The organism is Arthrobacter sp. Bz4 (genome assembly GCF_003075455.1).
GTDB lineage: Bacteria > Actinomycetota > Actinomycetes > Actinomycetales > Micrococcaceae > Arthrobacter_D.
This window is the reverse complement of the sequence record NZ_QDAE01000010.1, coordinates 1-104,900: the sequence shown is the minus strand read 5'-3', so window position 1 is coordinate 104,900 and position 104,900 is coordinate 1. Positions and strand designations below refer to the sequence as shown.

Here is a 104,900-nt window from a genome sequence, read left to right as displayed (position 1 = left end):
CCCCACCATCGAGTCAACACAAAGAGCCGATTTTCGACGTGAAACCCGTTATCTGGGTTGACTCGATCCGGAACTGAAGGAGTTTGCATGAGTACCCTGTTCACCAAGATCATCGACGGCGACATTCCGGGGCGCTTCGTCTGGAAGGACGACGACGTCGTCGCGTTCCTCACGATCGCTCCGCTCACCGACGGGCATACCCTGGTGCTGCCCCGTCAGGAGGTGGCGCACTGGGTGGAGGCGGAACCTGAGCTGCTGGGCAAGGTGATGGCGGTCGCCCAGACCATCGCGAAGGCGCAAACCACCGCGTTCTCGGCGAAACGGGTGGGAGTGCTGATGGAGGGGTACGAGGTACCGCACCTGCACGTCCATGTCTGGCCGACGCAGAGCGCCAGCGACTTCGACGTTCACGCGGTCGACCACAACCCGGATCCGGCCCGGCTCGACGCCAACGCTGACGCGCTGCGGGGAGCCCTGCGGTCGGCCGGGCACGGCGAGCACGTACCAACCGACGGATAGCGGCAGCCTTTAGCTACCCGGTCGAGCCCACCCCGGTGCGCTGCGCGGCCATGGCCTCGCCGATGGCCGCACGGATCCGCTTCTCCGAAACGGTGTACGCGGTGCCGAGCTCCTGCGCGAACAGACTGATTCTCAGTTCCTCGAGCATCCAGCGCACCCGCAGCAACGCGGGAGGCGTCTTCCGGCCAGTGGGAACGAGGGCGGCGACGGCGTCGTCGTACTCGTCCTCCAGGCGTTGGACCACAGCCGTGCCCAGCGAATCGCGCTGCACGTTGCCGGCCAGCTTGGCGACCCGGGTCTCAATGCCGGTCAGGTAGCGGGGCAGGTGACTGAGCTGGGTGTAGCCGGTTTTCGCCACGAACCCCGGGTAGACGAGCTGTTCCAGCTGACTCCGGACGTCGTTCAGCGCGGTGATCAGGGCGAGGCTGGTGGAGCCCTTGAGTTGCTTCTCGATCCGGCGGGTGCTGGACAGGATCCTTTCAACCGTGGCGGTGACAGTGAAGACCGTGTCGATGAGTTCGGCCCGCACGGTTTCGTAAAGGGAGTTGAACTCGGCCTCGGTCCAGGGCAGTGCCTCGGGGGTCAGCTTGTCGACCGCCGCGAGTGTGCAGTCCTCGATCAGTCCCGCAACGCTGCCATGCGGGTTCTGGCTGAAGGTGAGCTTCTCGGCGTTGCTGAGATGCTCCAGCACATACTTGGCGGGGCTGGGAACGCGCACCACGAGGAGTCGGATCACTCCGTCGCGCATTGACGCACCCTGCTCGGCCGGGTTGGGGAAGACGGCGAGTCCGGCGGCGGTACCCTCGTCGGTCAACGCCGGGTAGCCCGTCACCGTGTGTCCGTTCACCAGCCGGGTCACCTGCCGGGGAAGGTCGCCAAACGTCCACGACGTCAGGCCGGACCGCTCGGTGATCCCGATGCCCACGGGATGCGCTGGCTGGGACTTCGCCGGTTGGGACTTTGCTGCTGACGTCGCGCGGGCGGGTGCCTTTGCCGGCCGGGTGGTAGCGGGTGTGGCACCGAGGGATTCGGCAATCGCGCGGCGTGTCTGCGGCGCCAGTCGTTCCTGCAGGGCGGCAAGGTCGGTCCCCTCGTCGAGGATCTTGCCCTGGCCGTCAATCACCTGGAAGCTCATCAGGAGGTGTTCGGGAAGGACGCTCCGGTTCCACGACCCGGGGGCAATGACGTGGCCCTTCAACCGGCGGAGTACCAGTTCCAGGGACTCCTCAAGGTCGTCGCGTGCCGGGTCGAAGTCGGTGTGCAGCGCAGCGACGGCGCTGCGCGCCACATCGGGGGCGGGGATGAAGTTCTTGCGGACCTGCTTGGGTAGCGACTTGATCAGGGCTGTCACCAGTTCCACCCGGAGCCCCGGAATCTGCCAGTGGAACGGCCGGGCGTCGAGTTGGTTCAGGAACACCACGGGAATTTGCACCGTCACGCCGTCGGACGCGCCCTGCACACCGGGGGAGAACTCATAGCTCAGCGGCAGTTCGAAGCTTCCCTGGTGCCAGATTTTGGGGAACGCTGATTCGTCCAGGTCGCTGTTTTCGGCGAGCAGGTCACCGGGCAGGAAGTCGAGCAGGTCCGGCTGGCGGTGACGGGTGTCCTTCCACCAGGAATCGAAGTGCCGCTCGGACACCACCTCGGGCCCCACGCGGGCGTCATAGAACTCGAAGAGGGTCTCATCGTCGACCATCAGGTCGCGGCGGCGCAGCCGGTTTTCCAGCTCCTCAATCTCAGCGAGGCGTGCCTTGTTGCGGTGGAAAAATTTGTGGTGGGTTTTCCAGTCGCCCTCGACCAGGGCATGCCTGATGAACATGTCGCGGGCAACCTCGCGGTCGATCCGCCCATAGTTGACCCGGCGCTGCGGGATGATCGGGACGCCATACAGGGTGACCTTCTCATGGGCCATCACCGCCCCCATCTTCCGGGACCAGTGCGGCTCGCTGTAGCTGCGCTTCACCAGGTGCGGCGCCACGTCTTCGGCCCAGAGGGGATCGAATTTGGCGGCCACCCGCGCCCAGAGCCGTGAGGTCTCCACCAATTCGGCCGCCATCACCCAGTCGGGCGACTTTTTGAACAAAGCGCTGCCGGGGAACACAGCGAACCGGGTACCCCGCGCACCGGCATACTCACGCTTGCGCTGATCATAGAGGCCGATGTGGCTGAGCAGGCCCGCGAGCAGGCTGATATGGATTGCGGTGTCATTGCCCACCGGATCGACGGGGTCGGGCGAGAGGGTGATCCCCAGCGGTTTGGCCAACTGGCGAAGCTGGGCGAACAGGTCCTGCCACTCGCGGACCCGCAGATAGTTGATGAACTCGTTGCGGCACAGTTTGCGGAACTGGGTCGACGACAGTTCCTTCTGCTGTTCCTGCAGGTACCGCCACAGGTTCAGGTATCCGGTGAAGTCCGAATTCTCGTCGAGGAACCGTTTGTGCATTGCTGTCGCGGTTTGCAGCTTGGCGCCCTGATCGGCCTGTGGACGCTCACGCGGATCCTGGATGGTCAGGGCCGCGGCGAGGACCATTACTTCCTTGGCGCAGCCACGCTGGCCGGCCTCCACGATCATGCGGCCCAGCCGCGGGTCAACCGGCAGCTGGGCGAGTTTTCGGCCAACTGCCGAGATGCCTCCCGAAGCCTCCAGCGCACCGAGCTCCTTCAGGAGCGTGACGCCGTCGTTGATCGCCTTCGAGTCCGGAGGCTCAACAAAGGGGAAGTCGGCGACATCCTTCGGCCCACGGGTGACGCCCATGGCGGTCATCTGCAAGATGACAGCCGCCAGGTTGGTACGCAGGATCTCGGGGTCGGTGAACGCGCGGCGGGCCTCGAAGTCCTCCTGCGAATAGAGGCGGATGGCGATGCCATCCGAAACCCTGCCGCAGCGGCCCGAGCGCTGGTTGGCGGAAGCCTGGGACACCCGCTCGATCGGAAGCCGCTGCACCTTGGTGCGGTGAGAGTACCGCGAAATCCTGGCGGTACCCGTATCAATCACGTACTTGATCCCGGGAACGGTCAGGGAGGTTTCAGCAACGTTGGTGGCGAGGATGATCCTGCGTCCCGGGCCGGAAGGCTTGAAGACCCGGTGCTGTTCCTGCAGCGACAATCTGGCGAACAACGGCAGGATGTCGGTGCCCTTCAGCCGTGGGTTGACCTGCACCCGGGCGCGGAGGGCATCGGCGGCGTCACGGATCTCGCGCTCGCCGGAGAAAAACACCAGGATGTCGCCGGGTGCTTCCCGAGCCAGCTCGTCGACGGCGTCGCACACGGCGTCAAGAGGGTCGCGGTCCTCCTCCTGATCGCCCGGGTCGGCGCTGTCGTCAGCCTCGCCGGCCGGCTGGGTCAACGGGCGGTACCGGATTTCCACCGGGTAGGTCCGTCCGGAAACCTCGATGATCGGTGCAGGCTGCTTGACGCTGACGGCCTCGTCGGCCGCGAAGTGCGCGGCGAAGCGTTCAGGGTCGATGGTGGCCGAGGTGATGATGAGCTTCAGGTCGGGTCGTTGCGGGAGGATCCGCTTCAGATACCCGAGGATGAAGTCGATGTTGAGGCTGCGCTCATGGGCCTCGTCGATGATGATGGTGCTGTACTTTTTCAGCAGTCGGTCGTGCTGGATTTCCGCCAGCAGGATGCCATCGGTCATCAACTTGATCTGGGTGCTGCGGCTGACCTCGCCGGTAAACCGCACCTGGAAGCCCACTTCGGCCCCCACCTTGACGTCCAACTCCTCGGCAATACGTTCCGCAACGGTGCGGGCGGCGAGGCGTCGTGGCTGGGTGTGCCCGATCAGGCCGTTTTCGGCGAGTCCCAGTTCCACACACATTTTCGGAATCTGGGTGGTTTTGCCGGAGCCGGTCTCGCCAGCAATGATCGTCACCTGGTTCGCGGCGATCGCGGCCATAATGTCAGCGCGTCGCTCGGAAACCGGCAGTTCAGGGGGATAGGAGATAGTCAGTGCCATGATTGGTTCCAATTCTAGGCGGTAGGACTATCTCCCGATGCCCTGGTCAACCGGGCCGCCGCCAACCGGGCCCGCTCACGCATTTGCGGCGGTTCCAGGATCTCGAACTCGAACTCCAGCGCCACCAGATGCATCAGCGGCCAGTCGAGCGAGTCGAAGCCGGCCCTCATCAGGGTGTGCTCCTCGCCGTCGCTCTGGAGCTCGGCGGTATCCGGGGAGACCTTTTGTGACACCTCGTTGATGTTGCCGGTCAGCCGCACGACGACGTCGTACTGGTACGGGAAACGCGTAATTGACTGCTGCACATACAGGGCGAGATCACGGGCCGGGAGTGGGCGCGGGGTGAAGCGCTCCCGCTGCGCCGGAACGCTCTGACACCGGTCCACCCGGAACGTCCGCCAATCCTCACGCATCGTGTCCCAAGCCACCAGGTACCAGCGTCTACCGGTGTCCACGAGTCGGTAGGGCTCAACGAGTCGCCGGGAAGACTCGCCATCCTGGCGGGAGTACCGGAACACCACGGTGCGTCGTTCGGTGATGGCTGCGGACAGGGCGGTGAGGATCTCGGGCCGGACCGGTGTGCTCACCGCCGCCATCCTGGTGACGGCGCTTCGCAGCCCGGCGAACCGCGGTCGGAGTCGGCTGGGGAGCACCTGCTCCAGCTTGGTGAGCGCCCGCACCGATGCCTCGCCGATTCCGGCGACGGGGCTAGCCGTGACGGCGCTGAGGCCGAGGGCGACGGCGAGTGCCTCGTCGTCGTCGAGCAACAACGGAGGCAGCTGCGCGCCAGCGCCCAACTGGTAGCCCCCGGCGACGCCGGGCGAGGCATGGATGGGATAGCCCAGGGTGCGGAGCTTGCCGATGTCCCGTCGGACGGTGCGCTCGGTCACGTCCATCCGGTCCGCCAGTGCTGAGCCGGTCCACTCGCGGCGCAGCTGAAGCAGGGAAAGCAAGTGGAGCAGCCGTGCCGAAGTTTCCAACATGGCTCCAAAATACTCCTCAACCAGGTCAGTAGCTGTCCTGAATCGCCCCTATTTCAGCCGAAGACAGCAGCAACGAATCGACCGGGCAGCTTCGGGGGTGCGGGGGCAGTGCAGTGCTGGAGTCTCACGGCCAGACCTGGCCGGTTAAAGCAGTCAACCCCCAGATTTCGGTGAAATCTGGGGGTTGTTCTGTGCCCTCGATAGGATTCGAACCTACGACCTTCTGCGCCGGAGGCAGACGCTCTATCCCCTGAGCTACGAAGGCGGGATGCCGGTCAGGCCGGCCCCTAAATGGGACTCACTGAGCTTATCAGGGAAGCACCCCTGGACGAAAACCCCTGGCCCGCCCTCGTGTGGTGGGCGCCGCTGCGTCACAGAAATGGCCGCAGCGGCGTGCGCCGTTATGCTGGATGGGTGACTCCTGAAGAACTCTCTGCTGCCATTTCCGCATGCCTGAAAGACGCCGTCGCCGCGGGCGAATTCGACGTCGAGCTTCCCTCTGAGGTGCGGGTGGAGCGACCACGGAGCCGGGAACACGGAGACTGGGCCACCAATATTGCCCTGCAGCTGTCCAAGCAGGCGAAGATGAACCCGCGCGAGTTCGCCCAGCTCCTCAGCGGACGGCTGGAACAGCTCGACGGCGTCAAGACCGTGGCGATCGCCGGTCCAGGCTTCCTGAACATCACCCTCGATGCCGCCGCCGCAGGTGAACTGGCCCGCTCAATCGTCGACGCCGGGTCCGGCTATGGCACCAGCGGGCTCATGGCCGGCACCAAGATCAACCTTGAGTTCGTGTCGGCCAACCCCACCGGACCTATCCACCTGGGCGGCACCCGCTGGGCCGCCGTCGGCGACGCGCTTGCCCGCCTGTTCCAGTCCCAGGGCGCTGAGGTGACCCGCGAGTACTATTTCAACGACCACGGCGCCCAGGTGGAACGGTTTGCCCGCTCGCTGTGGGCCAGCGCCAAGGGCGAGCCATCACCCGAGGACGGGTACGGCGGCGCCTACATCGATGACATCGCTGCCCGGGTCCTGGTGCTCGATCCAGCCATCCTCGACCTGGAGCAGGAAGATTCGGTCGAGCGGTTCCGTCAGCTCGGGGTCGACCTGATGTTTGGCGACATCAAAAAGTCGCTGCACGACTTCGGTGTCGATTTCGACGTCTACTTCCACGAGCACTCCCTTTTCCAGGACGGATTCGTCGAAGGCCTGCTGGAGAAACTGAAAACCTCGGGCAACCTGTTCCTCGAGGACGGGGCCTGGTGGTTACGGTCCACCGAGTTCGGCGACGATAAGGACAGGGTGGTCATCAAATCGGACGGCGCCCCCGCCTACATCGCCGGCGACATTGGCTACTTCGTCAATAAGCGCCGCCGCGGCTTCGACCTGAACATCATCATGCTCGGCGCCGACCACCACGGGTATGTGGCCCGGCTCAAGGCAGCAGCAGCCGCGCTCGGTGATGACCCGGACACCGTCGAGGTGCTGATTGGGCAGATGGTCAACCTGATGAAGGACGGCGTCCCCGTCAGGATGTCCAAGCGCGCCGGCACCGTCGTCACGCTCGAGGACCTGGTCGACGCCGTAGGGGTCGACGCCGCCCGCTACACCCTGGCCCGCTTCTCGGCGGATTCGAACATCGACATCGACCTTGACCTGCTGACCCGGCGCACCAACGACAACCCGGTCTTCTATGTCCAGTACGCTCACGCCCGGACCCACGCGGTGGAGCGCAACGCGGCCGCGGCAGGGGTGGATACGAGCGCGTTCGACGCCTCCGAACTCAGCCACCCCACCGAGGGCGAACTGCTGGCGGCGCTCGGCCAGTTCCCCGGCATGGTGGCCCAGGCCGCGGCCTTCCGCGAACCGCACCGGGTGGCACGCCACATCGAGGTCATCGCGGGCACCTACCACCGCTGGTACGACGCCTGCCGCATCGCGCCGCTCGGCGATGAGCCGGTCACCGACCTGCACCGCACCAGGCTGTGGCTGAACAACGCCACCCAGCAGGTCCTCGCCAACGGCCTGGGGCTGCTTGGCGTATCGGCACCTGAGCGGATGTGACGATGGGAAACGGACCTGAAGTGAACCTGAATAACGCCTCACCGCTGGCCCCCGGTTGGCTCAGCTACCCCGACAACATCAACCGGCTGAACCCCGCCCTGTGGGCTCACGACGTCGACCGCGCCGGTGACGAGCTCACCATCAGTGGCCTGAGGGTCAGTGATCTCGCCGAGCAGTTCGGCACGCCGCTGTTCGTCGTGTCCGAAGACGATTTCCGGACCCGCGCCCGGAGCTTCAAGGACGCGTTCGACGCCGCCTTTGCCGACCTCTGCGGGGGAGTGGACGTCTACTACGCGGGGAAATCGTTCCTCTGCACAGAAATAGCGCACTGGGTGGCTGAAGAGGGCCTACGCCTTGACACCTGCTCGGGCGGGGAGCTTGCCATCGCCATGCGCGCGGGAATTCCCGGTGAACATCTCGGCCTGCACGGGAACAACAAGTCCGACGCCGAACTGGGCCGTGCGCTTGACCTGAAGCTGGGGCGCATCGTGGTGGACAGTCTCCCCGAACTCGAACGGGTGGCAGCCCTCGCCGCCGCCCGCGGCACCACCGCCAACGTGATGCTCCGGCTGACCCCCGGTGTCCACGCCTCCACCCACGAGTTCATTGCAACCGCCCACGAGGACCAGAAATTTGGGTTGTCACTGGCCGACGGCGAGTCCTCACCCGCAGCTCAGGCCGTCGCCGCGGCGCTGGGCCACGAAACAATCAACCTGCTGGGCGTCCACTGCCACATCGGGTCACAGATTTTCGAGCCTGAGGGTTTCGAACTCGCGGCACGCAGGTTGCTCGCCTTCCTGGCGGACGTTCGGGACCGCCACGGCGTGGAGCTGCCCGAACTGGACCTCGGCGGCGGCTATGGGATTGCCTACATCGAAACCGACAAACCACGCCCGCCGGCAGAGATCGCCGTGGCGATGGCCGACGTCGTGCGTTCCACCTGCGCCAGACTGGGACTGCGCGTCCCACGGATTTCCATTGAGCCGGGTCGCGCGATCGTAGGTTCAACAACGTTCACCCTGTACACCGTGGGGACGACCAAAACCGTGAGGGTCGACGTCGAGGGTGGCGACACTGCGCCCCGGCGTTATGTGTCGGTGGACGGTGGGATGAGCGACAATCCCCGCCCGGTCCTCTACGACGCCGACTACTCGGCGGTTCTGGCCTCCCGCTCGTCGGATGCCTCCGGTGTGCTGTCCCGCGTGGTCGGAATGCACTGCGAGAGCGGCGACATTGTGGTCAGGGATGTCTACCTCCCCGTGGACACCGATGCCGGTGACCTGGTGGCTGTGCCGGGCACCGGCGCTTACTGCTGGGCGCTGTCCAGCAACTACAACTGGGTGGCCCGCCCGCCAGTGATAGCAGTCCGGAACGGCCAGGCCAGACTGATTGTGCGCGGCGAAACCGAGGACGACATCCTGGCCCGCGACATCCCCCGCACCACCAACTGATTGCAGGAGCGACACTATTTCATCTGATACAGCTTCGAACACCGACTCCATGTCGACACTTCGGATCGCCTTGCTGGGCTGCGGCAACGTGGGATCCCAGGTGGCGCGCATCCTGCTCGAGGACGCCGACGCGCTGGCAGCGCGTACCGGCGCCCGGCTTGAATTGACCGGAATTGCAGTGCGCAGCATTGACGCACCCCGCGACGTCGACCTGCCGCGCGAACTTTTCACCACCGATGCCGAGTCACTGGTCGAGGGCGTCGACATTGTGATCGAGCTGATGGGTGGAATTGAACCCGCCCGGTCCCTGATCCTGCGGTCGATCGAACACGGCGCCACGGTGGTCAGCGGCAACAAGGCGCTGCTCGCCCTCGACGGGCCCACCCTCTACGAGAAGGCCGACGCCGCAAGGGTCCAGCTTTCCTACGAGGCGGCGGTCGCTGGTGCGATCCCCATTCTGCGGCCCATCCGGGACAGCCTGTCCGGTGACCGCATCACCCGTGTACTGGGCATCGTCAACGGCACCACCAACTTCATCCTTGACCAGATGGACACCACCGGCGCCCAGTTCGACGATGCCCTGGCCGAAGCACAGCGCCTGGGGTATGCCGAGGCTGACCCGACTGCCGATGTGGAGGGTCACGACGCCGCGGCCAAGGGCGCCATTCTCGCGTCCCTGTCCTTCCACACCCGATTTGCCCTGGAAGACGTCTACTGCGAAGGCATCACCAAGGTGACCGCCGCGGATATCGCCGCAGCCAAGGACGCCGGGTTTGTCATCAAGTTGCTGGCCATCGCCGAGTTGCTGCCGAGGGACGACGCCGACGGCGCTGGCACCGAGGGCGTCAGCGTCAGGGTGCACCCGACCCTGCTGCCCCGCGACCATCCGCTGGCCGCAGTCCATGGTGCCTTCAATGCGGTGTTCATCGAGGCCGAGAGCGCGGGCGAACTGATGTTCTACGGACAGGGGGCCGGTGGTACCCCCACCGCGTCCGCGGTGCTGGGCGACGTTGTCAGCGCTGCGCGCCGCCTGGTGTTGGGCGGTCCCGGCCGGACCGAAACCACCACCGGCCATGTCCCGTCCATGAATATCGACGCAGTCCGCACGAGCTACTCCATCGGGCTCGACGTCGCTGACCAGCCAGGAGTCCTGGCGCGGATCGCACAGTTGTTCGCCGAGCAGGGCGTGTCCATTGAAACCCTGCGGCAGAGCATCCATCCCGCGGATGACCCTGGCCAGGCGACGGCTGAACTTCGCATCGTCACCCACCGCGCTACCGAAGCGGCCCTCGCCGCAACAGTTGAACAGATCCAGCACCTCGCCGTGATCAACTCGGTGACCAGTGTCCTTCGAGTGGAAGGAGCCTAAGTGGCTCACCAATGGCGCGGCGTTATCCGCGAATATGCAGATCGTTTGCCCGTGACAGAATCCACCCAGGTCATCACCCTCGGCGAGGGTGGGACACCGTTGGTCCCGGCCAAGGCGCTATCCGAACTGACCGGGTCGCAGGTGTTCCTCAAGGTGGAGGGAATGAATCCCACTGGCTCCTTCAAGGACCGCGGAATGACCATGGCCATTACCGCTGCGATTGAATCCGGGGCCAAGGCCGTGGTCTGCGCCTCCACCGGAAACACCTCCGCCTCGGCTGCGGCCTACGCCACCCAGGCGGGCATCACCTGTGCAGTGCTGGTTCCGGACGGCAAGATTTCCATGGGCAAACTGAGCCAGGCCATCGCCCACGGCGCTGAACTGCTGCAGGTCAACGGCAACTTCGACAACTGCCTCGATGTCGCTCGTAAGCTTGCCGAGGCGTACCCGGTGTTCCTCGTCAACTCGGTAAATCCCGCGCGTATCGAAGGCCAGAAGACCGCAGCCTTCGAGGTGGTCGACGTCCTGGGTGACGCCCCCGACTATCACCTGCTCCCGGTCGGCAACGCCGGCAATATCACTGCCTACTGGAAGGGCTACAAGGAATACTCCGAGCCCTACGCCAACCCGCACCTGGTCGGTGACAGCACAGTGCTCGCCCCGGTCGCCACCAAGCGTCCGGTGATGTGGGGCTTCCAGGCCGAGGGCGCTTCGCCGTTGGTCAAGGGCCACCCGGTGACCGAGCCGGACACGATCGCGACGGCCATCCGGATCGGCAACCCGGCCTCCTGGGACCAGGCGATTGCAGCGCGCGACGAGTCCGGTGGGCTGATTGAAGCCGTCTCTGACGAGGAAATCCTCGAAGCGCACCGCTGGCTGTCGGCACGAGAGGGAGTCTTCGTGGAACCGGCATCGGCGGCCGGTGTTGCTGGCCTGCTGAAAAAGCATGCGGCAGGCTGGCGCCGGTGGGTAAGACCATCGTGATCACAGTGACTGGTCATGGCCTCAAGGACCCCCAGTGGGCGTTGAAAGCTGCCGACGGGTCCGACGTCGAGCCCACCAAAGTGGATTTCGACGTCGTCAGCGTCGCGACAGCGTTGGGCCTTGAGGATGTTGCGGGTGAGTGAACGGGCGTCCTCGCCAGCGGCCGAACGGTGGGGCACCGGCACCAGGATGGTGGCGGCGGGCCAGGCGGCAACGATCAGCGTCCCCGCGACGAGCGCCAACCTGGGGCCGGGATTCGACACCCTTGGCCTTGCCGTTTCGCTGTTCGACACTGTCACGGTGCGGACCACCACCAGCGGCACCGTCACCGTCACCGTGACCGGCGAGGGCGCAGGGGATCTCCCCGGCGATGAAACCCATCTGGTGGCCCGCACGCTGATCGAGACGCTCGAACGCTCAGGCTTCGGCTGCCCGGGGCTCGAGTTGGAGACGCAGAACCTGATCCCGCACGGCAGGGGGCTCGGGTCGTCGGCCGCAGCGATCGTCTCCGCCGTGCTGGCCGCCAATTTCCTCCTGCCTGACGCCGACAGGATGGACTCGGCTGGGCTGCTCCAGCTGTGCTCGACCCTTGAGGGCCACCCCGACAACGTGGCGCCTGCCCTGCTGGGTGCGTTGGCCATCTCCTGGGAAACCGGAAGGGTCTTCCGCAGTACCCGGGTGCCGGTGCACCCCTCAATCATTCCGATAGCCGCCGTTCCTGCCACCAGCCTCTCGACCGAGACGGCGCGGGCGCTGCTCCCGACGTCTGTCTCGCATGCAAGTGCCTCCTCGAACGCGGGCCGTGCGGCGCTCCTGGTGCACGCATTGTCCCGGGAGCCCGAATTCCTGCTGGATGCCACCCAGGATGCGCTGCACCAGGATTTCCGTGCCCAGGCAATGCTGCCCAGCGCCACTCTGATGCGGCAACTGCGGGCGCAGGGGTTTCCGGCAGTGATTTCCGGGGCAGGCCCAACGGTGATGACCTTCGCAACCAGCGACGCCGAGGCCAGGACCGTTGAACAGCTCATCCATTCGCTGACCGACGAGTCAACCAACGAGAATTCCTCGACCGAGTGGCGCGTCCTAAAGCTGACCGTGGCTCCCGAGGGTGCTAAACTGGTGGTGCACCAACGGAAATGAGCTGTGACCCATCTCAACTGTCGTTACTGTTTCAAACAGTCGCACTGTGGCAGGATGGTTTACTGTTCAGCTGAGTGCTTCTGCTGATCTGGCCGTCATTTTCTTTTGACCGCCGCAAAGCTGCATGGTTATCAGCAGTCGCATCACCTCCGGTGTAACCTCCCACGAATGACAGAGTGCCAGCGGTTTGAAGATAAACCGACAGCCTACTTACTTCTGAAGGTTCCCAGCACGCACGGCCAGGTCGGACTCTTCCGGCAGGACCGAACCCTTTCCGACCAGAATGTATGACGGCGGCGGGGCTAACCAAACGCGGTCCACTTCAGAGTTGGACCGCCCGACGAGGGGGAAGGATCCTTCGTGACTGAAACCACTGACCTGTTATCAGGTGTGGACACATCAAACGCCGGCACAGCCGACGCTCCCGCTTCCAAAAGCTCCGGCCTTGCCGGGCTGAAGCTCGCCCAGCTCCAGGCTCTCGCCGGTCAGTTGGGCATCACCGGCGGTTCCAGGATGCGCAAAGGCGACCTGGTATCGGCCATCTCAGATCATCAGCGTGGTTCTGCGGTAGCGGATCGTCCCAAGGACGCCGCCCCGACAGAGGGGAACGGTGCCACACAGTCGGAAGCCAGCCAGTCAAACGGCTCCGCCCGGTCTTCGCGCCGTTCATCCAGCCGTGCCACCAGCAGCGACGCTGACACTGCAGCCGAGCCGGCACAGGATAGCGACGGCGCTGCAGCAGAGCAGACGGAGCGTCCATCGCGCACCCGGAACCGGAACCGGCGTGCCGGATCTGACGGAGTCGTGAGCCTGCCCGCCGCCGAGGCAACCCAGGCTGATGCGGCTGCCGCCTCAACCGGCGACGATGCGCAGACCGCAGACGGCTCCAACAGCCGTGACAACGGCGGCCGTGACACCAACGGCCGTGAGAACACTGGCCGCGATAGCGGTGGCGAACGAGGCCGTGGCCGCGCTCCCCGGGAAAACCGGCGTGGACGTCGCGGCGAAGAGCGAACCGACAGCACCACGACCGAGTCTTCCGAGACGTCGTCGTCGGATGATTCCTCGCGAGGAACTGACCGGAACAGCACTGACCGTAACAACGCTGACCGTAACAACGCTGACCGGAACAATGCTGACCGTAACAACGCTGACCGGAGCGCCCAGGGCGCCGGAGAGTCGAATGACTCCAACGACCAGAACGAGTCGAACGGCCGCACTGACCGTGGCGGACGCAACCGCAACGATAACCGGAACGACGGCAACGACAACCGGACCAACAACCGGAATGACGGCAACGAGAACCGGGAAGACGACGGGCGTGGGCGCAACCGCAACCGCCGCAACCGGAACTCCCGCGATGACAGCGGAAACGATCGCAACAACAACGATCGCGGTAACAGTAATGACCGCGGTAACAGCAATGATCGTGGCAACCGCTTCCGCGACCGCAACGACCGGAACGATCGTCGTCGGAACCGCAACCAGAACCCCGAGGTCGACGACGTCGAGGTCACCGAGGACGACGTCCTGCTGCCCGTCGCGGGCATCCTGGACGTCCTGGAAAACTACGCGTTCGTGCGGACCTCCGGCTACCTGCCCGGTCCCAACGACGTCTATGTTTCCCTCGCCCAGGTCAAGAAGCACAACCTGCGCAAGGGCGACGCAGTGGTGGGTGCCATCCGCGCCCCCCGCGACGGCGAGAACCAGAACAACACCCGGCAGAAGTTCAATGCGCTGATCCGCGTGACCTCGGTCAACGGCAAGCCAGCCGAGGAACTCAAGGACCGCGTCGAGTTCGCCAAGCTGGTGCCGCTGTACCCGACCGAACGCCTGCGTCTCGAGACCGAGGCCAAGAAGATCGGCCCCCGCGTCATCGACCTGGTTGCGCCCATCGGTAAGGGCCAGCGTGGCTTGATCGTTTCCCCGCCCAAGGCGGGCAAGACGCTCATCCTGCAGGCTATCGCCAACGCGATCACCATCAACAATCCCGAGGTTCACCTCATGATGGTGTTGGTCGACGAACGGCCCGAGGAAGTCACCGATATGCAGCGCACGGTGAAGGGTGAGGTCATTGCCTCGACCTTCGACCGTCCTGCCGATGACCACACCACCGTCGCCGAACTCTCGATCGAGCGCGCCAAGCGCCTGGTCGAGATGGGAATGGACGTTGTGGTGCTCCTCGACTCCATGACCCGCCTGGGCCGTGCCTACAACCTGGCTGCGCCAGCCTCGGGACGTATCCTCTCCGGTGGCGTCGACTCGGCAGCGCTCTACCCGCCGAAGCGTTTCTTCGGTGCCGCGCGCAATATCGAGAACGGTGGCTCGCTCACCATTCTCGCGACTGCACTCGTGGAGACCGGATCCAAGATGGACGAGGTCATCTTCGAGGAGTTCAAGGGCACCGGCAACATGGAACTGCGCCTGTCCCGGAACCTCGCTGACAAGCGGATCTTCCCAGCGGTGGACGTCAACGCGTCCGGTACCCGTCGCGAAGAGAAGCTGCTGTCCCCGGACGAGGTCAAGATCATGTGGAAGCTGCGCCGGGTCCTTTCCGGACTGGGCGAACAGCAGTCACTTGAATTGCTGACCAACAAGATCCGGGAGACGCAGTCGAACGTCGAGTTCCTGATGCAGGTCCAGAAGACCACATTGGGTTCCAAGAACGACGACGACTAGCAAGCTACCCGCCGCCCACGCCCTACCGGTTCGCCGGACGGTGCGTGGGCGGCTGTGCTTAACCAACCGAGTCAACAGAAATGACGGGTAAACCGCCCGAAATGGGTTATATCTGTTGAATGGAATCCGTTCGAAAGAGGAATTGCCCAGATGTTTGAGTCGATCCAGAACCTGCTCGATGAGCACGCCGAGCTGCAGCTACGGCTCTCCGACCCGGCAGTGCACTCCGACCAGGTGCTGGCCCGCAAGCTTGGCCGCAGGTACGCCGAGCTGAGCGGTATTGTCGACGCGCACACCAAGTGGGAAGCGCTCAAGGACGACCTTGAGGCAGCTCAGGAGATGGCTGACGACCCCGAGTTCGCCGCTGAAGTTCCGGTCCTTGAGAAACAGCTCGCCGCCGCCCAGGAACGGCTCCGCCGTCTGCTGATCCCGCGAGACCCGAACGACAGCCGTGACGTCATCATCGAGGTCAAGGGTGGTGAAGGCGGCGACGAGGCGGCCCTGTTCGCCGGCGACCTGCTGCGCATGTACACCCGGTACGCCGAGACGCGTGGCTGGAAGACCGAGATCATTTCTGCCAACGAATCCGACCTCGGCGGGTACAAGGATGTCCAGATGGCGATCAAAAGCTCCTCCAACGAGCCGGGGGAGGGTGTCTACGCCCGCCTCAAGTTCGAAGGCGGCGTGCACCGGGTCCAGCGGGTCCCGGTCACCGAATCGCAGGGCCGGATCCACACCTCGGCAGCAGGAGTGCTCATCCTGCCCGAAGTGGATGAGCCAGAGGAAGTGGAGATCAGCCAGAACGATCTCAAGATCGACGTCTACCGTTCCTCCGGACCGGGCGGCCAGTCGGTGAACACCACCGACTCGGCTGTGCGCATCACCCACCTCCCCACCGGCATCGTGGTGGCCATGCAGAACGAGAAGTCGCAACTGCAGAACCGCGAGGCAGGCATGCGGGTGCTCCGGTCCCGTATCCTCGCCCACCAGCAGGCGCAGATCGACGCCGCGAACTCGGATATCCGCAAATCGCAGATCCGCACCATGGACCGCTCCGAGCGCATCCGCACCTACAACTACCCCGAGAACCGCATCGCTGATCACCGCACCGGCTACAAGGCCTACAACCTCGACGCGGTGATGAACGGCGACCTGGAAGCGGTGGTCCAGGCGGGCATCGAAATGGATGAACAGTCCCGGCTGGACGCGATTGGCGAGGACGACTGAACGTCCGCTGAATCATGAACGAACAACCCCGCTCCGATGAGTCGCTCGACGCCGCCCTGGTGCGGGCCACCGGTCTTCTGAACGACGCCGGCGTGCCCAGTCCCAGCGTTGATGCTCATCTGTTGGCCGCTCATTTGCTGGGGGAGCCAGTGGGGCGGGTGAAGACCCTTGCGCTGCTGGGCGCGACGGCGCCGGCCGGGTTTTTTGAGCTGGTGGCGGAGCGTGAGCGACGGGTGCCGCTGCAGCACATTACCGGCGTCGCCTATTTCCGCCGGGTGGAGCTGGCAGTGGGCCCCGGGGCGTTTATTCCGCGCCCGGAAACCGAATCGGTGGCGCAACTCGCCATTGATCACGCCCTGACGCTGACCCGGCCCAGGGTGGTTGACCTGGGCACCGGGAGCGGTGCCATCGCCGCCGCCATCGCCGACGAAGTGCCTGGCGCCGACGTGTACGCAGTGGAGTTCAGCCCACTGGCGTATGCCTGGGCGGAACGCAATGTGGTGAGCCGGGGCGTGACGCTGATCCTTGGTGACCTGCGGGATGCGCTGGGGGAAGAAGACGGTAGCTTCGATGTGGTGGTGTCCAATCCGCCCTATATTCCGTCGGCAGCAGTTCCCCGGGAACCCGAAGTGGCGGACCACGACCCGCAGATCGCACTGTACGGTGGCGGCGCTGATGGCCTCGAGCTCCCCAAAGCGGCGGCGCTCAGCGCTGCCCGGCTGCTCGTCCCTGGCGGCTACTTCGTGATGGAACACGCCGAAGTCCAGGCACCCGCGATTGCCGCCCTTCTGACAGCAGACCTGAACTGGACCGCGGTTCAGACCCACCAGGACCTCACCGGACGCGACCGCTCCACGTCGGCTGTGCGCAGCCACCCTGCCCATCCCCACGCACCAGTGAAAGAATAATTCTGTGACCACCAGCTATGACTGCTCCGACCCCGCCCAGCGCAGCGACGGTTTAGCCCACGCCCAACGCGCCATCGCGGCCAACCAGTGTGTGGTGGTGCCCACCGACACCGTCTATGGCATTGCCGCCGATGCCTTCTCGCCGCAGGCAGTTGCCACCTTGCTGGCGTCCAAGGGGCGGGGGAGAAGCATGCCGCCCCCCGTCCTGATTCCCCGCGTACAGACGATGGATGGCCTTGCCGCCGAGATTCATCCGGACGCGAGAAAGCTGGCCGAGGCATTCTGGCCCGGCGGTCTGACCCTGATCTTCCGCGCGCAGCCGTCACTGACCTGGGACCTGGGCGACACTCTCGGCACCGTGGCACTGCGCGTGCCCGATGATCGGGTGGTCCTGGACCTGCTGGCCTTGACAGGTCCGCTGGCTGTCTCCTCAGCCAACCGCACGGGAGCGCCGGCCGCAACCACCGCCGCGGACGCCTTCGATCAGCTGGCGGGCTCCGTCCAGGTGTATCTGGAGGGCGGCCCGCGCAGCGCCACCGCCTCAACCATCATTGATGCGACGGGTGATGAACTGCGCCTGGTCCGTGCAGGCAGCATCAGCCTGGACCAGCTACAGGTCGTGGTGCCGGCACTCAAAGACCCGGCTGAGGCTACCGATTCGCCGGAGACTGCCGGCCCGAGCGACCCTGCCGGCCCGAGCGACCCTGCCGGCCCGACCGGCCCTGACGACGCCGGGACGCCGCACTCTCCAACACCCCGCTGACACGTTGCTCGACCCGGATGCCCTGGGCTGCCGCCCAACCGGGCTCCTGGGCCTGGCCAAACCACATCAGCTCCACCCGGCGCAGGCTGCCGTGGAGCCGTTCGCCGGCAAGTTTCGATACCGCGTAGCCGGCGCGCAGCAGGACGCGGCACAGCCGTCGCGGCAGCACGATGGGCGTACCACCCGCAGCCTCCAGGACAGAGCGGACGGACATCCCCTCGCTCGGCTGGAGGACGACCAACGGGACCGGTCCCTCAAAGGTGCCCACCTTGACGACAAAATCGGCCAGTGATTCGACGGACGTGACCGGCGTCGCGGCAGTACCAGGGGCTGCAACGGAAGCCAGGGGTGAGGCAGCCAACCGGGCGAGCGCCGTCGTCGTCGGCCGGTTGGCACCCTGAACCGAGGTGGCGCGGACGATGACAATGCGTGAGGCGGACGCCGCCGCCTGAAGAGCCTGCTCGCCGAGGGCCTTGCTCCGGGAATAGGCCGAAAAAGGGGCGAGGTCCAGGGACTCGTCCAGTTGGTCCCGCTGCCCCTGGACGGCAGCACTGCTGAGGTGGATTAGACGATCGACCCCGGCCGCTGCACAGGCCTGCGCAAGGATTGTTGGCAGCAGGGCATTCGCTCCACGCAGTTCGGGGGTATCACCGCTGCGGGGTGCGGCCAGGCCTGCTGCGTTCACCACCACCGAAACCCCTGCCAGCGTGGCAGTGAGCCCGGCGAGGGTCGGATGGGTGGATCCCTCGGCAGCAAGCTCGGCCACCGTCGTCGCCTCGCTGCTGAGTCTGGGCGCCGGAGCGCCAGCCACGTCGAGGCCCGCGGCCTCGGCGGCCTGCAGGATCGCCGATCCGACAAAGCCGGTGGCGCCGAGAATCAGCCAGGACATGGTCAGCGGGTTTCCTTCGCGTGGGTGGTTCGGTCGGGGTCGACCGGCGGCATTGGCTGCCACTCGGGGTCCCTGAGGATACCCCGCGATTCGATCCAGCCCCGCCACAGGGGAGCGAGACCGGACAGGGAGTGCTCGACAGCCACCAGCCGGAGCACCTCCTTGGCCGCAGTCAGGAGGGTTCCCAGGCCAAACCCCCAACGGTTGAACCTGCCATTGACGCGCAGGTACCGCGCCAGGTGGCCACGGTTCCGCATGCCGCAGTAGCGGCCCAGGTCGTTGGAATCATTCAGGTGGCGCACGCCAAGGTCGATCTGCTTCTGCGGTCTGGCCTTCTTCAGGACATATTCATTGATATAGGCGACCGGTTCGGACTGGGCGATCAGCCAACCGTAGGTGGTGTCGTCTCCGTTGAGGAAAAACCGTGGATCCGGTAGCCCAACGCGGCGCACCACATCGGCGTGCACCAGCATCCCCTCGAAACACCCAACATTGGTGTGGAACACCGGACGGTGCCTGAACACGTTGCCGCGGACCGGGAAGTGCACGCCAAGGAACGCATTGAAGTGGTGCTGCCAGAAAAACGGCTTGCCGGAGTGGTCGTAGCGGCGGCCGTGAAGGCACCGATAGGTTCCCATCCAGGGCTGAAACGCGGCGATCGCACCAGGCAGGGCTTCGACGTCGTCGTCCATCAGCCACAGCCATTCGGCACCCTCGGCGAGGGCCCGCTCAGCCCCAACCGAGAAACCACCGGACCCGCCAACGTTTTTCCGCAACCGATGATGGATCAACGGCATGGGAAGGTTCGCGGATGCGATCACCTCGTCGGTGTTGTCGGTGCTCGCGTTATTGACGACGATGACGCTGCTCGGTGCGGGATCCAGGCGTGCGATCGTTTCCAGCAGGACGCGCAGGTAACCGGCGCGGTTGAAGGTGGTGACAACCACCGTCACCGCCGTGGCGGAGGAAGCCACCTCAGTAGCCCTGATCCGACGGTGGCCCGAAGCCACGCCCGCGGACACCGGTGGAATAGGCCTTGAACCACTCAGCGAATCCTCGGAGGTCGCGGTGCTTCAGGAAATATAGCGGGTACCCACCCCATCAGCGACCAGCGATTTGACCCGCAGATACCGGCGGGTGAGGTACCCGCGGTTGCGGTAATAGAAGTAGCGTTTGAAGGCGGTCTCGGGCACCAGGACATGCAGCCGGTCACCGAGCACCTGCTGCGTCTCGGCCCACCCGGGGGGATGGCTGAGGGCGACTGTCGTCACGGTGCCGAAGGGGATCCCGGCCCGACGAAGGCGCAGCATGAAGTCAGTCTCATCACCGCGGATGAACAGTCGCAGGTCGGGGAGCCCCACCCTGAAAAAAACGTCAGTTCGAATCAGCGCACCATTGAAAAACTGGCCAACATCCTTGATGATCCCCAGCTTCTCGACCTCGGCCCGGTCATGCACCGATCGCCCCGCCACCCGGAACGGGAAGGACAGCCTGGTCGGTTCGCCGGGTGCCACGATCAGGGGCACGACGACGTCGAGTCCCTCGGCTTTGGCGGCCGCCAATAGAGTCCCAAGCGCCTCGGGGTCCTCGGGGTGGGCGTCGTCGTCCATGATCCAGACCCACTCGGCACCACTGGCCATGGCGGAGAGGATCGCCAGGGAAAAACCGCCGGCGCCGCCCAGGTTGCTCAGGGAACGGATGTAGTTCACGGGTGCATCGGATTCACGTGCAATGCCTTCGATATCCTGCGTCCCGGAATCGACCAATGCAACCGATGTGAGCGGCACACTCTGTTGGGACAACGCCAGCAGGAGGGTACGGAGGTCGTCGGGGCGGTCAAAAGTCACTGCCGCAACGGCCACGGTATCCTGCAAAACAGTCCTTTCCGGTCCACTCACAACACGCCTCGAAGGCGGTCAGGGCCGGGTAGTGCGGTTAGTATTCTCGGGTAGAGAGAGTCTATTACACCAGCACGGGCTGAGATTCTGCCGTGAGGACTCTCAGCGCACGTTTGAACATTCGCCGAGCCGTTGTTAGGAACCATGAAACTCGCTGACAGCGTGGATCCAGCCCGGGACGGGTCCGGACACCGCACCACGCCCCGATCGGAGAAGCCAGCAATCTGGCTCTGGTCACAGTATCTTTTCGACTCAGTCGCCTGGATTGTCGCAATTCTTCTGGCCCTGGTGCTTCGGTATGAACTGCTGATCAACCAGATCAATATGACCGGGGTGGTCGTGTTCTGCGCTGTGGCGCTTGTCGCCCAGCTCGCGGTCGGCCTGAGTTTTGCCCTGTACCGGGGCCGGTACAGCTTCGGCAGCTTCCACGAAGCCAAGCTGCTGGTCATCGTGACCGTCATCGTGTCGGTGATCCTCCTGCTGGTCAGTGTGGTGTTCTTCTCCATTATTGAGATCCCCCGCAGTATCGGCATCATTGCTTTCCCCTTCGCCTGCATGTTCATGGCGTCGACCCGCTATCTCAAGCGCATGTTCGTGGAGAGCAAAGCCAAACCCGGCGAAGACGCACAGCGGACCCTGATCTACGGCGCAGGGTTCCTCGGCGGGTCCCTTGTCGGCCGGATGATCCAGGACCGCGAATCCCCGTATTTCCCGGTGGGCCTGATCGACGACGACCCGGCGAAGAAGCATCTCAGGCTGGCGACGGTGCCTGTACTGGGTCGGCTGGAAGACCTCCCCGGTATCATCGCCCGCACCCGCGCCTCAGTCCTGGTGATCGCCTTCGCTGATGTCGAGGCGGCGCAGGTGCGCAAGGTGTCGGATCTGGTGGCTGGGATGAATATCAAGGTTCTGGTCCTCCCACCGCTGCGCGACATGCTGGCCACCGGAGGATCCGGTGCTGGATTCTCCGATTTCCGGGAAGTTGCGGTCGAAGACCTGATCGGCCGTCGGCCCGTGGACATCCATGCAGATGAGGTGGCAGGTTACATCACGGGGCAAAAGATTCTGGTCACCGGAGCGGGCGGGTCTATCGGGTCCGAACTGTGCCGTCAGCTCGCGCAGTTCAGCCCAGCCGAACTGATCATGCTGGACCGCGACGAAACCGGGCTGCAAACCACCCAACTGTCGATGACGGGCCGCGGCCTGCTCACCGGCAGAGACACGGTACTGGCCGATATCCGCGACGCGGATACGCTGCTCGGGATTTTCGAGGAGCGTCGGCCCGAGGTGGTGTTCCACGCAGCAGCGCTCAAACATGTGTCACTGCTGGAGCAGTACCCGGAGGAAGCCTGGAAGACCAACGTGCTGGGCACGCAGAATGTGCTCAATGCGGCCAAGGCAGCGGGGGTGAAGCACTTTGTCAACATCTCGACCGACAAAGCCGCGAACCCCACAAGTGTGCTCGGACATTCCAAACGGGTCGCCGAGAAGCTCACCGCCTGGCAGGCCAGCCAGACCGCAAACAGCTACGTGTCAGTCCGGTTCGGAAATGTCATTGGGAGCAGAGGTTCGATGCTGCCCCTCTTTACCGAGCAGATCAGGGTCGGTGGACCGATCACTGTGACTGACCCGGAGGTCACCCGCTTTTTCATGACCATCCCCGAGGCATGTCAGCTGGTCATCCAGGCCGGGGCGATCGGACGCCCAGGCGAGGTACTCATTCTGGATATGGGCGAGGCAGTCAAAATTCTCGACGTCGCCCAGCGAATGATTGCCATGTCCGGGAAGGACATCGAAGTGGTATTCACCGGGCTGAGACCGGGGGAGAAGCTGCATGAGGAACTGGTGGGGTTCGGCGAAGACGGCGCGCGGCCCCTGCATCCCAAGATTTCCCACACGTCGGTGTCAACACTGGACCCGGTGCATCTGAACCTGGTCGACTGGAAGCGCAAGGGCGGAATCGAAGGTGTATAGCGTGCAGCTGGCGGTGGTGGTCGGGGCCGCCCTAGTGCTCAGTGCAGTGCTGCCTTTTGTCCTCAAACCCCTGCTGGAAAAGCTGGGCGTGCTGGACATCCCCAATGAACGCTCCTCCCACACCACAGTGGTCATTCGGGGGGTGGGTATCACCGTTGCGGTGGGAATCGCGGCGGGTCTGATCCTTTCTCTTGTTACCGGCCTGGTAGCTGTTGACCGGTCGCTGATCCTGATTATCCTGGGGATGCTTTCGGCAGCGGCGCTGCTCGGCTGGGTCGAAGACTACCGCGGCATCTCGATCCAGGTGCGTGCGGTGCTGCAGCTGGCGATCGGCGCGCTGGGCACAGCAGCCCTGGCGTGGACCATTGGCCAAAGCTTCTGGTGGGTCCCCGTCGGCGCACTGGCGGTGGCGGCCTACGTCAACGCAGCCAACTTTATGGACGGAATCAACGGGATCTCCGGCCTGCACGGGGTAGCAGTCGGAGCGTTCTACGCCGTGGCCGGGGTCCTCAACAGCCAGCTGTGGCTGGTCGTCGCAGGCCTGGTCGTCGCGGCAGCATTCGCCGGGTTCCTGCCCTGGAATCTGGGCAGGGGATTTGTCTTCCTCGGCGACGTCGGGAGCTATCTGCTCGGCGCATCGATCGCAGCCATTGCGGTGACAGGCCTGCTCGCGGGCGTGTACCTCGAGTATCTGCTCTCGCCGGTGCTGATCTACCTCGCTGACACCTTTACTACGTTCCTGCGCCGGGTCCGGGCCGGTGACCGTTGGTACGCCTCCCACCGGGAGCATGTCTACCAACGCCTCACCGATGTGGGTCTGACCCATGTGCAGGCGGCGCTGGTCGTCACCGGCGCATCGGTGCTTACCGGAGCCGCCGGATTTGTTGCCGCGACGGCATCGCCGCTCGGAGCGGTCGCCTTCTCGCTTCTCGCCGCAGCAGTAGTGACCCTTTATCTGTATTCCCCACGAATTTTTGCCGGACGGGCGCGGGCCACCCGCGTACCGTAAGTCCCCACCTCTTCAGCCAGCACGGAGCTATTTCTATGTACGGTAGAATTGAACCGCAGTCCGCGGCATTCATCCCGTGGCCTGAGTCGGGGACTTCCCTCACATCGAATCTACGGATGGATTCCCTATGAGCACACCTGACGCCTCGGGCGTCGGTGCCCGTCGAGGCACTGCCCATCCCGCCGCTGATCCTTCGGGATCCCTGTGGTTGGGAATTCTGAAAAAATGCGTTCTGGTCACTACCTCAGCCATTGCTGTGACTGCTGCGGTCGCGGCTTTCGTCACTGGCCCGGGCGCTGCCTTGAGCGCGCTGTTCGGGTTCGCGGTCGTCGTCGCTTTCTTCGGCATCAGCCTCGCGGTCGGTCACTTCGCCGGCCGCAACAACCCCTCAGGCGCGATCGGCATCTTCGCCGTAACCTATGCCATCAAGGTCGTCGGGTTCGCGGTTGTCCTCTTCGTGTTCGGCACTCCACCCTGGCTTGAGGCGAACTGGTTCTTCGGGGGAGCGGTGGGAACTGTGATCCTGTGGCAGACGGTGGAGCTCTACGTCTTCTCCAAGGCCCGGCACCAGCTCTACAACGACCCCGCGCCGACAGCGCCGGTACCAGGAAATGAGTTCGACCGTGGCTGAAACCCATCCTCAGGACCCCCAGCAGGGTGCCTCCCGAGCCGACGCCAGCGACGACGTCAGAGGCCCCTACGGCGAGGGTGGATACAACGCTGGGATAGCAGTCTTTAGCTATATTATTGGCGGGATACTCGTCTGGAGTTTGATAGGGTGGGGGCTGGACAACCTCCTGGGAACACAATGGATAGTGCTCGTTGGAGGTCTCTTGGGTGCAGTCGGGGGTTTCTACCTCTCCCATATGCATAACCTCACCCGCGCTACACCAGCTGATCCCGGTTCGACGCCGCGGGACAGTGGCGGGAAGGCTGGGGAGAACCCTAAGTGAATGTCGAAAACTTAATGTGTCGGAGCAGTAAATCCATGCCCGATCAGAACCTGCCCAACGATGGACACTGCAGAGAGGAAACGCGTTGATCGCGCTTGCGCTCCCGGCCACTACAACGGATGAGGGTTTCATAGCCCCCACAATTGACGACACCCACTACCGGGATATTTTCCCGTGGGGCGGTGAATACGGCGTCTGGTTCGAGGGTGGCTTCGGCAAGCAGATGCTGATGATCATCCTGTCAGTCATCTTTATTGCCATCTTCTTCATCATTGCCTCCCGCAAGGGAAAGCTGGTCCCCGGCAAAATGCAGTTTCTGGGGGAGTCCGCTTACGGATTCGTCAGGAACTCCATCGGTAAGGACATTATCGGCGGCAAGGACTTCATGAAGTATGTGCCGTGGCTCTTCACCGCATTCTTCTTTGTCCTCGTGAACAATATTTTCGGCGCCATTCCGTTCCTTCAGCTGCCGAGCTTTTCCCATCCAGGTAGCGCCTACGCCATTGCGGCGATTTTCTACCTCCTCTGGGTTGGCATTGGTATCAAGAAGCACGGACTGCGTTACTTCAAACTGGCAGTTGTCCCGTCAGGAGTTCCCTGGTACATCCTGCCGATCGTGGTACCCATCGAGATCATCTCGAACTTCCTCGTCCGGCCGGTGACCCACTCACTCCGACTCTTCGCCACAATGCTGGCAGGTCACCTCATCATCACCCTGGCCGGTTCGGCCATTGAATACATGGTGCTGACGGGAAACATCCTGCTGCAGGGTACGAGCGTTCTGGTACTGGTGGGAGCTGTCTCCATGTACATGCTTGAGGTGCTGATCATGATCCTCCAGGCGTACGTGTTCACACTGCTGGCAGCCATCTACATCGAAGGCGCACTCCACGCCGACGCTCACTAGTCCTCACGACTAGCCTAAATTTCACGACTAACACATACAGACTTCCCCGTCGGGGATGATCCCAAACAACCTGTCGCAGCAAGCGGCATCTTGAAAGGAACACAATGGAAGTACAGGGTAGCCTCAACCTCGTTGGATACGGTCTCTCCGCAATTGGTGGTGGTATCGGTGTAGGACTCGTCTTCGCCGCATACATCAACGGTGTAGCGCGTCAGCCAGAAGCCCAGCGGGTCCTCCAGCCCATCGCCTTCCTCGGACTGGCATTGACTGAAGCACTCGCCATCCTCGGCTTGGTCTTCGCGTTCGTTATCGGCGCGTAATTACGCGTCCGCTACGGTCCATAGACTAGCTAAAGAAAGACGGGTGAAACATGCTTAACGCAGCGATAATGGCGGCAGAAGAGGGCACAAGTCCTCTGGTCCCGAATCTGTGGGAACTGCTCGTTACGTTGGTGGGCTTCGCGGTGCTGATGTTCATCGTCATCAAGTTCGTGATGCCGGCGTTTGAGAAGACGTTCGCAGAGCGGACTGCAGCCATCGAAGGTGGCATTGCCAAGGCTGAAGCAGCACAGGCTGAAGCAAACGCAGCGCTTGACGAATACAAGCAGCAGCTGGTGGATGCACGCACTGAAGCCAACCGCATCCGTGAGGAAGCACGCGCCGAAGGTGCGCAGATCCTCGCGGAACTGAAGGAAAAGGCCGGGGCTGAGTCAGCTCGTATCACCGAGCAGGCACACGTCCAGATTGAAGCAGAACGTCAGGCAGCTGTTGTGTCACTGCGCGCCGAAGTTGGCACGCTGGCAACCGACCTCGCCAGCCGCATCGTCGGAGAGTCGCTCTCTGATGATCAGCGGTCCGCGCGGGTAGTCGATCGCTTCCTGGCCGACCTCGAAACTCAGAGCGCAGGTGCATCGAAGTAATGGCAGGTGTATCCAGCCAGTCCCTGGCAACGGCACTCAAAGATCTGGAAACCCGTCTGCCCGGCGCAACGCTGTCGCTCGCCGAGGAACTCTTCGGGGTCCTCGACATGCTCGACAACAACGCCGGTCTCCGTCGTGCGCTGACCGATCCTTCCCGCGAAGGCAGGGATAAAGCCGCACTGGTTTCGACCCTGGTAGCTGGCAAGGTCTCGGAGCAGACAGCGTCGGTGGTCAGGGATCTGGTCTCCATGCGCTGGGCAGTGGCCCGCGATCTCGGGGACGCGCTGGAAACCCTCGGCGCAACCGCTGCAATTGCTGTAGCGGAGAACCGGGACAATGGTGCAACGAGTCTTGAGGGTCTGGAAAACGACCTTTTCGACTTCATCAGGACCGTTGAATCAAGCCACGAATTGCAGCGCGCTCTGTCCGAGCGGCAGGCAACCGTCGACGCAAGGGTAAACCTCGCGTTGAAACTGGTGCCACACGCCGGAGCCGAAGCGCAGCTGTTGGTGCGTCAGGCAGTTCAGGCGCCCCGCGGCATCAAGCCCACTCACTTGGTGAAGCGGTTCGTAGAGCTCGTGGCCAAACGGCACGACCGCTGGATTGCGAACGTCAGCGTTACCCGTCCGCTGACCGATGAACAGTTCGCACGGTTGCAGCAGGGCCTCAATTCCCTGTTCGGTCGCGAGCTCAGGACCAATGTCACAGTGGAGCCGTCGCTAATCGGCGGGGTCCGCGTCCAGGTTGGCGATGAAGTGGTTGACTCCACGGTAATCGCCAGGCTGTCTGAACTGCGGCGAAAGCTAGCGGTGTAGGCCGGGCAACCGTCCTATCTCAGACACACAACAGACTTCAATCACACACCGGTCGCCGTGAAGCAGCGGCGATCACAACACAGGAGAGCAGGGACTGCAGATGGCCGAATTGACCATCAACGCCGAAGACGTCCGTAATGCGTTGAACGAGTTTGCGGCATCCTACGAGCCCGGCAACGCCGAACGCGTTGAAGTAGGCCGCGTAAGTACCGCCAGCGATGGCATCGCCAAGGTAGAGGGTCTGCCTTCGGTGATGGCCAATGAATTGCTGCGTTTCGAAGATGGCACTCTGGGCCTCGCCCAGAACCTCGACACCCGTGAAATCGGCGTCGTCGTCCTCGGTGATTTCACCGGCATCGAAGAAGGCCAGGAAGTCCACCGCACCGGGGAGATCCTCTCCGTGCCAGTGGGCGACGCCTTCCTTGGCCGAGTGGTTGACCCCTTGGGACAGCCCATCGACGATCTCGGCGAGATCAAGGCTGAAGCACGCCGCGCACTGGAGCTTCAGGCTCCCGGCGTGACCGAGCGTAAGTCGGTGCACGAACCCATGCAGACCGGTCTCAAGGCGATCGACGCCATGATCCCGATCGGCCGGGGCCAACGCCAGCTGATCATCGGTGACCGCCAGACCGGTAAGACCGCCATCGCGGTAGACACCATCATCAACCAGAAGGCCAACTGGGAATCCGGCGATGTCAAGAAGCAGGTTCGCTGCATCTACGTCGCAATTGGACAGAAGGCCTCCACCATTGCTGCGGTACGCCAGACCCTGGAAGACAAGGGCGCCCTGGAGTACACCACGATCGTTGCATCACCTGCCTCCGATCCTTCAGGCTTCAAGTACCTGGCTCCCTATGCAGGTTCGGCCATTGGCCAGCACTGGATGTATGCCGGCAAGCACGTACTGGTGATCTTCGATGACCTTTCCAAGCAGGCTGAAGCCTACCGCGCGGTGTCGCTGTTGCTGCGTCGTCCACCGGGACGCGAAGCCTACCCGGGCGACGTGTTCTACTTGCACTCCCGTCTGCTTGAGCGTTGCGCGAAGCTCTCCGACGAGCTCGGAGCGGGTTCGATGACCGGTCTGCCGATCGTCGAGACCAAAGCCAACGATGTCTCGGCGTTCATTCCGACCAACGTCATCTCGATCACCGATGGGCAGATCTTCCTGCAGTCGGACCTCTTCAACGCCAACCAGCGTCCAGCAGTGGATGTCGGCGTCTCGGTGTCACGGGTGGGTGGTTCAGCACAGGTCAAGGCCATGAAGAAGGTCTCGGGCACGTTGAAGCTGGACCTCGCGCAGTACCGGGACATGCAGGCGTTCGCCATGTTCGCCTCGGACCTGGATGCAGCATCGCGTCAGCAGCTGACCCGTGGGGCGCGCCTGATGGAACTGCTCAAGCAGGGCCAGTATGCACCGTTCCCCGTAGAGGATCAGGTTGTATCGATCTGGGCCGGCACCAACGGCTACCTCGACGACGTACCGGTTGAGGACGTCCGCAAGTTCGAAGGCCAGTTCCTCGAGCACCTGCGGCACAAGTCGTCGGTCCTGACCACTCTGGCCGAGACCAACCTCCTTGAGGACTCCACCGTTGACGAGCTGAAGAAGCAGATCGACGACTTCAAGCAGGGATTCTTCGGCGAAGGCCACGATGGTCTGGTAGCCGGTCACGAAGAGTACAGCGCCCTCTCCGAGGACGAGGTCGACCAGGAGAAGATCGTCAAGCAGAAGCGCTAGGGAAACCGGTGCGGGGGTGCGTCAAGCGCCCCGGCACCACCCCCGGCCTTAGCCGTAATCCCCAGGTGGACTACGAAGGAAAGGACATGTATGGGAGCCCAGATCCGGGTCTACCGCCAGAAGATCACGTCGACCACGTCGATGAGGAAGATCTTCAAGGCGATGGAGCTGATCGCGACTTCTCGCATCGGCAAAGCAAGGGCACGAGTATCCTCGTCCCTGCCCTACGCCAATGCGATCACCCGTGCCGTCTCAGCAGTGGCATCGCAGTCAGAGATCGATCACCCGCTTACCACCGAGCCGGAGCAGATTCGGCGATCGGCGGTTCTCGTGATGACCTCGGACCGCGGACTCGCAGGATCCTACTCAGCGAGCGTGCTGAAGCAGGCCGAATCACTGATCGAGCTGCTTCGGGAGGAAGGCAAGGAAGTCAAAACCTACCTTGTCGGTCGGAAGGCGCAGGCCTACTTCGACTTCCGCGACCGCAAATTCGAGAACGTGTGGATCGGCGGTACTGACGCGCCGGATTTCGAAACGGCACGCGAGATCGGCAAAGCACTGCTCGCCGAGTTCGGTACGGACTTCGACGACGGCGGCGTCGACGAGATCCACGTGGTTTACACCCGCTTCAAGTCAATGGTGTTGCAGGAACCTACGGTAATCCGCCTGCTTCCCCTTGAGGTCGTTGAAGAGGAAGCAGCGTCCGAGTCGGATCTGTTGCCGCTCTACGAGTACGAGCCGGAGCCCGAAATGGTTCTGGACGCACTGCTTCCCCGCTACATCGAGTCGCGGATCTTCGCGGCCTTGTTGCAGGCCGCAGCGAGCGAACTCGCCGCCCGTCAGCGGGCAATGAAGTCCGCAGGCGACAACGCAACGGACCTCATCAAGAAGTACACCCGGCTCCGCAACACTGCGCGCCAGGCGGAGATCACCCAGGAACTGTCGGAGATTGTGGCAGGTGCGGACGCGCTCAGCGCGTCCTGACTTCGCCCCGATCGACCAGTTCCAGAACCTGCTCCACCCTAGTTAGACTTAGCCCCACGCCATCTACGTAAGTGAAGTGAGAGAGATGACTGCCCAGACTATTGAGCACGGTAGTGACTCAGTTGCATCCGGCGGCACAGGTCGAATCGCCCGTGTCATTGGCCCGGTTGTCGACGTCGAGTTCCCGGCTGACGCCATTCCCGCAATCTACAACGCGCTGACCACTGAGATCACTCTCAATGGTGAGACGCACATGATCACCTTCGAGACCTCACAGCACCTCGGTGACAACCTGGTGCGTGCAATCTCGCTCCAGGCCACCGACGGTCTGGTCCGGGGAACCGTTGTCCACGACACCGGCAGCGCCATCTCGGTACCTGTTGGCGACGTCGTCAAGGGTCACATCTTCAACGTTCTGGGCAAGCCCCTCGACGTCGAGGAGTCTCAGCTGGAGATCACCGAACGGTGGCCCATCCACCGCAAGCCGCCGGCATTCGCCCAGCTTGAGGGTTCCACCGAGATGTTGGAAACCGGCATCAAGAGCATTGACCTGCTCACCCCGTACATCAAGGGTGGCAAGATTGGCCTCTTCGGTGGCGCCGGTGTTGGCAAGACGGTGCTGATCCAGGAAATGATTACCCGTGTGGCCCGTAACTTCGGTGGCACGTCGGTGTTCGCTGGTGTTGGCGAGCGTACCCGTGAAGGTAACGACCTCTGGGTAGAAATGGAAGAAGCAGGGGTCCTCAAGGACACCGCGCTGGTCTTCGGCCAGATGGATGAGCCACCAGGAACGCGCCTCCGGGTTGCCCTGTCAGCCCTGACCATGGCTGAGTACTTCAGGGACGTCCAGAAGCAGGACGTGCTGTTGTTTGTTGACAACATCTTCCGCTTCACCCAGGCCGGTTCCGAGGTGTCGACCCTGCTGGGCCGGATGCCTTCCGCGGTGGGCTACCAGCCAAACCTTGCTGACGAGATGGGTCTCCTCCAGGAGCGCATCACCTCAACCAAGGGCCACTCGATCACGTCGATGCAGGCCGTGTACGTGCCTGCGGATGACTACACCGACCCGGCACCAGCTGCGACCTTCGCGCACCTCGACGCGACCACCGAGCTGTCGCGTGAGATCGCGTCCCGCGGTCTGTACCCGGCGATCGACCCGCTGACATCGACCTCGCGGATCCTCGATCCCCAGTACATTGGCCACGATCACTACAACACTGCGGTGCGCGTCAAGCAGATCCTTCAGAAGAACAAGGAACTGCAGGACATCATCGCTATCCTCGGGGTTGACGAACTGTCCGAGGAAGACAAGATTGTTGTCTCCCGGGCCCGCCGTATCCAGCAGTTCCTGTCGCAGAACACCTACACGGCGAAGCAGTTCACCGGTGTTGAGGGTTCCACCGTCAGCATCAAGGACACCATCGAAGGCTTCAACGCCATCGCCAACGGCGACCTTGACCACATTGCTGAGCAGGCGTTCTTCAACATTGGCGGTCTTGACGACGTCGAGCGCCAGTGGGCCAAGATCCAAGAGCAGACCGGAAAGTAGCTCTCATGGCTGAACTCGAAGTAGAAATCGTCGCGGCGGATCACTTTGTGTGGTCCGGCGCGGCGACCATGGTCAGGGCGCGCACCAGCGATGGCGAGATTGGCATCCTGCCTGGGCACGCTCCGATGCTCGCCATCCTGGCTGAAGGCGAAATGGCAATTGAACCTGTCTCCGGCGAACGACTGCTGGTTTCGGTTGACGGTGGTTTCTTCTCCGTCGACAGCAACCGGGTAGTAATCGTGGCCGACAACGCGAAGATCGGCGGCCCAGTGTCCGCGGAGACTCGCTGACAGATTCGGCGATGGACGGTCTCGGTATAGCGTTCATCACGCTCGCAGCGGTGTTCCTGCTGCTGGTGCTTGCCATTCTGGCCTTCGGTCTGCGACGTCTACAGCTCCGCGGGGCGCTAGGCACCTTCGACGCCTCCATCTGCTTCCCTCCCGAGGGATGGCGGATGGGGGTTTGTCGTTATACGGACCGTCACCTGGAATGGCTCAGGATGGCGTCCCTGAGCCCGCGGCCCCGCTACCGCTACCTGCGCAGTTCCCTGGAGCTCAAGGGATGGCGACAGCCAACCGAGGCTGAAAAGAGAAGGATTCAGCCCGGGGCGGTGGTGGTATGTCTGGACTATGAGGGTCAGGAATTGCTGTTGGCCATGAAGTTCGATGTATACGCCGGACTGTCATCCTGGCTTGAAGCGGGACCGGTTGTCGGGATCGGTACCTGGCGCTAGCGCTTCCTTTGAACAGCGTTTAACCTCTGGGGACCTCCACGCAGCTGCGTGGAGTCCCCAGTGTTTAAAGCACTTGCTGTCTAGCGGACAGCTTTGTCGCTAGAGGGCGGTAACCCCGGTAGCCTGGGGGCCCTTGGCGCCCTGACCGATTTCGAACTGAACACGCTGGTTCTCGTCGAGGGTCTTGAAGCCACCGGTCTGGATCTCCGAGTAATGTACGAAGACATCGCCGTCGGAGTCATCCGGGGTGATGAAGCCGAAGCCCTTTTCAGCGTTGAACCATTTCACAGTTCCCTGTGCCATTTGTTTCTCCTCCATAATGAAATGTTCTGACCCACACACTGCATGTGAACCCGGAGTCACTTCACGGAAACAACCTATCGGCACCCGAGATACACGGTTCCGTTTCGGATGTCACACGCTCGCAACATTGTCTTGCGAGCATGCTAAAACACGTACACAAAGACTGGAATAAGCATCACATAACGGCTAGTGCTGGTCAACGGAATTTCAACCATTGTTCGGTAAATTTATTGTCTCGAACCGAGCAAAAGTATTGGTCCGATGGCCTAGAGCGGAGCGAGCCAGACGCCTTCGCGAAGCACCGCCAGCAGGTGCAGGTCGGGGGAGACCACCACTGCGTCCGCCCGCAGCCCGAGGCGAAGGCTGCCGAGCTCATCGGCAAGACCGAGCACATTGGCCGGTACGACTGTCGCCGACGTAATGGCGTCGAGGAGTGGTACCCCGGCGGCGACGGTCCGGCGCACCACATCGAGGAGCACTGCGGTGCCACCAGCGAGGGATCCGGTGCGGTCAAGGGTGGCAACACCATCGGTGACCGTGACCGCCGACGATCCGAGGTGATACGCGCCGTCGGGGAGCCCGGTGGCCGCCATGGAGTCGGTGACCAAAGTGATGTTTTCGGCGCCAACCAGTTCGAAGACGGTGAGCACGGTCTGAGGGTCGAGGTGGGCGTTGTCGGCGATCAGCTCGACGACGGCGTTGCCCGCCTTCGCGATCCTCAGGCAGGCGGCAACCGGCCCGGGGGAGCGGTGATGCAGGGGCGGCATTCCGTTGAAAAGGTGGGTGACGGTGGGGCGTCCGGTGTACCCGTCGAATCCAGTGGAGTCCATCTCCTCCCATGCCAGTGCGAGGGAAGCGGCTGCGGTTGAGGTATCGCAGTCGGTGTGCCCGAGCGAGGGGGTGATGCCGTGGGTGGTCAGCTCATCGATCAGGGCGTCCGCGCCGGGAAGCTCCGGGGCATAGGTCATCGTCTTCATCCGCCCCCGAGCCGCATCGATCAGCGCCGCCACATACTCCGGGGTGGGGGCGACAATGTGGTCGGGATTCTGGGCGCCGCAGCGAACCGTGGAGACAAACGGGCCTTCGGCATGGATACCGGCGATCAAACCCTCTTCGGCCAGCTCCGCAAGAACTGAGAGTGCCCTCAACAGGTCGGCGGGGGGCGCCGTCATCGTACTGGCGAGGGATGTTGTGGTTCCGCTCCGTTGCAGGAAGTCAATCGCCATCCGGGCCTGGGTTGCATCGCCGCTGGTGAAGTCTCCACCGTTGGCGCCATGGCAGTGGGTATCGACGAGGCCGGGGAGAACGAGGCTTCCTGGTGGGAAGGTCCGCTCGGGCTCAGTGTCGCCGCCGCGGAACCCAGCCGCTGGTCCGGCGTAAGCGATGCGGTCGCCGTCGTAGGCGAGGACACCGTCATCAATGATGCCCGACTCAGTGGCGATGCGTCCGCGGAGGTAGTTCACGGGTGAAGTTCCTGAATTTTCGCTGCTGGCCATACCCCGATTCTATGTGCAGCGGACCCATATGGCCTGGGCACAGCAGGGTCGGGGAATAGGGGGCTGGACTTCCCTGTTCCATCAGCCATGAAAGCAATCGTCTACTCCAGCACTGGAGCATCCTCAGTTCTCTCCCTCGCTGACCGTGAGGTCTCCGCACCCGGTCCCGGCGAGGTACGGGTTCGGGTTGTTGCCTCCGGCGTCAACCCGACCGACTGGAAGGCCCGCGCCGCCGGTGATCTCGCCTTCCCCGAGGTGGTTCCGAACCAGGACGGCGCCGGCCTGGTCGACGCCGTCGGCGAGGGAGTCACCGCTCTGAAGGCCGGCGACCGGGTGTGGATCTACCTTGCTGCCCACGGCCGCCCGACCGGAACCGCCCAGGAATTCGCCGTGCTCCCGGCAGACCGTGTTGTTCAGCTTCCTGAAGGCGTCAGCTTCGAGGTCGCCGCCAGCCTGGGCGTTCCGGCGATGACGGCTCACCGTGCACTGACAGTTCATGAGAACGGTCCGGCCCGGCTTGCACCGGAGGCCCTGGCTGGCCGGATCGTCCTTGTCCAGGGGGGTGCCGGGGCTGTTGGTCACGCAGCGATTCAGCTTGCGGTCTGGGCTGGTGCAACGGTCATTGCGACGGTCAGCAGCGAAGCGAAAGCCGGGCTGGCCCGCGCCGCTGGGGCCCAGCACGTGGTGCGCTACCCGGATGACTCGATTGCCGACCGTATCCTCGACATCGCTCCCGACGGCGTCGATCACGTGGTCGAGGTTGCTCCCGGTCAGAACGCCCTGCTTGACGTCGAGGTCATCGCCAACCACGGCAGCATCGCCTACTACGCGAATAACAACGGGGATAGTTTCACGGCTCCGATCGTCCCGAGCTTCGCGAAAAACGTTCGGTGGCAGGGGCTGCTCCTCTACACGGTGGGAACCGGGGCGCTCCACGCAGCCGCAGAGGATATCACCGTTGCCCTCCGCGCGGGCGCGCTGCCCGTTGGAGAGTCCGCAGGGCTTCCCATCACCTGGTTCGCCCTTGAGGACACGGCCGCCGCACACGACGCCGTCGAGAATGGTGTCACCGGCAAGGTGCTGATCCGCGTGGCCGAGGCCTAGAAGAGGCGCGACTCGACGTCGTCGACGCCACGCATCATGTCGTAGTCGAGTACCAGGCAGTCGATACCCCGGTCCAGTGCGAGGACCCGGGCCTGCGGCTTGATCTGTTGGGCAGCGAAGATCCCTCGGACCGGTGCCATCAGGGGGTCCCGGTTGAGGAGCTCAAGGTAGCGGGTCAGTTGCTCGACGCCGTCAATGTCGCCGCGGCGCTTGAGCTCGATGGCTACTGTGGCACCGGCAGCATCACGGGCCAGGATGTCAACCGGTCCGATGGCGGTCATGTACTCCCTGCGGATCAGGGTGAAACCAGTTCCGGCCAGGTGGATCTGTTCGGCGAGGAGCCGTTGGAGGTCCGCTTCGACTCCGTCCTTGACCAGCCCGGGGTCAACACCCAGATCATGGGAAGACTCATGGAACAGTTCGTGGATGTTAATGACCAGCCGGTCATCGCTCTTGGCATGCTGAACGTTCCACACCTCGGTGATGCCCAGTTCAGTGTCGGCCTCCTCGGGAGTGGAGATCCGCAGCGAGGCTGGCGGGCTCATCCAGTTGAGCGGCTTATAGGAACCACCATCGGAATGCACCAACACCGACCCATCGGCCTTCACCATCAGCAGCCGGGTGGCGAGGGGCAAATGGGCGCGGAGGCGCCCGATGTAATCGACTGAGCACTGGGCTATGACTAAACGCACGAAAGCCTTCCAGGGAACTTGTGTGGTGGGGAGTACCTAAATCGTCCCACAGGACGCGGCTGGACCCCGCCCCACCGGACGCCGGTTGTGCCCGGGTCGGCGATTCGTCAGGCAGACTTGACCTATGCCCCGCTCCAACCGCCCTCGCCGTCCCGGGAAGCCGTCAGCGCAGCCCGGGAGGAAGGCAGCACCGGTGCCGGAAATCGACCTGGAGCGTGCGCGGGCGGGGATACCGACCCGGGAAAGCGCTCCCGACGGCGAATGGTCCGTCCGGCGGATCACCGAGCGCAACGCGGCCAAGGACTATGTCTGTCCCGGGTGCCACCGGGTGATCCCACCCGGTCTTGCGCACCTGGTGGTCTGGCAGGAGGACTCCCTGTTTGGTGCAGCGGCCGGGCTCGCTGGCCGGAGGCACTGGCACGTCAACTGCTGGCGGACCCGCAGCTACCGGTACTGAACCGCCCACTGCAGTTCCCCTAGACTGAAACGATGACTTCCACCGTAACCAGTTATGAGTTCACCGAGTCCGACGGACCCATGGATATCAGGGCGTCAACGGTCCTCCCGGCGCGGCGCACCGAGATCGAACTGCGCACCACCGACGGACTACGCCTGGTGGGCGAATTCGCTGAGCCAGCGGACAGGCCGGCCCGTGCCACTTTGGTGATGATGCATCCGCTGCCGACTGCAGGTGGGTTCATGGACTCCCACGTTTTCCGCAAGGCCTCCTTCAGGCTTCCGGCACTCGCGGACATTGCGGTGCTGCGGTTCAACACCCGTGGCACGTGCTCGCCGCGGGGCTGCAGCGAAGGCGAGTTCGATGGTGGGGTTGCCGAGCGCGCCGACATTGAGGCCGCCGTCGCCTGGGCGGCGGAGCATAGCCCAGGCAACATCTGGCTGGTGGGCTGGTCCTTCGGCACCGAGCTGTGCCTGAAGTACGGTGCCCTTGATCCGATCGCCCCGCTGATCCAGGGGGCGGTGCTGTTGTCGCCCCCACTGCATCGTGCTGGGGAAGAAGATCTTGAGGCATGGGCCGCGTCCGGCCTGCCGCTCAAGGTGCTGGTCCCCGAGCACGACGATTACCTGCAGCCAGCGGCAGCGACCGAGCGGTTCGCCCGGATCCCCCAGGCCGAGGTAATCGGCGTCGACGGCGCCAAGCACCTGTGGGTGGGGGAGAAGTACGCCGCCCGGGTCCTGGATGAAATCACCGACACCGTGCTGCCCGGGGCATCGCAGTCACTGCCCACTACCTGGACCGGAGCCGCAGCCACAGCGTCCTGACACAGCGTCCTGACACAGCGTCCTGACTGTCCTGGCTTACTGACTGTCCTGGCGGGCGATAAAGACCTCCTTGAGCAGCAGCATCACCGCTGCGGCTGTCGGAATGGCAATCAGCGCGCCCAGCACACCCAGGAGGCTTCCGCCGGCAATAACGGCGATGACTGCAACCGAACCGGGTACCGCCACGGCGCGCTGCATGATCCGCGGCGAGATGAAGTATGCCTCGACCTGCAGGTAGGCGAGGTACAGCACCGCGAAGAGCAGCGCCGTCTGCCAGCCGGCAGTCATCGCGACCGCCGTCACGATCACTGCCGCAATCAGGGCGCCCACCAGGGGGATGAAGGCCAGCAGCGCGACGACGAAGGCCAGGAGGACCGAAAAGGGCACCTGCGCGATCGTCATGAAAACGAAGGCGAAGGTCGCGTTGAGGATGGCCACACAGGCCTGCCCAATCACGTAGTTGCCGACGCTGCTGGTGATCTCCTCCGCCAGCGACTCCACCCGGGGGCGGCGTGAGCGCGGCGCCAACCGGTACGCCCACTTCTTCATTGCGGGCAGCGAGGACAGGAAATAGAGGGTCAGGACCAGGACAATGAGGGTACCGAACAGGCTGTTGATAATGACGGTGCCAACGCCCAGCACACCGCCGAAGATGCCGCCTACCGCATCCGAGTCGTTGAAGAAGTTGTTGACTTCCTCGGTGACACGTTCCCGGACCTGGAACTGTTCATCGACAGTCTGGAAGAACTCGGAGTTGAGGAAATCATCAACGAAACCGGGCGCCCGATCCACAAACTGGCTGGTCTGGTTCACGATGGTGGGAATCAGGGTGGCAAAGAAGGCCGCGATGATGCCGGCAAGCAGCAACAGCGCCACCGCAATCCCTGCCGGGCGGGGAACCTTCTTCTTTTCCAGCCACCGGACAATGGGGTCGAGCCCCAGTGCAATGAACATTGCCGCGCCAATCCACAGCAGCAGTTGGCCCACGTTGGTGATCATGAAGTAGGCGAGCAGAGCCAGCCCCACGCCCACCGTCCCCATGAAACCGAAGTGAATCGGGTGATGACGCATGGACTGGGGCTGGGCGTTTCCGAACTTCAGCCGGTCGTCACCGAGTGAGACGTCGTCGTCGGTAGGCACCGGCGCGGGGATCCGCTCGGGCGGGAACTCGAACCGAAGCCGCGGCTGGGCGCCAGGAATAGGCCGGCGGAGCCCGCGAAAAATTGCCCTGATCATGCTGCGGTGGGATGGGCTGGCAGCGGAAGCCGCTGGTGCACCGCCCTGCCCGTCAACTGAGGCGGCGGGACGGGGGAGCGGCTCGCCCGCCGGAACATCCTGATGATCACTCACGGTTCATTCTGCTTTCCCAGTAGTGCATGCGGCGGGCAATAAGGTTCAAAACCGCTAAAGCAAGGTTAGCGAAACACTAACAGCCTACTGTCGGCTTACCGTGTCGGGCCGGGGACCCGACGTCGTGCGTCAGGTCTGCGCGCACGCCCGAGAGTGACCACCCCCATAAAAATCCCGCCGCGCGGCCGAAGTTCGTTACGATGGGACGTTAGATCAAGGTATTGCACAAGACATCGCGTCGTCGGACCTCCGTCGGCGCCTGACGCGCGGCCGTGCTGCGCACGAGCAACGATAGGTATCTGAGTGCGTTTGAAGATTGCAGTCCCCGCTTTGGTGATCGGTGCGCTGCTGATGCTCCTGGGCATCGGCCAGCTCACGTTCTGGTCCCCGCCGGAAACCGTGACGGCCTCCGTGCCCGCGGGGTCCGAAGCCGGCCCGGTCACCGTGATCGATGCCGGGGCGAAGGCTCCAGACGCAGACGACGTCGACATTACGGTGCGCAGCGAAGGTACCTTCACGCTCGCCGTCGGACGTGCCGGGGATGTCGACGCCTGGGTGGGCGACGCCGCGCACCTGCGGGTGACCGCCATTGCCGAGGAGGGCCTGGAAACCACGTTCACCGAGGGTGAAGAGACGGTCCCGAACCCCAGTGGCTCCGACCTCTGGACCAGCGAGGAAACCGCCGATGGCAGTGTGACCTACCGCTGGCTCGATCCAGCCGAGGGCGATTGGTCAATCCTGCTGGCAGCCGACGGCGAGAACCCGGCACCCACCGACATCTCGGTCACCTGGCCCAACGAGGCGACCACCGGCTGGGCGGTGCCCCTGATTGTGATCGGTGCGCTTGCCATCGTGCTGGGGATTGCCCTCTTCTTTGTCACACCAAAGCGCAACCGGCCCGCTGCCGAGGGCTCGCGAGCCCACCAGCGCCGGATGGAAACCCGGAAGAAGCCGAAGCGGGCAGGCGGAGCATCCTTCGGGGCGGCCGTCGTCGTTGCAGGGCTGACCGTCTCTGGCGCCGGGCTGGCTCACGCCAGCACCTCCGATCCAAGTTCAGTCCCGAGCCCGGATCCAAGTTCGGACCCGAGCTCTACCGCGTCAGCGACTTCCGAAGCGGCCGACGAACCGGCCCCACCCGTACTGCTGGAAAGCCAGCTGGAACGAATTCTGGCCTCAGTGGCGACTGTCGTTGCGGAAGGTGACGCGGCATCCGATGCGGAGCTGCTTGAGCCGCGGGTCGCCGAGGCGGCCCTGGCGCTCCGGACCGCCAACTATGACGTCCGGTCCCAGGCCAGTGACGTCCCGGAGCCCACTCCGGTGGCTGCCGAGCCCGTCCTGACCACAATGGTTTCATCGGAGACCAGCTGGCCCCGCACCGTCGTCGCCCTGACCCAGTCCGACGAGAACCCGGTGCCGCACGCACTGGTCCTGGTCCAGGCCGACCCCCGGTCGAACTACCAGCTCAGCGCCGCAATCCAGATGCTGCCCGGCACCACCTTCCCGGCCTCCGACGGTGCCGCAGGGGTAGCCGAGGTACCGGTCGACATCGCAGGCGAGCTTGCGTTAGCCCCCCAGGACGCGATGGACGCGATCGCCGACTTCCTGTCGGAGCCCGACGGCGACAACGCCGAAACCTTCGAGGCGAATTCCTTTGCGGACGCCATCACCTCGTTCCAGGCCGACGTCGTCGCCGATCCGGGTAACGACTCTGCCGACATTACCTTCGTGCATGAGTCCGAGCAGGACTTCACGCACGCCCTGTCCACCAGCGACGGGGGCGCGATGGTCTTCGGCTACCTGAACCACACCTATTCCAGCGTCCCGCGCGGCGCCGGTGATTCGATCGACCTCGACGGCACCGTCTACGAGTCGCTGACCGGCGAGACCTCAACCGACGAGGGCATCGACGTGCGGTATGGCGAAGCGGTAATGATGTATGTACCGCCTGCCGGCAGCGATGAGCGCATCCGGGTCATCGGTGCCGCCCAGCAGTTGCTCTCCGCCGAACTTCGGTAACTTCCACCAGAGACCACCCTTGAAAGGCGGAACCATGAGTATTCCAACCAACCGCGGGCCCCTCCCGCCGTCGTCAATGAACCTGCACGGAGCCGTGGATCTGTCGGCTTTGAAGGCACGGGCCGACGCCGCACGGACCGCCCAGCAGGGCGGGACCCCCGCCCCCGCAGCACCCCCGGCGGATTCGGCACCCGGAGCCGCCAGCGCAGGAGCAGGCAGCCCCTACGTCGTTGAGGTCACCGAGCAGAGCTTCCCTCAGCTGGTTCAGCTGTCATCGCAGGTTCCGGTAATCGTGGACCTGAGGGCTTCCTGGAGCGAAGAATCGTCCCGCGTCACAGCGGTGCTGGAAGCGGTGACGGTCGAACATGACGGTCGGCTGCTGCTGGCCAAGGTCGACGTCGAGACGCAACCCCAGATAGCCCAGGCCTTCCAGGCACAGACGGTGCCCACCGTGGTGGCGGTCCTGAAGGGTCAGCCGGTGCCGCTGTTCGAGGGCGCGCTGCCCGAAGCCCAGATCCGGTCCTTCATTGACGAATTGCTGAAAGTGGCGGGCTCGAACGGCGTCTCAGGGTCGCTGCGGGAAGGTGCCGACGGCGAGGAGGCCGCTCCCGAAGAGCCGCCGCTGCCGCCCCTGCATCAGGCCGCCTTCGATGCCATCGAGGCCGGTGACTACCCCGCTGCCGCCGCCGCCTACCGGCAGGCCCTGGCAGAGCAACCAGCAGACGCCGAGGCGAAAGCTGGGCTGGCCCAGGTGGAACTGATGCAGCGGCTCAAGGATGTCGACGCCGAGACGATCCGGCAGCGCGGAGCCGACGAGCCCGACTCGGTGGAGAGCCAGCTCGCCGTCGCGGACCTGGACATTTCGGGAGGCCACGTCGAGGACGCGTTCGCCAGGATCGTCTCGTTCATTGGACGGACCGCGGGGGAACCCCGTGAAGTTGCCCGGGTGCGATTGATTGACCTGTTCGACGTCGTCGGGATCAGCGACCCGCGCGTCACCAAGGCGCGGGGAGCATTGGCACGCGCCCTGTTCTAGATTTTCATCCGCCGGACGGAGTCTGTGGGCGGTAATTCGTCCCTTTGGATGACGATGGGTCTCTCTTGACGTTGCTAGCGTGGAGGGATGAGCACACCATCTATGCCTTTGTCCCCGGGCCCAGCCGGCGGTCCCGCTTTTCCGGAGAGCCCGGCGCTGGTGATCCGGGGACTCGCCAAACGTTTTGGCGAAAAGATCGCCGTGAACGGCGTCGACCTGGATGTCCCCACCGGTTCGTTTTACGGACTGGTGGGCCCGAACGGCGCTGGCAAGACCACGACGCTGTCGATGGCCACGGGTTTGTTGCGCCCGGACCACGGCCAGGTATGGGTGCATGGCGTGGACGTGTGGGCTCGGCCGCTCGAGGCGAAGAAGCTGATGGGGATTCTCCCCGACGGGGTGCGGTTGTTCGACCGGTTGACCGGGGAACAGTTGGTGACCTACGCGGGCCTGCTGCGCGGTATGGACCGCGACACGGTGGCGGAGCGGGTCGCGGACCTGCTCCGTGCGCTCGACCTGACTGACGACGCCGGCACCCTGGTGGTCGATTACTCGGCCGGTATGACCAAAAAGATCGCCCTGGCCTCGGCGCTGATCCACGCGCCGTCCCTGCTGGTCCTCGATGAGCCGTTCGAATCGGTGGACCCGGTATCGGCGGCCAACATCCGCGACATCCTGAACAGCTATGTCAGCTCCGGCGGTTCAGTGATCGTCTCCAGCCACGTCATGGACCTGGTCCAGCGGATGTGCGACCACGCGGCGGTGATCGCTGCCGGCACAGTCCTGGCCGCCGGCACCGTCGATGAGGTGCGCGGGGACTCCAGCCTCGAGGACCGGTTCGTGGAACTGGTGGGCGGACGCAACACCGCGGAGGGACTCACATGGTTGCGCACCTCCTAAGGCTCAAACTCACCCTCCTGCGGAACTCCCTCAAACGCAGCACCTGGGCACTGATCGGCGTGATCCTGGGCGGCCTGTACGGTTTGGGAATGCTGGGCCTGCTGATCCTGGCGCTGTTTGCCTTTGGTACCGCTGAAGCGGAGATTATTCGCAACGTAGTGGTGATTGCCGGGTCAGCAGTCGTCCTCGGCTGGATTGTGGTGCCGATGGTCTCTTCGGGCATCGATATGACCCTCGACCCGGCGCGGTTCGTTACCTTCGCCGTGCCGATGCCGCAACTGATCGCCGGGCTCGCGCTGGGCGCGGTCATCGGCATCCCGGGGATCATCACCTTACTTGCCGCGCTCGGTCAGGTTGGTATCTGGCGGCTCTACCCTGCCGCAGCAGTGGTGGCGGTGGTGTGCGCTATTCTGGCCACCCTGTTGTGTGTCGTGGCCTCACGGTTGGCGGCCACGGCGGTCATGTCGCTGACCTCGTCGCGCACGTTCAAGGATGTCAGCTCCATGGTGGTGCTGGTGCCGATCATCCTGCTGGGGCCCATCATCGCCGGGATAGCGGCCGGGTTTGAACAGTCGGTCGGATTTGCCGGCGAGCTGGCGGCCATCCTGGGGTGGACGCCGCTGGGTGTCTTCTGGGCGGTTCCGGCGGACGTGGCCGACGGCGCCTACCTCACCGCCGCGCTGCGGTTCGCCTTCGGCGTCGCTACCCTCGCCCTGCTGGCCTGGCTCTGGCAGCTCAGCCTGGCCCGGGCGTTGGTGACGCCTGCCCACAACGCGGTGACCCGAAAAGCGGCAGGCAACCTGGGCTTCTTCAGCCGGTTTCCGGCGACTCCCACCGGGGCAGTTGCCGCCCGCGCCTTGACCTACTGGGCGCGGGATCCCCGTTACCTCGGGTCCATCGTGATTGTCCCGCTGGTCCCGCTTCTCATGCTGTTTTTCGCCTACCAGTCCGGGGACTTTACGATGCTGAATTTCGTGGGCCCGATCATCGCGTTCCTCCTCGCCTGGTCCATTTCGGCCGACATTTCCTATGACAACACGGCGTTCTGGCTGCACCTTTCCACCGGGGTGAGCGGGTGGGCAGACCGGGCGGGCCGCGCCTTGGCGGTAGCTGTGATCGCTGCCCCCGCGGTGCTGGTCTTCACCGTGGGTCCGCTGTGGATTTCCGGCAGCCTTGAGCAGTTGCCGGTGATGCTGGGCCTGTCGGTGGGTGTCCTGCTGACCGGGATCGGGTTCTCCAGCGTGGTCTCCGCCCGGTACACCTACAACGTGCCGCTCCCGGGCGAGAGCCCGCTGAAAACACCGCCGGGAACCGGATTCTCCATGTTCGCAGTCCAGATTATTGGCTGGCTGGTCCTCACCGCGCTGGTGCTGCCGGAACTCGGACTCGCCATCGCCTACTTTGTCACCGGCAACAGCGTCTTCGGTTGGCTTACGCTGGTAGTTGGTGGCGTCCTGGGTGCCGCGCTGCTGATGGGCGGCGTGAAGCTGGGCGGACAGTGGTACGACCGGAGGGCCCCCGAACTGCTGCAGGCAGTGGCCGTCAACAAATAGCTCAGACGATAGGACAGCTGATGGAAGTAGTAATCCTCCCTGATCAAGCGGCCATTGCAGCTGTGGCAGCCGACGCGATCGAGGACCTGGTCCGACGCAAGCCGAACGCGGTGCTGGGCCTCGCCACTGGTTCCTCCCCGCTCGGGGTGTATGACGAGCTCGCACGCCGGCACCACACTGGTTCGTTGAGCTTCGCCGATGTCCACGGCTTCGCCCTGGACGAATATGTGGGGCTACCTGTTGGCCACCCGGAGTCCTACCGGGAGGTGATTCGGCGGGAGTTCACGAACCGGATCGACATTCACCCGGACAACGTCCATGGCCCCGACGGTGCCGCAGAAGACATTCCCGCCGCGTGCGCCGCCTTTGAGCAGGCTATCCGGGAGGCCGGGGGAGTCGATCTTCAACTACTCGGGGTAGGTACGGACGGGCATATCGGCTTCAACGAACCGGGCAGTTCCCTGGCATCACGGACGCGGATCAAGAGCCTGATCGATCAGACCCGCAAGGACAACGCCCGCTTCTTCGACAGCATTGACGAGGTGCCGCACCACGTGGTGACCCAGGGGTTGGGCACCATCATGGACGCGCGCCACGTGGTGCTGATCGCCACCGGGGCGCAGAAAGCCCGGGCGGTCCACGACTTCGTGGAGGGGCCGGTAGCCGCGATCTGCGCGGCATCCGTTCTGCAAATGCATCCCCACACCACCGTTCTCATCGATGAGGCCGCCGCTTCTGGGTTGAAACTAGCCGATTACTATCGCCATACTTACGCGAACAAGCCTGCCTGGCAGGGAATCTAGCCGACCCCGCGACAGGCTGGACGACCTGAGCAACGATAGGATGGAGACCATGAGTACGCCTGCAGATCCCTATGACAATGACCCCCGCAGCGACCCGCGGAGCGACCCCCAACGCTCAGGGTCCACCGCGACGCTGGAACGCGAAGAGCTCCGCGAGGAACTGGAACCCGGCGACCGCGAACGCCTCGCGCACTACGTGCGCAAGGAAAAGATCATGGAGTCCGCGCTGTCCGGGGACCCGGTGATCGCGCTGTGCGGCAAGGTCTGGACACCGGGCCGTGACCCCCAGAAGTTTCCGGTCTGCCCCGAGTGCAAAGACATTTACAACGGAATGCGTCCGGGCAAGGACGACAAGGACAAATAGGTGCCGGCGCAGTCGAGCTAGGTGTCGGCGCGGCACCGCCGCTTCGTCGCGGGCTGACCAAGTCGTAGGTTGACTAAGGATTCATGACAGATCGCCCCGCCCCGAACACGGCAGAGCCCGCTACCGGGCAGCCAGCCAGCCTGCGCCCCCTGACCATCGGGATCATTTCCATCATCACCTGCGCCGCTTTCGAGGCGATGGCGGTCACCACTGCCATGCCTGCGGTGGTCGAGGAACTCGGTGGGGTGTCCGGCTACGGGCTGGCCTTTTCGATGTATCTGACAGCGTCGTTGCTGGGCACCGTCATTGCCGGTACCTGGTGCGACAGGGTAGGTCCCCGCCCCGCGCTCGCCGTCGGCCTGACGCTGATGATCGCTGGTCTGCTGGTCTCAGGTGCCGCGGGCGAATTCTGGCTGGTTACTGCGGGCCGGGCAGTGTCGGGGCTGGGGGCGGTTTCATGGTGGTGGCCGTCTACGTCATCATCGGAGGAGCCTACCCCCAGCATCGCCAGCCAGTGATCTTTGGGTGGTTATCCGCGGCCTGGGTGCTGCCGTCCCTGATCGGACCCGCCGTGGCTGGCTACCTGGCGGAGGAGTTCACCTGGCGCTGGGTGTTCCTGGGGGTCGTGCCGATTGTCCTGGCAGCGTTTGTCATGGTCTGGCCGAAAACCGCGTCACTGACAACCCCCGAGCCAGGTGCCGGTAACCGCGGTGACGGACGACGGCGGTCCCTGACCGGGATGGCCCTTGCCGGCGGCGTGCTGGCCGCCCAATTCGCCATCAACCGGCTCGCAGCGCAGGGCCTGGGGGACAGCGCCGGGTCAATCGTGCTCCTGCTCCTCGCCGCCGGGGGCGTCGCCGTCGCAGCGCTGACCTTCCCCCGCCTGCTGCCGAAGGGGACAGTGCGGCTCGCCCGAGGGTTGCCGAGCATCATCGCCACCCGCGGCCTGGTCACCGCCGCGTTCTTCGGCGCCGAGGCGTTCCTTCCCCTGATGCTGGTGACATCGCGTGGCATGAATGAGGCGACCGCCGGCCTCACCCTGAGCGCCGGCGCCCTGGGGTGGAGTGCGGGGGCCTTTGTGCAGGCTCGTGTCACCTTCCGCCGACAGTGGCTGCTGGTCCTTGGGGCGTCGATCCTGTCGACCAGCGTCGGCGGACTGGCACTGGTCTCGGTTCCGACGGTGCCTTTCTGGGTCCTGGTGGTGGTGTGGACCCTTGCCGGTTTTGCCATGGGAATGACCCTGTCGAGCACCTCGGTGCTGGTCCTGAAGCTCTCACCGGCACAGGAGCGGGGGAAAAACTCCTCCTCGCTGCAACTCAGCGACCAGATGGGTGGGGTGGTCGGAAGCACCATCGCGGGAGGGCTTTTCGCACTGTTACGTGACCCGTCGAACCCGGGACAGGTGGGCGTGTTTGTTGCGATCTGGCTGGCTCTGTGCCTCTTCGCGGTTGCCGGTATAGTTGCCGGTTCGAGGGCGGTGCTGGGATCCTCCGATGAGCCGGCTAGTCCCCACCCAGACACAGACAGGCATGGAAAGGTCTCTTCTTAAGCGTGAGTAATAACATGCTCTTCGGCGTTGCCCCTGCCACAGGTGCATCGCTGCCACCGGCCTACCCGGAACGCGCGGCGTGGGGTACGGCGCCGAAACTCCGGCAGTGGCAGGAGCAGGCGCTCGCCAAGTACTTTGCCACCGGCCCGCAGGATTTCCTCGCCGTGGCCACCCCGGGTGCGGGTAAAACCACTTTTGCGTTGCGGGTTGCCACCGAGCTCGTGGAACGCGGCACCATCAACCGGATCACTATCGTCGCGCCGACCGACCACCTGAAGCGGCAGTGGGCTGACGCCGCGGCGCGGATTGGCCTGGCGATCGATCCCAACTTCCGGAACGCTGACGGCCGTCACGGTCAGGGTTTTATCGGCGTGGCAGTGACCTACGCCCAGGTGGCCAGCAAGCCGATGCTGCACCGTGCCAAGACCGAAGCCGCCAGGACCCTCGTCATCCTGGATGAGATTCATCACGGTGGCGATGCCCTGTCCTGGGGTGACGGTATTCGTGAAGCCTTCGAACCGGCGACCAGGCGGCTGGCGCTCACCGGGACGCCGTTCCGTTCGGACACGGCGGCCATCCCTTTCGTCGAGTACGCGGCCGACGCCGACGGTATTCGACGCTCCAAGTCCGATTACACCTACGGCTACGGCGAGGCCCTGCGGGACCACGTGGTGCGGCCTGTCATTTTCATGGCCTACTCGGGCCAGATGCGGTGGCGCACCAGCGCCGGCGAGGAGATGGCGGCTTCGCTCGGCGAAGCGTCAGTCACCAAGGACATCACCGCTCATGCCTGGCGGACGGCGCTGAACCCCACCGGCGAGTGGATCCCGGCGGTCCTCGCCGCGGCCGACAAGCGGCTCTCCGAGGTGCGGCGGACGGTATCCGACGCCGGCGGCATGGTGATCGCCACCGACCACGACGACGCCCGGGCCTATGCTGGCCTGCTCAAGAAGATCACCGGCGAATCACCGGTAGTGATTCTCTCGGATGATGCGAAGGCGTCGGAGAAGATCGAGGAGTACTCGGCTGGCGAGCAGCGCTGGATGGTAGCGGTCCGGATGGTCTCCGAAGGCGTTGACGTACCGAGGCTCGCCGTCGGGGTCTACGCAACCTCGACAGCGACGCCGCTGTTCTTCGCCCAGGCGGTGGGACGCTTTGTGCGTGCCCGACGCCGGGGTGAGACCGCTTCGGTCTTCCTGCCATCGGTGCCGAACCTGATGATCCTCGCCAACCAGCTGGAACTTGAGCGTGACCATGCCCTGGACCGTCCGGCGACTGACGAGGACGGGTTCGCCCCCGAGGAAGCGTTGATGGAGGAGGCGAACCGTGCCGAGAAAGCCTCCGACGAACTGACCAAGCAGAAGTTTGAGGCGCTTGAATCCCAGGCGTCCTTTGACCGGGTTCTTTTCGACGGCGGTGAGTTCGGTACCGGCGGCGAAATGGGCAGCGAGGATGAACAGGATTTCCTCGGCATTCCGGGGCTGCTCGACGCTGACCAGGTGGGAGTTCTGCTGCGCCAACGGCAGCAGGAACAACAGACCCGGCGGGGACGCAAGGGCGTCGCGGTGGCGCCAGCCCCCGAGCCGCTGGTCGTTGATCACCGGCTACTCACAGAACTACGGGGTGAGCTCGCCAAGAACGTATCAGCCTGGTCGGCACGCTCCGGCATGCCCCACGGTGTGGTGCACACCGAGCTGAGGAAGGCCTGCGGCGGTCCGGCCGTGGCACAGGCCAACGAGGATCAGCTCCAGCGGCGGCTGAAGAAGTTGCAGGACTGGTTCATCGGCCGGAAATAGCCGCCCGGTGCACTACCGCGAAGCGTGAGGGACCTGGGCGCGCGGCAGCGAAGGCCAGGTCCTACTCGACCAGTTCGACGCCGGCTTCTTCGAGTTCCTCGAGGGTGGTCTCGACGCCGTCGGGGTGGACCCCGCGGGTGTAGCGGACCAGGACCGAGGTGGTGTAGCCGGCCGCTACAGCGTCCAGGGCGGTTGCCTTGACGCAGAAGTCGGTGGCGAGGCCAACCACTGCCACCTCATCGACCTCCCGCTCACGGAGCCAGTCATCGAGTGTCACCGGGTCTTCTGTTGACCCCTCAGCCAGGGCGCCGAGCTTCTGCTCGCCGGTGGGAACCTCGTCTTCGGGGGCGAGGACGCCTTCAAAGCCCGAGTACGCCGCCTCGAACTGGCCTTTCCGGAAGACTGCTCCGACATTCTCGGTATCCAGGTCCGGGTGGAACCTTGATCCCTTGCTGTCGGCGACGCAGTGGACCGGCCAGGAGTGGAGGAAGTCGGGGGTCTGTGAAAAGTGGGCTCCCGGGTCGATGTGCCAGTCCTGGGTGGCGACAATGTGATCGAACTCCCCGCCCTGCTCGTCGATGAAGTCGCTGAGCAGGGAGGCGAGGTCGGCGCCGCCGTCGACGGCTAGCGACCCACCTTCACAGAAATCGTTCTGGACGTCGACAATGATCAGGGCGCGGGTCATGGTTCCTCCTCATATTCGGTGGGGATGGCGGGTTCTCCGCGCTGCAGTCGCATGACCGAGCCCGGCAGTTCGGTCATGGACGACCGGTGGTGTTCGACGGCGCGGCGCACCGCATCGGGCCCGGTCCAGCCGGGCAGGATGTCGCCGTCGCTGACAAATTGCTGCAGCAGCGGCCGGTCGTTTCCGTCGTCGTGGGGCGAGCGGCCAATTCCCACCACCTCGGTTGTGGCGATGCCCGCGTCGTTGAGGCGGCGGAGTGCGTATTTGCGCCCGCCGCGCGAGGCCTTGTTCAGTGCTGACTTCGCTACTGAAACGAATTCGCCGTCGTCACCGGTCCGGCTCACCAGTTTGTAGACCAGGCCCGCGGTCGGGGCGCCCGAACCGGTGACCAGTGAGGTGCCGACGCCGTAGGAATCCACGGGCGCGGAGGCGAGGGAGCCAATCGCAAACTCGTCGAGATCCGAGGTGACCACAATCCGGGTGTTGTGGTTGCCCAGGTCATCGAGCAGCTGACGGACCCAGCGGGCCTGGGCCACGAGGTCGCCCGAATCCAGCCGCACCGCACCCAGCTCCGGTCCAGCCACCTCGACGGCGGTCCGGACGCCGCGTTCGACGTCGTACGTGTCCACCAGCAGCGATGTTCCGGCGCCCAGCGTGGCGACCTGGGCGGCGAAGGCATCCCGCTCCGTGTCGTGCAGCAGGGTGAAGGAGTGGGCTGCGGTGCCGACGGTCTTCACGCCGTACCTCCGACCGGCCTCGAGGTTGGAGGTGCTGGCGAAACCCCCAATGATGGCGGCCCGCGCAGCGGCCACCGCAGCCTCCTCCTGGGTCCGGCGCGACCCCATCTCGATGCAGGGACGGCTGCCGGCCGCCCCGGTCATCCGTGACGCGGCCGAGGCAATCGCGCAGTCGTGGTTGAGGATGGAGAGCACCAGGGTTTCCAGGATGCAGGCCTCGGCGAAGGTTCCCTCAACGATCAGGATGGGGGAGTGCGGGAAGTACGCCTCGCCCTCGGCATAACCCCAGACGTTCCCGCCGAAGCGGAAATCGGCCAGCCAGTCAAGAGTGAGGGTGTCCACCACTCCGGCCGCTGACAGGTAATCCAGCTGTTCAGTGCCGAAGCGAAAGTTTTCGAGGCTCTCCAGCAGGCGTCCCGTTCCGGCCACCACCCCATAGCGTCGTCCCTCCGGGAGGCGCCGTGCGAAAGCTTCGAAAACCGATTTCCGGTGCGCAGCCCCGGAATGCAGGGCGGCCTGAAGCATGGTCAGCTCGTAGTGGTCCGTATACAGGGCGGTGCTGGCCCGGGTGCTGACGACCGGGGCGGAGTTGGTGGGGCTCACAGTCACGACTCTAACCCGTTTGGGCGCCGACACAACCGGAATCCTGTCACCCGACCTGCGTTCTACAATGGTGCTATGACTGTTGGCACCGCTCCGGACACCGAACGGCTCGAGGAAACGGACACCGACCAGCTGACCGCTAGTGATATCCCGTGGGTAGTGATCGTCTGGAATGATCCGGTCAATCTCATGAGTTATGTCAGCTACGTGTTCCAGACCTATTTCGGGTACAGCGAAGCCAAGGCGAACAAGCTCATGATGGAAGTCCACGAGGCGGGTAAGTCGGTGGTCGCCGGTGGCAGCCGGGAAGAGGCCGAGCGGGACACGCTGGCCATGCATTCCTACGGACTCTGGGCGACGTTCCAGAAGTCCGACGCCCCCTGAGGCGAGCTACCCAGTAACTGTGCGTTAAGGAGAATTCTTGGCCAAGGCATTCAAGGCAACCCGTCGTGGGATCATCGGCACCCTGGATTCGGGGGAGCGGCAGCTGCTGCGCAAGCTGTTCGAGGACATCATCGAACTGCTGGAGCCCGCCGAGCCAGCCAATGCCGATCCCCTCGCCGCCATGGTCGGCGTGGATAGCACCGCGGTCACCCCCTCAGACAGCGCCGTGAGAAGGTTGCTGCCGGATGCGGTCCGGAACGACGACGGCGAGGCGCTGGAATTCCGCCGGCTGACCGAACGGTCCCTCCGCGAGGACAAGATCGGCACCCTGCGCGGCAGTGCCCTGCTGCTGGAGTCCAGCCCGCTGACCCTCACCGCCGAGCAGGCCCGGCTGATGGCCCGGGCGCTCAACGACGTCCGGCTGGTCCTCGCGGACCGGCTGAAGATCGAAACCGACGAGGACGCGGCCCGCCTTCACAACATTGACGACGTCGCCGACGCCGACGACGTCGAGACCTACCTGGCGCTGGTGTACAACTTTGCGAGCTGGCTTCAGGAGTCACTGGTCCAGGCCCTGTTTGGGCTGAAAGACAAGTGAACCAGGCCTGCCGCGCAGCTGTGGTCGAAGGCTGTGACTAATTCCACTGGCGTCGGGTTCGTCTAATCCCGGTGACAGGTCTTATGGTCGGTAGGTTATGACCTCCGTCCCGGGCGATTTTTCAGCAGTGAAGCGAACCGAGGCCCCGATCGGCATTTTCGATTCGGGCGTCGGTGGGCTGACAGTTGCGCGCGCCGTGATTGACCAGCTCCCGCGCGAGTCGATTCTCTACGTCGGCGACACCGCTCACGGCCCCTACGGCCCGTTGCCCATTGCCAAGGTTCGCGCCCACGCGCTGGGGGTAATGGATGAGCTGGTGGATTCAGGTGTCAAACTCCTGGTTATTGCCTGCAACTCCGCGTCAGCGGCCGTGCTCCGTGACGCCCGCGAACGCTACACCGCCCGCTACGGCATCCCGGTGATCGAGGTGATCCAGCCAGCGGTCCGGCGGGCAGTCGCTGCAACCCGGAGCGGGCGGATCGGGGTGATCGGCACCTCAGCCACGGTGGGCTCCCGCGCCTACGAGGACACCTTCGCCGCCGCTCCGCACCTGTCCATCACCTCAGCCGCCTGTCCCGAGTTCGTCGAATTTGTCGAGGCTGGGATCACCTCGGGTCCTGAACTCCTCTCGACCGCCCAGCGGTACCTGCAGCCGCTGAAGGAGGCGGGAGTGGACACGCTGGTCTTGGGGTGCACCCATTACCCCCTGCTGACCGGGGCGATCTCCTATGTGATGGGGGATGCGGTCACACTCGTCTCAAGCGCCGAGGAAACCGCGAAGGATGTCTATCGTGCGCTGATCTCCCACGACCTGGAGCGGGTGGGGGAGGCTCAGCCCAGGCACCACTTCGTCGCCACCGGCGACGCCCAGCGGTTCGGTGAGCTGGCCCGCCGGTTCCTGGGACCCGAGGTCCTCAGCGTAGAACACGTCGACCATGTGGCCGCCCAGTATCCCACCGGAAGTATGGCCAGGATCACCCCGGAAATGATCGCCACTGCGCGCGCCGATGCGAGGGGGAACTCCTAGCCATGAAGCTGACCATCGTGGGCTGTAGCGGGTCGTTTCCTGGCCCCCAATCGCCGGCGTCGTGCTACCTGGTGACCGCGACGGTGCCCGACGGCGACAGCACCCGGACCTGGCGGATCCTCCTCGATCTCGGCAACGGCGCCCTGGGCGCGCTGCAGCGTTACATGGACCTGCGCGATATTGATGCAGTGTTCCTCAGCCATCTGCACCCCGACCACTGCATGGATCTCTGCGGTCTGCACGTTGCGGTGCACTGGGATCCCAACGGCTGGCACCGGCCGCGGATCCCGGTGTGGGGCCCCGCGGGTACCGCCGACCGGATGGCGACCGCCTACGGGCTGGACCTCGACCCCGGCATGCATGAGGACTTCGACTTCCAGATCTGGAATCCCGCGCCGCCGTCACCCTGGGGCCCTTCACCGTCACGCCGTACCCGGTGCTGCACCCGGTCGAGGAGGCGTATGCCCTGCGCGTCGAGGTCGCGGGAGACAATCCCGGCGACCCGCCCCGGGTGTTGACCTACTCCGGCGATACGGATGCCTGCGACGGCCTGATCGAGGCCGCCGCCGGGTCCAATGTTTTCCTGTGCGAGGCGGCGTTCCACGAGGGCCGCGACGACGCGATTGAGGGCGTCCACCTTACCGGCCGGCGGGCCGGGCAGGTGGCGGCAGCGGCGTCGTCGGACCGGTTGCTGCTCACCCACATCCCGGTGTGGAATGACGCCAACAGGACCATCGAGGAGGCCAGGACCAGCTACCGTGGGGATCTCGCCGTCGCGGTTGCTGGCGTTTCCTACGAGATCTGACGCCAAAAAAGTACCGCCCCCGCACACGAGTGGTTGCCCAACAGCGCACTTGCGGCTCGGCCACTTTTCCGCCGGCCCGTAGACTTAAGCCCATGACTCCAGCAGACACTTCCTCTCCCATCGCTGCCATCCTCCGGGCGGACGGCCGCACCCCGGACCAGCTCCGACCCATCAGCATCACCCGCGGCTGGTCCAACCAGGCCGAAGGGTCGGCACTCATAGAGTTCGGCAACACCCGTGTCCTCTGCACCGCATCACTGACCCAGGGCGTACCCCGCTGGCTCAAGGGCGAGGGCAAGGGCTGGGTCACGGCTGAGTACGCCATGCTTCCCCGCGCCACCAATACCCGATCGGACCGCGAATCGGTCAAGGGCAAAATTGGGGGCCGCACCCACGAGATTTCCCGTCTGATCGGGCGGTCTTTGCGCTCCATCATTGACACGAAGGCGCTGGGGGAGACCACCATTGTGCTGGACTGTGACGTACTCCAGGCCGACGGCGGCACCCGCACCGCAGCGATCACGGGCGCCTACGTGGCGTTGGCCGAAGCAATCCGCTACGCCAAGGAAAACAAGCTCATCGCCGCGTCGGCGCAGCCCCTCATCGACACGGTCGCCGCGGTCAGCGTCGGAATCATCGACGGCGTGCCCATGCTTGACCTGCCCTACGTCGAGGACGTCCGCGCGGAAACGGACATGAACGTGGTGGTCACTGGCAGCGGCAAGTTCGTGGAGGTCCAGGGCACCGCCGAGGGTGCACCGTTTGATCGTGACGAGCTCGACGCACTCCTTGACCTGGCCCTGCTCGGCACTTCCCAGCTGACCCAGATCCAGCTCGACATCCTTGGTGAGGGTGCCGGTGTCTGAGAACACCGGGAACGGTCGACCGGCTGTGGCAGCAACCAGGCTGGTGCTCGCCACCCGTAACGCGGGCAAGCTCCGGGAACTGCGTGAACTGCTGCGGGGCCAGGTTCCTGGTCTTGACGTTGATACGCAGGTTATTGACGCTGCGACAGCCGGCGCGCCCGACGTCGTCGAAAGCGGCACCACCTTCGAAGCCAATTCCCTCCTCAAGGCGCGGGCGGTGGCGGCGGCAACCGGGCTGGTGGCAGTTGCCGACGACTCGGGTCTCGCCGTCGACGTGCTCGGCGGTGCGCCGGGGATCTTTTCGGCACGGTGGGCAGGACGCCACGGTGATGATGAAGCCAACCTGCAGCTCCTCCTGGCACAGCTCGCCGACATACCGGGGGCACAGCGCGGCGCATCATTCGTCTGCGCCGCCACGGTAGCCCTCCCGGATGGGACCGCCCAGGTGGCTCTGGGCGAGCTCAGGGGATCCCTCCTCAACGAGCCCCGCGGAGCCGGTGGATTTGGGTACGACCCCATTCTGCAGCCGGCAGGCCGTGAGGAGAGTTGTGCCGAGCTGTCGTCGGAGGAGAAGAATTCGATCAGCCACCGCGCGAAAGCCTTCAAGGCTTTGCTGCCCCACCTGATCGAAGCGTTGCGCTGAATCCCGCCTCCGCTCCCAGCAAAGCCCAGGCTCGTAGGGCAAAATTGGTCAGGATATGACTATTTACTCGCAGACAGCACCGACCACCCCGACCGGCGGCGGGTCGGTGCTGGACGGCATTTCCGATTGGGCCGTTTCCATGATGGAAACCATCGGCGCGCCCGGCGCCGGTCTGGCGATCGCACTGGAAAACCTCTTTCCACCACTGCCCAGCGAAGTCATCCTGCCGCTGGCGGGCTTCACAGCAAGCCGGGGTAGCTTCACCCTGTTCGAAGCCATCTTCTGGACCACCGCAGGCTCAGTGGTCGGTGCGCTGATCCTGTACCTGCTGGGCGCCTGGCTGGGACGCGACCGGATGCGGGCCATCGTGTCCCGGGTCCCACTGGTCGATCTGGAGGATGTGGACCGCGTAGAGGCCTGGTTCGACCGCCACGGCTACAAGGCAGTGTTCTTCGGCCGGATGATTCCGCTGTTTCGTAGTCTGGTCTCCATCCCGGCGGGCATCGAGCGGATGTCGATCTGGATATTCATTGCCCTCACCACCGCAGGAAGCCTCATCTGGAACTGCATCTTCGTGCTGGCCGGTTTCTACCTCGGGGAAAACTGGCACGTTGTCGAAGCCTATGCGGACGTGTTCCAGAAAATCGTGATCGCCGCCGTCGTCGTATTCCTTGGCTACTTTGTGGTCAGCCGGATCCTGAAGATTCGCCGCAAGCGGGCTGAGCGGGACCCGGCCTGACACACCGCCTCCTGCCGATGGTGCAGCTGTGGCGAGTGTCCCCAATCGCCCGAGCAGCAGTGGCGGGTTCGAGGCGTGCTTCACCCGCCAACTGCGCAGGAGTTCCCGACGGCGTCGTGCCCACCACAGCCGTCCCAAAAAGCCTTGGCATCGCCCGCCTCCGGTTGTATGGTTAGTTACATCAGTAACTAACCAATTGACCAGCTGACCGGTCACCGGAGGGCCAGATGATCGATGACAGTAGGCCCATCTTCCTTCAGATAGCCGAAGAGATCGAAAACGAGATTGTCGAGGGAACCCTGGCCGAAGAGGCGCAGGTCCCATCAACGAACGAGTTTGCCGCTTTCCATCGCATCAACCCGGCGACCGCCGCCAAGGGCGTCAACCGGCTCGTGGACGAGGGCATTCTCTACAAGCAACGGGGAATAGGAATGTTTGTTGCCACCGGTGCCCGCGCCGCGCTCCTGCAGCGCCGGCGGGACCAATTCTTTGACCAATACGTCCGCCCGCTGGCGGTAGAGGCTCGGAAGCTGGGAATCAGCCCCTCCGAACTGGCGGAAATGGTCCGCTCCAGCGAATCAGTTTCGAGGGGAACACCATGAGCAGCGTTATCGAAACACATGATCTGATCAAGACCTACCGCAATTCCACGGCGCTCGACGGGGTGAGCCTGTCTTCTACTTCACGGCGATGATGGTGCTGTTCCTGGTTGGCTTCTGGGCCGCGACCATCTACAAACGGTGGCAGACCACGGGACTCCTGATCACCGGGATCGGGACTGCAGTCGTGCTGATCGGCCTCGTCTTCTACCTCACCCGCCAGGAACTCTGGGGCCAGGTGGGCCAGTTCCTCAGCAGCCAGACCCAGCTGAGCGTCGCAGGCTGGCTCGCCGTCGTCGGCCTGGCGCTGGCGGGCGGGTCCTACCTCACCCTGCGACGGGCCGTGCCCTAGCTCAGCGTGGGGCGAACAGCTCACGTTGCAGATCGATGCCTGGCTGGTGGAGCATAGCGTCGATGCCCAGCTCCTGCGCGGCAGCGACATTGACCTGGGCATCATCAACGAAGGTGACCTCATGTGGTTCGGCGCCAAGGTCCCGCAGCACGTGTTCGAAGATTTCCCGCTGCGGCTTCACCAGCTGGAGCACCGAACTGAAGTACATCTTCGTGAAGTACCCGGTCCAGGACGCCTGCTCAAACCTGGCCACCATCGGGGCAGGCATATTCGAGAGCAGCGCCAGCCGGGCACCCTGGCTGCTGAGTTCCTCGAGGACATCGAGGGTTTCCAGGTTGAAGTGGGACCACTGGTTGGCATCCAGCGTGTCGAGCAGGTCCGTCCGGCTCTCAGTGACGTCGCGTCCGGTGACCAGCGACCAGTATTCGACGCTGGTCTTGCGGCCAGCATCGAAGTCTAACCGGTGCTGCCAGTAGGGCGAGCCGGGGTCCATCAGCTGGACGCCAGCAGCATCCTCGAGGTTCAGCCAGTCCTCGGGTGTGGGCGCATTGGAGATCACCATGCCGTAATCGAACAGGTACCACTGTGTCTTTCCCATACCTCAGGGTAGGGGACTGTGGCAGGTATCTCCCGGCGCGCGGGTGAACGTTAGGTAAAATCCGTCGGTTCAACCCGTAGCGTTGACCCGGTGGGAATTGAGTTCACAGCAATCGACTTTGAGACAGCAAACGGGTTCCGTGGCTCGCCCTGCGCGGTTGGCTTGACCAAGGTGCGGGACGGCAGGATCGTGGACGAGGCCCACTGGCTGATGCGCCCTCCCGCGGGGCACGACCATTTCGACTGGCGCAACGTACGGATCCACGGCATTTCTCCGGAGATGGTGGCGACCCAGCCACGGTTTGGGGACCTATTCCCGGAGATCGGTGCTTTTATTGGTGACGATGTCCTGGTGGCACATAACGCGGCCTTCGATCTGGGCGTCATCAGGTCGGGACAGGAAGTTTCCAACATCGCGGGCCCGGCCTACAACTACACCTGCACCGTGGTGCTCTCCCGGCGCAGTTATTCGCTGCCCTCGTACTCGCTGCCCTTCGTCGCCGAGGCGGCCGGAGTCCCGCTGGTCAACCACCATGATGCAGTTGAGGATGCCAGGGCGTGTGCCGGCATCATGATCGACATCGCCAGGATGAACGGTGCGGACTCGCTGGCAGAACTAGCCGCGCTGCAGCGGCTCCCACTCTCGATCCAGGATGCCTACGTACCGGGAATCAACCCTGTCTCGAAGGCGACGCGCGGTGCCCTGGCCCGTGGCCCGGTTGCTACCCGGACCGGCCCCTCCGGGTGGCCCGAGGAGGGCTTGAACCCGCCCGCGAATGGCGCAGCCGATCCGGCGAACCCGCTGTACGGCCAGACGGTGGTGTTCACCGGCACGCTCGGCATGCCCCGTCCGCAGGCCAAGGAACGGGCCGCGTGGCTCGGCGCCCAACCAGCGAGCACGGTCACCCAACGCACCACAGTATTGGTGGTGGGCGACGGATTTGAGGCCTCGGATCTGCGCAATGGACGCGTCACCGGCAAAGCCCGGCGTGTTCTCGACCTCCACGAGCGAGGCCAGCGGATCGAGGTCCTCTCGGAAGCCGAGTTCCTGCAGATGACTGAGGGCCGCTGGCCCGTCGACAGTCCCTGACCGGTCTACGGTCCCTGACCTGCTTACGGTTCCAGCCGCTCTACAGGGCCAGCTGGACCCCGGTGAGCTCTTCCGACGCGTCGATCAGCCGGGAAGCGGTGTTGCGCTCGCGGGCGTGCGGATGCGCCGGCACCGACGTCGGGTGACCCCGTAACTGGAACCAGCCGCTCGGCCCGCAGTAGGAGCCGTTGTCGACGCCCGGATCACCCACCGCCCGAACCAGTGGCCACGCCCCGGTGTCCTTGCCGTGCGAGACGGGTGCCAGCACGCGGCGCTGTGCAGCGGGTGGGGTGTCGTTCAAACCGATTCCGGGTCGGTGCGGAGTGAGCATGTCCAGGGCCAGACCCGGATGGGCCACGATGCTCTGTACCGGGCTCCCCAGCAGGTGAAGCCGGGCAGCGAGTTCGAAACCGAAGGTCATGACAGCCAGCTTCGACGTCGCGTAGGAGCGCGGATTGTTGTACTTCGCTGGCATCAGGTCGGCAGTGTTCAGCCGGACCCAGCGGTGGCTGATGCTGCCCAGATGAACCACCCGGCCGCGCGCAGCGGTGAGGGCAGGCAGCAGGCCCGCTGTGAGGGCAAAATGTCCCAGGTGGTTGGTGCCGAACTGCAGCTCAAAACCATCCGCCGTGTGCTGGCGTCCGGCCGCGCCCACAACTCCGGCGTTCGCCAGGAGCGCATCGAGGGGACCCCGTGAGGAGAGCACTTCCACGGCCTGCCGTACCGAGTCGAGCCGGGCCAGATCGAGCTCCTGGTAGTGGACGTCTGCGTGGGGAACCCTGCGCCGGATCGCTGCAATGGCCGCTGTGGCCTTCTGTTCATTGCGCGACGCCATCACCACGGTCGCCCCGGCCGCCGCCAGCTGCTCGCAGGCAAAATAGCCGAGCCCGGCGTTCCCTCCGGTGACCACCACGGTGCGGCCGCTCAGATCCGACAGGTGAGCGGGACTCCAGTTATCCATGAGCCAAGACTAGGCACAGCAGGGGCCAGCCCAAGAATCGACCAGAACCTCCCCAGGGAAAGGCTCAGCCGGTCGAGGTGGTTTCCACCAACAGCTGGGCCATCGCGCTGACGGTTTCGGCACCGTCCAGCAAGGACACCCACGCGGCGGGCAGCCCCTGCACCCCGTAGAGCGCGCCGAGAATGTTGCCGGCGATCGACCCCGTTGTGTCGCTGTCACCGTCGTGATTGACAGCGAGGCATAACGCAGCGCGGAAGTGGTCCTCTGCTCCCGCGGTCGTCTCGGTTGCCAGCACCGCATACACGGCAATCGCCAGGGCTTCGTCAGCTGTCCACCCACCGCCGAGGGCTGCCGTCATCAGCTCAGGCGAGACACCGCCGTCGTCGGCCAGTTCGACAGCGGTCTCAAGGAGGCGGACCAGCTCGGGTACCGCCGAAGCGTCTGCCCGGGAGACGGCGGCAGCCACCGCCTCAGCGAGAGGCTTCCCATCACGGGCGATTGAGTGGATCAGGACGGCGACCACGGCAGCGCCGTGCTGGGCCGTGGGGTGGCCGTGGGTCAGTGCGGCGGCGTTCATCGCCAGCCGATCGGCAACCTCGACAGGAATATGGGGCACCAGCCCAAACGGGGCGGAACGCATCACCGTGCCGGAGCCTTTGGCGTCAAGATTCAGTGGCCGCGCCTGGGTGCCCATGTCTCCGCTGCGGAGTGCGCTGAGGCACGCCGCGCCGGGCCGGCGGCGGTGCTGAAGGACTTTCTGGGCATCGATCCAGCGGGGCGGGGGAGCAGGCGCCGACGACGACGGCGTCTCGCCCTGCGTCGCCAGCCACCGCAGGTAGGCCAGCCACAGGCAGGCGGTCTCATCAGCCGCCACTCCATCATTGGCCCATTGGATGGCATCAACGAGTCCGTCGACCGTATACAACGTGAGCTGGGTATCGTCGGAAAACCGGAACGTGTCCGGCAAAGCGTCGGGGGAGGTCACACCGTGTGGACCGTAGGCTGTCCGGATGGATTGCAGGTCGAGTTCTTCGACGGCATAGCCGAGGGCATCGCCGAGGGCACCGCCCAGCAGGCAGCCATGAACACGGTCGGAATAAGTCGGGGCAACAGGCACCTCAACAGTCTAGTGTCGGGTATGGTGCTACTGCCCCGTCCACCGGCGTCGCCCGCTCACAGCGGGCATCCAGCAACAAGTGGAACGCTGGACGGGTTTGCCTGACCGGATCGTACGGTCCCGACAATAGAGTCGACCCCCATCTCGACTCTCCCATTCAGCTTGAAGGAATACGTTCACCATGACGCAGACATCTCTGCCCAGCCACGATCTGCACGCGGACCCGGAACACTCCGGGCGCGCTGCCGGGATCAAAGACTTTCCACTGGTGGCCCGGTCCCTCGCCGAAGCAGCAGGCTCGTTCCTGCTGGTCCTCGCGGGACTGGGCGTCACCATCCTGAACACCCAGACGGGTGTTCAGCCGACTCTCGCCTTCGGTCTGGCGCTGATCGGAGCGATGGTCGCGTTCGGCTATGTGTCGGGGGGGCACTTCAACCCGGCGGTCACGCTCGGCTCGGCAATCGCAGGTAAAACCTCGTGGGCCTCGGTACTGCCCTACATTGTGGCGCAGGTGGTCGGCGGCGTTGTCGCAGCAGTGTTTATCTGGTTGCTCCTGAGCGCCAACCAGCAGTTTGCCGGTAGCGTCCAGGCCCTGTTCGCCGTCTCGGCCAACGGTTACGCAGACAATTCGCCCACCCAGTTCGCCCTGAGCAGCGCTCTCCTCGCCGAGGTTGTCGGCACCGCGATCTTTGTCGCCGTCGTGCTGGGGGCTACCTCCCGCACCGCCACCGGTGCGCTGCGCAACGCCGGTGGGCCCTTCGCCATCGGGCTGGTCTACGCCGCGCTGCTGACCTTCCTGCTCCCCATCACCAACGGGTCGTTGAACCCAGCCCGGTCAACCGCCGCCGCCATCTTCTCCGAAGGCTGGGCCATCGAGCAGCTGTGGCTGTTCTGGGTAGCACCGGTGCTCGGCGCAGCGATCGCTGGACTGATCTACCGCAGCACCGAGCTGTTTGGTGGACGCAAGAGTGAAGCCGGGGTGGCTGGGCCGGCCGACGGATCCGTCGCCGCACCTGCCGACGACGACGCAGCCCCGGCAGCCACCGGGGTCAACGCCCCCTCGCAGACCACCGGGGTGACGTCGGCTGACCGCTACCCGGCCGGCCATGCACGCACCGGTGACACGGCCGAGGACGGTCAGGTTGACCGTCCCGCCGGGACCGACGAGGCACGGACGTTCTTCGACGGATCCGACGATCGCCGCGACGAAAAGTAGGCTAAAACCCGGCCAAAGTCCGCACCGCCGGGAACCCTCCGCAGGAATGTCAGTGGCGGCCGGTAGCTTGGAATCATGAGGCTACTGCACACATCCGATTGGCACCTGGGACGGTCGTTCCACGGTGTGGGTACCCTTCAGGCGCAACGGATTTTCATCGACCACCTCGAGAAATCTGTCCGCGAGCATGAAGTCGATGTGGTGCTGATCGCCGGCGACGTCTACGACCGTGCACTGCCCGGCGTGGACGTCGTCGGCCTCTTCGACGACGCGCTGGATCGTCTCACCGGGGCCGGAGCGCAGGTGGTGGTTTCCAGTGGAAACCACGACTCCGCCACCAGACTGGGATTCGGCGGTCGCATTCTGGAACGCGGCGGAGTGCACTTACGCACCCGGCTTGAGGACATTGCGCGGCCGGTCCTTTTCCCCCTTGACGACGACGGCGCCGAGCTGGCCGTCTATGGCCTGCCCTACCTCGAGCCGCGGCTGGTCGCAGGTGGGCTCGGAGCCGAGGCCCCGACACACACCAGCGTGACCAGGGCAGCCCTGGACCGGGTCCATTCGGACCTGGCGCATCGCCGGGCGGCCGGGACCGTCCGGTCCCTGGTCATGGCGCACACCTTCGCCAGCGGCGGTATCACCTCGGCCAGCGAACGCGATCTCAGCGTGGGTGGGGTTGGTGCCGTGCCCCTCGATCTCTTTGAATCCTTCGACTACACGGCCCTGGGGCACCTTCATGGCCAGCAGCAATTGGCACCCAATGTGCGGTACTCCGGTTCGCCCCTGCCCTATTCGTTCTCGGAAGCCAACCAGGCCAAGGGCGCCTGGCTGGTGGACATCAGCGCCGACGGGCTGGGTGAGGTCAGTGCAATTAACTGGCCAGGGTACCGCGAGCTGGCGGTCCTGGCTGGGGAACTTGAGGACCTGCTGGCGGACCCGCGCCATGACTGGGCCGAGAACGCCTATTGCCACATCACCCTCACCGACGCTGACCGGCCCGCCCAGGCTATGGAGCGCCTGCGGAGCCGCTTCCCCACCACCCTGGTATTGAACTTCGAACCGGCCGGTGACCGGCAACGCGCAGCGCAGACCTACAGCCAGCGCATCGCCACGGCCACTGATGATGTGGAGGTGTGCTGTGGCTTCTTTGACCACGTCCGGTCCCGTCCAGCGAACGATGGCGAACGCGCTGTCATCACCTCCGCCCTTGAGACAGTCCGTTCGGCACAGGTCGAACGGTGAGGATCCACCGCCTGGAACTTCAGGCGTTCGGCCCCTTCGCTGAACGCCAGCAGGTCGACTTCGACAGGTTGGGTGCCCACGGTCTGTTCCTCCTGAACGGCCCCACGGGCGCCGGAAAATCGAGCGTACTCGACGCGATCTGCTACGCGCTCTATGGATCGGTGCCCGGCGCCCGGCAGGGTGCAAAGCGGCTCCGCAGCGACCACGCACCCGAGTCGCTGGCCCCCGAGGTGACCTGCGAGTTCAGCGTGGGCGGTCGCCGGTTGGAAGTGATCCGCAATCCGCAATGGAATCGCCCGGCCAAGCGGGGCAAGGGGACCACCTCCGAGCCGGCCCGCACCCTGCTGAGGGAGCAGGTCGACGGCGAATGGGTCCAGAAATCCGCCCGAAACGATGAAGCCGGCGACGAGATCCAGACCCTTCTCGGCATGAATCGTGAGCAGTTCACCCGGGTGGTGATGCTGCCACAGGGCGAGTTCGCCGCTTTCCTTCGCTCCGATGCGAAATCCCGCCGGGAACTGCTGCAGCGGCTCTTCTCGACCGACCGTTTCGAGCAGGTGGAGCAAGTCCTCGCTGAACGAGCCCGGGCGCTCGGCGGCCGGGTCGCCGACGCCGAAGCCGGGTTGACCCACATCTTCCGTCGGGCCCTGGATGAGGTGGAGCGCCATGCTCTCATGGGGGGCGAGGCGGACCCCGCCCCCGATTCCGCCTCTGGGTCCGACGCGGCTCCGGAAACCCAGGAAGCCGGACCGGAGACCATCAGCGGCTTGCAGTTGCGTCTCGCCGGTGCGCTGGAAAGTGCAACCCAGACTTCGACCAAGGATTCGCTGGAGCTTGCTGCATTCCGACAGGCACACCAGGAGACGTCGGCCCTCCACGCGCGCCAGGGTGCACTGGCGAAGTTCAGGGCTGACGAGGCCGCGCATCTGGCCCAGCGTGAGGATGCGGAAGCGTTTCAGGCTGCAGTGGAACGGGATCGGAAGGCCCGCATCCTGGAAGGTGGCCTCCGCTCATTGGATCAGGCAGAGCGGACGCTCAGCCACGCCACCGCCGGGGCGAAGGTCGCAACGCTCCGGATCGCCGAATCCGAGGTGGCCGGATCCCTGGTGCCCGGACTCAATCCCGACGACGTCATTTCCGTCATCACCGCCGCCGACGGCGTCGATGTGAGCCCTGTCGGCGTCGACGGCGCGGGGTCCAGCCTTGACGAGACGATCGGCGTGCTCGATGCTGCCTGCACCAGTGCCACCTCAGACCTCGGGGTGCTGCGCTCGGCACTGCCGGAGGAACAGCGTCTGCAGTCGCTGGAGCACAGGCTCGCCAAGGCGGCGGCTGAGCAGGAACGGATTGAGGCAGCCCTTGCGGACTGCTCGGGTGCCCAGGCGGAGGTCCGCGCCGAGGCCGCCGAAGCCCGTGCGGAGCGTAGCGAGCTTGAGCGTCAGGTCAACCAGGAATCGACGCTGGGGGAGCGGGTGGCAGAGGGCAAGCGGCTCCTGACCACGATCGCGGCCCTCGAGACCGCGCGAGACAGGGTCCTGGGCGAGGAGGAGAAGTACACGGCAGCCGAACGGCGCTTCCTAGAGCTCAAGGGTCACTGGCTGGATACCCTCCGGCAACGCCTGGAACAGGCTGCAGCCGAGTTGGCTGACCGGCTCACCGACGATAGTGACTGCCCGGTCTGCGGCAGCCGGTCCCATCCCCGGCCGGCCTCGGCCGATCTGGACACCCTGGTCACCCACGACCAGGAAGAGGCTGCACACCGGAAGCAGGACGCCGCCGAGCAGGAGCTGGACCGGATCCGACGAGTGCGGGACGAGGCAGTCCTGGAGGCCGCCAGGTTGGAGGCGCAGGGTGGTGGCAGGGATGCTGCCGACGTGCAGGAGGACCTCACGCGGGACACTGGCCTGCTGGCGGAAGCCGTCGCAGCACGACAGGCATTGGAGCGCGTCACGGCCCGGCTGGTCGAGTTGACCGAACGCGAAGAAAGCCTCACTGCCACCTATAACGGGTTGACAACTTCCCTTGCTGAACTGCGGTCACTGATTGCCGGGCTGGAGGAACAGCGAGGGGAAGTGACTGGGCGGCTGGTCACGCTCCGCGATGGGTATGACACCCTGGCCGAACGGATTACTCAGCTGTCGGCGGGACACGAAGCTATTGCCACCTGTCGGGACGCCCTGCAGGGCCTGATCCGTGCCCGCGACGGCCACGATCAGGCGTTTGGCTCGCTGGCCGAGGGACTGTCGAACTCGTCATTCGACGACCCGGATGAGGTGCGCGCGGCCCTGCTGCCGTCGGCTGAGCTGCAGCGCGCCGAGCAGTTCCTCAGCGGCTATCAGCGCACCACGCACCGGCTGGAAGCTGATCAGGGCCTGCCGGAGATTGCCGGGGCACTTCAGGACGAGGCAGCCGGTCTGCTGGCAGTGACCCGCGAAGTGCTTGAAGCAGCGGCAGCGGCGGAGAGTGAATCGGCTGCACGCGCCGCGAAAAGTGAGGTCAGACGTCGGATGATCGAGGAGTCGGCCGCACAGCTTGAACGCTATGCAGCCGAAATGGGTCGCCAGGAGAAGCTGGTGCTGCCGCTGCGGACCGAGTATGAACTCGTGAAATCCTTGGCCGACACCGCGGCCGGAGGCGGAGACAACTCGTACAAGATGAGTCTTGGCACCTACGTGCTGGCTGCACGCCTGGAGCAGGTAGCGGATGCAGCGACTGAACGGCTGCTGGCCATGTCTGATGGGCGCTATGCTCTCGTGCACAGTGATGCGCTATCGGGCAACAAGAAGTCGGGCCTGGGACTCGACGTCATCGACGGCTGGACCGGAAATACGAGGGACACGGCAACCCTCTCAGGCGGCGAATCCTTCATGGCGGCCCTGGCGCTCGCCCTCGGCCTGGCCGACGTCGTTCAGGCCGAGTCAGGGGGAATCGAGATCGAGACACTGTTCGTTGATGAGGGCTTCGGTAGTCTCGATGACCAATCCCTGGATCAGGTCATGGACGCTCTGGAAGGGCTTCGGGACGGCGGCCGGATGGTGGGGCTGGTCAGCCACGTCGCCGAACTCAAGCAGCGCATCACCGCCCAGCTTCAGGTGATCAAGGGACGAAACGGATCCACCCTGCGGATTGTCGACCAGTTACCGGTCGACCAACTGCCCATCGACCAACTGCCCATCGACGATCAGCCCACCGGTCCGCATCAGACGGATGGGCTGCAGACGGTGTAAATTGAGGGTTGTCACCGGGTTGGGCGCATCGGGAGGGGGGACGATGCGCAATCAGCTGTATCCGGAAAGACCCTCACCATGACACTACCCGCAGTATCAGCTAGCCGGCTGGGACGCTATGGCCGGCTCCCGGCCCTCGCCGGATCTTCTTTCCTCACCATCGGCTTCTTCGCCCGGCTGCCCCTTGCCATGTTGACTGTCGGGGCCCTGACCCTGGTTACGGCGGCCAGCGGGTCGGTAGCAACCGGAGGGTTTGCCGCCGGAGCGGTCGGCGTCGGTTCGGCGCTGGGAGCCCCTATTCTCGGGTACCTTGCCGACCGCACCGGGCAACGGCCCGTGCTGCTCGTCTCGGCGGTCCTGAACACTATGGCGATTGCCTGGTGGTCACGGCCAGTTACTCAGTGCCTGACTTTTCGGCGGCCTCCACCGCACTCATTCTCGGGGCAGCCTTCGGCATGGGATTGACCTGCCCGCAGATCGGGCCACTGGCCCGGGTGCGGTGGATCGCCCTGACCCGCGGAACCCAACAGGGCGATCTGGATACGGCGCTGTCCTACGAGAGCACCGCGGATGAACTGACCTTCGTTCTGGGGCCAGCACTTGTGGGCCTGTTGGCGAGTGTGATTGCCCCCTGGCTGCCGCTGGCCCTCGCCGCCGTGCTGACCATCGTCATGGTGAGCGCGTTCGCAATTCACCCCACGGTCCAGGCCGTGGTGCCGCTAAGCCGGCGTCCTCACCCTGCCCGGGAGGGGGAGCCCAGCACCCGCCGGAGGGAGCCCGGCAGCCGACGGTTCTGGTTGCTGGTTCCGCTCCCGGTGCTTGGCATGGTTGCAATGGGTACCTTCTTCGGCTCAACGCAGACGGCCCTGATCGCGTTCGCCGGCGAGTTCGGGGCTGCGACGTCGGCGGGTCTGCTGTACGCCGTGATGGGTCTGAGCTCAGCGGCGGCGGCGCTGTCGGTGGCGTACTGGTCAGCCCGATTCTCGGCGTCGTTTCGCTGGATCATCTCCGCTGGCGGGATGAGCCTGCTCAGCCTGTTCCTCTTCATCCCGCAGGAGGTCCCGCTGATGCTGCTGGTGCTGTTCGTCCTGGGTATCCCGGTGGGACCCACGATGGTCACGATTTTCAGTATTGGCTCCCTGGTGGCCCCGAAGGAACTGATGGGAACGGTCATGACCCTGCTGGCCAGCGGAATTGTCGCTGGGACGGCGATCGGGGCCGCAGTGGCCGGGACCCTGGCGGAAGCAAACGGCTTCAGTTCTGCCTTCGTGGTTCCGGTAGCTGCGGCTGGTGCGCTGCTGGTGCTGGGAGTCGTTTCATTGACGGTGCCCCGGCAGCATCAATCCGATTAGCCCGCTGCACCCCACCCAGCACCCTCCCTGCGCCCCTCAGCGCAACTGTTGTTCGATGGTCCGCGCGCAGTCCGCGAGTTGAGCACCAAGCTCCGCCGGAGTGTGCTGGCTGCGGATGTAGACCAGCGCTACGGCTGCCGGTAGTTGACCGGGGATGCGGACCGATACGGCTACCGAGGAGACGCCCTCAATCACCTCATCGTGGCTCACCGCGTAGCCGGTGCGCTGCGCGGTGCGGGCGGCTTCCCGGTACTGCTGGCCAGGGGCAAAACGAGCCCAGTCCTGTTCAGTCATTGCCGATTGGATGGCAATTCCCGGCGCTCCGGCGCTCACCGAGTGGCGGGTGCCAGGGCGCTGGGCAACGGTGGCACCGGTGTGCCGGGGCTCTACCGTGACCAGCGTGACGCAGTCATGTTGGTTCAGGACGGCAACGAAGGCGGTCATGCCCAGGCTATTGGCCAAATGGGTCAGTTCGGGCAGCGCCGCCGACTGCAGATCGCCCGCCACGCCGCGGGCCAGCGCGGCGAGGCCGGGGCCCGCCTGCACCCGACCCGCAGCATCCCTCACCACCAGCGAGTGGTCTTCAAGGGTCCGCAGGATGCGGTAGGCGATGGAGCGGTGCACCCCAAGCTGCGTGGACAGCTCGGCGATGGACAGGGGGGTGCGCGCTTCGGCCAGGATTTCCAGGGCACGGATGCCCCGGGAGAGGGTCTGGGAATGTGATGACGGTGCCACCGTAGCGCTGGTCTGCACACTGTCCATGGCGTCCTCTCGGGTGGGCGGCTGTTGTCTTCGTCACTTCCGCCAATATTTCACTATCAGAATGAATTGTTCAACTATAGAACAGCTAGGCTGTCCTTAACGCTAGTACAGGCACGTCAAGGGAGTTTGACCATGACCGCTTCACCGCAGGACGGGAGTGCAGCCAGCAGTGGCGCACCCGCACGTCGGCGCTCCCTGAACGTACCGCGGGCCCACCACTTCAGGGGAAGCCTTGGCCGGTTCGCGACCGGCGTCGCGATCGTCACCTTCGACGGCGCCACCAAGCGTCATGGGATCACCGTCAATTCCTTTACCTCGGTGTCAATGGATCCGCCGCTGGTGCTGGTGAGTATCGCCCGCAGCACCACGGCCCACGACGAGTTGGCCGGCAGACCGTTCACCGTCAACATCCTCGGCGCCGAGCAGCGCCAACTGGCCCTGCACTTCGCCGGGCGACCCGTTGATGAGCCGCTCTGGGTCGAGGGGGAAGGTGCGCCACGTCTGGGGAACGTCCTGGCCTACTTTGAGTGCACTCCGTGGGCAGCGTACGACGGCGGCGACCACACCCTGTACCTCGGCGAGGTGCAGGATTTCAACTACCGCAAGGGCGATGCCCTGGCGTACGCCAACAGTAGCTTCACGACCATCCCGGAAGACCAGCTGGGGATGGAAGACCTACTCTGACCGGGTCCACCAAAACCCCAGGCAGCTGAACCGCACGACTTCCTCAAGGACTGAAGAACAATGGGCATCCGATCCGGCACACAGTACCTGGACACATTGAATTCCATGCGACCGCACGTGGTCATCGATGGTCAGGTAGTCAGCGAAAACATCGCCGATCACCCTGCGTTCAGGAATGTGGCGCGGTCCTACGCCCGGCTATTCGATCTGCAGCACGATCCCGAGTATGCGGACCGGCTGACGTACCCATCGCCGTCGAGCGGTGACCGGGTCAACGCCTCCTTCCTCGTGCCGCGCACGGTCGCGGACCTGGAACGGCGTCGTGCGGCGACGGCCTGTTGGGCCGAATATTCGCAGGGTTTCCTGGGCCGCACCGGGGATTACATGAATGGGTGCCTGACCGCGCTGAGCGCGGCCGAACACTGGTTCGCCCAGGCGGACCCCATGTTCGGCGAGAACATTCGCCGGTACTACGAGTTCTGCCGGGAGAATGATCTCCTCACCACCCACACGCTGATTCCGCCGCAGGTCAATCGGGCGGTGTCGGGATCGGAGCAGCTGGGTGGTCACCTGTCGGCCCGCATCACCGAGGAACGCGACGACGGAATCATCATCAACGGTGCCCGCATGCTCGCTACCAACGCCCCCATCGCCGATGAACTGCTCGTCTTCCCATCCACCCTGTTGCGCGGAACCCCCGAGGATGCGCCGTATTCCTTCGCGTTCGCGCTCCCCAACGACGCTGAGGGTCTGAGGTACCTGTGCCGTACCCCCCTCCACAATGGTGGGTCGATCCACGACGAGCCGCTGGCTTCGCGGTTCGAGGAAATGGACGCCGTCGTCATATTCGACAACGTGTTCGTGCCGAACGAGCGCATCTTCATGCTCGGGCACCCCGACCTCTGCAACGGCTTCTACTCCGAAACCGGCGCCGGGGCGCTGATGACCCACCAGGTGGTCACGCGGACCATAGCCAAGAGCGAGTTCTTCCTCGGCCTGGCAGCGGAGTTGTCGGAGTCCATCGGTATCGGCGGATTCCAGCACATCCAGGAGGATCTCGCCGAGCTCATCCAGACGGTCGAAATCGGCAAAGCCCTGCTGCGGGCGTCCGAGGTCGATGCCACACCGAACGACGACGGCGTGATGTTGCCGAAGTGGGCCACACTCAACGCGGCACGCAACTGGTATCCGAAGGTGGCCCAGCGCTTCCCCCAGATTATCCGCAAATTATCCGCCAGCGGCCTGATGGCGCTCCCGGGCGAGGCCGATCTGGCCAGTGCGGCGCTGCCAGATATCGAACGGTATCTCCAGACCAAAACGCTCACCGGACCCGAACGGGTGCGGCTATTCAAGCTGGCGCATGACGCGTCAATCTCCGGTTTCTCGGGTCGTCAGGCCCTGTATGAGTATTTCTTCTTCGGCGACCCGGTTCGGATGGCCGGGGCGCTGGTCAAAAGCTATGACACTGCCCCTGTCCAGGCGCGGGTGCGCGAGTTCCTGGCTCGTACCGACTAGCCGCGCCGCCGCCTTTCGACAGGCTTCCCGGCAGGTCTTCCGGCAAGTCGTCGCCGGGGAGCGTGCATTAGGCCATCCCGGGGTAGTATGATCAGCGTCACAAACCGAACGTTCTGTCAGTAAATAGTCCGTCCCACCCTGGAGTACACAATGACGTCTTCTTCCACCAGCGTTGGCCAGCCCAAACAACGCGTGACCCGCGAGGAACGCAAGGTTCTGGCGGGGACCCTGGTCGGCACCACCATCGAGTGGTACGACTTTTTCATTTTCGCCCAGCTGACCGCGACAGTCCTGGCCGGGCTCTTCCTGACACCCCTGTCGGATTCGAACCCCGGCCTGGCCCAGATCCTGTCGTTCGCCCTGATCGGCATCAGCTTCCTCTTCCGTCCGCTCGGCGCGATCGTCGCGGGTCACCTCGGTGACCGGATTGGCCGCAAGGCCGTGCTGGTGATGACCCTGCTCTTGATGGGTGGGGCGACCGCTCTGATCGGCCTCCTGCCGACCTACGCGCAGATCGGCATCTGGGCACCCATCCTGCTGATCCTGTTCCGCATCATCCAGGGCTTCTCCGCCGGCGGTGAATGGGGCGGTGCAGCACTCATGGCCGTGGAGCACGCACCCGTACACCGGCGCGGACTCTTCGGGGCCTACCCGCAGATCGGTGTCCCCATCGGGATGATCCTCGCGACCAGCCTCCTGTTGCTGCTGCGGACGGTTCTGACCGAAGATGAGTTCCTGGCCTGGGGCTGGCGGATTCCGTTCCTGCTGTCGGTGGTCCTGATCGTGGTGGGATACCTGATCCGCCGCTCGGTCGCCGAGAGCCCAGTGTTCAAGGAGATGGCGCAGCGCAAGGCGGAAAGCAAGGCGCCGCTTCGTGAACTGTTCCGGAACCACACCAAGAACGTGCTCCTGTCAGCTGCCATCTTCATCGGTAACAACGCCGCCGGGTACCTCCTGATTGCCTTCTTCATCTCGTATGCCACTGGGCGTCTGGAACTTCCCATCCAGGAGGTGCTGCTGGCAACAGTGCTGGCCTCCTTCGGCTGGCTGATTTTCACCATGGTGGGAGGCTGGCTCTCCGACAAGATTGGCCGGGTCCGGACCTTCCAGATCGGCTATGCCTGGGTCTTCGTCTGGATGATCCCGATGTTCATGCTGATCGACACCGGCGACATCGTGCTCTACGGGGTGGCCCTGTTCGTCCTGACCATTGGGTTGGGTCTGTCCTACGGCCCCATGTCGGCCATGTACGCCGAAATGTTCCCCGCCCAGGTGCGGTACTCGGGCATCTCGATCGGCTACGCCCTCGGCGCAATCCTCGGCGGAGCGTTCGCTGCCACAGTGGCGCAGGCGCTCCTTGAGGCGTACGAATGGTCGGGTTCCGTGGCGATCTACATCATGGTGCTGTGTGTGATTTCCTTCATTGGCGTCAGCCTGGTCAAGGAGACCAAGGGCGCACCGCTGGGCGTGTCTCACCACTAGCGCGTCATACTGCATCAACGGGGCCGGCAGCGGCGGGAGACCTCCCGCTGCTTCCGGCCCCGTCCGTTGTGCAGCAGTGTTAACCTAGGTCCATGCCAGAGATGCCTGAGGTGCAGGGACTCGTTGATTTCCTTCGGCGGAAACTCATCCCCGAGGACGGTCCGCCCGCCGTCGTCGCCGGTCTTGAGGTGGCGTCCTTTTCGGTGCTGAAGACGGCCAAGGTACCCGTGCAGTCCCTGGCTGGGCTGCAGGTTCAATCAGTTGACCGGTGTGGCAAATTCCTGGTGCTGGAAATCGGCGGGCTATTCCTGGTGATGCATCTGGCCCGCGCCGGGTGGCTCAGATGGTCCGACAGTCTCAGCACGGCACGCCTGAAGCCGGGCAAGGGGCTAATCGCACTGCGGGTCCGGTTCGCGGACGCTGGCACCGAACCTGGACCCGGGGGTGAGCCGGGCTTCGACCTGACCGAGGCTGGGACCCGCAAGTCGCTGGCCGCCTACGTGGTCGAGAGCCCTGAGGAGGTTCCCGGGATTGCCAGGCTGGGACCGGATGCGCTTGAGTTGGACCTGGCGGGATTCAAGCCCCTGCTACACGCCCACGCTGGCCAGATCAAGGGGCTGCTGAGGGATCAGTCAAAGATCGCGGGAATTGGCAACGCCTACAGCGATGAAATCCTGCACGCGGCACGGCTCTCGCCGTTTGCCCTGGCCAACAAGCTCGACGACGACGCCGTCGCCACCCTCCACACCACCATGCACCACCTGCTGCGGACAGCGATCGAGGCTGCGTCCGGGCGGCCCGCCAAGGAACTCAAGGACACCAAGCGGCAGTCACTGCGGGTACATGCCCGCACGGGCGAGGCATGCCCGGTCTGCGGCGACACGGTGCGCGAAGTCTCCTTCGCGGATTCCTCGCTGCAGTACTGTCCCACCTGCCAGACCGGCGGCAAACCGCTGGCCGACCGGCGTACGTCGAAGTTCCTGAAGTAGCCGGCGCACCTGGCCGGTGCCGTGCGTCTAGCGTTCTGACCGGCCGGGCCTGAACCGTCGGTAACTGTAGACGATCAGGCCCAACGCAATGATGCCTGAGCCGATCATGGTGCCACCGGTGACCCAGCCGCCCGGCAGCCACCACCGGTCTTCCAGCGGCCACCAGCCGGGGACCTCGGGTTGTAACCCCCAGATCACTCCCGTGGCCATGAGCGTCAGCGCGCTCAGCACACTGAGCACAATGCGGGGCCAGGTCAGCATGCCCAGCTCGGCCGCCTGCATGGCCCGCGCCATCACCGGGTGCAAGAGCCGTTCCGCCCAGGGATAGCGGAAGGACAGCACTGCCAGTCCGGAAGCGACCAATAGCAGGCCCGGACCGGGGAGGACCAACCCGGCAATACCAAGCACCACCAGTGTCCACCCGCCCACTTCAATGGCGACTCGCCGTATCCAGGGGTGCACGCGGTCCGCCTTCATCATTTGATTAGCTTGCCATATTCGGTCCGGCGCCCGCGCCCAGGAGCGAGCCCTGGGCCATTCGATGAGTCAGCGCCACCGGGACTCGCTAGGATGACAGGACGAGTTGAACAGCAACCAGAAGGAGCGCCATGACTGAGCAGCCTGAGCCGGAAAATGCGAACGCCGACGAGAAGTCGAAAGGCCCCGAAGGCACTATCCCGGAGTCCGAGGAGGGGGTAGGAGCAGGAGTCACTGAAGAGGCCTCGAGCTTTGAGCCCGAGGAACCCTCGGACGAAGACAACTAGCTCCCCGAACCACTTTTCCAGGTACTGAGCGCCGCTGAGCGGGCCGCGACGCATGGCACGATGCGCGGCGCCAGTACCTGGGTCCGATGCGCTCGTGTGCGGGGGAGTGGGGGTGCTAGCCAAGGGTGGGTGCGTGGGCCGGCGGTGCCGGAATGTAGACGTTGCCGGTGGTTATCCCGCCGGTGATCGCCCCCGGCGACTCAGCGGCTGACTCGTCCGAGTGGGCCTGCCCGGCGGGCCTGGACACCAGGAGGTCGTCGTCGGCCGCGGCATACTCACGCAAGGCCAGGGCAACCTCGTGGGCATCCGGGCGCTGCTGGGGGCCGCGTGCCGTCATGCTGGTCAGGAGCGGGGCCCAGAAGGGTCCCAGATCGGCGGGAACCTCAGGATCGCGCAGGAGCCGGGCGACGGCCGCTTCGACGACGGCGCCGGGAAAGGCTTTTTTGCCGGTAAGGCATTCGAGCAGCACCAGGCCGAGGGAGTAAATGTCGGATTTGTAGTCGACAGCCGTTCCGTGCGCCTGCTCGGGGCTGAGATAGTTGGCGGTGCCGATGGTGGCGCCGGTAGCGGTCGCCGCCGAGGCGTCAACCATCCGCGCAATGCCGAAGTCGGTCAGCTTCGAGTACAGTCGGGTGTCCTGCTCGTCGGAACGGTACAGCAGGATGTTTGCGGGCTTGACGTCCCGATGGATGACGCCCTGGGAATGGACGTAGGCCAGCGCATCGGCCAGGTCGGCACCGAGCTGGGCCACCGCTAGGGGTTCGAGGCGTTCGGTCTTCAGGAGTTTCCTCAGATCCAGCCCATCGACGAGTTCCATGACCAGAAAACTGGTGGTCCGGCCCGACTCGTCCTGCTGCAGCCCCGCATCGTGGAGGGTAACAAGGCCCGGATGGTTCAGCGTGGCGAGCAGTAGTGTTTCGGTGTGCTGCCGGCGGTAGTCGTCGTCGTCGGAGGTACTGGGGTTGAACACCTTGACCGCGACGTCGCGGCCCAGGTTCTGATCAATCGCGCGGTACACAGCCGCCGCGCCGCCCGTGCCGAGGAGCTCGGCGGTTCGATACCGCTGCGCTAGCAGTTGGTTCACGGGGTCCTCACCGTACGAGAGATTGACAGGGATCAGCTCGTATTACTAAGTCCGCTGACTATGCCACGCTATCGTACTTTAGCGCGAGTAGTGACGCGCCGCACGGAGCCAGCGAAAAGCGCGGTGGGCTAACCGTTGAGGAACTCAATCGCCGCCGTTTTGAAGGCCCTCGACGTCACCGCATTGGTGTGGGTTCGGCCCGGGAGCCAGACAGTCTCCGCGCGCGGACTCAACGCGGCCAGCTCGGGCATGGTGGTTGCCCGGTCGTCCTTGTCGCCGGCGACCAGCAGCAACGGCATGTGCGGCACTGCCTCGGCAGCGTTGAACGGCTCGCCCTTGATCGCCTCCACCATGGTCAGCAGCGCGAAGACGTCGTGGGATGGCACCAGCCGGGCCATCCGTAACAGGCCGGCGGTCGAGGCGTCGTCGATCGGGGTGCCGTCGGTCAGGTGCTGCTGGGCGGCGGGAAGGTCAAAATCAGCCAGGGGGTCTGCGGTGCCCGGCCCCCCGAGGACCATCCGGTGCACCAGTTCAGGCTGGGTGGCGCCAAACTCCCAGGCAAGTCTCGATCCCAGCGAGTATCCGATAATGTCCACGCCGCTGGAAGGCTTGGACTCGTCGAGGGGGCTCACCTGGTAGTCCAGCAGGAGCTGCAACAGGTCGGCCCGGATCCGGCTTGGTGCGTACGCATCACGTTCCTCGGGGGAGGCGCTGCTCCCGTGGCCCGGCAGATCGACGGTAATCACCCGCCGACCGGCGTCGGTCAATGCCCTCACCCAGCCCGAATCATGCCAGTTCAACTTCGACGACGACGCAAATCCATGCAGCAACAGCACAGGGCGTGCGTCGGACTTTTGCGCAGGTCTGTGTTCCTCAACGGACAGGTGCGGGTCAATGCCCTCCACGAGGTGGTCCCGGTGGCGTCCCATATCGATCTCCCTCAGATTAGGCGTGTCAGTCGTCGTCGGACCCGAGGCTCAGGCGCACCCGCCGCTTGGGCGCGCGTTCCTCGGGCACCGTGCCAACAATGCCGGCCGTGTTGTCGGGGACCTCAAACACAATCAGAGGGTCCCCCACTTTCACTACGTCTCCCGGCTCACCATGAACTCTAACCACTGTTCCCGCCTGCGGTGAGGGTAACTCCACCGCAGACTTGGTGGTTTCCACCTCAACCAGCGGCTGATTGCGTTCAACAGTGTCACCCACGGCGACCAACCATTCCAGGACTGTAGCTCGATCAGGCCCTCACCCAGGTCGGGTAGCGGAAAGGACAATTCAGCCACGGCGATGCTCCAATACTCGTTGAATGCCGAACAGGATCCGGTCGATGTTCGGTACGTACTCGTCTTCCAGATCGCCGGAGGGATACGGGACATCAAACCCTGTCACCCGTTCCACCGGTGCCTTCAGAACATTGAAGCACTGCTCGGTCACCAATGCCGCGATTTCGGCGCCCAGTCCGCTGGTGCGCGGCGCTTCGTGGACGACGACGGCGCGCTTCGTCTTCAGCACTGACGCTGCAAGGCCTGCAGCGTCGATCGGCTTCAGCCAGCGCAGATCGAGGACTTCGACGTCGATCCCGTCTTCGGCCGCGAGCTCGGCTACCTGAAGGCAGCGTGACACCATCGCACCCCAGGCGATCAGGGTGACGTGCCGACCGCTGCGGGCGACGCGCGAGCCTTCGAGGGTGCCGCCGTCGGCGGTGTCGACCTGTCCCTTTTGCCAGTAGCGGGCCTTGGGCTCCATGAAGATCACCGGGTCGGGGCGCCGCACGGCATGCTTGAGCAGGTGGTAGGCCTGATGGGGGTCCGACGGCGACACCACCTTCAGCCCGGGCACGTGGGCGAAGAGGCTCTCAAGCTTTCGCCGTGGTGTTCGGGCGCGCGGATCCCGCCGAAGGAGGGAACCCGCAGGGTGATCGGCATGGGGAGGGTGCCCCGGCTCCGGTAATTCATCCGGCCGATCTGGCACACAATCTGGTTGACGGCGGGGTAGGCAAACCCGTCGAACTGCACTTCAGGGATGGGGTGGAAACCTGCCATCGCCAGCCCCACCGACATGCCCAGGATGCCCGATTCGGCCAGGGGGGTGTCGAATACCCGGTCCGCACCGAACCGCTGCTGCAGCCCGTCGGTAATCCGGAACACGCCACCGAGCTGGCCCACGTCTTCCCCGAAGATGAGGGTCTTGGGATTCTCGTCCAACGATTCTGCCAGCGCCCGATTCAGCGCCTGCTGCATGGAGAGGTGCTCGAGGGGCGACTCGGGATCGACTGTGACCGGAGCCGTGATCTCCGCCGTCTGCTCAGACATGCTCTGATTCCTCTCTCCATGTTGTCTCCTGCTGCTGCAGGGCGGGCGTGCTCTCCTGGAAGACGTAGGTGAACATCTCGGATCCGGGCCGCGGCTCGAGAGCCTCCAGACCCTCCCTGACCCGTTCGGTTTCGGCCTCGGCCTCGGCGAGGACGGCGCCGAAGTAATCGGTCTCCGTTCCGTAGGCGGTACGCAACAGGTCCGCGCAACGCTGCACCGGATCGAGGCTGCGGGCTGCCTGCTCGTCGGCGAGGGAGCGGTAACGGCCCGGGTCATCGCTCGTGGAGTGTGGACCCAGGCGGTACGTGTTGGCTTCGATCAGCATGGGTCCGTTCCCGGCGCGGCAATGCTCAACCGCCTGCCGGGTCGCCGCAAGGACGGCGACGACGTCGTTGCCGTCCACGGTGAGGGACGGCATCCCATAACCGGCGGCGCGGGCCGCCACGGCGCCACCGGCAACCTGCGCGGCGGTGGGGACGGAGATCGCCCACCCGTTGTTCTGCACGAAGAAGACCACGGGGGCTTTCATCACCGCAGCGAAGTTCATTGCCTCATGGACATCGCCCTGGGAGCTGGCTCCGTCGCCGAAATAGGTGAGAGCGACGCCGCTGCCGGTACCGGGCTGACGCTCATGCCGGGCGAGGGTCTGGCCGTGGGCCCACCCGACGGCGTGAAGAACCGATCCGGCGACTACCGCCTGGATGGGTGCAAGGTGAGTGGCAGCCGGATCGTAAAGCCCGCCATGCCAGGTGGCCTTGTGGGTGGCCATGTACTGCACCATGTCAACGTTCATGGCCCGGGCCACGCCCATCTCCCGGTAGGTGGGGAAAACGAAGTCCAGCGCAGTGTCGACGGCGAAGCCGCTGCCCACCTGGGCCGCCTCCTGACCCAGCAGGGGAGCGTAGCCGGGGATGATGCCCTGCCGCTGCCAGCGGACGGCCGCTATATCCAGCTGACGCACTGTTACCAGAAGCCGGTAGAGCCTCTTCAGTTCCTCCTCGGGAGGGGTGGGCGTGGAGTTCATTGCCATCCTTATGATCGAAGTCACTCTGCTCGAGCGACGCTACGTCCAAAATGCAGCCTCTGCAATCTGTGTGGTGAGAGCTGCGCAATATGTCTCGAAATGCTGAGACATGTTGGCAATTGATATACAAAGTGTTCGATAGGCTGGGAAAAAGACGGCACAAAAAAAGCGACAGGAGCACGTGCGCCGTCGAACCCACCCCTGCCGCTTGGTCGAATAGACCAACGTCTGTGACAGTAGTCACTATTTCGCCAAGACACAACACCGGCGCGTCTTTTGCTCCCGAAAGGTTATCCATGGTCATCGATCCCCTCGATTCACGAATCGCTGAGCTCTTCACCGATGATCCGCGGATGAGTGTGCTTGAGGCGTCGAGGCGCCTCTCGGTTGCCCGCGCCACCATCCAGGCGAGGCTCGACCGCATGCAGCGCGACGGGGTGATCGCCGGCTGGGGGCCGAGGATTGAACCGCGCAGCCTGGGCTACCCGGTGGTGGCCTACTGTTCGCTGACCATTCACCAGGACTCCGGGCACGACGCCGTCGCCGTCGCGCTGGCGAAGATCCCGGAGATCCAGGAAGTGCACACCGTTTCGGGCGAGAGCGATCTGCTCGCCAAGGTGGCGGCCCGGTCCAACCCGGACCTGCAGCGGGTGATTGACGCCATCATCGCTACCCGGACGGTGGTGCGCTCATCGACCGTGATCGTGCTGAATACCCACTTCGAGGGTCGGACCCTGCCGCTGATGCGTGCTGCCGCCGAGCACGCCCCCACCAAGCCCCGCACCTAAGTCACCCCCACCCCCGCACCTAAGTCACCCCCACCCTCGGGTCGAGTCGCCAGAAATAACCGATTTTCGGGCCGTAAACCCGTCATATCTGTTGACTCGATCCCGGGTTGGGGTGGCTCCGTGCGGGGGCGGGTTGGAGAACCGCGGGTTTCCCGCTAAAATCAGTTAAAGTCAATCTGACATTAACTCATGGGTGAAGCACTAGGCGAGGGGATCCGATGTACGCAGACGCAGCAAACGTCTCCGAGCGGCAGTTGCAGCCACCCGCGCTGGCGATTTCAACGGTGATCTTCGCGCTCCGGCCGAGTGCGACGTCGGGCCGGCCCACCCTGTGGTTGCCGCTGGTCCGGCGGATCAGGCAGCCCCATCTCGGCAAGTGGGCGTTGCCGGGTGGCCCGCTAGCCCAGGTGGAGTCGCTCCAGGATGCCGCGTCGCGCAACCTGCGGGAGACTACCGGGTTGGTCCCCAATTATCTGGAGCAGCTTTACGCGTTTGGCGGTTTGGACCGGGCCGCCACTCAACGCCTGGTCTCTATCGTCTACTGGGCGTTGGTACAACCCGACGAGGCTGCCCTGACCCAGGAATCCGAGAATGTGAAATGGTTCCGCGCCGACAAGCTCGAGGATCTCGCCTTCGACCACAACTCCATCGTGGATTACGCCCTCTGGCGGCTGCGCAGCAAGGTGGAATACGGCTCGATCGCCTACCACTTTCTTGGCGAGACCTTCACCCTGGCGCAGGTCAGGGAAGTCTACGAGGCGGTCCTGGATCGGCACCTGGATCCCGCCAATTTCCGCCGTCAGCTTCGGGCCACCCCCGATATCACCCCCACCGATGACTACCTCCAGGGAGTGCGACACCGGCCGCCCCGGCTCTACCGCTATACGGGGTCCACGGGGACCCTCGGCACCCAGGCCACGTCCGGCCAGGCCACGCCAGCAGAGACCACCTCCACCAGCGCTTCCAGCTCCACCATCGCCTCGACTGACTAGAGTTTCAGGAGTTTCCCATGACTAGTGTCACCACTGCGATCCAGCTTGTGACCCGCGAGCAGGCCCAGACCCAGCGAGTCACCACGTGCTCGCCCGCCCTCGCCAAAGACCCCTGGGCGATCGACCGGGAAATCCAGCCCACCTACGGCCCCGGCGCCTCGATGGCCGACCCGGCGCCGCTTTCCTCGCCGCGACAGGGGGAGCTGCCCGAGGAGTACCGGCTCGCCACCGACGAGGAGCTCGACGTCCGTATTCTCGCGGCCAAGGCGACCCTCGGGGACCGGGCGGTCATCCTGGGCCACTTCTACCAGCGCGACGAGGTGGTCAAATACGCCGACTTCATCGGCGATTCCTACCAGCTCGCCCGCGCCGCCACCGAGAAGACCCACGCGGAAGCTATCATCTTCTGCGGCGTCCACTTCATGGCCGAAACCGCCGATATGCTCTCCCGGCCAGACCAGGCGGTGATCCTCCCCAACCTCGCGGCGGGCTGTTCAATGGCCGACATGGCCGACATCGATTCGGTGACCGACTGCTGGGAAGACCTTGCCGAGCTGTTCGGAACAGAGCCCGACGACGACGGCCGTGTCCCCGTTATCCCCGTCACCTATATGAACTCCTCGGCCGCGCTGAAGGGTTTCTGCGGTCGCAACGGTGGAATCGTGTGTACCTCCTCGAACGCCGCGGCCGTCCTCGAGTGGGCCTTTCAACGGGGCCAGCGGGTGCTGTTTTTCCCCGACCAGCACCTCGGCCGGAACACGGCCAAGGCGATGGGGGTACCGGTGGAGCAGATGCCGCTGTGGAATCCGCGGAAGCCGCTGGGAGGCAACGAGGAGGCTACGTTGCAGGACTCCCGGGTGATCCTGTGGCACGGTTTCTGCTCGGTGCACAAACGCTTCTCCGTGAACCAGATCGAAAAGGCCCGGGCGGACTTTCCGGGTGTCCGGGTAATTGTCCACCCGGAATGCCCCATGGAGGTGGTTGATGCTGCCGATGAGTCCGGCTCCACCGACTACATCCGCAAAGCGATCGAAGCCGCCGCACCTGGCACCACCTTCGCCGTCGGCACCGAAATCAACATGGTCAACCGGCTTGCCAGCCAGCACCCCGAACACACCATTTTCTGCCTCGACCCGGTGATCTGCCCTTGCTCCACCATGTACCGCATCCACCCGGGATACCTGGCGTGGGTCCTCGAAGCGCTGGTGGCCGGCACGGTGCTGAACCGGATTACCGTGGCTGAATCGGTCGCCTCACCATCCCGGGTAGCGTTGGAGCGCATGCTCGCCGTCCAGCCGCGACCGGTCCAGCCATGAACACCTCGCCGGAACACGTGCTCGTTGTGGGCAGCGGCATCGCCGGCCTGTACTCGGCGCTTCGCCTCCGGCAAGCCCTACCCGGCGCCGCGGTCACCCTGCTCACCAAAGGGAACCTGGCGGACAGCAACACCTGGCATGCCCAGGGCGGCATCGCCGCGGTACTCCCGGGCGGGAATGATCTGGTCTCCAGCCACGTGACAGACACACAGCTGGCCGGCAACGGCTGGTGCGTACCCGAAGCGGTCGAGGTCCTCTGCGCTGCGGCTGCGGACCACATTGGGGTGCTACTGGCGCTGGGCGCGCCCTTTGACCGCACGGCCAGCGGAGAACTGGCACTGGGGCGGGAAGCCGCGCACTCGGCGTCGCGCATCCTTCACGCCGGCGGCGACGCGACCGGTGCCGCCGTCGCGCAGGCGCTGATTGCCGCGGTCCGGCAGGATCCCGGCATCGCGGTGCTCGAACACGCGTTCCTCGCCGACCTGCGCACCGACGAGGCTGAAGCGCCCACGGTCACCGGTGCGTTGATCCTGCGTGCCGGGGTACTGACCACTGTCGACGCCGACGCCGTCATCCTTGCGACGGGTGGGGCCGGGCAGCTGTTCACGCACAATACGAATCCCCTGGTCGCCACCGGGGATGGGCTGGCTGCCGCCTGGCGGGCCGGCGCCGTCGTGAAGGATCTCGAGTTCCTCCAGTTCCACCCCACAGCCCTCGATGTCCCCGGCAACCTGTTGATCTCAGAGGCTGTCCGCGGGGAAGGCGCGATCCTGCTCGATGGGTCCGGGGCACGGTTCATGACCGCCTACCACCCGGCAGCGGAGCTGGCCCCACGGGATGTCGTTTCCCGAAGCATCGCCCTGCACCTCCGGGAGCGAGGCGAGGACCGGGTATACCTCGACGCCACCGGGCTCGGCGGAGCTGGCTTCCTTGCCGCCCGGTTCCCCTCCCTGCACCGGCAAACCACTGCCCACGGTTTTGACTGGTCTGCTGAGCCGTTGCCGGTCGTCCCCGCAGCCCACTACTGGATGGGGGGAATCCAGACCGACCTGTGGGGGAGGACCTCCCTGCCCGGCCTCTACGCCGTCGGCGAGACCGCCTGCACCGGCGTCCACGGCGCCAACCGGTTGGCGTCCAACTCCCTGCTGGAAGGACTCGTTTATGCCGGGCGGGCAGTCGACGCCCTCGCCACGCAAACAGCGGCCGACGACGGCGGCTGGCCCACGTTCCCGGCCATCGGGCTCGAGTTCCCGGAACCCGACCGGTCCGAGGTCTGCGAACGCCGCACCCTGCAGAGCTTGATGACCGATCACGCAGCAGTGACGCGCAGTGCAGCCGGCCTGCAGGTGGCCGCCAAACAGCTCGACCAATACTCCACCGCCGGGGACACCGTCGCGGAACGCGAAACCGCCAACCTGGTAGTCGCCGCACGGCTGCTCGTGCACGCTGCCGCTGCGCGCGAGGAGTCCCTCGGAGCCCACTACCGCACGGATTTCCCGGGCCCCCGCCCGGCGGAAAGCGCCCCGCAGCTCACCTCCTATCGAAGGGCAAGGTCATGAGCCAGCCGACCGGGCAGCCAGCACAGGCCGACGTCGACCGCATCGTTGCCGCGGCGCTCGCCGAAGATGCGCCCTGGGGCGACATCACGTCGGAGACCCTGATCCCGGCGTCGGCTAGAGCCGACGCAGCGATAGTTGCACGCGAGGCGGGAATCTTTTGCGGCCAGCAGGTCATCGAGGCCTCGATGCGGCTAACCGATCAGCGCCTCACCGTGCGGTTTCCGGTGACGGATGGGGACGCGTTCGACGTCGGCACTGTGCTGGCCGTTCTGTCCGGTCCCGCCCGATCCCTGCTCACCGCCGAGCGGGTTGCCCTGAACCTGGCGCAGCGGCTCAGCGGGATCGCCACCCTGACCGCCCAGTTCGTGCGGGCAGTGGATGGCACGCCCGCCCGCATCGTCGATACCCGAAAAACCACCCCGGGCCTGCGGGTGCTGGAACGCTACGCGGTCCGCTGCGGGGGCGGGTTCAATCACCGCTTCAGCCTCTCGGACGCGGTGATGGCCAAAGACAACCATCTGGCCCTCCTGACCCGCGGGGGAACCACCGGGCTCACCGCGGCGCTCGCCGCTGCGAAGGCCCGGCTTCCCCACACGGTGCACTTCGAGGTCGAAGTGGACCGGATCGATCAGATCGAGCCGGTGCTGGCGGCAGGGGTGGACACGATCATGCTCGACAATTTCAGCCTGGCCCAGTTGTCTGAGGGAGTGCGGCTGGTGGCTGGGCGTGCCCTGGTTGAAGCCAGCGGAAACGTGCGGCTGGACACCGTCGCTGCCATTGCCCGCACCGGGGTGGACATCATTTCCTCCGGCGCACTGACGCACAGCGTCCACTCACTCGATCTGGGGTTGGACCTTGAGCTGACCTCCGCCCAGCCAGCCGCCGCCGGGAGCGCCACGGAGGCCGCCCTGTGATTTATCTGGATGCCGCGGCCACTGCCCCGCCACGTCAGGAAGTGCTGCAGGCGATGTGGCCGCTGATGAGCACCAACTTCGGCAATCCCTCCAGCCACCATGCGCTGGGGGAAACGGCAGCGGCTGCCCATAAAGCTGCACGGCAACAGGCCGCGACAGTGCTAGGGTGCCGCCCCTCCGAACTCACCTTCACCTCGGGTGGCACCGAAGCCAACAACCTGGCGCTGAAGGGCATAGCGCTTGCCGCCCCCCGCGACCGCCACCTCGTGACCAGCGCCGTCGAGCACCCCGCCGTGCTGGAAACCCTCGACTACCTGCACCGGTTTCATGGGTTCCGGATCACTGTTGTCCCGGTGTCGGCCACCGGTCTCGTTGAGCCTGACTCGCTCCAGAAGGCACTGACACCGGGCACCACGCTGTGTTCAATCATGTACGCCAACAACGAGGTCGGGACGGTCCAGCCACTGCGGGTACTCGCTGGCCTCTGCGCGGCGGCATCGGTGCCCTTCCACACCGACGCAGTGCAGGCGGGCGCCTGGTTGCCACTGAGCGTCGCCGAGCTCGGGGTTGACGCGCTCACGCTGTCCGGGCACAAACTGGGCGCGCCCAAGGGGGCCGGTCTGCTCTACCTCAAAGGCCGGATCCCGGTGGAACCGCTCATCCATGGTGGCGGCCAGGAACGTGGACGGCGTTCCGGAACCGAGAACGTTGCCGGAGCGGTGGGGCTCGCCACGGCGCTCGCCCTCGCGCAGGACGAGCGGGATACCGCGGTCCCCGCGGCAAAAGCCCAGCGGGACTATCTCATCAACCACGTCCTGGACACCGTGCCCGGCGCCGTACTGACCGGAGACCGGGAGCAACGTCTCCCGAATCTCGCGTCGTTCTGCTTCCCGGGAACCAGCGGTGAATCGGTGTTGCTGGAGCTCGAGCGCCGCGGCGTGGTCTGCTCCAGCGGGTCGGCGTGCGCCGCGGGAAGCGACGAGCCGTCGGCTGTCCTGCTGGCGCTCGGAATCGACCGTACAACAGCCCAGACGGCGGTCCGGTTCTCGTGGACCGCAGCCACCACCGAACGCGACATGGCCCTGGCCTCCCGTGCCGTCACCGCGGCGGTCGCCTCGGTCAGGGCACTGGGCCGCCCTGCTTAACGGAATCCCCGCCCTGGCCGTCGGCATACTACTGTTGAATAGGTGACGTCCTCCCCGCCGCTCCCAGTGAAGCCCGCAGCCCCCACTCTCCGTTCCAGTTTCGCCCACGCAGTTCGTGGGGCCCTGATCGGCATTGTCGAGCTGGTGCCTGGCGTCTCCGGTGGGACTGTCGCCCTGGTGCTGGGTATTTTTGATCGCCTGATCACCTCGGCGAATCATCTGATCCGTGGTGTGGTCCGGCTCGTCTTCAAACGTGGCGGAAAGGGCTTCGCCCACCACCTGGGCGACGTCGAATGGTCCCTGGTGATTCCGCTGCTCATCGGCATGTTCTTCGCCCTTTTCGCTCTGTCCGGCCCGCTGCACGGCTTTGTAGAGGGCCAGCCGGTACTCTCGAATGCGCTCTTCCTCGGCATGGTCTCGGCCAGCCTGCTGGTCCCCATTTCAATGGCCAGGGACGCCGGCCCGATCACTCGAAACACCCGGATCTTCGGCCCCGTGGTGGTTCTACTCGTCGCTGCAGCAGTTTTCTGGCTGCTCGGCATCCCTTCCATGCAGGTCGAAGACCCCGCCTGGTGGGTGCTGATCCTGAGCGGTGCCGCTGCGGTGTGCGCGCTGGCCCTGCCGGGGCTGTCCGGGTCGTTCATCCTGTTGACCTTCGGTATGTACGAACCGACCCTCGAGGCGGTCAGCGAGCGGGACTTCGGCTATCTGGCCCTCTTCGCCAGCGGCGCGGTCCTGGGACTCGCCTCAATCGTCCAGCTGCTCGCATATCTCCTGCGGGTGCATCGGCGTGCGGTGCTGCTGGTCGCGACCGGCCTGATCCTGGGATCGCTGCGGGCACTCTGGCCCTGGCAGGACAACGGAACACTGCTCCAGCCCGACGGCGACTGGCTCGGCCCACTCCTGGCCGCCCTGGGCGGGGCAACAGTGGTCCTGCTCCTCTGGCTGCGGGAGCGGCGCGGCACCGCAGTGGCAGCTTCCTTGTAGGACCCTTACTCGACCAGGACCTTCCTGCCCAGGCGCCCTACGCGTTCGGTGGTGACACGGTTTCCCGCACCAGGAATTCTGCTACGGCCTCCGGGTCCTCCACCTGCGCGAAGTGTCCCGTTCCCGGCAGCACGTGGGCACGGGCGTCGGGCAGCAATCGTGCCAGCTCCCGAATCTCCGCGGCAGGGGTGAAGACATCCCGCTCGCCCCGCAGCACCAGGTGGGTCCCCCCGGCCAGGGCCCAGTGGGAGAAGTCGTAGTGCTTCAACGCCCGGGCGGCGACGGCGAAGGCGGCAGGACGGGCATCGACGGCGAGCGCGTCGACAACCGGGCCGGTCAGGGCGGCAGGGTCGACGACGAAGGGCCGCAACACCAATCTGAGCAATCCGGTGCGTCGGGCAACCGCCACCACGCGTGGCGCCAGCACCCCGGTGAGCTGCAGAAACCGCATGATCGCCTTCATCCCGAGGAGTGGTCCCATCGTCAGGAGGTTCCGCCAGGGGCGACGGAACGCGCCGGAAGCGATCACCGAGGTGGGAGATAGGACGATCACCGCGAGGGTCCGGTCCGGTTCCCGCGCCGCGATCTCCAGTGCCGGAACAGCGCCCATCGAATGCCCGAAAAGTCGCCATTGGCGGTAGCCCGCAAGGGTCAGGACCTCGACGACGGCCGCGGCCTGCGACTCGATCGTGAAAGTCCCGACGCCGGGGGAGTCGCCCCACCCGGGGAGGTCGATCACCACGGTGTCGACGCCGGTGGGAAAGTTTCGTGCTGCCTGCAACTCCCTGAAGGTCTTCCAGGACCCCGCGGCGCCGTGCAGCAGGACCCACGGCGGCGCTGCTACCCCGGCGGTCCTCGAGATCCTGACCTGGACGGGCCCCAGTGCTGTGGGATACCGCATCGTGGAGACACGTGCATCAGTGGAAACAGTCGCATCGGACAGATCAGGGGTCATAACAGTAATTCTCCACGGCGGCCGGTGTGGATGCCTCATGGTGGGGTGCTTCACTGATTAGACTCAGATCAGAGGCCCGGCAACCGACGATTAGGGGACGCATCAGATGAGTCGATCACGGGGACCAGCGCGGATTGCTGCGGCGGGCGTCCTGTTGCTAAGCGTGGCGCTGGCAGCGTCCGGGTGTACCGGCGTGGAAATCGGCGACCGGCCGGCGCAGTCAGCGACGCCGTCGTCGGACCCCAGCTCCGCAGCGCCGGCGACCACCCCACCGGCGCCGAAGCCAACGGTGGCAGACCGCCCGGCTCCCGACGACGACTGGCAGGTCTTCACCGACCCTCAGGCCCTGGTGAGCTTTGAGCTCCCACCGGACTGGACCGCCGAGCCGATGGAGGATCCCGGTGAAGGTTTCGAGCCGGAATCAGTTCACGTTGCCGTCGAGAATGCCGACGGGCGTCCGGTGGCTGAACTGCACACGGGCATCACGCCCACGGACGAGGACTGCGCGCCCGACGACGCCAGCCCCTACACAGTGATCCTCAGCCAGCCCGTGGATCTGCCGTCGACCGCCGAGTCCGACCAGTCGATTGAGCCGCGGCTGGTGGTCCGGCTGATCGAGGGCTACCGGTTCTTCAGTTCCTTCGGTGTCACCGATGTGCTGGGCGGCGCGGACGGCGTAGCCTGCACGCTGTACAACACAGTGCAGGGCCCGGAGCACGTTGGACTGTATTCCTTCGGGGATGCGATCTCGCTGACAGCCCTGACCCCCGAGCAGGTGGGATCCCGGACCGCATCGTTTGAAACCATTGCCGCCGCCGAGGAGTTCTTCGATGCCGAACAATTCACCCAGATTCGGCGCATGATTGCTTCCCTCGAGGTGGCGGAATAACGCGGTTTCTTTCTCAGGCAGCAGGAAGATCGGGGAAGGTGACGCCCGTCATCGCGGCGCTGACCTCCCACAGCCTTCCGGCGACCAGCGGGTCGAGCACCCGCGGTGCTGGTGCCACCAAGACGGCATTTCCCCTGGTTTCGCCTGGACCATCGGGGCCCGAGTAGTCCCCACCGCTCGCCGTCGGGGAGGTTGCTGCCCGCAGGATCGGCAGGGCACCAGCGATGTCGGACTGCCCGAAGAGTTTGAAGAAACCGCCCAGCACGTCCAGTACCGGTGTGGTGCCCATGCCAGCCGTGAGGTTGGTATTGGACAGCCCAGGGTGGGCGGCGACCGCGAGAAGCTGCTCTCCGTTGGCCCTGACACGCCGGTCGAGTTCCATGGTGAAGTACAGGTTGGCTATTTTGCTCTGGCTGTAGGCGGTCCACCGGCGGTACCTGGTGGAGGAATTGAGGTCGTCGAAGTTGATGGTGCCCCGCTTGTGCGCCAGGCTGGAGACCGAGACGACGCGGGGAGCTGACGCTTCGCGGAGCCGCGGCAGCAGGAGGCCGGTCAGGGCGTAGTGGCCGAGATGGTTGATGCCGAGCTGTTGCTCGAACCCGTCCTCGGTGAGGATCCTCGGCGTGGCCATCACACCGGCGTTGTTGATCAGGAGGTCCAGCGGTGCGGTCCAACCGGCGGCGAAGCTCCGCACGGAAGCCAGCGACGAGAGATCGAGGATCCGCAGGTCAACAGTAGCTCCCGGTACCCGGGAGCTGACCGTCTTTAGGGCTTCAGTGCCCCGTGCCTCGTTCCGGCAGGCGAGCGTCACCGAGGCTCCCCGCCGGGCCAGGGCTATCGCCGTCTGCAAGCCCAGACCGCTGTTGGCTCCGGTGATCACGACGGCGCGACCCTCAAGGTCCTGGATCTGGTGCTGGTGAGTGGAATTCACTAAGGGGCCTTTCTTGTTCTAACGTGGTGGTAGCTTTCAGCATAGAGTCCGCACCGTGGGCCTACCGCGCCCGGCACCTCATACCCTCAATCAGGAGTACCCCCATGCAGCGATCAGTGACTGCCCGCATCATCGCGCGGACCCGTTCCGCTTCGTCACTCGTCTTTGCCCTGGCCCCGGTGCGAAACCCCGGGTACAGCAGTTTTGAAGAGAACCTGGTGGTACTGGTGGATGGCGCACCAGTGGTCCCAGGCGAGTTGGAAGATATCCACGGTGGGCGGCTTCATACCCTCAAAGTGGACGGCGAGGCGAACATTTCCCTTGAGTACAGCGCCACGGTCACGGGTACCGCATCCGCCGAAGCGGCGTCTGAAGCGGATCTCATCCGGTACGTTCGCCCGAGCCGCTACTGCGAATCGGACCGGCTCCTGCCGACGTCGTACGCTGAATTTGGCACCCTGGCAGGATCGGAACTGCTGAACGCGGTACGGGAGTGGGTAGGCAAGGAACTCGCCTACGTGTCGGGTTCGTCCCGCCCCACCGACGGCGCCGTGGAAACCCTGCTGGGGCGGCGTGGCGTGTGCCGGGACTACGCGCACCTCGTGATCTCCCTGTTGCGCGCCAAGGACGTTCCCGCCCGGCTCGCCGCGGTGTACGCGCCCGGACTGAGTCCGATGGACTTCCACGCTGTGGCTGAGGCCTGGGTGGACGGCGCCTGGCATGTCGTCGACGCAACCGGCCTGGCTCCCCGGGAGTCCCTGCTGCGGGTCGCTACCGGCCGTGACGCCTCGGATACGGCATTCCTCTCCACCGTGGGGGGCAGCCTGCAACTCGAGACGCTCGAGGTGACAGCCGTGGTGGATTCCCTGCCGGTCGATCAGCCGGGAGAGCTGATCCAGCTTCAGTAGTCGGCGCGCTCGGCGTCGTCGACGCCCTCGCGGATCCGGTGGGTGAGTTCCAGTAACTGTTCCAGCTCCCCGGTCTTCAGGATCGGGCCCAGCAGAGTGTGGATCACCCGGACGTGCGCGGCGCCAATCTCGCGTTGCAGCTCACGGCCAGCATCGGTCAGGGCCACCATCACGCCGCGCTGATCGTCCGGGGCTTGTTTCCGCTGGACCAGGCCCTTGGCTTCGAGCCGCTCCACCATGCGGCTCAGGCTCGGCTGCGAGATCAGCAGGCTGCGGTTCAGCTCGTTCAGGCGGGTCCAGCCGGTGGGGCAGCGGGTGAGGTTGAACAGGACGTCGTATTCGCCAATGGCGAGTTTCTTGAACGACGGGTCGTTGCGTAGCCGGCGCATCACCGCAACCTGCGCCCTGAAGAGGGATTCCCAGGCCTCGGCTGTCAGCCGGATTGCCGGTTCTGTTGTTTCGGGCACCCTTGTTTCGGGCCCAGCTGTTTCAGGCCCGGTGAGTCCGGTCATCGTTTTGAGTCGGTGCTGGAAGGTCGGAGGTTCCGGAACGCGTTACCCACCGTAAAGATACCGCTCTGCATGATTCCTCCTCCAACTAGATGCATCTGCATCCACAATAGTTACAACCGGGCCGGCGGGCATTCTGTTCCCCGTGGGGCAGCCAGATCCTGGTCAGTGGGCCCGGGCACGTCGCCCTGAGACGGGCGCGTCGCGGCGGGTCTGCAACCGGGTCTGCAACCGGGCCTCCCGGCGACCCTCAACCAGCCGGTACAACACCGGTACCAGGATCAGCGTGAGCGCTGTGGAGGAGACCAGACCGCCCACCACCACGATCGCCAGCGGTTGCGAGATGAACCCACCCTCGCCGGTGAAGCCGAGGGCCATCGGCGTCAGTGCGAAGATCGTTGCCAGCGCGGTCATCAGGATGGGGCGCAGTCGCTGCCGTGCACCCTGGATGATCGCCTCCTCGACGCTCATGCCCGGACTTCCGTCGTGCGGGCGCCGGTACTGATTGATGAGGTCAATAAGCACCACAGCGTTCGTCACCACGATGCCCACCAGCATCAACATGCCAACCAGGGACGGCAGCCCCAGCGGAATCTGGGTGATGACGAGGAGGGCAATGGCGCCGGTGGCGGCGAACGGCACCGAGACCAGGAGGATCAGCGGCTGGATCAGGGACTTGAAGGTGGCCACCATGATCACGTACACAATCGCCACGGCCGCCCACAGGGCGAGGAACAGTTGAGCGAAGGATTCGGCCTGCTCGGCGGATGCTCCACCCAGGGTTGCCGTGGTTCCCGCAGGGAGTTCAACACCCTCCAGACGTTCAGTCACCGAGGTGGTCAGCGCCCCCAGGTTCTGTCCGGACGGTGTGATGGAGACCTGGGCGGTCCGTTCCCCGTTGGCACTGGTGATGGTCAACGGCACCTGAACCTCAACCACCGATGCAACGGAGGTCAGCGGTACCGGGCCCTCGGGGGTCGGAAGATTGAGTTCCTCCAACTGGTCCAGGCTGGTCACCTCGGTGCCCTCACCGATGAGTACCGGGTAGTCGGTGGTTTCCAGCCGTACCTGTCCGCCGGGGATCGGGCTGATGCTCCCACCGAGCAACCCCGCGATCTGCCCTTCGCTGAGCCCGGCGGCGACGGCGGCGGCCCGGTCAACGCTGATCTGCACCTGAGGTTGGGCTGCGGAGAGGTTACTGGTCACGTCGCGGGCGCCCTCGACACCTTGCATGGCGTCGACGACGGCGTCATTGGCGGCCTGCAGCTCGTCCGGACCCGGTGCCGTGATGTTCACATCGATAGTGCTTGAGGTGCCAAGCCCACCCTGCTGGGTGGCGAGGGCGAAGGTCCCGACGCCGGTCAACGACTCCAGTTCCTGCCTCACCTCGTTCTGTAGTTGCTCCTGGTCGGCGTCCTCGGCGGTAATCACCGTGAAGGCGGCCACCGACGTTCCACCGGACAGTCGGGCGGCGAAACCACTGGACGCGTTACCCACCGTCACCTGGATCTCCTCCACCTCGGGAAAGCCAGCGAGCACTTCCTCGGCCTGCGCAGCGGCAGCAACAGTGGTGTCCAGGCTGGAACCCGGTTCGAGGGTCTGGTTGATGCTGAAACTGTTCTGCCCCGTGTTCCCCAGCAGATTGGTCTGGAGGAGGGGGATCATCGCGGCAGTGCCTGCGAGGACAAGGCCACCGGCGGTCAGGGTCCAGACCGGATGCCGCTGGGTTGCTCCGAGGAGCGGAAGATAGCCGCGCTGCAGCCAGGATTTTCGTTCGGCCTGATGCGCCTGCTCGCGGACCAGGTCTGGGTCTACATCGGATGCCGCGGCTGGCAGGAACCAGTACGCCAGCACGGGAACGATGGTGAGCGACACCGCCAGGGAAGCCAGCAGCGCGATCGTGGTGGTCAGGGCAAATGGCCTGAAGAGTTCACCCGCCAGGTCACCGACGAAGGCGATCGGTGCGAACACCGCGACGGTGATCAGCGTTGATGCGGTGATCGCGCTGGCCACTTCACGGACGGCGGTGAGAATGGCTTCGCGCTTGTCCTCGCCATAGCTGAGGTGCCGTTTGATGTTCTCGATGACCACAATCGAGTCGTCCACCACCCGCCCGATCGCGATGGTCAGGGCGCCCAGCGTGAGGATGTTCAACGAGTAGCCGGTGACCCACAGGCCGATGAACGTAATCAACAGCGACAGGGGGATCGAGATCGCCGTCACCAGCGTGGACCGCACCGACAGCAGGAACACCAAAATGACCAGCACGGCAAAGCCGAGGCCCAGGATGCCCTCCGTGGTCAGGTCACTGATGGAGCGTTCAATGAAGGGCGCCTGGTCAAAGATCACGGTGATTTCGGCGCCGTTGCCCAGCTCGGCTTCCAGCTGCGGCAGCAACTCTTCCACCAGGTTGGAGATCGCGACCGTATCCCCATCGGGGATTTTCGTCACGGTCAGGGCGAGAGTCTCAATACCGTTGGTGCGGGTCACCGACGTGGCGTCGTCGTCGGCCACTGCCACCTCGGCGACGGAGCCGAGCGTCGGCGGCGTCTCTCCGGCGTCGGGGGAGCCGCCCTCCGGCAGGAGGGGCAGCACGCGGATGTCCTCGAGCGAGGTGATGGGGCTCCCGGCCTGGATGGTGAGGGAACGGTCGCCGTCCTCGAGGGTCCCCACCGGGATGAGGTCGCCGTTGTTCTCCAGTGCCGCAGTGATATCGGCGACCGTGAGGTCGTTGGCGGCGAGTTCCTGCCGGTCGGGGAGGATCGAGATGTACTGCCCGGCCCCGCCGCTGACCTCGGCCGCGCGAACGCCCTCCAGCTGCTGCAGCCGCGGGACGGCCAGCCGGCTGAGGTCGCCGCTCAGCTCGCTCAGCGGCTGATCGGAAGAGACGGCCATGAACACGATTGGGAGGTCGGCGATACTCCCGGCCAAGGACTGCGGCGAGACGTCCTCGGGCAGGAGGGGCCGCACCGTCGAGATCGCGCGGTCCACCTGGCCGCGCGCGCGGTCGAGGTCGGTGCCGTAGGCGAACATCAGGTTGATGGTCGAGACCCCGGTACGGGACGTGGCCGACGACGACTCGAGCCCCTCCACGCCGCTAAGCGCGGTCTCCAGCGGTTCGCTCACCTGCTGGTCGAGGTATTCCGGTGAGGCGCCGGGGACCGACGACAGCACGGTGATCTGGGGAAACTCCAGTGACGGGATGAGCTCCTGTTTGAGGGAGCCCATCGTGATCACACCGAACACCGACGCCAGGATGGTGATCAGCGCAATCAGTGCACGGTTTCCCAGGGAAAGTTGAGCCAGACGGAACATGTGCCGCGCCTTCTACTTCTGCCGGCCGGGTCGACGGCTCTGGCGATGGTTACTGGAGTTTCAGCACCCGGTCGGTACGGGACAGGATGTCAGCGGCGAGCGAGGAGTTCTCATTGAGCTTCACACCGTAGCCGGGGATCATGTCTTTGAGCTTCGGCTCCCAACCCGGAAGCTGGGCTGGGAAACAGCGCTTCAGGATCTCGAGCATGATCGGCGCGGCGGTGGAAGCACCGGGGGAGGCCCCCAGCAGTGCTCCGACCGATCCGTCGGCTGCAGTGATGACCTCGGTGCCGAACTGCAGCACCCCGCCCTTGCCCGGAGCCTTCTTGATGATCTGGACGCGCTGCCCGGCGGTGATCAGGTCCCATTTGTCGCCGTCGGCGTCGGGGATGAATTCGTTGAGATAGGTGTTTTTCGCGTCCCGGTTCTTCAGCACCTCGGAGATCAGGTACTTGGTCAGCGGCACGTTGTCCTTGGCCACAGCCAGCATGGGCACCAGGTTCGACGGCCGGATGGACCCGGGCAGGTCGAAGAACGAGCCACGCTTGAGGAACTTGGTGGAGAACCCGGCGTAAGGGCCGAACAATAGCGACCGTTCGCCGTTGACATACCGGGTGTCCAGGTGCGGCACCGACATGGGTGGTGCGCCGACCGACGCCTGGCCGTAGACCTTGGCGTTGTGCTGGTTGACGATGTCCGGGTCGCCGCACTTCAGGAACTGACCCGAGACGGGGAAGCCCGCGAATCCCTTGCCCTCGGGAATGCCGGTGCGTTGCAGCAGGTGCAGTGCCCCGCCGCCGGCCCCGATGAAGACGAAGCGCGCGTTGACGGTGCGGGCCTGTCCGGTAGCGCGGTTGCGGACCTTGACTTCCCAGCGGCCTTTCGAGCCGCGGGAGAGATCGGCGACGTCGTGGTTGTAGTTGAGGTCGACGCCGTTGGCTTCGAGGTAACTGGTCAGGCCGCGGGTCAGGGACCCGAAGTCGACGTCGGTCCCGTCGGCCACGCGTGAGGCTGCCACCGGCTGGCCAGCGGTCCGGCCGCTCATCAGCAGCGGCGCCCAGTCGGCGATGGCCGAGGGGTCCTCGGCGTGCTCAATGGTTTCGAAGAGGGGCTGGCTCCGCAGGGCTTCGTAGCGCTTGCGCAGGTAGGCGGTGTTCTTTTCGCCCCAGACGAAGCTCATGTGCGGCACGGGGTTGATGAATCCGGACGGATCACCCAGATGGCCGCTTTCCACCATGTGGGCCCAGAACTGGCGTGACACCTGGAACTGCTCGTTGATGGCGACGGCCTTGGCCGGGTCAACTGTCCCATCCGGGCCTGCCGGGGTGTAATTCAGTTCGCAGAGTGCCGCGTGGCCGGTCCCGGCGTTGTTCCACGGGTCGGAGCTTTCCAGTCCGGCCCGGTCGAGGCGCTCGAATAGTGAGATGCTCCAGTCAGGCTGCAGCTGTTTGAGGAAGGCGCCAAGGGTGGCGCTCATGATTCCTCCACCGATCAGGACGACGTCGGTGTGTTCCGCGGGAATTTCCGCCTGGTTCTTAGCAGTCAACTTCATCTCCAGTGGCGAGGGCGCTTAGCTTTGAGCGTAGCGTCTGGTGGGTTCCTTGGGTAATTGGTCCGCCGTCGCGGCGGGGGTGGCAGGTCATCAGTCGCTCCCGGTGGCTTCCAGCTCGACATCGGTCAGGTCAACCAGGTTGAACACTTCGTTCATCACGGGGCTGACGGGGTAGTTTGCTACCCGCTCCGAGACTGCCAGGGCAGAGATGGGGAAGGCGAGGGGAACCGCTGGTAGCCGCCGGGCCAGCTGGTCGCTGATGTCCTGGTAGGCGGCCACCCGGTCGTCACCATTGGGAAGGGTGCGGGCCCGGTCAATTTTGCTAAAGAGCTGGTTGTCTTCGAAGGCAAACTCGACGGTGGTTGCGCCGAACAACTGGCCGATAAAGTTGTCGGGGTCCTGGTAGGTTCCGCTCCAGCCGAGGAGGTGGAACGCGCGCTCGTCGTCGTTCTGTAAGGCCTCCAGGTAACCATCGGCCCAGGCGGTGGGCACCGGGTCAATGGTGAAACCGGCCTCTTCGAGCTGCGTTTGGAGGACAGCGAACACCCCCTCAGGTGCCGGCAGATAGGGGCGTGAGACGTCGGTCGGGTAGTGGAAGGGCAGAGGTTCGCCGTCGTACCCGGATTCCGCCAGCAACTCCTGAGCCAGTTCGACGTCGTAGTCGTAGCGGGTGATCTCGTCATTGGTGACTGCGAGCTTGGGCGGGACAAACTGATCGGCGGGCGCCGTGCCGTTCAGGAACTGCCCATCGATCATGGCCTGTTTGTCGATGGCGTGGGCTACGGCCTGGCGGAACAGCAGACTATCCACACCGGGGAAGTCCTGGTTCATCCCGAGATACAGGATGGAATAGGGGTCGCGCTGGAGCAGCTGTTGGCCTTCCCTGACCAGGGCGCCGGCGTTGTCGACTGTAACGAAGTCGTAGGCGTCGATCTGTCCGGTGTTGAGTGCTTCCAGCCGATCATCGGGGAGGGGGAGGGTGGTGAACACGACGGTGCCGATCTCGCCCCGGGCCCCCCAGTAATTCTCATACGAGGACAACCGCACTTCCCCTGGTTCCCAACTTTCGAAGGTGTAGGGTCCGGTGCCGACCGGGCTGAGCGCGTACTGCGACACCGCTATGTCGTTGACCTCCTCGGTCAGCTCATCGGCGGCGAGTTCCTCAAGCGCCCGGGGTGAGGACATCGCGAAGGAGGGCATCGCCAGGGCGGGGATGAACCCTGTCAGGCGGCTATTGAGCCGGATCAACACCTCGAACTCGCCCAGGGGCTGGCAGGAGGAGTAGACGGATAGCTCGGGGGAGTCCGAGTAGGCGTTGAAGACCGAGCCGAAGGCGACGGTTCCGTCCGAGGGGCGCGTCTCCGGGGGGAGCGTGTACCAGCGGTCGAAGTTCGCGCAGACTGCCTGGGCGTTGAACGGCACACCATCGTGGAATTCGACGTCCTCGCGGAGGGTGAATGCGTAGGCCCGGCCGTCCTCCCGCTCATCCCAGGAGGCGGCGAGCTGCGGGACGGGCTCGGAGGTGAGCGGATCGATGCCCACCAGGCCCTCGAGAATCTGCCGGGTGATTCGGTATGACTCGGTGTCGGCCACCAGGGCCGGGTCCAGCCCGATCGGATCAGCGGCGGCGCCGAACGTGAAGACCGCTTCGGGGGCCTCGGCGGGATTGGTTTGGGAGGGTGCAGGAGTCGACGACGTCGTCGTCGTCGGCAAGGGCGTTGCCCCGGTGCAGCCAGCAACCGTCAGGCAGAGGGAGACCGCAACGGCACTCTGCGCCACGCGGACCCAACCGGAGTGCCTGGCAGCAGCGGTCATTGCCATTGTCTCCTCAGCCGTACCCGCACACGGCGGAAATTGTTTAGGTTTCCCAGTCTAAATGATGATCCCAGTGGTGTTCGGACAGGCGCCAGCGGTCATCCCCCAGCAAACCCCGGATACGAGGAAAGGCTGGGACCCTGAGCACCGTACGGTGTTCAGGATCCCAGCCTGTGGCGCCCTGTTTCGAGTTAGAGGATTCGAAGCAGGGAGTCAATTACTCGCTAGGAGGCATCAGAACGGTGTCGACCATGTACACGGTTGCGTTCTGGGTCATTACGCCACCGCAGACTACTGCTGAAGCGTCGTCGCCGACAGTGATTTCGTCGCCCATGCCTTCAACGGTCAGCTCTGCGCCGTTGACGGTGGTGTGGGTTCCGGCGACCTCATCCGGGGACAGCTGGCCGGGGACTACGTGGTAGGTCAGGATGCCGGTGAGGAGGTCCGCATCGGTCTGGAGAGCCGCGATGGTCTCTTCGTCGATCTTCGCGAAGGCGTCATCGGTTGGTGCGAAGACGGTGAACTCGTCGCCGTTCAGGGTGTCAACGAGGTCGACATCTGGGTTCAGTTCGCCGGTGACGGCTGCGGTCAGCGTGGTGAGGATCGGGTTGTTCGACGCAGCTGTTGCTACTGGATCCAGGGCCATGCCGGCAACCGAGCCGTCGCCTTCTGGAACCTGCTCGGCGTAGCCGGCGCAACCTGGGCCAACCAGGTTTGCGGCTGGGTCCATGTCTTCGCCCATTTCCTCTTCCATTGCCGACTCAGTTGCTTCGGGAGCGGCTTCGGTAGTGGTCATTTCCTCGCTGGTCATTTCCCCGGTGGACTCAGTTGCGGTGTCGCCGCCACCGCATGCTGCGAGGCCGAACATGGCCACTGCAGCAACACCGAGGATGGAGAGCTTACGGCTCTTGATGTTTCCCATTGGATTTTCTCCTTCATTGGTGTGACCGGGCGTACTTTGCCGATCAGCTAACTAACTTGTCGAACACATCGTGTCGATGTCTCATAGGTACTTCGGTCGTGTTCGGAGCGAGGATGGGTGGCGATTCCTGAAATTTTCTACACCGGGTAAAGACCGCGCAAGGTCGGCGATTCCCGAGGCTCAATGTGACCCAGGTCCCACCGTGGGGCAGCCTGCCGGGGTGGGAAACTGGGCTGGCCCGGGTGGGGATGAGGAATCTCGCGTCGAGCGGGTCACCCAGACAAAAGAAAACACCCCCAGCCGAAGCTGGGGGTGTCGTCGATGTCGCGACTCACATGTAGTCCATGTCGCGACTCATAACAATGGTGCGCAAGAAGGGACTTGAACCCTCACGTCCGAAGACACTGGATCCTAAATCCAGCGCGTCTGCCAATTCCGCCACTCGCGCGTTCGACGCCTGGGACAGACAAGCTGCCGAAAACGTCAGCCTCCAGTGTACGCGAATCTATTGGACGCCGAGGTCTCTCCGAAGTTTCGCGACGTGGCCGGTGGCGCGGACGTTGTACTGGGGTAGTTGCACCAGTCCATCGGGTCCGACGACGACCGTCGAGCGGATCAGGCCTTCGTAGACCTTGCCGTAGTTTTTCTTTTCACCCCATGCACCCCACGCCTCGGCTACCGCGTGGTCTTCGTCGGACAGGAGGGGGAAGGTGAGCTCTTCTGTATCGGCAAATTTCCGGAGGTTTGCCACGCTGTCGGGTGAGATGCCGAGGACTGTGTAGCCCGCGGCAGCAAGGGATGCTAGGTTGTCGCGGAAGTCGCATGCCTGGGTGGTGCAGCCGGGAGTGGAGGCCGCCGGATAGAAATAAACCACCACGCTGGAGCCTGCATAGTCCTTCAGGGACACGGTGGAACCGTCGGCTGTGGGCAGGGAGAAATCGGGGGCTACCTCGCCCGACATTAGACGTTCAGCCATTATTTGTATTCCTTCTGCTTGTTTGTTAGTTGCGTCGGCCATGGTGGCGCTGACACTTTTCGCAAATCCGTAGCTATCATAAGTAAATAAGGTCGATACGTTTGAAACTACACCGGTCGGCGTTACCGTGATCAACGCTGCATGTCTGTGCGGCGAGAGGAAGTGCTTTCTTTTATGCCGGACCTGGAGCAATGGCCCACCGGCCGACTGCTGACCACTGCTGCCCGCCTGGTCGAGCACGCGTGGAATGAACGGCTGGTGAACCTGGGTGTCACCCACGCCGGAGTCATTGCGTTGGGTGTTCTGGAAGGTCAAGGTCCGATGACTCAGGCGAGCCTCGCCCAGATAGTACGGGTACAGGCGCAGACCATGGGAAAGACACTTTCACGGCTGGAAACTCGGGGGCATGTCTCCCGAACTCGAAATGACCTGGACCGGCGTAGCATATGGTTTCAATAACGGACGCTGGCCTTGGCGTCCTCGCGCAGTCGAAAGATATCGAACGCACACTGGTGACCGGTGAGGGCCTGATCTCCGACGAACTCCGCGACCATCTGCAGAGTGTGATCCGGGAACTCGGAGCTCCCCGGTGGGCCACGACGGTTCCCACCGCATCGGGCACCGACGGCCCGCTGCCGTCAGACAACTAGGACGACCGGCAACCGACGACTGACGGACCAAGGACTCGGCCTTTTACCAGTCATTCACCACACGAGGTCCAGGTCGCTGTGCGCAGCGAAGATGAGGCGGTCTGGGTCGTCGAGGACGTCAACTGGTCTGTCGCCGCTGAGATACCCGTTGGGTGAGCAGAACCACTGGAGTAGGTGTCGATCCTTCCAGCCGCCGGCAAGGCCAATCGAGGCGATGACGGCAATCATGGGTCGGGCCCGGCCAGACTCGGGATCAAACTGGAACCCCGGATAGAGGACCCGCCCTGCTCTGGTAACCACCCCCAGGATCTGTCGTTTCGCCGCGAGGCATCCGGCCGGCGGGGAATTTGGTCCAACCTTTGAGTCGACCTCGGGCCCGGTGAGCATGCCGAATTCTGCGGCAATCGACGCCCAGCGACCGCGTGCCACCCGCCGGTTCATTTCTCCGGTGTGTATTTCTCCGAGGGATGGCATCCCTTCCATGCCGCCAAGCTACTGCGGGCGGGCAAGGAGGGGAAGAGTGAGCGAAAAATCGCTACCAAACTGGTACAAAAAAACCGTCCGATCGGCGGTGCTGCCGATCAGACGGTTTAGTGGTGGTGCACCCCTCGGGACTTGAACCCGAAACCCTCTGATTAAGAGTCAGATGCTCTGCCAATTGAGCTAGAGGTGCATGTTGACTGGGCCCATCGGGCCAACCGCAACAGCATGAAACTCTACCAGCACTTCTGCTGAAACCTGAAATTGGTTCCTTGCCGGGCGGCTACGACGCGTCGACGGTGATCACCCGCGATTCGGTGCCCTCGTTGGTGGCGATCAGTAGTTCTCCGTCCGTTCCCTGGATTACATCGCGTAGCCGTCCGTATTCGCCGTCGAAGTGGCTGACCGGTGCGTTGACGGCCCCCGCCAGCAGCGGCACCTGCCACAGCCTCTCTCCGCGTAGTCCGCCGATATAGGCAATGTCATCGACGATTGCCATTCCACTTGGGGACGAGGTGGCGGTAGAGGGCCACACCACCTGGGCGTCGATGAAATCGGCTACTCCGGGGGAGCCGGTGACTGCCGGCCACCCGTAGTTCCCGCCGGGCTCGATGAGGTTCAGCTCGTCGTCGACCTCGGGACCAAATTCGCTGGCCCACAACCGGTCGGCTGAATCCCAGGCGAGGCCCTGCACATTGCGGTGTCCAAGGCTGTAGACGGGCGACCCGTCAATGGGGTTGCCAGGCGCCGGCTCGCCGTCGCTGGTGATTCGGAGGATCTTGCCGGCCAGGCTGTCAGGATCCTGCGCGGCGTCCGCCTGAGCGGCGTCGCCGGTGCCCACATACAGGTAGCCGTCCGGGCCGAATTTGATCCGTCCGCCGTTGTGGATATGGGCCTTCGGCAGACCGGTCAACACCTCTTCGGGCTGGCCGAGGCCCTCCTCGCTGTAGGTGAGGCTGGAAATCCGGTTGTCGGCCGGGCCGGTGTAGAACACGAACAATCTGGGGTCCGTGTCAAAGTCTGGGCTGATGGCCAGCCCCAGCAAGCCGCCTTCACCGGCGGCTGCGACCTCGGCGCCGAGGGTTCCGACGGTAGTTGTCTCGCCGTCAGCCACCCGTTTGATCTCCCCGGTCTCGCGTTCGGTGACCAGCAGCGATCCGTCGGGCAGCGTGGCCAGCGCCCACGGGACGTTAAGCCCTTCCGCGCGAAGGTCGCCGGGGGAGAGGTCGGGAAGCCGGATAGGTTCCGGTTCAGTCGCTGGTTCAGTCGCTGGCGCAGTCGCTTGCGCTGTCGCCGGACTGCCGCCGACAATTGGGCTGGGCTCATCAGCCGTGCACGCTGCAAGGGACAGAAGCACGACGACGGCGGTTGCCAGAGCGGACGGTAGCCGCCGGGTGCTCGCCAAAATGGTTAATCCTTCCGGCTGGCCGGCGGATCAGTGCGCGGGTGGGTGTCGACGTCGTCGGGCGCGCTCCGGAAGCGGAACCACCAGACAGCGCCAACAATGACGACGATCAGCAGCACCCAGAAAACTACGTCCATGACACGATCCTTACGCACCTGGTGGGACACCCACCGCCTTCGACGTTACGACCAACCCGCGCGAGTGTCCACAGCCGTGGAGGGCGCTGGTCGCAACTGGACGTTAGGCTTTCGGGATGGACAGGATCAAGACAGTTTCGGTGCCCAGTGTTGAAATGCTCGATGCGCTACAGCCAGCGCCGGATGGAATCTCGGTGGTGGTGTGGGACTTCGACGCGGATCCGGTGGGTGCAGATCTGGCAGAGATTGACGCCGCCGTATTGCCTTACATGTCCTCGCCCGAGACTTTCGGTGCTGCAGTCAAGAGCGCGCCGAACCTGCTGCTGGTACACACCCAATCCACTGGCTACGAGGGTATCCCCGAGTTGGTGGGCGACGACGTCGCCGTTACCAGCGCCGCGGGCGTCCACGCCGCCGCGACCGCTGAGCTCGCGGTTGGCCTCACAATCGCCTCGCTCCGAGGCATTGACGACGCCGTCCGCAACCAGACTCTGGGTCAGTGGCGGCCCGGCCGCTATCTCGGCCTCGCCGACCGCAAGGTGCTGCTGGTGGGCGTCGGAGGAATCGGCGTCGAGATTGCCCGGCGTCTTGAGCCGTTCGAGGTGGAGCTGACCCGGGTCGGCAGTTCAGCCCGCGACGACGAATGGGGGCACGTGCACGGCAGCGACGAGTTGGTGACGCTCGCAGGGGAAGCCGAAGTGCTGATCGTCATCACACCGCTCACCGATGCGACCCGAGGGCTGATCAACGCCGAAGTGCTGGCAGCGATGCCCGATGGCGCGCTGGTCGTCAACATGGCCCGCGGCGCGGTGGTGGATAGCGAGGCTCTGACGGCGGAAGTGATTGCCGAGCGCCTGTCGGCGGCTCTCGATGTGTTCGATCCGGAGCCCGTCCCCGAGGGACACCCCCTGTGGTCGGCGTCCGGGGCGCTGATCACACCCCACAGCGGCGGCAACACCGGCGCATTCTGGCCGCGAATGATCAAGTTGTTGCGGCGCCAGCTGGTCAGCTTTGCTGCCGGCGAGGAGCCAACCAACCTGGTGCAGCGCGGATCCCTCTACCGCTAACGGTTCCCGACGGCGGGTGCCCTGGAGTTTGGGTGCTAGGCCATCGCGATGAAGGCGGCCATAAACGCGTCGAAGTCCTGATGATCGTCGCGTTGATCGATCACCAGCTGTGAGTGCGGGCCTGAACTGAAGCGCGCCTCCGGTTGCACTCCGAACTGGAATGTCTTTCCGGTGCTGGTGCCTACTTCGTAGTGACCGCTGGCCAGACGGTGGGCATGCGAGAGGTTTGTCATGTTGATTTCCACGGGGATGCCGGTGCCCGCCAGCGTATGCGAGTCGACAGGAGCGATCATGATTTCGGTTGGTTGCCAGCGGTAGCCCAGTACGTAATATTTCGGCATAGTGACACGGGCGCCATCGGATTCCCGTTGTTTATAGCGCTCATTGGCAGCAAAGACCAGGTTGTAATCGCCGTAGTTGGGGATCTGCGAGTCGAAGACTTTTCGCAGATCATCCTTGAGCTGGTCGCTATCAGGGGCTTTGTCGGTCACTTCTGGCGGGTCAGGGTCCGATGGAGGCGTCGACATAGGACCGAGTTTACGTGCCATAGCTCCGATGACGAGAGTCCGCGTGACTCCCGCGTCCCGTAACAGGGTGGTCATATGGCATTGCGGGGAATGCGGGTACGCCTAGACTTTGACCCATGAGCCTGGAAAATACCCCTGATATTAAGCCGCGAAGCCGGGCCGTCACTGATGGATTTGAGCGGGCGCCGGCCCGCGGAATGCTCCGTGCGGTCGGCATGGGCGACGACGACTTTGCGAAGCCGCAAATTGGCGTCGCAAGTTCGTGGAACGAGATTACTCCCTGCAACCTGTCACTGAACCGGCTCGCCCAGTGCGCCAAGGAAGGCGTTCATGCGGGCGGGGGGTTCCCGATGCAGTTCGGCACCATCTCCGTGTCCGACGGCATTTCAATGGGCCACTCCGGGATGCACTTCTCGCTGGTCTCGCGTGAAGTGATCGCCGATTCGGTGGAGACCGTCATGGAGGCCGAGCGGATTGACGGTTCGGTCCTGCTGGCTGGCTGCGACAAGTCGCTGCCTGGCATGCTGATGGCCGCAGCACGTTTGAACCTCGCGAGCGTCTTCCTCTACGGCGGTTCGATCATGCCGGGCTGGGTGAAACTGGAAGACGGCACCGAGCGGGAAGTCACACTGATTGACGCCTTCGAGGCGGTGGGCGCCTGCGCCGCCGGCAAGATGAGCGAAGAAGACCTGACCCGCATCGAGAAGGCAGTCTGCCCCGGCGAAGGCGCCTGTGGCGGCATGTACACGGCCAACACCATGGCCTGCATCGGCGAGGCCCTGGGCATGTCGCTGCCAGGATCGGCCGCGCCGCCGTCGGCCGATCGCCGTCGTGATGATTTTGCCCGCAAGTCGGGTGAGGCCGTGGTCAACCTCCTGCGCCTCGGGATCACCGCGCGGGACATCATGACCCGCAAGGCGTTCGAGAACGCTATTGCCGTCACCATGGCTTTCGGCGGGTCCACCAATGCCGTGCTTCACCTGCTGGCGATTGCGCGTGAAGCCGAAGTTGAGCTGACGCTCGATGACTTCAACCGCATCGGTGACAAAATCCCGCACCTGGGCGACCTGAAGCCGTTCGGCCGTTACGTGATGACCGACGTCGACAAGGTGGGAGGCGTGCCGGTCATCATGCGGGCGCTGCTCGACGCCGGGCTGCTGCACGGGGACGTCCTGACCGTCACCGGCAAGACTCTGGCCGAGAACCTCGCGTCGATCAATCCGCCGGACCTCGATGGCAAGATCCTTCGCGCCATGGACAACCCGATCCACGCCAGCGGGGGCATCACCATTGTCAAGGGCTCGCTGGCTCCTGAAGGTGCAGTCGTCAAGACCGCCGGGTTCGACGCCGAGGTCTTCGAAGGAACTGCCCGCGTCTTCGAGCGGGAACAAGGTGCGCTGAAGGCGCTCGCCGACGGCGTCGTGAAGGCCGGCGACGTCGTCGTCATCCGTTACGAGGGACCCAAGGGTGGCCCGGGGATGCGCGAAATGCTCGCAATCACCGGCGCGATCAAGGGCGCGGGCCTCGGCAAGGATGTGCTGCTGCTGACCGACGGCCGGTTCTCCGGTGGCACCACGGGCCTGTGCATTGGGCACGTGGCACCAGAAGCGGTCGACGGCGGACCCATCGCCTTCGTGAAGGACGGCGACCGGATCCGTATCGACATCCCCAACAAGAGCTTTGACCTGCTGGTGGACGAAGCCGAACTCGAAAGCCGGAAGGTCGGCTGGGAGCCGCTCCCGGCGATCTACACCAAGGGAGTGCTCGCGAAGTACGCCAAGCTGGTGCACTCGGCCTCCGAGGGCGCGTACTGCGGCTAGCCCCTCCGCCGGGCCGCCCCTCCCACACGAGGGAGGGGCGGTCCGGGACTGGGTCTGCGGTGCCTGAATTCCGGTGCTGAAAAATAGTTGAAAAAAGTTTTCCTGGGGGCCCTGAATGGGGCCCTATTTTGTCATTACTGTCAGTGCTCGATGATGGAATGGAGGTATGAAAAGCAGTAAAGCCTCTGCTACCGGATCGGCATTCTTCCCCGATTCCGGCCCCGAGTTT

92 protein-coding genes, 3 tRNA genes and 7 pseudogenes are annotated in these 104,900 nt (G+C 64.7%); 66 read left to right on the top strand and 36 right to left on the bottom strand.

The window, feature by feature from the left end; all coding sequences use genetic code 11:
• Positions 1-87 precede the first annotated feature (87 nt).
• Entirely contained in the window at positions 88-519 is a 432-nt protein-coding gene (locus tag DDA93_RS09780; protein WP_024477027.1) for an HIT family protein, read from the top strand.
• Positions 520-532: 13 nt separating this feature from the next.
• Here DDA93_RS09780 and hrpA read toward each other — a convergent pair whose 3' ends face one another.
• The 3 genes from hrpA to DDA93_RS09765 form a co-directional block, all read right to left on the bottom strand.
• Positions 533-4,480 (bottom strand): ATP-dependent RNA helicase HrpA, encoded by a 3,948-nt coding sequence (gene hrpA, locus DDA93_RS09775; protein WP_116778652.1) that lies wholly within the window; start codon positions 4,478-4,480, stop codon positions 533-535.
• A gap of 14 nt (positions 4,481-4,494) precedes the next feature.
• A complete protein-coding gene (locus DDA93_RS09770; protein ID WP_024477029.1) occupies positions 4,495-5,463 on the bottom strand; it encodes a YafY family protein in 969 nt (322 codons plus the stop codon).
• Positions 5,464-5,655: 192 nt separating this feature from the next.
• Positions 5,656-5,728 (bottom strand) — tRNA-Arg (locus DDA93_RS09765).
• A gap of 149 nt (positions 5,729-5,877) precedes the next feature.
• Between DDA93_RS09765 and argS the strand changes: the two genes are divergently transcribed.
• From argS to DDA93_RS09720, 9 genes and pseudogenes are all read left to right on the top strand, one after another.
• A complete protein-coding gene (gene argS / locus DDA93_RS09760) occupies positions 5,878-7,527 on the top strand; it encodes an arginine--tRNA ligase (protein WP_024477030.1) in 1,650 nt (549 codons plus the stop codon).
• Positions 7,528-7,529: 2 nt separating this feature from the next.
• Positions 7,530-8,978 (top strand): diaminopimelate decarboxylase, encoded by a 1,449-nt coding sequence (gene lysA / locus DDA93_RS09755; protein ID WP_035748137.1) that lies wholly within the window; start codon positions 7,530-7,532, stop codon positions 8,976-8,978.
• A gap of 49 nt (positions 8,979-9,027) precedes the next feature.
• Positions 9,028-10,347 carry a homoserine dehydrogenase gene (locus DDA93_RS09750; protein ID WP_024477032.1) on the top strand — a complete coding sequence of 440 codons (1,320 nt, stop codon included), beginning with the start codon at positions 9,028-9,030 and terminating at the stop codon, positions 10,345-10,347.
• Positions 10,348-11,474, top strand: a pseudogene (gene thrC, locus DDA93_RS09745) (threonine synthase).
• Complete coding sequence (gene thrB, locus DDA93_RS09740) at positions 11,467-12,471, top strand: homoserine kinase (RefSeq protein ID WP_243400578.1); 1,005 nt, start codon at positions 11,467-11,469, stop codon at positions 12,469-12,471. The pseudogene thrC and the gene thrB overlap by 8 nt, the downstream one beginning before the upstream one ends.
• 360 nt (positions 12,472-12,831) lie before the next feature.
• The gene (rho, locus tag DDA93_RS09735) at positions 12,832-15,150 is read left to right on the top strand and encodes a transcription termination factor Rho (RefSeq protein WP_024477035.1); all 2,319 of its coding nucleotides are present in this window, start codon (positions 12,832-12,834) and stop codon (positions 15,148-15,150) included.
• Between the two features lie 150 nt (positions 15,151-15,300).
• Complete coding sequence (gene prfA / locus DDA93_RS09730) at positions 15,301-16,377, top strand: peptide chain release factor 1 (protein WP_024477036.1); 1,077 nt, start codon at positions 15,301-15,303, stop codon at positions 16,375-16,377.
• A 14-nt stretch (positions 16,378-16,391) separates the two neighbouring features.
• Positions 16,392-17,285 (top strand): peptide chain release factor N(5)-glutamine methyltransferase, encoded by an 894-nt coding sequence (gene prmC / locus DDA93_RS09725; protein ID WP_019483133.1) that lies wholly within the window; start codon positions 16,392-16,394, stop codon positions 17,283-17,285.
• Positions 17,286-17,289: 4 nt separating this feature from the next.
• The gene (locus DDA93_RS09720; protein WP_024477038.1) at positions 17,290-18,048 is read left to right on the top strand and encodes an L-threonylcarbamoyladenylate synthase; all 759 of its coding nucleotides are present in this window, start codon (positions 17,290-17,292) and stop codon (positions 18,046-18,048) included.
• Here DDA93_RS09720 and DDA93_RS09715 read toward each other — a convergent pair.
• From DDA93_RS09715 to DDA93_RS09705, 3 genes and pseudogenes are all read right to left on the bottom strand, one after another.
• Positions 17,936-18,937, bottom strand: a complete 1,002-nt coding sequence (locus tag DDA93_RS09715) for an NAD-dependent epimerase/dehydratase family protein (RefSeq protein ID WP_116778651.1) — start codon at positions 18,935-18,937, stop codon at positions 17,936-17,938. The genes DDA93_RS09720 and DDA93_RS09715 overlap by 113 nt on opposite strands.
• Before the next feature lie 2 nt (positions 18,938-18,939).
• Positions 18,940-19,911 carry a glycosyltransferase gene (locus DDA93_RS09710; protein ID WP_165802607.1) on the bottom strand — a complete coding sequence of 324 codons (972 nt, stop codon included), beginning with the start codon at positions 19,909-19,911 and terminating at the stop codon, positions 18,940-18,942.
• A 1-nt stretch (position 19,912) separates the two neighbouring features.
• A pseudogene (locus DDA93_RS09705) lies at positions 19,913-20,811 on the bottom strand (glycosyltransferase).
• A gap of 168 nt (positions 20,812-20,979) precedes the next feature.
• Here DDA93_RS09705 and DDA93_RS09700 point away from each other — a divergent pair.
• The 13 genes from DDA93_RS09700 (at position 20,980) to DDA93_RS09640 (ending at position 32,413) form a co-directional block, all read left to right on the top strand.
• Positions 20,980-22,809 (top strand): nucleoside-diphosphate sugar epimerase/dehydratase, encoded by a 1,830-nt coding sequence (locus DDA93_RS09700; protein ID WP_024475448.1) that lies wholly within the window; start codon positions 20,980-20,982, stop codon positions 22,807-22,809.
• Position 22,810: 1 nt separating this feature from the next.
• Positions 22,811-23,818, top strand: a complete 1,008-nt coding sequence (locus DDA93_RS09695) for a UDP-phosphate glycosyltransferase (RefSeq protein ID WP_024475447.1) — start codon at positions 22,811-22,813, stop codon at positions 23,816-23,818.
• A 127-nt stretch (positions 23,819-23,945) separates the two neighbouring features.
• A complete protein-coding gene (locus DDA93_RS09690) occupies positions 23,946-24,449 on the top strand; it encodes a hypothetical protein (RefSeq protein WP_024475446.1) in 504 nt (167 codons plus the stop codon).
• Complete coding sequence (locus tag DDA93_RS09685) at positions 24,442-24,771, top strand: hypothetical protein (protein ID WP_019481294.1); 330 nt, start codon at positions 24,442-24,444, stop codon at positions 24,769-24,771. The genes DDA93_RS09690 and DDA93_RS09685 overlap by 8 nt, the downstream gene beginning before the upstream one ends.
• A gap of 85 nt (positions 24,772-24,856) precedes the next feature.
• Complete coding sequence (gene atpB, locus DDA93_RS09680; protein ID WP_019481293.1) at positions 24,857-25,678, top strand: F0F1 ATP synthase subunit A; 822 nt, start codon at positions 24,857-24,859, stop codon at positions 25,676-25,678.
• Positions 25,679-25,782: 104 nt separating this feature from the next.
• Positions 25,783-25,998: an ATP synthase F0 subunit C gene (locus DDA93_RS09675; RefSeq protein WP_019481292.1), complete on the top strand. Its 216-nt coding sequence runs from the start codon at positions 25,783-25,785 to the stop codon at positions 25,996-25,998.
• A 50-nt stretch (positions 25,999-26,048) separates the two neighbouring features.
• On the top strand, positions 26,049-26,597 hold the full coding sequence (locus DDA93_RS09670) for a F0F1 ATP synthase subunit B (protein ID WP_024475444.1): 549 nt from the start codon (positions 26,049-26,051) through the stop codon (positions 26,595-26,597).
• Positions 26,597-27,412: a F0F1 ATP synthase subunit delta gene (locus tag DDA93_RS09665; protein ID WP_019481290.1), complete on the top strand. Its 816-nt coding sequence runs from the start codon at positions 26,597-26,599 to the stop codon at positions 27,410-27,412. The genes DDA93_RS09670 and DDA93_RS09665 overlap by 1 nt, the downstream gene beginning before the upstream one ends.
• Positions 27,413-27,512: 100 nt before the next feature.
• A complete protein-coding gene (gene atpA, locus DDA93_RS09660) occupies positions 27,513-29,147 on the top strand; it encodes a F0F1 ATP synthase subunit alpha (protein WP_019481289.1) in 1,635 nt (544 codons plus the stop codon).
• Between the two features lie 90 nt (positions 29,148-29,237).
• Positions 29,238-30,131: a F0F1 ATP synthase subunit gamma gene (locus DDA93_RS09655; RefSeq protein WP_019481288.1), complete on the top strand. Its 894-nt coding sequence runs from the start codon at positions 29,238-29,240 to the stop codon at positions 30,129-30,131.
• 85 nt (positions 30,132-30,216) lie between these two features.
• Entirely contained in the window at positions 30,217-31,680 is a 1,464-nt protein-coding gene (atpD, locus tag DDA93_RS09650; RefSeq protein ID WP_019481287.1) for a F0F1 ATP synthase subunit beta, read from the top strand.
• 5 nt (positions 31,681-31,685) lie between these two features.
• Positions 31,686-31,970 (top strand): F0F1 ATP synthase subunit epsilon, encoded by a 285-nt coding sequence (locus tag DDA93_RS09645; protein WP_019481286.1) that lies wholly within the window; start codon positions 31,686-31,688, stop codon positions 31,968-31,970.
• 11 nt (positions 31,971-31,981) lie between these two features.
• Positions 31,982-32,413 carry a DUF2550 domain-containing protein gene (locus DDA93_RS09640; protein ID WP_019481285.1) on the top strand — a complete coding sequence of 144 codons (432 nt, stop codon included), beginning with the start codon at positions 31,982-31,984 and terminating at the stop codon, positions 32,411-32,413.
• Between the two features lie 99 nt (positions 32,414-32,512).
• On the opposite strand, the gene DDA93_RS09635 is transcribed toward DDA93_RS09640, so the two are convergent.
• Together DDA93_RS09635 and DDA93_RS09630 are read right to left on the bottom strand one after the other, a co-directional pair.
• Complete coding sequence (locus DDA93_RS09635) at positions 32,513-32,716, bottom strand: cold-shock protein (protein ID WP_019481284.1); 204 nt, start codon at positions 32,714-32,716, stop codon at positions 32,513-32,515.
• Between the two features lie 266 nt (positions 32,717-32,982).
• Complete coding sequence (locus DDA93_RS09630; protein ID WP_116778649.1) at positions 32,983-34,212, bottom strand: amidohydrolase family protein; 1,230 nt, start codon at positions 34,210-34,212, stop codon at positions 32,983-32,985.
• Between the two features lie 87 nt (positions 34,213-34,299).
• Here DDA93_RS09630 and DDA93_RS09625 point away from each other — a divergent pair, with 87 nt between their 5' ends.
• Positions 34,300-35,316 (top strand): NADPH:quinone reductase, encoded by a 1,017-nt coding sequence (locus DDA93_RS09625; RefSeq protein WP_116778648.1) that lies wholly within the window; start codon positions 34,300-34,302, stop codon positions 35,314-35,316.
• Here DDA93_RS09625 and nucS read toward each other — a convergent pair.
• The gene (gene nucS / locus DDA93_RS09620) at positions 35,313-36,008 is read right to left on the bottom strand and encodes an endonuclease NucS (protein ID WP_116778647.1); all 696 of its coding nucleotides are present in this window, start codon (positions 36,006-36,008) and stop codon (positions 35,313-35,315) included. The genes DDA93_RS09625 and nucS overlap by 4 nt on opposite strands.
• Before the next feature lie 124 nt (positions 36,009-36,132).
• Between nucS and DDA93_RS09615 the strand changes: the two genes are divergently transcribed.
• Both DDA93_RS09615 and DDA93_RS09610 read left to right on the top strand, forming a co-directional pair.
• Positions 36,133-36,465 carry a hypothetical protein gene (locus tag DDA93_RS09615; protein WP_116778646.1) on the top strand — a complete coding sequence of 111 codons (333 nt, stop codon included), beginning with the start codon at positions 36,133-36,135 and terminating at the stop codon, positions 36,463-36,465.
• 32 nt (positions 36,466-36,497) lie between these two features.
• Complete coding sequence (locus DDA93_RS09610; RefSeq protein ID WP_019481189.1) at positions 36,498-37,289, top strand: hypothetical protein; 792 nt, start codon at positions 36,498-36,500, stop codon at positions 37,287-37,289.
• A gap of 36 nt (positions 37,290-37,325) precedes the next feature.
• Here DDA93_RS09610 and DDA93_RS09605 read toward each other — a convergent pair whose 3' ends face one another.
• A complete protein-coding gene (locus DDA93_RS09605; RefSeq protein WP_035747471.1) occupies positions 37,326-38,525 on the bottom strand; it encodes an AI-2E family transporter in 1,200 nt (399 codons plus the stop codon).
• A 417-nt stretch (positions 38,526-38,942) separates the two neighbouring features.
• Between DDA93_RS09605 and DDA93_RS09600 the strand changes: the two genes are divergently transcribed.
• The 9 genes from DDA93_RS09600 (at position 38,943) to DDA93_RS09560 (ending at position 48,656) form a co-directional block, all read left to right on the top strand.
• Positions 38,943-40,655: a hypothetical protein gene (locus DDA93_RS09600; RefSeq protein WP_116778645.1), complete on the top strand. Its 1,713-nt coding sequence runs from the start codon at positions 38,943-38,945 to the stop codon at positions 40,653-40,655.
• Between the two features lie 34 nt (positions 40,656-40,689).
• Entirely contained in the window at positions 40,690-41,691 is a 1,002-nt protein-coding gene (locus DDA93_RS09595; RefSeq protein WP_019481192.1) for a tetratricopeptide repeat protein, read from the top strand.
• A 102-nt stretch (positions 41,692-41,793) separates the two neighbouring features.
• Complete coding sequence (locus tag DDA93_RS09590) at positions 41,794-42,591, top strand: ABC transporter ATP-binding protein (RefSeq protein WP_116778644.1); 798 nt, start codon at positions 41,794-41,796, stop codon at positions 42,589-42,591.
• A complete protein-coding gene (locus DDA93_RS09585; protein WP_116778643.1) occupies positions 42,573-44,144 on the top strand; it encodes a transporter in 1,572 nt (523 codons plus the stop codon). Before DDA93_RS09590 ends, DDA93_RS09585 begins: the two co-directional genes overlap by 19 nt.
• 20 nt (positions 44,145-44,164) lie before the next feature.
• Positions 44,165-44,947: a glucosamine-6-phosphate deaminase gene (nagB, locus tag DDA93_RS09580; protein WP_116778642.1), complete on the top strand. Its 783-nt coding sequence runs from the start codon at positions 44,165-44,167 to the stop codon at positions 44,945-44,947.
• Positions 44,948-44,987: 40 nt separating this feature from the next.
• Positions 44,988-45,311 (top strand): DUF3039 domain-containing protein, encoded by a 324-nt coding sequence (locus DDA93_RS09575; protein WP_024476295.1) that lies wholly within the window; start codon positions 44,988-44,990, stop codon positions 45,309-45,311.
• Positions 45,312-45,394: 83 nt separating this feature from the next.
• The gene (locus tag DDA93_RS09570) at positions 45,395-45,829 is read left to right on the top strand and encodes an MFS transporter (RefSeq protein ID WP_116778641.1); all 435 of its coding nucleotides are present in this window, start codon (positions 45,395-45,397) and stop codon (positions 45,827-45,829) included.
• Positions 45,769-46,860: an MFS transporter gene (locus tag DDA93_RS09565; protein ID WP_116778640.1), complete on the top strand. Its 1,092-nt coding sequence runs from the start codon at positions 45,769-45,771 to the stop codon at positions 46,858-46,860. The genes DDA93_RS09570 and DDA93_RS09565 overlap by 61 nt, the downstream gene beginning before the upstream one ends.
• Positions 46,861-46,874: 14 nt before the next feature.
• Positions 46,875-48,656 (top strand): DEAD/DEAH box helicase, encoded by a 1,782-nt coding sequence (locus tag DDA93_RS09560; protein WP_116778639.1) that lies wholly within the window; start codon positions 46,875-46,877, stop codon positions 48,654-48,656.
• A gap of 61 nt (positions 48,657-48,717) precedes the next feature.
• Here the strand turns inward: DDA93_RS09560 and DDA93_RS09555 are convergent, their stop codons facing one another.
• Both DDA93_RS09555 and DDA93_RS09550 read right to left on the bottom strand, forming a co-directional pair.
• A complete protein-coding gene (locus DDA93_RS09555; RefSeq protein WP_116778638.1) occupies positions 48,718-49,341 on the bottom strand; it encodes an isochorismatase family protein in 624 nt (207 codons plus the stop codon).
• The gene (locus DDA93_RS09550; protein ID WP_116778637.1) at positions 49,338-50,687 is read right to left on the bottom strand and encodes a nicotinate phosphoribosyltransferase; all 1,350 of its coding nucleotides are present in this window, start codon (positions 50,685-50,687) and stop codon (positions 49,338-49,340) included. Before DDA93_RS09550 ends, DDA93_RS09555 begins: the two co-directional genes overlap by 4 nt.
• 69 nt (positions 50,688-50,756) lie before the next feature.
• On the opposite strand from DDA93_RS09550, the gene clpS reads away from it, so the two are divergent.
• The 9 genes and pseudogenes from clpS (at position 50,757) to DDA93_RS09505 (ending at position 56,694) form a co-directional block, all read left to right on the top strand.
• The gene (gene clpS, locus DDA93_RS09545) at positions 50,757-51,065 is read left to right on the top strand and encodes an ATP-dependent Clp protease adapter ClpS (RefSeq protein WP_019481201.1); all 309 of its coding nucleotides are present in this window, start codon (positions 50,757-50,759) and stop codon (positions 51,063-51,065) included.
• Between the two features lie 37 nt (positions 51,066-51,102).
• Positions 51,103-51,663, top strand: a complete 561-nt coding sequence (locus DDA93_RS09540; protein ID WP_116778636.1) for a DUF2017 domain-containing protein — start codon at positions 51,103-51,105, stop codon at positions 51,661-51,663.
• A gap of 127 nt (positions 51,664-51,790) precedes the next feature.
• On the top strand, positions 51,791-52,690 hold the full coding sequence (gene murI / locus DDA93_RS09535) for a glutamate racemase (protein ID WP_243400577.1): 900 nt from the start codon (positions 51,791-51,793) through the stop codon (positions 52,688-52,690).
• A 2-nt stretch (positions 52,691-52,692) separates the two neighbouring features.
• Positions 52,693-53,495, top strand: a pseudogene (locus DDA93_RS09530) (MBL fold metallo-hydrolase).
• A 92-nt stretch (positions 53,496-53,587) separates the two neighbouring features.
• Positions 53,588-54,361, top strand: a complete 774-nt coding sequence (gene rph, locus DDA93_RS09525; protein ID WP_019481205.1) for a ribonuclease PH — start codon at positions 53,588-53,590, stop codon at positions 54,359-54,361.
• Positions 54,354-55,004, top strand: coding sequence for an RdgB/HAM1 family non-canonical purine NTP pyrophosphatase (gene rdgB, locus DDA93_RS09520; protein ID WP_116778654.1), 651 nt, complete (start codon positions 54,354-54,356; stop codon positions 55,002-55,004). Before rph ends, rdgB begins: the two co-directional genes overlap by 8 nt.
• A gap of 55 nt (positions 55,005-55,059) precedes the next feature.
• Positions 55,060-55,743, top strand: a complete 684-nt coding sequence (locus tag DDA93_RS09515) for a DedA family protein (RefSeq protein WP_116778635.1) — start codon at positions 55,060-55,062, stop codon at positions 55,741-55,743.
• A 227-nt stretch (positions 55,744-55,970) separates the two neighbouring features.
• Complete coding sequence (locus tag DDA93_RS09510; protein ID WP_024476304.1) at positions 55,971-56,345, top strand: GntR family transcriptional regulator; 375 nt, start codon at positions 55,971-55,973, stop codon at positions 56,343-56,345.
• An 88-nt stretch (positions 56,346-56,433) separates the two neighbouring features.
• A complete protein-coding gene (locus DDA93_RS09505) occupies positions 56,434-56,694 on the top strand; it encodes a hypothetical protein (protein ID WP_024476305.1) in 261 nt (86 codons plus the stop codon).
• Position 56,695: 1 nt separating this feature from the next.
• On the opposite strand, the gene DDA93_RS09500 is transcribed toward DDA93_RS09505, so the two are convergent.
• Positions 56,696-57,292, bottom strand: coding sequence for an HAD family phosphatase (locus DDA93_RS09500; RefSeq protein ID WP_019481211.1), 597 nt, complete (start codon positions 57,290-57,292; stop codon positions 56,696-56,698).
• A 90-nt stretch (positions 57,293-57,382) separates the two neighbouring features.
• Between DDA93_RS09500 and DDA93_RS09495 the strand changes: the two genes are divergently transcribed.
• Positions 57,383-58,381: an exonuclease domain-containing protein gene (locus DDA93_RS09495; protein ID WP_024476306.1), complete on the top strand. Its 999-nt coding sequence runs from the start codon at positions 57,383-57,385 to the stop codon at positions 58,379-58,381.
• A gap of 40 nt (positions 58,382-58,421) precedes the next feature.
• Here DDA93_RS09495 and DDA93_RS09490 read toward each other — a convergent pair whose 3' ends face one another.
• Positions 58,422-59,342: an SDR family NAD(P)-dependent oxidoreductase gene (locus DDA93_RS09490; RefSeq protein ID WP_116778634.1), complete on the bottom strand. Its 921-nt coding sequence runs from the start codon at positions 59,340-59,342 to the stop codon at positions 58,422-58,424.
• 64 nt (positions 59,343-59,406) lie between these two features.
• On the bottom strand, positions 59,407-60,459 hold the full coding sequence (locus tag DDA93_RS09485; RefSeq protein WP_116778633.1) for an ADP-ribosylglycohydrolase family protein: 1,053 nt from the start codon (positions 60,457-60,459) through the stop codon (positions 59,407-59,409).
• Between the two features lie 181 nt (positions 60,460-60,640).
• Here DDA93_RS09485 and DDA93_RS09480 point away from each other — a divergent pair, with 181 nt between their 5' ends.
• The 4 genes and pseudogenes from DDA93_RS09480 to DDA93_RS09465 all read left to right on the top strand — a co-directional run bounded on the left by DDA93_RS09480 (position 60,641) and on the right by DDA93_RS09465 (position 67,496).
• Positions 60,641-61,675, top strand: a complete 1,035-nt coding sequence (locus DDA93_RS09480; RefSeq protein WP_116778632.1) for an aquaporin — start codon at positions 60,641-60,643, stop codon at positions 61,673-61,675.
• 75 nt (positions 61,676-61,750) lie between these two features.
• Entirely contained in the window at positions 61,751-62,917 is a 1,167-nt protein-coding gene (locus tag DDA93_RS09475) for an exonuclease SbcCD subunit D (RefSeq protein WP_116778631.1), read from the top strand.
• Entirely contained in the window at positions 62,914-66,144 is a 3,231-nt protein-coding gene (locus DDA93_RS09470) for an SMC family ATPase (protein ID WP_116778630.1), read from the top strand. The genes DDA93_RS09475 and DDA93_RS09470 overlap by 4 nt, the downstream gene beginning before the upstream one ends.
• A 78-nt stretch (positions 66,145-66,222) precedes the next feature.
• A pseudogene (locus DDA93_RS09465) lies at positions 66,223-67,496 on the top strand (MFS transporter).
• 36 nt (positions 67,497-67,532) lie between these two features.
• Here DDA93_RS09465 and DDA93_RS09460 read toward each other — a convergent pair.
• The gene (locus tag DDA93_RS09460; protein WP_116778629.1) at positions 67,533-68,258 is read right to left on the bottom strand and encodes a helix-turn-helix domain-containing protein; all 726 of its coding nucleotides are present in this window, start codon (positions 68,256-68,258) and stop codon (positions 67,533-67,535) included.
• A 132-nt stretch (positions 68,259-68,390) separates the two neighbouring features.
• Here DDA93_RS09460 and DDA93_RS09455 point away from each other — a divergent pair, with 132 nt between their 5' ends.
• From DDA93_RS09455 to DDA93_RS09440, 4 genes are all read left to right on the top strand, one after another.
• The gene (locus DDA93_RS09455) at positions 68,391-68,942 is read left to right on the top strand and encodes a flavin reductase family protein (RefSeq protein ID WP_243400576.1); all 552 of its coding nucleotides are present in this window, start codon (positions 68,391-68,393) and stop codon (positions 68,940-68,942) included.
• Between the two features lie 60 nt (positions 68,943-69,002).
• Positions 69,003-70,457 (top strand): 4-hydroxyphenylacetate 3-monooxygenase, oxygenase component, encoded by a 1,455-nt coding sequence (hpaB, locus tag DDA93_RS09450; protein WP_116778628.1) that lies wholly within the window; start codon positions 69,003-69,005, stop codon positions 70,455-70,457.
• 150 nt (positions 70,458-70,607) lie between these two features.
• On the top strand, positions 70,608-71,939 hold the full coding sequence (locus tag DDA93_RS09445) for an MFS transporter (RefSeq protein ID WP_019481222.1): 1,332 nt from the start codon (positions 70,608-70,610) through the stop codon (positions 71,937-71,939).
• Positions 71,940-72,031: 92 nt separating this feature from the next.
• Positions 72,032-72,928, top strand: a complete 897-nt coding sequence (locus DDA93_RS09440) for a DNA-formamidopyrimidine glycosylase family protein (RefSeq protein WP_116778627.1) — start codon at positions 72,032-72,034, stop codon at positions 72,926-72,928.
• A gap of 27 nt (positions 72,929-72,955) precedes the next feature.
• Here the strand turns inward: DDA93_RS09440 and DDA93_RS09435 are convergent, their stop codons facing one another.
• Entirely contained in the window at positions 72,956-73,390 is a 435-nt protein-coding gene (locus tag DDA93_RS09435; RefSeq protein WP_243400575.1) for a PGPGW domain-containing protein, read from the bottom strand.
• Between the two features lie 146 nt (positions 73,391-73,536).
• Between DDA93_RS09435 and DDA93_RS16305 the strand changes: the two genes are divergently transcribed.
• Positions 73,537-73,692 (top strand): hypothetical protein, encoded by a 156-nt coding sequence (locus tag DDA93_RS16305; RefSeq protein ID WP_156911140.1) that lies wholly within the window; start codon positions 73,537-73,539, stop codon positions 73,690-73,692.
• Between the two features lie 115 nt (positions 73,693-73,807).
• Here DDA93_RS16305 and DDA93_RS09430 read toward each other — a convergent pair whose 3' ends face one another.
• From DDA93_RS09430 to DDA93_RS09410, 5 genes and pseudogenes are all read right to left on the bottom strand, one after another.
• Entirely contained in the window at positions 73,808-74,776 is a 969-nt protein-coding gene (locus DDA93_RS09430; RefSeq protein ID WP_116778625.1) for a serine/threonine-protein kinase, read from the bottom strand.
• Between the two features lie 128 nt (positions 74,777-74,904).
• The gene (locus DDA93_RS09425) at positions 74,905-75,705 is read right to left on the bottom strand and encodes an alpha/beta fold hydrolase (protein ID WP_116778624.1); all 801 of its coding nucleotides are present in this window, start codon (positions 75,703-75,705) and stop codon (positions 74,905-74,907) included.
• A 25-nt stretch (positions 75,706-75,730) separates the two neighbouring features.
• Positions 75,731-76,059, bottom strand: a pseudogene (locus DDA93_RS09420) (biotin/lipoyl-containing protein).
• Positions 76,052-77,088 (bottom strand): annotated as a pseudogene (locus DDA93_RS09415) (alpha-ketoacid dehydrogenase subunit beta). The pseudogenes DDA93_RS09420 and DDA93_RS09415 overlap by 8 nt, the downstream one beginning before the upstream one ends.
• Positions 77,081-78,112: a thiamine pyrophosphate-dependent enzyme gene (locus DDA93_RS09410; RefSeq protein WP_116778623.1), complete on the bottom strand. Its 1,032-nt coding sequence runs from the start codon at positions 78,110-78,112 to the stop codon at positions 77,081-77,083. The pseudogene DDA93_RS09415 and the gene DDA93_RS09410 overlap by 8 nt, the downstream one beginning before the upstream one ends.
• A gap of 296 nt (positions 78,113-78,408) precedes the next feature.
• Here DDA93_RS09410 and DDA93_RS09405 point away from each other — a divergent pair, with 296 nt between their 5' ends.
• The 7 genes from DDA93_RS09405 to DDA93_RS09375 all read left to right on the top strand — a co-directional run bounded on the left by DDA93_RS09405 (position 78,409) and on the right by DDA93_RS09375 (position 85,813).
• On the top strand, positions 78,409-78,900 hold the full coding sequence (locus DDA93_RS09405; RefSeq protein ID WP_116778622.1) for an Lrp/AsnC family transcriptional regulator: 492 nt from the start codon (positions 78,409-78,411) through the stop codon (positions 78,898-78,900).
• Between the two features lie 218 nt (positions 78,901-79,118).
• Positions 79,119-79,892: an NUDIX domain-containing protein gene (locus DDA93_RS09400; protein WP_024476211.1), complete on the top strand. Its 774-nt coding sequence runs from the start codon at positions 79,119-79,121 to the stop codon at positions 79,890-79,892.
• Between the two features lie 17 nt (positions 79,893-79,909).
• Entirely contained in the window at positions 79,910-81,208 is a 1,299-nt protein-coding gene (gene nadA / locus DDA93_RS09395) for a quinolinate synthase NadA (protein WP_116778621.1), read from the top strand.
• On the top strand, positions 81,205-82,767 hold the full coding sequence (nadB, locus tag DDA93_RS16485) for an L-aspartate oxidase (RefSeq protein WP_116778620.1): 1,563 nt from the start codon (positions 81,205-81,207) through the stop codon (positions 82,765-82,767). The genes nadA and nadB overlap by 4 nt, the downstream gene beginning before the upstream one ends.
• The gene (gene nadC / locus DDA93_RS09385; protein WP_116778619.1) at positions 82,764-83,681 is read left to right on the top strand and encodes a carboxylating nicotinate-nucleotide diphosphorylase; all 918 of its coding nucleotides are present in this window, start codon (positions 82,764-82,766) and stop codon (positions 83,679-83,681) included. The genes nadB and nadC overlap by 4 nt, the downstream gene beginning before the upstream one ends.
• The gene (locus DDA93_RS09380) at positions 83,678-84,826 is read left to right on the top strand and encodes a cysteine desulfurase family protein (RefSeq protein WP_116778618.1); all 1,149 of its coding nucleotides are present in this window, start codon (positions 83,678-83,680) and stop codon (positions 84,824-84,826) included. The genes nadC and DDA93_RS09380 overlap by 4 nt, the downstream gene beginning before the upstream one ends.
• Before the next feature lie 42 nt (positions 84,827-84,868).
• Positions 84,869-85,813, top strand: a complete 945-nt coding sequence (locus DDA93_RS09375; RefSeq protein ID WP_243400573.1) for a DUF368 domain-containing protein — start codon at positions 84,869-84,871, stop codon at positions 85,811-85,813.
• 37 nt (positions 85,814-85,850) lie between these two features.
• Here DDA93_RS09375 and DDA93_RS09370 read toward each other — a convergent pair whose 3' ends face one another.
• Positions 85,851-86,768 carry an alpha/beta hydrolase gene (locus DDA93_RS09370; protein ID WP_165802606.1) on the bottom strand — a complete coding sequence of 306 codons (918 nt, stop codon included), beginning with the start codon at positions 86,766-86,768 and terminating at the stop codon, positions 85,851-85,853.
• Between the two features lie 106 nt (positions 86,769-86,874).
• On the opposite strand from DDA93_RS09370, the gene DDA93_RS09365 reads away from it, so the two are divergent.
• Positions 86,875-87,657 (top strand): hypothetical protein, encoded by a 783-nt coding sequence (locus DDA93_RS09365; RefSeq protein WP_133185480.1) that lies wholly within the window; start codon positions 86,875-86,877, stop codon positions 87,655-87,657.
• 13 nt (positions 87,658-87,670) lie between these two features.
• Here the strand turns inward: DDA93_RS09365 and DDA93_RS09360 are convergent, their stop codons facing one another.
• Positions 87,671-88,588 carry an oxidoreductase gene (locus tag DDA93_RS09360; RefSeq protein WP_024476203.1) on the bottom strand — a complete coding sequence of 306 codons (918 nt, stop codon included), beginning with the start codon at positions 88,586-88,588 and terminating at the stop codon, positions 87,671-87,673.
• 104 nt (positions 88,589-88,692) lie between these two features.
• Between DDA93_RS09360 and DDA93_RS09355 the strand changes: the two genes are divergently transcribed.
• Positions 88,693-89,496: a transglutaminase family protein gene (locus DDA93_RS09355; RefSeq protein ID WP_019481241.1), complete on the top strand. Its 804-nt coding sequence runs from the start codon at positions 88,693-88,695 to the stop codon at positions 89,494-89,496.
• On the opposite strand, the gene DDA93_RS09350 is transcribed toward DDA93_RS09355, so the two are convergent.
• The 7 genes from DDA93_RS09350 to bcp form a co-directional block, all read right to left on the bottom strand.
• Entirely contained in the window at positions 89,490-90,008 is a 519-nt protein-coding gene (locus DDA93_RS09350; RefSeq protein ID WP_116778614.1) for a MarR family winged helix-turn-helix transcriptional regulator, read from the bottom strand. The genes DDA93_RS09355 and DDA93_RS09350 overlap by 7 nt on opposite strands.
• A gap of 162 nt (positions 90,009-90,170) precedes the next feature.
• A complete protein-coding gene (locus DDA93_RS09345) occupies positions 90,171-93,320 on the bottom strand; it encodes an efflux RND transporter permease subunit (RefSeq protein WP_116778613.1) in 3,150 nt (1,049 codons plus the stop codon).
• 49 nt (positions 93,321-93,369) lie between these two features.
• Positions 93,370-94,872 (bottom strand): malate:quinone oxidoreductase, encoded by a 1,503-nt coding sequence (locus tag DDA93_RS09340; RefSeq protein ID WP_116778612.1) that lies wholly within the window; start codon positions 94,870-94,872, stop codon positions 93,370-93,372.
• A 90-nt stretch (positions 94,873-94,962) separates the two neighbouring features.
• Positions 94,963-96,693 carry an ABC transporter substrate-binding protein gene (locus tag DDA93_RS09335; protein WP_347693370.1) on the bottom strand — a complete coding sequence of 577 codons (1,731 nt, stop codon included), beginning with the start codon at positions 96,691-96,693 and terminating at the stop codon, positions 94,963-94,965.
• 211 nt (positions 96,694-96,904) lie between these two features.
• Positions 96,905-97,609 carry a fasciclin domain-containing protein gene (locus DDA93_RS09330; protein WP_024476199.1) on the bottom strand — a complete coding sequence of 235 codons (705 nt, stop codon included), beginning with the start codon at positions 97,607-97,609 and terminating at the stop codon, positions 96,905-96,907.
• A gap of 363 nt (positions 97,610-97,972) precedes the next feature.
• Positions 97,973-98,057 (bottom strand) — tRNA-Leu (locus DDA93_RS09325).
• A 57-nt stretch (positions 98,058-98,114) separates the two neighbouring features.
• Positions 98,115-98,585 carry a thioredoxin-dependent thiol peroxidase gene (gene bcp, locus DDA93_RS09320; RefSeq protein WP_116778610.1) on the bottom strand — a complete coding sequence of 157 codons (471 nt, stop codon included), beginning with the start codon at positions 98,583-98,585 and terminating at the stop codon, positions 98,115-98,117.
• A 174-nt stretch (positions 98,586-98,759) separates the two neighbouring features.
• Between bcp and DDA93_RS09315 the strand changes: the two are divergent.
• A pseudogene (locus DDA93_RS09315) lies at positions 98,760-99,235 on the top strand (MarR family winged helix-turn-helix transcriptional regulator).
• 54 nt (positions 99,236-99,289) lie between these two features.
• On the opposite strand, the gene DDA93_RS09310 reads toward DDA93_RS09315, so the two are convergent.
• The 4 genes from DDA93_RS09310 to DDA93_RS17000 all read right to left on the bottom strand — a co-directional run bounded on the left by DDA93_RS09310 (position 99,290) and on the right by DDA93_RS17000 (position 101,257).
• Positions 99,290-99,709, bottom strand: a complete 420-nt coding sequence (locus DDA93_RS09310) for a hypothetical protein (RefSeq protein WP_207771335.1) — start codon at positions 99,707-99,709, stop codon at positions 99,290-99,292.
• Between the two features lie 123 nt (positions 99,710-99,832).
• A tRNA-Lys gene (locus tag DDA93_RS09305) sits at positions 99,833-99,908 on the bottom strand.
• A 90-nt stretch (positions 99,909-99,998) separates the two neighbouring features.
• A complete protein-coding gene (locus DDA93_RS09300; protein ID WP_019481267.1) occupies positions 99,999-101,120 on the bottom strand; it encodes a PQQ-dependent sugar dehydrogenase in 1,122 nt (373 codons plus the stop codon).
• 5 nt (positions 101,121-101,125) lie between these two features.
• Positions 101,126-101,257 carry a hypothetical protein gene (locus DDA93_RS17000; RefSeq protein ID WP_019481268.1) on the bottom strand — a complete coding sequence of 44 codons (132 nt, stop codon included), beginning with the start codon at positions 101,255-101,257 and terminating at the stop codon, positions 101,126-101,128.
• A gap of 116 nt (positions 101,258-101,373) precedes the next feature.
• Here DDA93_RS17000 and DDA93_RS09295 point away from each other — a divergent pair, with 116 nt between their 5' ends.
• Entirely contained in the window at positions 101,374-102,324 is a 951-nt protein-coding gene (locus DDA93_RS09295; protein ID WP_019481269.1) for a 2-hydroxyacid dehydrogenase, read from the top strand.
• A 35-nt stretch (positions 102,325-102,359) separates the two neighbouring features.
• On the opposite strand, the gene DDA93_RS09290 is transcribed toward DDA93_RS09295, so the two are convergent.
• The gene (locus tag DDA93_RS09290; protein WP_024476194.1) at positions 102,360-102,815 is read right to left on the bottom strand and encodes a hypothetical protein; all 456 of its coding nucleotides are present in this window, start codon (positions 102,813-102,815) and stop codon (positions 102,360-102,362) included.
• 152 nt (positions 102,816-102,967) lie between these two features.
• Between DDA93_RS09290 and ilvD the strand changes: the two genes are divergently transcribed.
• Positions 102,968-104,671 carry a dihydroxy-acid dehydratase gene (gene ilvD / locus DDA93_RS09285; RefSeq protein WP_024476193.1) on the top strand — a complete coding sequence of 568 codons (1,704 nt, stop codon included), beginning with the start codon at positions 102,968-102,970 and terminating at the stop codon, positions 104,669-104,671.
• The last annotated feature ends 229 nt before the right edge of the window (positions 104,672-104,900 follow it).

Excerpts from the sequence above, each read along its gene's own strand:
- hpaB (WP_116778628.1), top strand. The coding sequence starts at position 69,003 with ATGGGCATCCGATCCGGCACACAGTACCTGGACACATTGAATTCCATG.
- bcp (WP_116778610.1), bottom strand. The coding sequence starts at position 98,585 with ATGGCTGAACGTCTAATGTCGGGCGAGGTAGCCCCCGATTTCTCCCTG.
- DDA93_RS09370 (WP_165802606.1), bottom strand. The coding sequence starts at position 86,768 with ATGACCCCTGATCTGTCCGATGCGACTGTTTCCACTGATGCACGTGTC.
- nadB (WP_116778620.1), top strand. The coding sequence starts at position 81,205 with ATGAACACCTCGCCGGAACACGTGCTCGTTGTGGGCAGCGGCATCGCC.
- DDA93_RS09560 (WP_116778639.1), top strand. The coding sequence starts at position 46,875 with ATGCTCTTCGGCGTTGCCCCTGCCACAGGTGCATCGCTGCCACCGGCC.
- DDA93_RS09590 (WP_116778644.1), top strand. The coding sequence starts at position 41,794 with ATGCCTTTGTCCCCGGGCCCAGCCGGCGGTCCCGCTTTTCCGGAGAGC.
- DDA93_RS09575 (WP_024476295.1), top strand. The coding sequence starts at position 44,988 with ATGGAGACCATGAGTACGCCTGCAGATCCCTATGACAATGACCCCCGC.
- DDA93_RS09770 (WP_024477029.1), bottom strand. The coding sequence starts at position 5,463 with ATGTTGGAAACTTCGGCACGGCTGCTCCACTTGCTTTCCCTGCTTCAG.
- DDA93_RS09635 (WP_019481284.1), bottom strand. The coding sequence starts at position 32,716 with ATGGCACAGGGAACTGTGAAATGGTTCAACGCTGAAAAGGGCTTCGGC.
- nadC (WP_116778619.1), top strand. The coding sequence starts at position 82,764 with ATGAGCCAGCCGACCGGGCAGCCAGCACAGGCCGACGTCGACCGCATC.
- atpD (WP_019481287.1), top strand. The coding sequence starts at position 30,217 with ATGACTGCCCAGACTATTGAGCACGGTAGTGACTCAGTTGCATCCGGC.
- DDA93_RS09490 (WP_116778634.1), bottom strand. The coding sequence starts at position 59,342 with ATGGATAACTGGAGTCCCGCTCACCTGTCGGATCTGAGCGGCCGCACC.
- DDA93_RS09445 (WP_019481222.1), top strand. The coding sequence starts at position 70,608 with ATGACGTCTTCTTCCACCAGCGTTGGCCAGCCCAAACAACGCGTGACC.
- DDA93_RS09330 (WP_024476199.1), bottom strand. The coding sequence starts at position 97,609 with ATGGGAAACATCAAGAGCCGTAAGCTCTCCATCCTCGGTGTTGCTGCA.
- DDA93_RS09610 (WP_019481189.1), top strand. The coding sequence starts at position 36,498 with ATGACTTCCACCGTAACCAGTTATGAGTTCACCGAGTCCGACGGACCC.
- DDA93_RS09615 (WP_116778646.1), top strand. The coding sequence starts at position 36,133 with ATGCCCCGCTCCAACCGCCCTCGCCGTCCCGGGAAGCCGTCAGCGCAG.
- DDA93_RS09345 (WP_116778613.1), bottom strand. The coding sequence starts at position 93,320 with ATGTTCCGTCTGGCTCAACTTTCCCTGGGAAACCGTGCACTGATTGCG.
- prmC (WP_019483133.1), top strand. The coding sequence starts at position 16,392 with ATGAACGAACAACCCCGCTCCGATGAGTCGCTCGACGCCGCCCTGGTG.
- DDA93_RS09585 (WP_116778643.1), top strand. The coding sequence starts at position 42,573 with ATGGTTGCGCACCTCCTAAGGCTCAAACTCACCCTCCTGCGGAACTCC.
- DDA93_RS09630 (WP_116778649.1), bottom strand. The coding sequence starts at position 34,212 with ATGGCCAGCAGCGAAAATTCAGGAACTTCACCCGTGAACTACCTCCGC.
- DDA93_RS09460 (WP_116778629.1), bottom strand. The coding sequence starts at position 68,258 with ATGGACAGTGTGCAGACCAGCGCTACGGTGGCACCGTCATCACATTCC.
- DDA93_RS09510 (WP_024476304.1), top strand. The coding sequence starts at position 55,971 with ATGATCGATGACAGTAGGCCCATCTTCCTTCAGATAGCCGAAGAGATC.
- DDA93_RS09780 (WP_024477027.1), top strand. The coding sequence starts at position 88 with ATGAGTACCCTGTTCACCAAGATCATCGACGGCGACATTCCGGGGCGC.
- prfA (WP_024477036.1), top strand. The coding sequence starts at position 15,301 with ATGTTTGAGTCGATCCAGAACCTGCTCGATGAGCACGCCGAGCTGCAG.
- nagB (WP_116778642.1), top strand. The coding sequence starts at position 44,165 with ATGGAAGTAGTAATCCTCCCTGATCAAGCGGCCATTGCAGCTGTGGCA.
- rph (WP_019481205.1), top strand. The coding sequence starts at position 53,588 with ATGACTCCAGCAGACACTTCCTCTCCCATCGCTGCCATCCTCCGGGCG.
- DDA93_RS09555 (WP_116778638.1), bottom strand. The coding sequence starts at position 49,341 with ATGACCCGCGCCCTGATCATTGTCGACGTCCAGAACGATTTCTGTGAA.
- clpS (WP_019481201.1), top strand. The coding sequence starts at position 50,757 with ATGACTGTTGGCACCGCTCCGGACACCGAACGGCTCGAGGAAACGGAC.
- DDA93_RS09565 (WP_116778640.1), top strand. The coding sequence starts at position 45,769 with ATGGTGGTGGCCGTCTACGTCATCATCGGAGGAGCCTACCCCCAGCAT.
- DDA93_RS09400 (WP_024476211.1), top strand. The coding sequence starts at position 79,119 with ATGTACGCAGACGCAGCAAACGTCTCCGAGCGGCAGTTGCAGCCACCC.
- DDA93_RS09715 (WP_116778651.1), bottom strand. The coding sequence starts at position 18,937 with ATGTCCTGGCTGATTCTCGGCGCCACCGGCTTTGTCGGATCGGCGATC.
- DDA93_RS09440 (WP_116778627.1), top strand. The coding sequence starts at position 72,032 with ATGCCAGAGATGCCTGAGGTGCAGGGACTCGTTGATTTCCTTCGGCGG.
- DDA93_RS09665 (WP_019481290.1), top strand. The coding sequence starts at position 26,597 with ATGGCAGGTGTATCCAGCCAGTCCCTGGCAACGGCACTCAAAGATCTG.
- DDA93_RS09365 (WP_133185480.1), top strand. The coding sequence starts at position 86,875 with ATGAGTCGATCACGGGGACCAGCGCGGATTGCTGCGGCGGGCGTCCTG.
- hrpA (WP_116778652.1), bottom strand. The coding sequence starts at position 4,480 with ATGGCACTGACTATCTCCTATCCCCCTGAACTGCCGGTTTCCGAGCGA.
- DDA93_RS09340 (WP_116778612.1), bottom strand. The coding sequence starts at position 94,872 with ATGAAGTTGACTGCTAAGAACCAGGCGGAAATTCCCGCGGAACACACC.
- DDA93_RS09500 (WP_019481211.1), bottom strand. The coding sequence starts at position 57,292 with ATGGGAAAGACACAGTGGTACCTGTTCGATTACGGCATGGTGATCTCC.
- DDA93_RS09310 (WP_207771335.1), bottom strand. The coding sequence starts at position 99,709 with ATGCCATCCCTCGGAGAAATACACACCGGAGAAATGAACCGGCGGGTG.
- ilvD (WP_024476193.1), top strand. The coding sequence starts at position 102,968 with ATGAGCCTGGAAAATACCCCTGATATTAAGCCGCGAAGCCGGGCCGTC.
- DDA93_RS09475 (WP_116778631.1), top strand. The coding sequence starts at position 61,751 with ATGAGGCTACTGCACACATCCGATTGGCACCTGGGACGGTCGTTCCAC.
- atpA (WP_019481289.1), top strand. The coding sequence starts at position 27,513 with ATGGCCGAATTGACCATCAACGCCGAAGACGTCCGTAATGCGTTGAAC.
- DDA93_RS09655 (WP_019481288.1), top strand. The coding sequence starts at position 29,238 with ATGGGAGCCCAGATCCGGGTCTACCGCCAGAAGATCACGTCGACCACG.
- DDA93_RS09455 (WP_243400576.1), top strand. The coding sequence starts at position 68,391 with ATGACCGCTTCACCGCAGGACGGGAGTGCAGCCAGCAGTGGCGCACCC.
- DDA93_RS09480 (WP_116778632.1), top strand. The coding sequence starts at position 60,641 with ATGACGCAGACATCTCTGCCCAGCCACGATCTGCACGCGGACCCGGAA.
- DDA93_RS09405 (WP_116778622.1), top strand. The coding sequence starts at position 78,409 with ATGGTCATCGATCCCCTCGATTCACGAATCGCTGAGCTCTTCACCGAT.
- DDA93_RS09750 (WP_024477032.1), top strand. The coding sequence starts at position 9,028 with ATGTCGACACTTCGGATCGCCTTGCTGGGCTGCGGCAACGTGGGATCC.
- nadA (WP_116778621.1), top strand. The coding sequence starts at position 79,910 with ATGACTAGTGTCACCACTGCGATCCAGCTTGTGACCCGCGAGCAGGCC.
- DDA93_RS09625 (WP_116778648.1), top strand. The coding sequence starts at position 34,300 with ATGAAAGCAATCGTCTACTCCAGCACTGGAGCATCCTCAGTTCTCTCC.
- DDA93_RS09410 (WP_116778623.1), bottom strand. The coding sequence starts at position 78,112 with ATGAACTCCACGCCCACCCCTCCCGAGGAGGAACTGAAGAGGCTCTAC.
- DDA93_RS09640 (WP_019481285.1), top strand. The coding sequence starts at position 31,982 with ATGGACGGTCTCGGTATAGCGTTCATCACGCTCGCAGCGGTGTTCCTG.
- DDA93_RS09570 (WP_116778641.1), top strand. The coding sequence starts at position 45,395 with ATGACAGATCGCCCCGCCCCGAACACGGCAGAGCCCGCTACCGGGCAG.
- DDA93_RS09515 (WP_116778635.1), top strand. The coding sequence starts at position 55,060 with ATGACTATTTACTCGCAGACAGCACCGACCACCCCGACCGGCGGCGGG.
- DDA93_RS09670 (WP_024475444.1), top strand. The coding sequence starts at position 26,049 with ATGCTTAACGCAGCGATAATGGCGGCAGAAGAGGGCACAAGTCCTCTG.
- DDA93_RS09425 (WP_116778624.1), bottom strand. The coding sequence starts at position 75,705 with ATGGGACGCCACCGGGACCACCTCGTGGAGGGCATTGACCCGCACCTG.
- DDA93_RS17000 (WP_019481268.1), bottom strand. The coding sequence starts at position 101,257 with ATGGACGTAGTTTTCTGGGTGCTGCTGATCGTCGTCATTGTTGGCGCT.
- DDA93_RS09335 (WP_347693370.1), bottom strand. The coding sequence starts at position 96,693 with ATGGCAATGACCGCTGCTGCCAGGCACTCCGGTTGGGTCCGCGTGGCG.
- DDA93_RS09355 (WP_019481241.1), top strand. The coding sequence starts at position 88,693 with ATGCAGCGATCAGTGACTGCCCGCATCATCGCGCGGACCCGTTCCGCT.
- DDA93_RS09605 (WP_035747471.1), bottom strand. The coding sequence starts at position 38,525 with ATGATCAGGGCAATTTTTCGCGGGCTCCGCCGGCCTATTCCTGGCGCC.
- DDA93_RS09505 (WP_024476305.1), top strand. The coding sequence starts at position 56,434 with ATGATGGTGCTGTTCCTGGTTGGCTTCTGGGCCGCGACCATCTACAAA.
- DDA93_RS16305 (WP_156911140.1), top strand. The coding sequence starts at position 73,537 with ATGACTGAGCAGCCTGAGCCGGAAAATGCGAACGCCGACGAGAAGTCG.
- DDA93_RS09675 (WP_019481292.1), top strand. The coding sequence starts at position 25,783 with ATGGAAGTACAGGGTAGCCTCAACCTCGTTGGATACGGTCTCTCCGCA.
- DDA93_RS09690 (WP_024475446.1), top strand. The coding sequence starts at position 23,946 with ATGAGCACACCTGACGCCTCGGGCGTCGGTGCCCGTCGAGGCACTGCC.
- DDA93_RS09295 (WP_019481269.1), top strand. The coding sequence starts at position 101,374 with ATGGACAGGATCAAGACAGTTTCGGTGCCCAGTGTTGAAATGCTCGAT.
- DDA93_RS09700 (WP_024475448.1), top strand. The coding sequence starts at position 20,980 with ATGAAACTCGCTGACAGCGTGGATCCAGCCCGGGACGGGTCCGGACAC.
- DDA93_RS09595 (WP_019481192.1), top strand. The coding sequence starts at position 40,690 with ATGAGTATTCCAACCAACCGCGGGCCCCTCCCGCCGTCGTCAATGAAC.
- DDA93_RS09350 (WP_116778614.1), bottom strand. The coding sequence starts at position 90,008 with ATGACCGGACTCACCGGGCCTGAAACAGCTGGGCCCGAAACAAGGGTG.
- DDA93_RS09645 (WP_019481286.1), top strand. The coding sequence starts at position 31,686 with ATGGCTGAACTCGAAGTAGAAATCGTCGCGGCGGATCACTTTGTGTGG.
- lysA (WP_035748137.1), top strand. The coding sequence starts at position 7,530 with ATGGGAAACGGACCTGAAGTGAACCTGAATAACGCCTCACCGCTGGCC.